The organism is Actinoplanes campanulatus, assembly GCF_014647795.1.
GTDB lineage: Bacteria > Actinomycetota > Actinomycetes > Mycobacteriales > Micromonosporaceae > Actinoplanes > Actinoplanes campanulatus.
In genome coordinates, this window is record NZ_BMPW01000013.1 from 115344 (window position 1) to 230686 (window position 115343).

Annotated in this window: 97 protein-coding genes and 1 pseudogene (1 of these 98 only partly in view); 60 read left to right on the plus strand and 38 right to left on the minus strand. The window is 71.1% G+C overall.

Features of this window, described 5'->3' with window-relative positions:
* Both IEZ13_RS24880 and IEZ13_RS24885 read left to right on the plus strand, forming a co-directional pair.
* A protein-coding gene (locus IEZ13_RS24880) for a carbohydrate ABC transporter permease (RefSeq protein WP_229794983.1) crosses the window boundary here: on the plus strand, nt 1-690 show its 3' portion. The gene continues 156 nt to the left of window position 1, outside the view; 690 of the gene's 846 nt are visible here — the last part of the coding sequence; its start codon lies beyond the left edge, outside the window; the stop codon is at nt 688-690.
* 10 nt (nt 691-700) lie between these two features.
* On the plus strand, nt 701-1597 hold the full coding sequence (locus IEZ13_RS24885) for a carbohydrate ABC transporter permease (protein ID WP_183222117.1): 897 nt from the start codon (nt 701-703) through the stop codon (nt 1595-1597).
* Here IEZ13_RS24885 and IEZ13_RS24890 read toward each other — a convergent pair whose 3' ends face one another.
* Together IEZ13_RS24890 and IEZ13_RS24895 are read right to left on the minus strand one after the other, a co-directional pair.
* Nucleotides 1598-2632, minus strand: coding sequence for a LacI family DNA-binding transcriptional regulator (locus IEZ13_RS24890; protein ID WP_183222118.1), 1035 nt, complete (start codon nt 2630-2632; stop codon nt 1598-1600).
* Between the two features lie 256 nt (nt 2633-2888).
* Complete coding sequence (locus IEZ13_RS24895; protein WP_183222119.1) at nt 2889-3770, minus strand: LLM class F420-dependent oxidoreductase; 882 nt, start codon at nt 3768-3770, stop codon at nt 2889-2891.
* A 198-nt stretch (nt 3771-3968) separates the two neighbouring features.
* Here IEZ13_RS24895 and IEZ13_RS46760 point away from each other — a divergent pair, with 198 nt between their 5' ends.
* The 4 genes from IEZ13_RS46760 (at nt 3969) to IEZ13_RS24920 (ending at nt 6055) form a co-directional block, all read left to right on the plus strand.
* Nucleotides 3969-4454: an ATP-binding cassette domain-containing protein gene (locus IEZ13_RS46760; RefSeq protein ID WP_229794985.1), complete on the plus strand. Its 486-nt coding sequence runs from the start codon at nt 3969-3971 to the stop codon at nt 4452-4454.
* A 112-nt stretch (nt 4455-4566) separates the two neighbouring features.
* Entirely contained in the window at nt 4567-5151 is a 585-nt protein-coding gene (locus IEZ13_RS24910) for a formylglycine-generating enzyme family protein (protein ID WP_183222120.1), read from the plus strand.
* Nucleotides 5152-5273: 122 nt separating this feature from the next.
* Complete coding sequence (locus IEZ13_RS24915; protein WP_183222121.1) at nt 5274-5465, plus strand: hypothetical protein; 192 nt, start codon at nt 5274-5276, stop codon at nt 5463-5465.
* A 113-nt stretch (nt 5466-5578) separates the two neighbouring features.
* The gene (locus IEZ13_RS24920; RefSeq protein ID WP_183222122.1) at nt 5579-6055 is read left to right on the plus strand and encodes an Hsp20/alpha crystallin family protein; all 477 of its coding nucleotides are present in this window, start codon (nt 5579-5581) and stop codon (nt 6053-6055) included.
* A gap of 279 nt (nt 6056-6334) precedes the next feature.
* Here the strand turns inward: IEZ13_RS24920 and IEZ13_RS24925 are convergent.
* Nucleotides 6335-8478: pseudogene (locus tag IEZ13_RS24925) on the minus strand (catalase).
* Between IEZ13_RS24925 and IEZ13_RS24930 the strand changes: the two are divergent.
* Nucleotides 8477-9313 carry a P1 family peptidase gene (locus tag IEZ13_RS24930; protein ID WP_183222124.1) on the plus strand — a complete coding sequence of 279 codons (837 nt, stop codon included), beginning with the start codon at nt 8477-8479 and terminating at the stop codon, nt 9311-9313. The pseudogene IEZ13_RS24925 and the gene IEZ13_RS24930 overlap by 2 nt on opposite strands.
* Here IEZ13_RS24930 and IEZ13_RS24935 read toward each other — a convergent pair.
* The gene (locus IEZ13_RS24935; RefSeq protein WP_183222125.1) at nt 9300-10115 is read right to left on the minus strand and encodes a MerR family transcriptional regulator; all 816 of its coding nucleotides are present in this window, start codon (nt 10113-10115) and stop codon (nt 9300-9302) included. The genes IEZ13_RS24930 and IEZ13_RS24935 overlap by 14 nt on opposite strands.
* Before the next feature lie 61 nt (nt 10116-10176).
* On the opposite strand from IEZ13_RS24935, the gene IEZ13_RS24940 reads away from it, so the two are divergent.
* Nucleotides 10177-11181, plus strand: coding sequence for a TIGR03617 family F420-dependent LLM class oxidoreductase (locus tag IEZ13_RS24940; protein WP_183222126.1), 1005 nt, complete (start codon nt 10177-10179; stop codon nt 11179-11181).
* A 4-nt stretch (nt 11182-11185) separates the two neighbouring features.
* Here IEZ13_RS24940 and IEZ13_RS24945 read toward each other — a convergent pair whose 3' ends face one another.
* Nucleotides 11186-11539, minus strand: a complete 354-nt coding sequence (locus tag IEZ13_RS24945; RefSeq protein ID WP_183222127.1) for a DUF427 domain-containing protein — start codon at nt 11537-11539, stop codon at nt 11186-11188.
* A 23-nt stretch (nt 11540-11562) separates the two neighbouring features.
* Nucleotides 11563-12435, minus strand: coding sequence for an SDR family oxidoreductase (locus IEZ13_RS24950; RefSeq protein ID WP_229794987.1), 873 nt, complete (start codon nt 12433-12435; stop codon nt 11563-11565).
* 92 nt (nt 12436-12527) lie between these two features.
* On the opposite strand from IEZ13_RS24950, the gene IEZ13_RS24955 reads away from it, so the two are divergent.
* The 5 genes from IEZ13_RS24955 (at nt 12528) to IEZ13_RS24975 (ending at nt 17574) form a co-directional block, all read left to right on the plus strand.
* Nucleotides 12528-12896 (plus strand): winged helix-turn-helix transcriptional regulator, encoded by a 369-nt coding sequence (locus IEZ13_RS24955; RefSeq protein ID WP_229794989.1) that lies wholly within the window; start codon nt 12528-12530, stop codon nt 12894-12896.
* 14 nt (nt 12897-12910) lie between these two features.
* A complete protein-coding gene (locus IEZ13_RS24960) occupies nt 12911-13261 on the plus strand; it encodes a UBP-type zinc finger domain-containing protein (protein WP_183222129.1) in 351 nt (116 codons plus the stop codon).
* A 116-nt stretch (nt 13262-13377) separates the two neighbouring features.
* Complete coding sequence (locus IEZ13_RS24965) at nt 13378-14937, plus strand: methyl-accepting chemotaxis protein (RefSeq protein ID WP_183222130.1); 1560 nt, start codon at nt 13378-13380, stop codon at nt 14935-14937.
* Between the two features lie 112 nt (nt 14938-15049).
* Complete coding sequence (locus IEZ13_RS24970; protein WP_183222131.1) at nt 15050-16099, plus strand: GGDEF domain-containing protein; 1050 nt, start codon at nt 15050-15052, stop codon at nt 16097-16099.
* A 104-nt stretch (nt 16100-16203) separates the two neighbouring features.
* Nucleotides 16204-17574 (plus strand): cellulase family glycosylhydrolase, encoded by a 1371-nt coding sequence (locus tag IEZ13_RS24975; protein WP_183222132.1) that lies wholly within the window; start codon nt 16204-16206, stop codon nt 17572-17574.
* Between the two features lie 951 nt (nt 17575-18525).
* Here the strand turns inward: IEZ13_RS24975 and IEZ13_RS24980 are convergent.
* Together IEZ13_RS24980 and IEZ13_RS24985 are read right to left on the minus strand one after the other, a co-directional pair.
* On the minus strand, nt 18526-19620 hold the full coding sequence (locus IEZ13_RS24980; RefSeq protein WP_183222133.1) for a CaiB/BaiF CoA transferase family protein: 1095 nt from the start codon (nt 19618-19620) through the stop codon (nt 18526-18528).
* Entirely contained in the window at nt 19610-20773 is a 1164-nt protein-coding gene (locus IEZ13_RS24985; RefSeq protein ID WP_183222134.1) for an acyl-CoA dehydrogenase family protein, read from the minus strand. The genes IEZ13_RS24980 and IEZ13_RS24985 overlap by 11 nt, the downstream gene beginning before the upstream one ends.
* 108 nt (nt 20774-20881) lie before the next feature.
* Here IEZ13_RS24985 and IEZ13_RS24990 point away from each other — a divergent pair, with 108 nt between their 5' ends.
* The gene (locus IEZ13_RS24990; RefSeq protein ID WP_229794991.1) at nt 20882-21487 is read left to right on the plus strand and encodes a TetR/AcrR family transcriptional regulator; all 606 of its coding nucleotides are present in this window, start codon (nt 20882-20884) and stop codon (nt 21485-21487) included.
* A gap of 9 nt (nt 21488-21496) precedes the next feature.
* The gene (locus IEZ13_RS24995; RefSeq protein WP_183222135.1) at nt 21497-23389 is read left to right on the plus strand and encodes a propionyl-CoA synthetase; all 1893 of its coding nucleotides are present in this window, start codon (nt 21497-21499) and stop codon (nt 23387-23389) included.
* Between the two features lie 50 nt (nt 23390-23439).
* Here the strand turns inward: IEZ13_RS24995 and IEZ13_RS25000 are convergent, their stop codons facing one another.
* On the minus strand, nt 23440-25140 hold the full coding sequence (locus IEZ13_RS25000; RefSeq protein WP_229794993.1) for a sulfatase-like hydrolase/transferase: 1701 nt from the start codon (nt 25138-25140) through the stop codon (nt 23440-23442).
* A gap of 165 nt (nt 25141-25305) precedes the next feature.
* On the opposite strand from IEZ13_RS25000, the gene IEZ13_RS46765 reads away from it, so the two are divergent.
* The 13 genes from IEZ13_RS46765 to IEZ13_RS25060 all read left to right on the plus strand — a co-directional run bounded on the left by IEZ13_RS46765 (nt 25306) and on the right by IEZ13_RS25060 (nt 38257).
* A complete protein-coding gene (locus IEZ13_RS46765; protein WP_203833825.1) occupies nt 25306-26604 on the plus strand; it encodes an ABC transporter substrate-binding protein in 1299 nt (432 codons plus the stop codon).
* Nucleotides 26601-27515: an ABC transporter permease gene (locus tag IEZ13_RS46770; protein ID WP_229794995.1), complete on the plus strand. Its 915-nt coding sequence runs from the start codon at nt 26601-26603 to the stop codon at nt 27513-27515. Before IEZ13_RS46765 ends, IEZ13_RS46770 begins: the two co-directional genes overlap by 4 nt.
* 3 nt (nt 27516-27518) lie before the next feature.
* The gene (locus IEZ13_RS25010) at nt 27519-28367 is read left to right on the plus strand and encodes an ABC transporter permease (protein WP_183222136.1); all 849 of its coding nucleotides are present in this window, start codon (nt 27519-27521) and stop codon (nt 28365-28367) included.
* A complete protein-coding gene (gene nikE, locus IEZ13_RS25015) occupies nt 28364-29896 on the plus strand; it encodes a nickel ABC transporter ATP-binding protein NikE (protein ID WP_183222137.1) in 1533 nt (510 codons plus the stop codon). The genes IEZ13_RS25010 and nikE overlap by 4 nt, the downstream gene beginning before the upstream one ends.
* On the plus strand, nt 29893-30849 hold the full coding sequence (locus tag IEZ13_RS25020; RefSeq protein WP_183222138.1) for an LLM class flavin-dependent oxidoreductase: 957 nt from the start codon (nt 29893-29895) through the stop codon (nt 30847-30849). Before nikE ends, IEZ13_RS25020 begins: the two co-directional genes overlap by 4 nt.
* Nucleotides 30842-32110, plus strand: a complete 1269-nt coding sequence (locus IEZ13_RS25025) for an LLM class flavin-dependent oxidoreductase (RefSeq protein ID WP_183222139.1) — start codon at nt 30842-30844, stop codon at nt 32108-32110. Before IEZ13_RS25020 ends, IEZ13_RS25025 begins: the two co-directional genes overlap by 8 nt.
* Nucleotides 32107-33120 (plus strand): LLM class flavin-dependent oxidoreductase, encoded by a 1014-nt coding sequence (locus tag IEZ13_RS25030; RefSeq protein ID WP_183222140.1) that lies wholly within the window; start codon nt 32107-32109, stop codon nt 33118-33120. Before IEZ13_RS25025 ends, IEZ13_RS25030 begins: the two co-directional genes overlap by 4 nt.
* Nucleotides 33121-33122: 2 nt before the next feature.
* Nucleotides 33123-34238 carry an LLM class flavin-dependent oxidoreductase gene (locus IEZ13_RS25035; protein WP_183222141.1) on the plus strand — a complete coding sequence of 372 codons (1116 nt, stop codon included), beginning with the start codon at nt 33123-33125 and terminating at the stop codon, nt 34236-34238.
* Between the two features lie 69 nt (nt 34239-34307).
* Nucleotides 34308-35306: an SMP-30/gluconolactonase/LRE family protein gene (locus IEZ13_RS25040; protein WP_183222142.1), complete on the plus strand. Its 999-nt coding sequence runs from the start codon at nt 34308-34310 to the stop codon at nt 35304-35306.
* 49 nt (nt 35307-35355) lie between these two features.
* Complete coding sequence (locus tag IEZ13_RS25045; protein ID WP_229794997.1) at nt 35356-35856, plus strand: GtrA family protein; 501 nt, start codon at nt 35356-35358, stop codon at nt 35854-35856.
* A gap of 67 nt (nt 35857-35923) precedes the next feature.
* Nucleotides 35924-36541, plus strand: a complete 618-nt coding sequence (locus IEZ13_RS25050) for a VanZ family protein (protein ID WP_183222144.1) — start codon at nt 35924-35926, stop codon at nt 36539-36541.
* Nucleotides 36529-37194 carry a response regulator transcription factor gene (locus IEZ13_RS25055; protein ID WP_183222145.1) on the plus strand — a complete coding sequence of 222 codons (666 nt, stop codon included), beginning with the start codon at nt 36529-36531 and terminating at the stop codon, nt 37192-37194. Before IEZ13_RS25050 ends, IEZ13_RS25055 begins: the two co-directional genes overlap by 13 nt.
* Nucleotides 37187-38257: a sensor histidine kinase gene (locus IEZ13_RS25060; protein ID WP_183222146.1), complete on the plus strand. Its 1071-nt coding sequence runs from the start codon at nt 37187-37189 to the stop codon at nt 38255-38257. Before IEZ13_RS25055 ends, IEZ13_RS25060 begins: the two co-directional genes overlap by 8 nt.
* A gap of 5 nt (nt 38258-38262) precedes the next feature.
* Here IEZ13_RS25060 and IEZ13_RS25065 read toward each other — a convergent pair whose 3' ends face one another.
* Genes IEZ13_RS25065 through IEZ13_RS25080 form a run of 4 tightly spaced genes read right to left on the minus strand, consistent with a single transcriptional unit; the run spans nt 38263 to nt 41583 of the window.
* On the minus strand, nt 38263-38943 hold the full coding sequence (locus IEZ13_RS25065) for a GNAT family N-acetyltransferase (RefSeq protein WP_183222147.1): 681 nt from the start codon (nt 38941-38943) through the stop codon (nt 38263-38265).
* Nucleotides 38940-39875 carry an ABC transporter substrate-binding protein gene (locus tag IEZ13_RS25070; protein WP_229794999.1) on the minus strand — a complete coding sequence of 312 codons (936 nt, stop codon included), beginning with the start codon at nt 39873-39875 and terminating at the stop codon, nt 38940-38942. Before IEZ13_RS25070 ends, IEZ13_RS25065 begins: the two co-directional genes overlap by 4 nt.
* A gap of 47 nt (nt 39876-39922) precedes the next feature.
* On the minus strand, nt 39923-40678 hold the full coding sequence (locus IEZ13_RS25075) for an amino acid ABC transporter ATP-binding protein (protein WP_183222149.1): 756 nt from the start codon (nt 40676-40678) through the stop codon (nt 39923-39925).
* Nucleotides 40675-41583, minus strand: a complete 909-nt coding sequence (locus IEZ13_RS25080) for an amino acid ABC transporter permease (RefSeq protein ID WP_183222150.1) — start codon at nt 41581-41583, stop codon at nt 40675-40677. The genes IEZ13_RS25075 and IEZ13_RS25080 overlap by 4 nt, the downstream gene beginning before the upstream one ends.
* Before the next feature lie 144 nt (nt 41584-41727).
* Between IEZ13_RS25080 and IEZ13_RS25085 the strand changes: the two genes are divergently transcribed.
* The 4 genes from IEZ13_RS25085 to IEZ13_RS25100 all read left to right on the plus strand — a co-directional run bounded on the left by IEZ13_RS25085 (nt 41728) and on the right by IEZ13_RS25100 (nt 48082).
* Nucleotides 41728-42570 carry an ABC transporter permease gene (locus tag IEZ13_RS25085; protein WP_183222151.1) on the plus strand — a complete coding sequence of 281 codons (843 nt, stop codon included), beginning with the start codon at nt 41728-41730 and terminating at the stop codon, nt 42568-42570.
* Between the two features lie 18 nt (nt 42571-42588).
* Entirely contained in the window at nt 42589-43608 is a 1020-nt protein-coding gene (locus IEZ13_RS25090) for a taurine ABC transporter substrate-binding protein (RefSeq protein WP_183222152.1), read from the plus strand.
* Nucleotides 43595-44398 (plus strand): ABC transporter ATP-binding protein, encoded by an 804-nt coding sequence (locus IEZ13_RS25095; protein ID WP_183222153.1) that lies wholly within the window; start codon nt 43595-43597, stop codon nt 44396-44398. Before IEZ13_RS25090 ends, IEZ13_RS25095 begins: the two co-directional genes overlap by 14 nt.
* A gap of 291 nt (nt 44399-44689) precedes the next feature.
* Entirely contained in the window at nt 44690-48082 is a 3393-nt protein-coding gene (locus IEZ13_RS25100) for a hypothetical protein (RefSeq protein ID WP_183222154.1), read from the plus strand.
* On the opposite strand, the gene IEZ13_RS25105 is transcribed toward IEZ13_RS25100, so the two are convergent.
* The gene (locus IEZ13_RS25105) at nt 48079-49083 is read right to left on the minus strand and encodes a hypothetical protein (protein ID WP_183222155.1); all 1005 of its coding nucleotides are present in this window, start codon (nt 49081-49083) and stop codon (nt 48079-48081) included. The two genes, IEZ13_RS25100 and IEZ13_RS25105, sit on opposite strands and share 4 nt — an antisense overlap.
* 761 nt (nt 49084-49844) lie before the next feature.
* Here IEZ13_RS25105 and IEZ13_RS25110 point away from each other — a divergent pair.
* Both IEZ13_RS25110 and IEZ13_RS25115 read left to right on the plus strand, forming a co-directional pair.
* Nucleotides 49845-51446, plus strand: coding sequence for an MFS transporter (locus tag IEZ13_RS25110; protein ID WP_183222156.1), 1602 nt, complete (start codon nt 49845-49847; stop codon nt 51444-51446).
* Nucleotides 51447-51603: 157 nt separating this feature from the next.
* A complete protein-coding gene (locus tag IEZ13_RS25115; protein ID WP_183222157.1) occupies nt 51604-52407 on the plus strand; it encodes an SAM-dependent methyltransferase in 804 nt (267 codons plus the stop codon).
* 2 nt (nt 52408-52409) lie between these two features.
* Here the strand turns inward: IEZ13_RS25115 and IEZ13_RS25120 are convergent, their stop codons facing one another.
* Together IEZ13_RS25120 and IEZ13_RS25125 are read right to left on the minus strand one after the other, a co-directional pair.
* Nucleotides 52410-54305, minus strand: a complete 1896-nt coding sequence (locus IEZ13_RS25120) for a putative bifunctional diguanylate cyclase/phosphodiesterase (RefSeq protein WP_183222158.1) — start codon at nt 54303-54305, stop codon at nt 52410-52412.
* A complete protein-coding gene (locus tag IEZ13_RS25125) occupies nt 54302-59065 on the minus strand; it encodes a diguanylate cyclase (RefSeq protein ID WP_183222159.1) in 4764 nt (1587 codons plus the stop codon). The genes IEZ13_RS25120 and IEZ13_RS25125 overlap by 4 nt, the downstream gene beginning before the upstream one ends.
* 1586 nt (nt 59066-60651) lie before the next feature.
* Between IEZ13_RS25125 and IEZ13_RS46775 the strand changes: the two genes are divergently transcribed.
* Entirely contained in the window at nt 60652-61020 is a 369-nt protein-coding gene (locus IEZ13_RS46775) for a hypothetical protein (RefSeq protein ID WP_229795001.1), read from the plus strand.
* Nucleotides 61021-62258: 1238 nt separating this feature from the next.
* Here IEZ13_RS46775 and IEZ13_RS25135 read toward each other — a convergent pair.
* From IEZ13_RS25135 to IEZ13_RS25155, 5 genes are all read right to left on the minus strand, one after another.
* Nucleotides 62259-62906, minus strand: coding sequence for a class I SAM-dependent DNA methyltransferase (locus IEZ13_RS25135; RefSeq protein WP_183222160.1), 648 nt, complete (start codon nt 62904-62906; stop codon nt 62259-62261).
* Nucleotides 62907-63362: 456 nt separating this feature from the next.
* Nucleotides 63363-65036 carry a glycoside hydrolase family 13 protein gene (locus IEZ13_RS25140; protein ID WP_183222161.1) on the minus strand — a complete coding sequence of 558 codons (1674 nt, stop codon included), beginning with the start codon at nt 65034-65036 and terminating at the stop codon, nt 63363-63365.
* Nucleotides 65037-65118: 82 nt separating this feature from the next.
* Entirely contained in the window at nt 65119-66150 is a 1032-nt protein-coding gene (locus IEZ13_RS25145) for a LacI family DNA-binding transcriptional regulator (RefSeq protein ID WP_183222162.1), read from the minus strand.
* A 22-nt stretch (nt 66151-66172) separates the two neighbouring features.
* Nucleotides 66173-67381, minus strand: a complete 1209-nt coding sequence (locus IEZ13_RS25150; protein WP_183222163.1) for a molybdopterin-dependent oxidoreductase — start codon at nt 67379-67381, stop codon at nt 66173-66175.
* 115 nt (nt 67382-67496) lie between these two features.
* Nucleotides 67497-69557: an MMPL family transporter gene (locus tag IEZ13_RS25155; protein WP_183222164.1), complete on the minus strand. Its 2061-nt coding sequence runs from the start codon at nt 69555-69557 to the stop codon at nt 67497-67499.
* 76 nt (nt 69558-69633) lie between these two features.
* Here IEZ13_RS25155 and IEZ13_RS25160 point away from each other — a divergent pair, with 76 nt between their 5' ends.
* Together IEZ13_RS25160 and IEZ13_RS25165 are read left to right on the plus strand one after the other, a co-directional pair.
* Nucleotides 69634-70119: a MarR family winged helix-turn-helix transcriptional regulator gene (locus tag IEZ13_RS25160; protein WP_183222165.1), complete on the plus strand. Its 486-nt coding sequence runs from the start codon at nt 69634-69636 to the stop codon at nt 70117-70119.
* Between the two features lie 218 nt (nt 70120-70337).
* On the plus strand, nt 70338-71192 hold the full coding sequence (locus tag IEZ13_RS25165) for a tetratricopeptide repeat protein (RefSeq protein WP_183222166.1): 855 nt from the start codon (nt 70338-70340) through the stop codon (nt 71190-71192).
* A gap of 3 nt (nt 71193-71195) precedes the next feature.
* On the opposite strand, the gene IEZ13_RS25170 is transcribed toward IEZ13_RS25165, so the two are convergent.
* The gene (locus tag IEZ13_RS25170) at nt 71196-71609 is read right to left on the minus strand and encodes a MarR family winged helix-turn-helix transcriptional regulator (protein WP_183222167.1); all 414 of its coding nucleotides are present in this window, start codon (nt 71607-71609) and stop codon (nt 71196-71198) included.
* Between the two features lie 84 nt (nt 71610-71693).
* On the opposite strand from IEZ13_RS25170, the gene IEZ13_RS25175 reads away from it, so the two are divergent.
* Nucleotides 71694-73463: an ABC transporter ATP-binding protein gene (locus tag IEZ13_RS25175; RefSeq protein ID WP_183222168.1), complete on the plus strand. Its 1770-nt coding sequence runs from the start codon at nt 71694-71696 to the stop codon at nt 73461-73463.
* A 246-nt stretch (nt 73464-73709) separates the two neighbouring features.
* Here the strand turns inward: IEZ13_RS25175 and IEZ13_RS25180 are convergent, their stop codons facing one another.
* The 4 genes from IEZ13_RS25180 to IEZ13_RS25195 all read right to left on the minus strand — a co-directional run bounded on the left by IEZ13_RS25180 (nt 73710) and on the right by IEZ13_RS25195 (nt 79311).
* The gene (locus IEZ13_RS25180) at nt 73710-76781 is read right to left on the minus strand and encodes an NACHT domain-containing protein (protein ID WP_183222169.1); all 3072 of its coding nucleotides are present in this window, start codon (nt 76779-76781) and stop codon (nt 73710-73712) included.
* Between the two features lie 331 nt (nt 76782-77112).
* Nucleotides 77113-77742, minus strand: a complete 630-nt coding sequence (locus IEZ13_RS25185; RefSeq protein WP_183222170.1) for a nitroreductase family protein — start codon at nt 77740-77742, stop codon at nt 77113-77115.
* The gene (locus IEZ13_RS25190) at nt 77739-78539 is read right to left on the minus strand and encodes an alpha/beta hydrolase (protein ID WP_183222171.1); all 801 of its coding nucleotides are present in this window, start codon (nt 78537-78539) and stop codon (nt 77739-77741) included. Before IEZ13_RS25190 ends, IEZ13_RS25185 begins: the two co-directional genes overlap by 4 nt.
* Nucleotides 78540-78543: 4 nt before the next feature.
* Nucleotides 78544-79311 (minus strand): 3-hydroxybutyrate dehydrogenase, encoded by a 768-nt coding sequence (locus IEZ13_RS25195; protein ID WP_183222172.1) that lies wholly within the window; start codon nt 79309-79311, stop codon nt 78544-78546.
* A gap of 122 nt (nt 79312-79433) precedes the next feature.
* Here IEZ13_RS25195 and IEZ13_RS25200 point away from each other — a divergent pair, with 122 nt between their 5' ends.
* From IEZ13_RS25200 to IEZ13_RS25220, 5 genes are read left to right on the plus strand one after another with little or no spacing between them, the layout of a single operon-like run.
* The gene (locus IEZ13_RS25200) at nt 79434-80597 is read left to right on the plus strand and encodes a substrate-binding domain-containing protein (protein ID WP_183222173.1); all 1164 of its coding nucleotides are present in this window, start codon (nt 79434-79436) and stop codon (nt 80595-80597) included.
* A gap of 5 nt (nt 80598-80602) precedes the next feature.
* Nucleotides 80603-81349 (plus strand): ABC transporter ATP-binding protein, encoded by a 747-nt coding sequence (locus IEZ13_RS25205; protein WP_183222174.1) that lies wholly within the window; start codon nt 80603-80605, stop codon nt 81347-81349.
* Entirely contained in the window at nt 81346-82050 is a 705-nt protein-coding gene (locus tag IEZ13_RS25210; RefSeq protein ID WP_183222175.1) for an ABC transporter ATP-binding protein, read from the plus strand. Before IEZ13_RS25205 ends, IEZ13_RS25210 begins: the two co-directional genes overlap by 4 nt.
* Nucleotide 82051: 1 nt before the next feature.
* A complete protein-coding gene (locus IEZ13_RS25215; RefSeq protein ID WP_183222176.1) occupies nt 82052-82918 on the plus strand; it encodes a branched-chain amino acid ABC transporter permease in 867 nt (288 codons plus the stop codon).
* A 17-nt stretch (nt 82919-82935) separates the two neighbouring features.
* On the plus strand, nt 82936-84006 hold the full coding sequence (locus IEZ13_RS25220; protein WP_183222354.1) for a branched-chain amino acid ABC transporter permease: 1071 nt from the start codon (nt 82936-82938) through the stop codon (nt 84004-84006).
* A 253-nt stretch (nt 84007-84259) separates the two neighbouring features.
* On the opposite strand, the gene IEZ13_RS25225 is transcribed toward IEZ13_RS25220, so the two are convergent.
* On the minus strand, nt 84260-85441 hold the full coding sequence (locus tag IEZ13_RS25225) for a citrate synthase family protein (protein ID WP_183222177.1): 1182 nt from the start codon (nt 85439-85441) through the stop codon (nt 84260-84262).
* Nucleotides 85442-85508: 67 nt separating this feature from the next.
* Between IEZ13_RS25225 and IEZ13_RS25230 the strand changes: the two genes are divergently transcribed.
* Nucleotides 85509-86681, plus strand: coding sequence for a citrate synthase 2 (locus IEZ13_RS25230; RefSeq protein WP_183222178.1), 1173 nt, complete (start codon nt 85509-85511; stop codon nt 86679-86681).
* Nucleotides 86682-87453: 772 nt separating this feature from the next.
* Here IEZ13_RS25230 and IEZ13_RS25235 read toward each other — a convergent pair.
* Nucleotides 87454-87834 (minus strand): hypothetical protein, encoded by a 381-nt coding sequence (locus IEZ13_RS25235; RefSeq protein ID WP_183222179.1) that lies wholly within the window; start codon nt 87832-87834, stop codon nt 87454-87456.
* Between the two features lie 319 nt (nt 87835-88153).
* Here IEZ13_RS25235 and IEZ13_RS25240 point away from each other — a divergent pair, with 319 nt between their 5' ends.
* Nucleotides 88154-88939 carry a hypothetical protein gene (locus tag IEZ13_RS25240; RefSeq protein WP_183222180.1) on the plus strand — a complete coding sequence of 262 codons (786 nt, stop codon included), beginning with the start codon at nt 88154-88156 and terminating at the stop codon, nt 88937-88939.
* 193 nt (nt 88940-89132) lie between these two features.
* Here the strand turns inward: IEZ13_RS25240 and IEZ13_RS25245 are convergent, their stop codons facing one another.
* From IEZ13_RS25245 to IEZ13_RS25265, 5 genes are all read right to left on the minus strand, one after another.
* Nucleotides 89133-89903 (minus strand): alpha/beta fold hydrolase, encoded by a 771-nt coding sequence (locus tag IEZ13_RS25245; RefSeq protein WP_229795003.1) that lies wholly within the window; start codon nt 89901-89903, stop codon nt 89133-89135.
* Nucleotides 89904-89968: 65 nt separating this feature from the next.
* Entirely contained in the window at nt 89969-90847 is an 879-nt protein-coding gene (locus IEZ13_RS25250; RefSeq protein WP_183222182.1) for an SDR family NAD(P)-dependent oxidoreductase, read from the minus strand.
* Nucleotides 90844-92316, minus strand: coding sequence for a flavin-containing monooxygenase (locus IEZ13_RS25255; protein ID WP_183222183.1), 1473 nt, complete (start codon nt 92314-92316; stop codon nt 90844-90846). Before IEZ13_RS25255 ends, IEZ13_RS25250 begins: the two co-directional genes overlap by 4 nt.
* Nucleotides 92306-92629, minus strand: a complete 324-nt coding sequence (locus IEZ13_RS25260) for a DUF4873 domain-containing protein (protein WP_183222184.1) — start codon at nt 92627-92629, stop codon at nt 92306-92308. The genes IEZ13_RS25255 and IEZ13_RS25260 overlap by 11 nt, the downstream gene beginning before the upstream one ends.
* Nucleotides 92626-93345, minus strand: a complete 720-nt coding sequence (locus IEZ13_RS25265) for a TetR family transcriptional regulator (RefSeq protein ID WP_183222185.1) — start codon at nt 93343-93345, stop codon at nt 92626-92628. Before IEZ13_RS25265 ends, IEZ13_RS25260 begins: the two co-directional genes overlap by 4 nt.
* Before the next feature lie 122 nt (nt 93346-93467).
* On the opposite strand from IEZ13_RS25265, the gene IEZ13_RS25270 reads away from it, so the two are divergent.
* From IEZ13_RS25270 to IEZ13_RS25280, 3 genes are all read left to right on the plus strand, one after another.
* Nucleotides 93468-94379: an AurF N-oxygenase family protein gene (locus tag IEZ13_RS25270; RefSeq protein WP_183222186.1), complete on the plus strand. Its 912-nt coding sequence runs from the start codon at nt 93468-93470 to the stop codon at nt 94377-94379.
* A gap of 266 nt (nt 94380-94645) precedes the next feature.
* Nucleotides 94646-95650, plus strand: a complete 1005-nt coding sequence (locus IEZ13_RS25275; RefSeq protein WP_183222187.1) for a 2-hydroxyacid dehydrogenase — start codon at nt 94646-94648, stop codon at nt 95648-95650.
* 311 nt (nt 95651-95961) lie between these two features.
* On the plus strand, nt 95962-96216 hold the full coding sequence (locus IEZ13_RS25280) for a hypothetical protein (protein ID WP_183222188.1): 255 nt from the start codon (nt 95962-95964) through the stop codon (nt 96214-96216).
* 63 nt (nt 96217-96279) lie between these two features.
* Here IEZ13_RS25280 and IEZ13_RS25285 read toward each other — a convergent pair whose 3' ends face one another.
* The 3 genes from IEZ13_RS25285 to IEZ13_RS25295 form a co-directional block, all read right to left on the minus strand.
* Nucleotides 96280-96672, minus strand: a complete 393-nt coding sequence (locus IEZ13_RS25285) for a hypothetical protein (RefSeq protein ID WP_183222189.1) — start codon at nt 96670-96672, stop codon at nt 96280-96282.
* A gap of 22 nt (nt 96673-96694) precedes the next feature.
* Nucleotides 96695-99016, minus strand: coding sequence for a DUF4132 domain-containing protein (locus IEZ13_RS25290; RefSeq protein ID WP_183222190.1), 2322 nt, complete (start codon nt 99014-99016; stop codon nt 96695-96697).
* 171 nt (nt 99017-99187) lie between these two features.
* Nucleotides 99188-99817, minus strand: a complete 630-nt coding sequence (locus IEZ13_RS25295; RefSeq protein WP_183222191.1) for a trimeric intracellular cation channel family protein — start codon at nt 99815-99817, stop codon at nt 99188-99190.
* A gap of 289 nt (nt 99818-100106) precedes the next feature.
* On the opposite strand from IEZ13_RS25295, the gene IEZ13_RS25300 reads away from it, so the two are divergent.
* From IEZ13_RS25300 to IEZ13_RS25350, 11 genes are all read left to right on the plus strand, one after another.
* Nucleotides 100107-100322: a hypothetical protein gene (locus IEZ13_RS25300; RefSeq protein WP_183222192.1), complete on the plus strand. Its 216-nt coding sequence runs from the start codon at nt 100107-100109 to the stop codon at nt 100320-100322.
* Between the two features lie 127 nt (nt 100323-100449).
* Nucleotides 100450-101550, plus strand: coding sequence for a uroporphyrinogen-III synthase (locus IEZ13_RS25305; RefSeq protein WP_183222193.1), 1101 nt, complete (start codon nt 100450-100452; stop codon nt 101548-101550).
* 692 nt (nt 101551-102242) lie between these two features.
* Nucleotides 102243-102911 (plus strand): sirohydrochlorin chelatase, encoded by a 669-nt coding sequence (locus IEZ13_RS25310; protein ID WP_183222194.1) that lies wholly within the window; start codon nt 102243-102245, stop codon nt 102909-102911.
* 95 nt (nt 102912-103006) lie between these two features.
* The gene (locus tag IEZ13_RS25315) at nt 103007-105088 is read left to right on the plus strand and encodes a molybdopterin oxidoreductase family protein (RefSeq protein ID WP_203833830.1); all 2082 of its coding nucleotides are present in this window, start codon (nt 103007-103009) and stop codon (nt 105086-105088) included.
* Between the two features lie 2 nt (nt 105089-105090).
* On the plus strand, nt 105091-105438 hold the full coding sequence (locus IEZ13_RS25320; protein ID WP_183222196.1) for a molybdopterin oxidoreductase: 348 nt from the start codon (nt 105091-105093) through the stop codon (nt 105436-105438).
* On the plus strand, nt 105438-107900 hold the full coding sequence (gene nirB / locus IEZ13_RS25325) for a nitrite reductase large subunit NirB (protein WP_183222197.1): 2463 nt from the start codon (nt 105438-105440) through the stop codon (nt 107898-107900). The genes IEZ13_RS25320 and nirB overlap by 1 nt, the downstream gene beginning before the upstream one ends.
* Nucleotides 107897-108214 (plus strand): Rieske (2Fe-2S) protein, encoded by a 318-nt coding sequence (locus IEZ13_RS25330; RefSeq protein ID WP_183222198.1) that lies wholly within the window; start codon nt 107897-107899, stop codon nt 108212-108214. Before nirB ends, IEZ13_RS25330 begins: the two co-directional genes overlap by 4 nt.
* Before the next feature lie 2 nt (nt 108215-108216).
* Complete coding sequence (locus IEZ13_RS25335) at nt 108217-109572, plus strand: nitrate/nitrite transporter (protein WP_183222199.1); 1356 nt, start codon at nt 108217-108219, stop codon at nt 109570-109572.
* A 190-nt stretch (nt 109573-109762) separates the two neighbouring features.
* A complete protein-coding gene (locus IEZ13_RS25340) occupies nt 109763-110206 on the plus strand; it encodes a hypothetical protein (RefSeq protein WP_183222200.1) in 444 nt (147 codons plus the stop codon).
* A gap of 204 nt (nt 110207-110410) precedes the next feature.
* Complete coding sequence (locus tag IEZ13_RS25345; RefSeq protein ID WP_183222201.1) at nt 110411-111049, plus strand: maleylpyruvate isomerase family mycothiol-dependent enzyme; 639 nt, start codon at nt 110411-110413, stop codon at nt 111047-111049.
* Between the two features lie 598 nt (nt 111050-111647).
* Nucleotides 111648-113528, plus strand: a complete 1881-nt coding sequence (locus IEZ13_RS25350) for a zinc metalloprotease (RefSeq protein WP_183222202.1) — start codon at nt 111648-111650, stop codon at nt 113526-113528.
* 55 nt (nt 113529-113583) lie between these two features.
* Here the strand turns inward: IEZ13_RS25350 and IEZ13_RS25355 are convergent, their stop codons facing one another.
* On the minus strand, nt 113584-113952 hold the full coding sequence (locus tag IEZ13_RS25355; RefSeq protein ID WP_183222203.1) for a MerR family transcriptional regulator: 369 nt from the start codon (nt 113950-113952) through the stop codon (nt 113584-113586).
* A gap of 63 nt (nt 113953-114015) precedes the next feature.
* Here IEZ13_RS25355 and IEZ13_RS25360 point away from each other — a divergent pair, with 63 nt between their 5' ends.
* Nucleotides 114016-114624, plus strand: coding sequence for an NADPH-dependent FMN reductase (locus IEZ13_RS25360; RefSeq protein WP_183222204.1), 609 nt, complete (start codon nt 114016-114018; stop codon nt 114622-114624).
* A 64-nt stretch (nt 114625-114688) separates the two neighbouring features.
* Here the strand turns inward: IEZ13_RS25360 and IEZ13_RS25365 are convergent, their stop codons facing one another.
* The gene (locus tag IEZ13_RS25365; RefSeq protein ID WP_183222205.1) at nt 114689-115252 is read right to left on the minus strand and encodes a TetR/AcrR family transcriptional regulator; all 564 of its coding nucleotides are present in this window, start codon (nt 115250-115252) and stop codon (nt 114689-114691) included.
* Between the last annotated feature and the right edge of the window lie 91 nt (nt 115253-115343).

Below are 115343 nucleotides of genomic sequence, written 5' to 3' on the forward strand. Positions count from 1 at the left end.
CCGAACGCGCTCTGGGTCACCTTCCTGATCATGGCGCTGTCCTGGCTGGTGCAGACCCCGCTGTCGATCCTCCTCGGGACGTTCATGGCCCGGCAGAGCCGCTACCGGGGCTTCCTGGCGGTCTTCTACTTCATCCCGCTGCTGCTCAGCTCCGCGGCCATCGCGATCACCTACAAGTCGTTGCTTGACCCGAACTTCGGGCTCGGCGCCGGCCTCGGGATCGAGGCGCTGAACCAGGACTGGCTCGGACAGGCCAACCTGGCCATCGCCACGCTGATCTTCGTGGTCTCCTGGCAGTTCATCCCGTTCCACTCGCTGATCTACCAGGGCGCGGTCCGGCAGATCCCGCAGTCGATGTACGAGGCGGCGCAGATCGACGGCGCCGGCCGGGTCCGGCAGTTCTTCAACATCACGCTGCCGCAGATCAAGTACACGATCATCACGTCGTCGACGCTGATGGTGGTGGGCTCGCTGACCTTCTTCGACCTGATCTGGGTGCTGACCGCCGGTGGTCCCGGCGACGCCACCCGGGCGCTCGCCGTGCAGATGTACCAGCTCGGCTTCCAGGCCAGCCTGATGGGCCCGGCCAGCGCGATCGCCGTCATCCTGGTCCTCGTCGGGATCGGGCTCTCGCTGCTGCTGCGGCGTATCGGCGGACGGGCCGACCAGAGCCAGATGGAAGGAGCCTGAGGTGGCGACCATGACTCCCACCCCGGCCGGGACACGGGCCGGTCAGGCCCCGGAATCCGCGGCCACCGGCACCCGGGCGAGCCGCAAGTTCGCCGAGCGCAACTGGGTCGGCGGCAGCTTCGCCTGGCTCTGGCTGATCGTGGTGATGGTGCCGCTCTACTGGCTGGTGATCACCAGCTTCAAGACCCAGGCGAACTACTTCATCACCAACCCGCTGAAGCCGCCGAGCGAGTTCACCTTCGAGAACTACCAACTGGTGATCGAGAGCGACTTCGTCCGGTACTTCATGAACAGCGTCATCGTCACGGTCGGAGCGGTCCTGCCGGCGACGCTGATCTCGTTCATGGCCGCCTACGCGGTCGTCCGGGGCGCCGGCAACCGGTTCCTCCAGGGGGTGAACGGGATCTTCCTGATGGGGCTGGCCATCCCGCTCCAGGCGGTCGTCATCCCGGTCTACCTGATCATCATCAAGATGGAGCTGTACAACACGCTCCAGGCGATCATCCTGCCGTCGATCGCCTTCGCCATCCCGCTGTCGGTGCTGGTGCTGGCCAACTTCATCCGGGACGTCCCGAAGGAGCTCTTCGAGTCGATGCGGATGGACGGCGCCACCGAGTGGGGGACGATGTGGCGGCTCGCCTTCCCCCTCACCCGGCCCGCGCTGGTCACCGTGGTGATCTACAACGCGGTGGGCATCTGGAACGGCTACCTGCTGCCGCTGATCCTCACCCAGAGCCCGGAGAAGGCGACCATCCCGCTCGCGCTCGCGTCCTTCCAGACGCAGTTCGGCGTGAACGTGCCGGCCGTCGCCGCGTCGGTCACGCTCACCACGGTGCCGATCGTGCTGCTCTACGCGATCGGGCGGCGCCAGCTGGTCAGCGGTCTGACCGCCGGTTTCAACAAGTGACTAGGCAGTGACGCCGCGGCCCCGGGCAGGGGCCGCGGTGCTCTCCCTGATCTCCAGCTTGGTGACCAGCTCCACCCGGGGGGTCTCGATGGTCTCGCCGCGCGACAACCGCAACACGGTCCGCGCGGCGAGCCCGCCCATCTCGGCGAGCGGCTGGCGCACCGTGGTCAGTGGCGGCGACGACCAGCGGGACTCGGGCAGGTCGTCGAAGCCCACCACGCTGAGCTGGTCGGGCACCAGAATGCCGCGACGGCGGGCCGCCTCGTAGACCCCGAGGGCCATCAGGTCGCTGCACGCGAAGACCGCCGTCGGGGGATCGGGCAGGTCGAGCAGGCGGCCGCCGGCCACGAAACCCGACTCGTGCCGGAAGTCGCCGGTCACCACCAGATCCTCGTCGACCGCCATGCCGGCGGCCTCCATGGCGGCGCGGTAACCGTCCAGCCGGGCCCGGCTGCACAGCAGCTCGCGCGGGCCGGCCACGATCCCGATCCGCCGGTGCCCCAGCGACAGGAGATGATCGGTCGCAGTGCGGCCGCCGGACCAGTTCGTCGCCCCGATCGTCGGGACGTCCGCCGCCACCCCGCCGGCCGGATCGATGATCACCACCGGCACCTTGAGCCGGTGCAGCTCGCTGTGGATAGGCTCGGCCACGTCCGAGGTCACGAAGATGACCCCGTCCGACGCGCGGGCCCGCAGATTCTGCAGCCACTGCCGGGTCGCGGTGCTGCGGTGATGCACCTGCGACACGACGGTGCCGACGCCGGCCGCGTGCGTCACGTCCTCCACGCCGCGGACCAGCTCCAGGGCCCACGGGCTGTCCAGGTCGTTGAACACCAGATCCACCAGGCGGGCACGGCCCGGATGCCGAGAGTTGCGGGGCCGGTAGTCGTGCTCGCGTAGCAATCGCTCGATCAGCTCACGTGTGGTCGGCGACACATCGGAACGCCCATTGAGCACGCGGGACACGGTGGGCACCGAAACCCCCGCGGCCTCGGCGATAGCCGCGATCGTCACTCTTCCCCTGCCAGCGGCCACGGGTGCGCTCCTTACCGCCGGCCTGTCGCGACTGCAACTTTCGGAACCCGGCACCGGAATTCTGCCACGCTCCGCCCGTGCGAGAAATGCCTGGTGACCCTGGAATCGCTCCCAGTTCTGTTTCGCGGCGCGAAACGTACATTTCCCCTGGTGGATGGCGATCGCCTCAGCCCGGCGGGCCGGTCGCCGTCGTCCCGATCGGAGTACGCGCCGGCGTACCGGAGAGAAAGGGTTGAGGCGACCGGACCGCGTGGCCTCAGGAGAGCTGGGGGATGACCTCCTCGGCGAGGCGCAGCAGCGGCTCGTGGTCGTAGGCCACCCGCGGGATGTAGATGATCACGTAGTCGGCGCCCGCCCCGGCCAGCCGCTCCAGCCTCCCGAGCGTGTCGGCGGTCGACTCGCTGAGGTCGAGGTGGTGGGTCGTCGACTTGGTGATCCGGTCGTAGTCGCGGCCCAGGGTGTCGCAGTGCTGCCGGAGCACGGCCGCCTTCTGCTGGAACACCTCCGGGTCGCCGTTGCCGAAGTTGCAGCCGTCGGCGTACTGCGCGACCAGTTTGAGGGTCACCTTCTCGCCACCGCCGCCCAGCCACAACGACGGGTGCGGCTTGCGGGCGCCCTTCGGCTCGTTGATCGGCCCGTCGATGCGGTAGTGCCGGCCGGCGAAGACCGGGCGCTCCTCGGTCCACATCTTGTGCACGATCTCGACGGCCTCCCGGAAGGCCCGCATCCGGTCCGGGACCTCGGCCCACTCGTAGCCGTACGCCTTCCACTCGTGCTCGTACCAGCCGGCGCCGAGCCCCGCGTAGAGGCGGCCGTGGCTGGCCACGTCGACGGTGGAGGCGATCTTGGCGTACAGGGAAGGGTGCCGGTAGCCGTTGCAGCCGACCATCTGGCCGATGTTCACCCGGCTGGTGTCGCGGGCCAGCGTCGACGAGACCGTCCACGCCTCGAAGGTGGTGTTGATCGTCGGTTCCGGAACGGTGTGGAAATGGTCGTAGACCCACACCGAATCCCACGGGCCCGCGTCGGCGAGCTTCGCGACGGCCGTCATCGCCTCGTACTGCTCGACCGGGTCGGCGATCTCGGTCAGGTCCATCCGCCATCCCTGGGGCACGAACACCCCGAAACGCATGCTCATGATCCTTAACCTACCCAGCTCTCGCGTATCAGGGACTCGTGCCGCGGAGGAAGTTTTCCTAGGGGTTTGGGGGAGATAATTCTGCCGGATCGTTGACGGAGAAATCGGCCGGCGCCCACCGTTGCCGCGTGTCGACAACCGGAGGCGTCCACGCGCTGGTCAGGCGGGCTCATGAGGAGCGCGTCCTGGCGATCCTGCGTGAACACGGCACCCTCAGCCGGGCGCAGATCGCGGCCCCGGGCCGGCCTGTCGCGCACCACACGGTCGGAGATCACCGGGGAGCTGCTGGGGCGCGGCGCGATCGTGGTCACCGCCACCGACGCGCGCCGGCGGGCCGGCAGCGGCCGGCCGGCCGAGCTGCCGGCTCTCGATCCGCGGTCCGGGCAGTTCCTCGGCGTGGACCTCGGGCACACCCGGGCGCGGGTCGTGGTCGCCGACGCGGCACACGAGATCATCGCGAGCGGCGTGACGCAGTACGCGCTGTTCCCCTGGCTGACCGTGCGCCGGAACGTGGAGTTCGGGCTGCGTACGGCCGGCGTGCCACGACAGCGGCGGCGGGAGATCGCCGACCGGTTCATCGAGCTCGTCGGCCTGGGCGAGTTCGCCGAGGCGCTGCCCAAGACCCTGTCCGGCGGTATGAAGCAGCGGGTGGCGATCGCCCGCGCCTACGCCGTGAACCCGTGAGCGGGGGGACAACTTCCACCACTGGAATGACCTCGATGTACCAGGTCGGGGAGGTGGATCACGATCCGACCCTGAGCGGGCTGGACGATCAATCCTACCTTTCCTATAGATCATGAGCCGCTGTACGCCGTCGTCCGGCCGGTCGGCCTCCGCCGATCGGGTCCCGGCCCGCGCGACCGGAGACCACGGGATCGACCAGATCCCGGTGCCTGGCCAGACCTACGCGATGGGTGACGCTCACGGCGACGGGGTACGGGCGGACGGCGAGCAGCCGGTGCACGACGTCCGGGTCCCCGCCTTCCGGATCGACGCCACCAGTGTCACGGTCGCCGACTTCCGGTCGTTCATCGAGGCCACCGGGTTCCGGACCGATGCCGAACGGTACGGCTGGTCGGCCGTCTTCCATCTGGCGCTGACCGATCCCGATCACGTGGCCGGGCGGATGCACGGCACCCCGTGGTGGCTCGGCGTCGAGGGCGCCGACTGGGCGCACCCCGGTGGGCCCTCGGACACCGCCGTCGACGATCACCCCGTCGATGATCCGCGAGAGCCCGCCACCGGCTCGGCCAAGGTCATCCGCGGCGGCTCCCACCTGTGCCACGACTCCTACTGCAACCGGTACCGCAACGCCGCCCGGTCCGCCGACACGCCGGACTCCTCGACCGGGAACACCGGGTTCCGTACAGTGGCGGCATGAACGGCGGATGGGTCTCGGTGTACTCCTCGAACGGTGGCGGTCGTTTCTCCCTGGCCGATTGACTGGCCGACCGCGGCATCGACTGGTACCCCTTCGAGGAGGGCGAGGTCCGCGGCGGCGTCATGTGCGGCCGTGACGACGAGACCGGCCGCTGGTGGTGCCGTTACTACCTGGACATCGACGCGGGCGCCCTGTGGCGGCTCGGCCTCCATCCCGAGCAGCCGCTGTCCCGGATCGTCAGCCGCCCGTTGGCACCCTCACACGTCAAAAAAATCTTGGCGGAACGGTTGGCACTCGAGGCGTGGCAGTGCTAAAAAATGTCTTGTCGGACCTGGTCAGAGAGTTCCAGGGATGACCTCGGCGAGAGTTGTCAGCCGAGCGCCACGAGCCGCCGGACCGCCCGGCGGCTGTCCTGAGGAGGTGCATCGTGGTGCTGACTTTCGATCCTTTCCGCGAATTCGACCGCCTGGCCGGCCAGATGCTCGGCGCCCCCGGCGTCGGCGGTGGCACCGCCGTGGCGATGCCGATGGACCTGTACCGGTCCGGTGACCACTTCGTCCTGCACTGCGACCTCGCCGGCATCGACCCCGGCTCGGTCAACGTCGACGTCGACGGCCGGGTGCTCACCATCCGGGCCGAGCGCTCCGCCCGCACCGACGCCGACGTCCAGTGGCTGCGCCGCGAACGCGTCACCGGCACCTTCGAACGGCGTCTCACACTGGGTGACGGCCTCGACCTCACCAAGATCGATGCCACCTGGCAGGACGGCGTACTCACCGTGACCATCCCGGTCGTCGAAGCCGCCAAGCCGCGCCGCATCGAGATCAACACCGGCCGGGCGCCCGCGCTCCAGCCCGCCGAGCAGCCGACCATCGAGGGCGAGTCCAAGTCCCTGGCCGACTGACCTTCACGCGGAGTTCCGGCCGGTCGGCTATGCGGAGGGTGCGCGCACACGGAAGCCGACATGTGGGCGGCCGTCGCGGCTATATGCCACGTAGGTGACCACGACACCGCCTTCGTGTGCGCGCACCCTGACCGAAAGGCGAGCCGGCACTGAACCGGAGACGGTGATCGCGGCTCCGGGGGCACGGGCCCGGGACTGGATCCGCCGGTGGGACCGGAGTCCGGCAAGGGGTGAGGGTGGAGCCCGGCCGGGCCCCACCCTGGTCAGCGACGTCCGATTTCAGGACCCGGCGGACGACGCCCGCGGCTTGAGCAGCGGCATCCGCTCCCAGACCCGGTGCCGGCCGAGGGCCGCCACGATCGTCTCCGGATCCGGGTCGAACAGGATGCCCGGCGCCTTCACGTCGATCCCGGCGTTGATCAGGGTCTGCTCGCCCTTGCCGCGGACCCCGATCGCCTTGCCGTGCCGGAACGCCTCCTGCAGCAACACCATCATCTGCAGGTCGGCGGTGGCCTCGGCGACCATGATCGCGTCGAACTCGACCGACCGGGCGGTCTGGAAGGTGCGTTCCACCCCCTCGCCGCCGACCGGCGCGATCACCCGCACTACGACACCCTGCGCCTTCAGCGCCTTCTGCAGCGCCGCGGCGTCCCTGTCCGGCGTGCCGATCACGCCGACCACCCGGCCGGTCACCGGCCAGGACCGGTCGGTGATCTGTGCGAGCGCCGGCGACGGCGTGACGTCCGCGACCGGCGTCCCTTCGGGCGCCGGCAGACCCAGTCCGGCGGCCACCTTCGCGGTCAGGTCGGCGTCGACGTTCGCCAGAACACCGAGCATGCGTACGCGGATCGCCTGCTCGTAGCACTTGCTCAACTCGAACGTGAACGCCTCGGCCACGTGCTCCTGTTCGAGGGGGCTGAGGCTGCGGTAGAACAGGGCGGCCTGCGTGTGGTGATCGGCGAACGACACCGGGTTGGCCCGTACCTTCTCGCCCTGGACCGGCTCGGGCAGGTGGACGTACCCACCGTTCTCCGGACCGGCCGGCACCGCGCCCTCCGAGCCGGCGAGGCTGTTCGGCAGGTAGGGCGCGATGCCCCGGTGCACGACGCTCTGGTGCATGCCGTCGCGGAGGTTGTCGTTGACCGGCGCGTGCGGCCGGTTGACCGGCAGCTGGGTGAAGTTCGGCCCGCCCAGCCGGCTGAGCTGGGTGTCCAGGTAGGAGAAGAGCCGCCCCTGCAACAGCGGGTCGTTGGTGACCTCGATGCCGGGCACCAGGTTGCCGATGTGGAACGCGATCTGCTCGGTCTCGGCGTGGAAGTCGTCCGGGTTCCGGTTGAGCACCAGCTTCCCGATCGGCTGCACCGGGGCCAGCTCCTCCGGGACGATCTTCGTGGGGTCCAGCAGGTCGATGCCCTCGAACGACTCGCCGGCGTCGTCCGGCATCACCTGGATGCCCAGCTCGTACTCGTAGAACAGGCCGGCGTCGATCGAGTCGGCCAGATCGCGGCGGTGGAAGTCGGGGTCCATGCCGGCGGTCAGCCGGGTCTCCTCCCACACCTGCGAGTGCACCCCGGCCGCCGGCTTCCAGTGGAACTTCACCAGCGACGTCTTGCCGGCCGCGTCGACCAGCCGGAACGTGTGCACCCCGAAGCCCTCCATGGTCCGGAACGAGCGCGGGATGCCCCGGTCCGACATCGCCCAGAACACGTGGTGGGTGGCCTCGGTGTGCAGCGACACGAAGTCCCAGAACGTGTCGTGGGCGGTCTGCGCCTGTGGGATCTCCCGGTCCGGGTGCCACTTGGCGGCGTGGATGATGTCCGGGAACTTGATGGCGTCCTGGATGAAGAAGACCGGCATGTTGTTGCCGACCAGGTCGAAGTTGCCCTCCGCGGTGTAGAACTTCACCGCGAACCCGCGCACGTCACGGACCGTGTCGGCCGATCCGCGCGAGCCGAGCACCGTGGAGAACCGCACGAACACCTCGGTCTCCCGGCCCTTCTCGGCGAGGAAGCCGGCCTTGGTGACGGACGCGGCGTTGCCGTAGGCGGTGAACGTGCCGTAGGCGCCGGAGCCGCGGGCGTGGACCACCCGTTCCGGGATCCGCTCGTGGTCGAAGTGGGTGATCTTCTCGCGCAGGTGGAAGTCCTCCATCAGCGCCGGCCCGCGCGGGCCCGCCTTCAGGGAGTGGTCGGTGTCCGGCAGCCGGACGCCCTGCCCGGAGGTCAGGTGGTCGCCCGTCTGCAATCCGCGGTCCGGGGCCAGGGACTCCTTCACCGGGCTGGTCTCGGCCGGTTGCTTCGCCGCGGGACTCGGAACGGTCGGCTCCATGTCGGGTTCCTTCTCTGCGTGACGTTCGGTGACGAGCCGTTTGCATACCCCGGCATTCCGGGCCGGAACGCGATCGCCCGATACGGTTCGTACATGACCCGACCGCAGCTGCTCTCCGCCTTCGCCGGGCACTGGACCGGCGACGGCACCGGGGTCACCGTGATCCTTCCGCCGCCCGGCACGGTCGGCTCCGGCGAGGTCCGCGGCGGAGCCCCGGCCACCCGTGAGTTCGCCCTGCTGGAACCGGGCCGCCTGGTCGAGCGGGTGGACGCCGTGGTGCTCTCCGGCGGCTCCGCCTTCGGCCTGGCCGCCGGCGACGGCGTGGCGGAACTGCTGCGCGAGCGCGGCCAGGGCTTCCCGACCAGCCTCGGCCCGGTGCCGATCGTCGTCGGCATGTCGCTGTTCGACGCGTCGGTCGCCGGGACGCCACCGGGTGCCGCTCAAGGCCGCGAGGCGGCTCTCGCCGCGTTGAGCGGACAACCCTTCCGCACCGGTACGGTCGGCGCCGGCACCGGAGCCACCACCGGCACGTGGCGGGGTCTCGCCGAGCCCGGTGGGCTGGGCCGCGCCACCGGGCGGGCCGGCGGCGCCACGGTGGAGGCGATCGCCGCGGTGAACGCGTGGGGCGACGTCCTCGGCGCCGACCGGCCGCCCGTGGAGCGCGTGGCCACCCCGTTCCCGGGGGAGAACACCACGCTCGCCGTGGTGCTCACCGACGCCCGGCTCACCAAGACCGACTGCTACCTGCTGGCGCAGAGCGGCCACACCGGGTTCGCCCGGGCCCTGCACCCGGCGCACTCCCGCTACGACGGGGACGCCGTGGTGGCGCTGGCCACCGGCGCGGTGGAGGCCGACCTGGACCTGCTGCGCGCGGTCACCGCCGAGGTGATGGCGGCGGCGATCCACGCCGCCGTGGTCAGGCGGCCGTGACCGGGGCCTGGAGTTCGGTGACCCACCGGTCGCGGTCCTCCGGGCACTCCAGGGTCACCTCGCGCGGGTAGCCGGCGGCCCGGAAGCCGTTGCCGTCGATCCACCGGGCCAGGGCCTGGCCGGTCGGCACCACGGCGTCCATCGAGCCGCGGTGCACGATGGTGGCGGCCTGCCCCACGGCCGGCAGGTCGCGGATCTCGAAGTCGCCGGCGCCGGGCGCGACCGAGACGGTCATGCCCGCGTGCACGGTGATCCGGCCCTCGGGGGCGTCCTCGTACCAGGCGATGCCCGGACCGGTCGGGGTGACCCCGGCGGTCTCCAGCCGCCGGCACAGCTCGTCGTAGAGCGGCCCGATCACCGGGCCGATGTCCTCCGGCTGGTAGCTGGCGGCCGTGGCGGTCAGCGCGGCGACCCGCACCGCCGGGACGGACTTGAGGACGACGTCGTTCGTGGGCATGTGCCCCTCACTCTCGATGGCATTCAGACGCGCCTCGACCTGGACCAGCCGGGCGGTGGCCTCGGCCACCGACGCCGCCAGCTCGGCCCGCCGCAACCGGAGCATGCCCCGCAGCTCGCCGGTGCTCAGCGTGCCGTCGATGATCTCGTGCACCTGGTGCAGCGTGAACCCGAGATCCTTGAGCGCGATGATCCGGTTGAGCCGGGCCAACTGGGCGGCCGTGTAGTGCCGGTAGCCGGTGGCCGGGTCGACGTGGGCCGGCCGCAGCAACCCGATGGCGTCGTAGTGGCGCAGCATCCGGATCGACACGCGGCCGTGCCGGGCGAAGTCTCCTATGGCGAACATGACAACTCCGAGTTCACTGCCTGACACCGTGTGAGGGTCAACAACCTGATATTGCTGTGTGATGCTCGTTGACTATGCCGCGCCCGTCGCGGCCTCCCCGGCCGAGGCCGAAGCGGCGGCGGTCTCCGCGGAACAGGTGGGGTACGACGGCTTCGCGGCGGCCGAGACGAAGCACGACGTCTTCACCACCCTGGCCCTGGTCGCGCGGGCCACCTCGAGGATCGCGCTGCAATCCGGCATCGCGGTGGCCTTCGCCCGTAACCCGATGACCGTGGCGGTCCTCGCCAACGACCTGCAGCTGATCTCCGAGGGCCGGTTCCGGCTCGGGCTGGGCTCGCAGGTGCGTCCGCACATCGAGCGGCGGTTCGCGATGCCGTGGAGCCGCCCGGCCGCGCGGATGGAGGAGTTCGTGTCGGCGCTGCGGGCGATCTGGCACTCGTGGGCGACCGGCGAGCGGCTGATGTTCCGCGGCGAGTTCTACCGGCACACGCTGATGACCGAGTTCTTCGATCCGGGGCCGAACCCGTTCGGCAATCCGAGGGTGGAGCTGGCCGCGGTCGGTGAGCGGATGGTGGCGGCCGCCGGCCGGGTCGCCGACGGGCTGCTGGTTCACCCGCTGACCAGCCGGTCCTATCTCGGGGAGCGGATCGTCCCGGCGTTGCGGGCGGCCCGCGGCGGGGGGCTGGACGGTTTCGGGATCGAGATGAGCGCCATGGTGGTGCTCGGCGCCGACGAGGCGGCCCGAAGCCGGGCGGAGCAGGCGGTCCGGCGGCAGATCGCCTTCTACGCGTCGACCCCCGCCTACCGGCCGGTGCTGGACCTGCACGGCTGGGGTGAGCTGGCGGACCGGCTCAACGTGCTGTCCCGGCGGCAGGCGTGGGCCGAGATGGCCGCCGAGATCAGCGACGACGTGCTGGGCTGTTTCGCGGTGTCCGGCGACCCGGCGACGGTGGCCGCCGGGCTGCGTGACCGGTTCGCCGGCACGATCGACCGGATCTCGCTCTACACGCCGTACGAAGCGGACCGCTACCAGTTGGCGGCGGTCCGCTCCGCGCTACGGGGCTGACCGGCTAGGCGGAGAACTCCACCTTGTCCGGGTAGAAGGCGACGTGCCCCTTGATCGCGGCGACCGCGTCGTAGGGGTCCTGGTACTCCCAGACGGCGTCCGGCGCGCCGGGCAGGGAGTAGTAGGTGGCGTCGCCCTTGTAGGGGCAGTACGACGTGGTGGTGCTGCGTTCCAGCACGGCCGGATCGACGTCGGCGAGTGGAACGTACCGGACCGGTGGATAGTGCGCCTCCTGGAGGAGCAGCGCGTTCCCGGTCTCCGCGATCACCCGGCCGCCGGCGGTGACCACGACCTTCTCCCCGGCCGGGGAGACCGTGATCGGATGGTCGGGGCCGGGTTCCAATCGAAGTTTGGCCATGAAAGGGAGCCTACCCATCCGCCTCAGCCTTTGAGGGCGGTTGCGACCGCCTCGGCCAGCGGGGTGGTGGGGCGGCCGATCAGCCGGGACAGGGTGCCGGTGGTGTCGTCCAGGTGCCCGTCCCGGATCTTGACGTCGGTGTCGGCGAACAGGTCGGCGAACTGCCCGGGCATGCCGGCCGTGACCAGCGCGGCCCGGTAGCCGTCGGGCGGCAGGTCCCGGTACGCCACCGGGGCGCCGGTCTGGCGGGCCACCTCGGCGGCCAGCTCGGCCATGGTGAACGGCTGGTCGCCGGCCAACTCGTGGACGCCGGGCTCGCCGCGCAGCAGCACGACGGCGGCCGCCTCGGCGAAGTCGGCGCGGGTGGCGGCGGCGATCCGGCCCTCGCCGGCGCTGCCGAGCAGAGCGCCGTGCTCGACGGCCGGGCCGAACGAGGCCGCGTAGTTCTCGACATACCACCCGTTGCGCAGCAGGGCGAACGGGATGCCGGACGCCGCCACGACCTGCTCGGTGGCCAGGTGCTCGGGGGCCAGCCCGAGCGGTGAGCTGTCGGCCCGCAGGATGCTGGTGTAGGCCAGGAAGCCGACCCCGGCCGCCTTGGCCGCCTCGACGACCGCGGTGTGCTGAGAGACCCGCTGCCCGATCGCGTTGCCGGAGATCAGCAGCAGCCGGTCCACCCCGGCGAACGCGGCGGCCAGGGTCTCCGGGCGGTCGTAGTCGGCCTCGCGCACCTGGACCCCGAGGGCGGCCAGGCCGGCGGCCTTCGCGGTGTCCCGGACCGTGGCGACGATGTCGCCGGGGGCGGCGCCCCGCGCGATCAGCGCGTCGACGACGAGACGGCCCAGGTGCCCGGTGGCTCCGGTGACGGCGATGGTCATGGTGGTTCCCTTCGACATGCTCTCGAAACCGTACTCTCGAAAAGTGAGCGGTGACGAGGAGGATGGCACTAACTTTTAGTTAGTGCAACCGCGCTGGTAGGGTGACCGGCGTGGATGAGGAGTTCGCGGCCAGCGTGTTCGAGCGGAACTGCGCCTCCCGTGGCGTCCTGACCGACATCACCGGCCGCTGGGGCAGCCTGGCGCTGGGCGCGCTGCATGAGGGGGCGTTCCGGTTCAACGCCCTGCGCCGCCGGGTCGACGGGGTGAGCGAGAAGATGCTGGCGCAGACGCTTCAGGCGCTGGAGCGTGACGGCCTGGTCCGGCGCGAGGTGCAGGCCACCATCCCGCCCCGGGTGGAGTACAGCCTGACCGATCTCGGCGAGCGGGTCGCCGCCAAGATGAAGGAACTCATCGTCCTGGTCGAGGGCGAGATGGATCAGGTTCGCGCGGCGCAGGAGACGTACGACCGGGCGCGTTGATAGGTTCTCCGGTCGTGAGCTCCGACGCCCCGATCCAGGTCGACGTCCCGCCCTCCGGCGCCGGCTGCGCCGATTGCCTCGCGACCGGTGGCTGGTGGTTCCATCTGCGCCGGTGCGCCCGCTGCGGCCACGTGGGCTGCTGCGACTCCTCGCCCTCCCAGCACGCCACCGCCCACTGGAGGCAGACCGGGCACCCGGTCATCCAGTCGTTCGAGCCCGGCGAGGACTGGTTCTGGGACTTCGGCAGCGAGCAGGCCGGCTCCGGTCCCGAGTTGGCGCCGCCCACCAGTCACCCGGCCGATCAGCCGGCCCCCGGTCCGGCCGGCGCCGTCCCGGCCGACTGGGCCCGTCGTCTGAACCGCTGAATCATCCGGAACCGGATGGTTCACCGGACGGACCAGCCGGCGGGTGAAGCGCCTCCCCTCAGGTGACGCCCGGCACGGTCGATGGGCCGTATACGTCGGATTTATAGGGAGGGAACGTGCGCGGGCTACACGACATCGGTATCGCCAAGAGGCTGGGCGTCATCGTCACCACCGGCGCGGTCGCGCTCGGTGCGATGGCGACCGTCACCCTGGCCGGACAGTCCGCGCTGGCCTCCCAGGCCGAGGAGACGCGCGGTCTGGAAGCCTGTCTCGCGGCGATCAACCACCTCAACAACCGCCAGAGCGAGTTGAAGGTGGACGCTTACCGGGCCGCGCTCGGGCACGACGTGAGCGGGGACGTGGTCGACGACGTCGAGTCCTCGACCAGCGCCGCCGACGCCGTCGGGGCGTGCGGTCTGCCCACCGCCGTCCTTCAGGATTTCCAGAGCCACCGCGCGGACTTCGCCGACTTCAACACCTTCATCACCGGCTTCGTCACCGCCGGTGCGGCGAACCCGAAGTCGGTGGTCGGCCGGACCGACGAGATCGCCGAGCGGAACAACAAGACCGACGACGCACTCGACGCGCTCACCGAGCAGGTGGAGGCCGAGATCGCGGTGCAGAAGGCGGAGATGGACGACACGGTCGCCTCCACCCGTACGGTGACGATCGTGGTGGCCGGAATCGGCCTGACCCTGCTGATCGGCATGGCCGTCCCGATGGTCCGGTCGATCCTCGGCCCGATCCGCAAGCTGGGCGTGGTGATCGACGCCCTGGACCGCGGCGACCTCACCGTCCGCTCCGAGATCACCAGCCGCGACGAGATCGGCACCATGGCGGCCGGCCTGGACCGTTCGCTGGACAAACTGCGCCAGTCGATGCGGACCATCGCCGAGGGCGCCGGCGGCCTCGCCACCGCGTCGAACCAGATGGCCGGCGTGTCGGCCCAGATCGCCGACGCCGCCGACAACACCGACCGGCAGAGCACCTCGGCGTCCGCCGAGGCCGACGAGATCTCCCGCAACGTGCAGACGGTCGCGGCCGGCTCCGAGGAGATGGGCCTGTCGATCCGGGAGATCTCCCGCAACACCAGCGAGGCCGCCCAGATCGCCTCGATCGCGGTGACCGAGGCCGCCCGCGCCACCGACACCATCCGCCAGCTCGGCGAGTCGTCGGCGGAGATCGGCAACGTCATCAAGCTGATCACGTCCATCGCCGAGCAGACCAACCTGCTGGCCCTCAACGCCACCATCGAGGCGGCCCGGGCCGGCGACGCCGGCAAGGGGTTCGCCGTGGTCGCCTCCGAGGTCAAGGACCTCGCCCAGGAGACCGCCCGCGCCACCGAGGACATCCACAGCCGGGTCAACGCCATCCAGCAGGACACCGGCGGCGCGGTCGAGGTCATCAACCGCATCTCCGCGGTCATCGCCCAGATCAACGACTTCCAGACCACGATCGCCTCGGCGGTGGAGGAGCAGACCGCCACCACCGGCGAGATCAGCCGCAGCATCGCCGAGGTCGCCGCCGGTTCCAGCCGGATCGCGGCGAACATCGGCGACGTCGCCGCGGCCAGCGCGGCCACGGTCGGCGGCGTCACGCAGACCCGGGAGGCCAGCGCGGCGGTGTCGCGTACCGCCGACGAGCTGCGCGGCCTGGTCGGCACGTTCACTTTCTGAGCCGTCACCAACCCCGGGGCCGGTCGCCCTCACGGCGGCCGGCCCCGGGGCCGGCGTTCCTCAAGGCGTGGGGGGACCTGCCGATGAAGATGCCATGCGTACGGTGACAGGGGTGCCTTCGGATCAGGCGTTGCTGTCCCGGCGGCGCACGATCGAGATCTCCGGCCTGGTGTCACGGGGCATCGGCCTCGTCTGCACGGCCCTCTATGCGGCCGGGGTCGGCGCCATGTCGGCCGGCCAGTTGGAGAGCAGCGGCATGCGGGCGGCGAGCTGGGTGGCCGTCGCCGTCATGCTGTGCTGCAACCTGGTGGCCGTCCAGAATCTCCGGCGCCCGGGTTCCCGCTGGTACGAGCCGCGCAGCGCGCTCCAGGTCGCGCTGGACGCCACGGTGATCTGCGGGTTCGTGGTGATCGCCGAGGGGCAGACCCGGGAGACCACCTGGCCGCTGATGGCCCTGGCCGTGGTGATCGCCGCGGTCCGGCAACGGCTGCCCGGCGCCGTGCTCGTCTGGGCGGTGACCTCGGCCGTCTTCGTGGCCGCCTTCCCGCACTCGCCGGACGTCCCGTTCGTGCTCGGTGGCCACCTGATGATCGCGGTGATCACCGGAACCCAGTCGTCCAGCCTGGTCCGGCACCTGCGGACCCTCCAGGAGACCCGGGCGGCGCTCCAGCACCAGGCCACCCACGACGGGCTGACCGGGCTGCCCAACCGGGCTCACCTGGCCGGCTGCGCGGACCGGCTCAGCGGCCGCCCGCTCGGCGTGCTGCTGCTCGACCTCAACGGGTTCAAGCTGGTCAACGACACCCACGGGCACGCCGCCGGGGACGTGTTGCTGCACCGGGTCGGTGACCGGCTGACCACCGCCATGCGTGAGATCACCCCACCGGACGGCGAGACGCCGGTGGTGGGCCGCCTCGGCGGCGACGAGTTCCTGGTCCTGCTGCCCGGGGCCGGTCCCGGCACGGTGGCGGCGGCCTGCGAGCGGATCCGGGAGGCGATCCCGATGCCCGCGGACCTGGGCGACGGCGTACGGGTGACGGTCGGCGTGAGCATCGGTGTGGCGCTGCGGCCGGCCGGGGGAGAGGCGACCCTGGACGCGCTGACCGCGGAGGCGGACGCCGCCATGTACCGGGAGAAGCACGGCCGCCGGCAGGCCGCCTGAATCGACGGATTGCGATGCGAAGGGGCCGGGGGTAGGTTGTCAACTGCCCGGGGGCGGGTGGAACGCGTCGACGTACGCCATCCACTTCCCCCAAGAGGCAGGTCATGAAGAGAAGACTGGCCGTCCTGGCCGCGGTCCTCATCACCCTCACCGCATCCGTGCTCACGTTCGTCAACCCCGCCTACGCCGCGACCGGTCTGCACATCGAGGGCCGCAACATCGTCGAGGCCAACGGCAACACGTTCGTGATGCGTGGCATCAACCACATGCACACCTGGTACGCCGGGCAGACCGGCTCGTTCGCCGACATGAAGGCGGCCGGCGCCAACACGGTCCGGGTGGTGCTCAGCGGCGGCCGCTGGACCGCCAACACCGCCGCCGACGTGACCAATGTGATCAACCTGTGCAAGGCCAACCGGCTGATCTGCGTGCTGGAGAACCACGACACCACCGGGTACGGCGAGGACGGCGCGGCCTACACGCTGGACCAGGCGGTGAACTACTGGATCGGCCTGAAGAGCGTGCTCACCGGCCAGGAGAACTACGTCGTCATCAACATCGGCAACGAGCCGATCGGCAACACGAACCCGTCACAGTGGACCGCCGCGACCGTCGCCGCGATCCAGAGGATGCGCACCAACGGGTTCGAGCACCTGCTGATGATCGACGCCCCGAACTGGGGCCAGGACTGGCAGTACGTGATGCGGGACAACGCGCAGACGGTGCTGGACGCGGACACCCGCGACAACACGGTGCTGTCGATCCACATGTACGCGGTGTTCAACACGGCGTCGTCGATCACCGCGTACCTGGACCACTTCCAGAGCCGCGGCTGGCCGCTGGTGATCGGTGAGTTCGGCTGGCAGTTCGACTCCGGTCAGGTCGACGACCAGACCCTGATGGCCGCGGCGCAGGCCCGCGGCATCGGCTACCTGGGCTGGTCCTGGGCCGGCAACACCGACCCGATCCTGGACATGACGAACAGCTTCAACGCCGCCTCGCTGACCACCTGGGGTCAGCGGATCGTGAACGGTGCGAACGGGCTCAAGGCCACCAGTAAGGAGGCCACCATCTTCGGCGGCGTCCAGCCCAGCTCGCCCGGTTCGTCGTCGCCGTCGCCGAGTTCCCCGTCGCCGTCGGCCAGCTCGCCGTCCCCGTCGCCGTCGAACCCCGTGCCGGGCGCCTGCACGGCCACCTACGCGATCGCCGGGCAGTGGCCGGGCGGCTTCCAGGGCGAGGTCAAGGTGACGGCCGGTTCGGCGGTCAAGAGCTGGACCGTGACCTGGACCTACGCCAACGGGCAGACCGTGAACAACGCCTGGAGCGCCACGGTGACCAGCAGCGGATCGACCGTGACGGCGCGCAACGTGAGCTACAACGGCACCCTCGCGGCCGGCCAGTCGACGTCCTTCGGGTTCCTCGGGTCGTGGACCGGCACCAACAGCGTGCCCACGCTGACCTGCTCCGCCACCTGATCCATCGATGACCGTCGAGCGGGATCGTTGTAATGGGAGCGCTCCCATGTCACGATGTGCGCAGACGCGTGCCTGCCCCCGCTCGGCGTCATCCCCGTCATACACGTGGGTCCGGCCGACTTTCGGTTCGTCGGCCGGACCCATCACATAAGTGGCATGCTGCCCTTACCCCGGCAGCCTGCGGACCTTCCATGGTCGAGGTCCGCGTTTCGCTTCCAGCTCTATTTCCGGTACGCGTGACATCGTCCCGCCTCATCCGTCCTGTCCCGTCCGGTCGGCGCGATCTCGCTGCCCGCTCCGGCCTCTGCCGCGCCGCCGGGCGTAGATCGGTGGCCGGGCAGGCCCGGCCCGGTCGCCGCCACCGTCCTGTCTGCCGCCGGTCACGGCCGGGGCGGCTCCCACCCTCGGTGGAGCGGGTCACGCTGGGCGGGTGGTTGCGGTTTGCCGGCCAGGCATCCGGTTGCCTGCTCTCGGCCGTTGCGCCGGCACGACAATCGCCATCCACGGTCCCGCCAGGCCCGGTGGCCGCACACGGCCACCTTCCCAATGGGGGGTGGGTGCACACGGTCGGGCTTCACCATGGTGGGTGCACACGGTCGGGCTGTCGAAGCGGTGGTGGCCGCACACACAAATCGTCACGTGCGCGGCCACCACCGCCGTAGCCCAGGTATGCGACCACGACATCGCTAGTGTGTGCGCCCACCCCGCTTATCGCTGTGACGGCCGACAGGAGGCAACCCGGGTGCCTGGCAGCCACCACCGCGACCACCCGCCCGGCGTGACCGAAAGGTGAGCCGTGAGCGGCGGCAATCGAGGAAGCCGCGGGTCCGCCCGGCCTGCCCGGCCACCGATCTGAGCCCGGCGGGCGCGGCACAGGCCGGAGCGGGCAGCAAGATCGCGCCGACCGGACGGAACGGCCCTGATGAGGCGAGAACGACGACACGCGTACCATCAAATGGTTTTGATCTGAGCCCAGCCGGACAGGATCTCGGTGACCGTCGCGGGTTTGACGGCCTCCGGGGTGGGTGCCGGCGTGCGGCTCAGGCGCGGCGCCGGAGCGGGCTGGACCACGCCGTCGACCTCGATGAACGCGTTCCGGGCCCGGTTGTGCGGATGGTCCGGCGCCTCGGTGAGGGACAGGACCGGGCTCACGCACGCGTCCAGGCCCTCGAAGATCGACGCCCACTCGTCGCGGGTGCGCTGTGCGAACCGCTCGGTGAACCGGCGGCGCAGCTCCGGCCAGGCCGCGAAGTCGAACTGGCCGGGCAGATCCGGGTCGTCGTCGAGGCCGAGGCCCTTGAGCAGCGCCGCGTAGAACTGCGGTTCGAGCGAGCCGACGGCCAGGTAGCCGCCGTCGGACGCCTGGTAGGTGTCGTAGAACGGGGCGCCGCCGTCGAGCAGGTTCTGCCCGCGGCCGCCCGGCCACCGGCCCTCGGCCAGGAAGCCGTGCAGGAAGGTCATCAGCAGCGAGGAGCCGTCGACCATCGCGGCGTCGATCACCTGACCGCGACCGGAGACGCCGCGCTCGACCAGCGCCGCCAGGACGCCGACGGCCAGCAGCATGCCGCCGCCCGCGAAGTCGCCGAGCAGGTTGACCGGCGCGTGCGGGCGCTCGCCGGGACGGCCCAGCGGTTCCAGCGCCCCGGAGATCGCGATGTAGTCGATGTCGTGCCCGGCGGCCTTCGCGAGCGGCCCGTCCTGGCCCCACCCGGTCATCCGCGCGTAGATCAGCCTCGGGTTGATCCGCTCGCAGTCGTCCGGGCCGAAACCGAGCCGCTCGGCCACGCCCGGCCGGTAGCCCTCGACCAGCACGTCGGCCCGCTCGATCAGGCCGAGCAGCTCGGCCCTGCCGGTCTCCGACTTGAGATCCACTGTCACCCGGCGCCGGCCGCGCTGCATCGGACCGATCGGTCCGGTACCGCCGGGGCGGTCGACCAGCACCACGTCGGCGCCCAGGTCGGCGAGGATCATGCAGCCGAACGGGGCCGGCGCCAGACCGGCCAGTTCCACGACCCGGATGCCGTCGAGCGGGCCCCTAGAGGACACGGGAGATCAGCTCCTTCATGATCTCGTTCGTGCCGCCGTAGATCTTCTGGACACGAGCGTCCGCGTACATCTTCGAGATCGGGTACTCGGTGGTGTAGCCGTAGCCGCCGAAGATCTGGAGGCAACGGTCGACCACCTCGCACTGGCCCTCGGTGAGGTAGAGCTTGGCCATGGCGGCGGTCGCCACGTCCAGCTCACCACGGGCGTGCCGCTGGATGCAGTCGTCCAGGAAGATCCGGGAGACGCGGGTCCGGGTCGCCACGTCGGCCAGCACCATCCGGGTGTTCTGGTGGCCGACCAGGGGCTTGCCGAAGGCGGTGCGCTCCTTGGCGTACCCGGTCGCCATCTCGACGGCCCGCTGCATGGCGGCGACCGCGCCCACCCCGATGACCAGGCGTTCCTGCGGCAGCTGCTGCATCATCTGGATGAAGCCGGCACCCTCGGCGCCGAGCAGGTTGGCGGCCGGCACCCGGAAGTCGTCGAAGAACAGCTCCGCGGTGTCGTTGGAGTGCAGGCCGATCTTCTCGATCCGCCGGCCCCGCCGGAAGCCCTCCGGGTCGCCGGTCAACTCGCAGACCAGCAGCGACATGCCGTGCGCGCGTGCCGAGGTGTCGGTCTTCACGGCCAGGATCAGCAGGTCCGCGAGGATGCCGTTGGTGATGAACGTCTTCGAGCCGCTCACCACGTAGTCGTCGCCGTCGCGGACCGCCCTCGTGCGGATCGACTGGAGGTCGGAGCCGCCGTCCGGCTCGGTCATCCCGATGGCGCCGATCAGCTCGCCGCTCACCAGGCCGGGCAGCCAGCGCCGCTTCTGCTCCTCGGTGCCGTACTCGTTGAGATAGCCGGTGACGATCCCGCTGTGCACCGCGATGCCGAGGCTGCCCTCGCCGGCCAGTGTCTGCTCGTGCAGCAGCACGGCCTCGTGGGTGAAGTCGCCGCCCCCGCCGCCGTACTCCTCCGGGATGGAGAGGCCGAGCAGGCCGAGCTCGCCGGCCCGGCGGTAGTGCTCGCGGTCGGGATGGCCCTGCCGCTCCAGCCGCTCGGCGTGCGGCAGCACCTCCTTGGTGAAGAAGGTGCGGGCGAGCTCGGCCAGGTCGTCGTGTTCCGGCTTGCGCCACGGTTCGACATAACCGTCCAGTCCAGGCGTCGGCATCGACCTACCATCGAGCACTATTGACGGCGTGTCAATAAGCTCGGTGTGAATTGCCGCCATCCATCTGGCGAGGCGGTCGATGGATCGACGTGCCGTAAGGTCGGGCCCGTGGTGCGCGTCGAGTCGATGCGCCGGCGCAGGCTCGAGCCCGACGCGCGGCGCGAGCAGATCCTGTCGGTGGCGATCCGGCACTTCGGGTCGCGGCCCTACGCCGAGGTCTCGACCACGGACGTGGCCCGGGACGCCGGAGTCGCGCGCGGCCTGGTCAATCACTATTTCGGTACGAAGAAGGACCTCTACCTCGCGGTGGTGCGGGTCATGCTCACCGTGCCCGAGGTCGCCCTGGAGCAGCTCCCCGAGGGCGACCTGCCGGACCGGGTCGACTCCATCGTCGGGTACTTCCTCGACGTCGTCTCCCGGCACAGCACCTCCTGGCTGGCCGCCACCGGCGCCGGCGGGATGGCCGGGGACGCCGACGTGAACCAGGTGATCGCCGAGGCGGTCGACGTCGCCGCGGTCGGGGTGCTGCGCGCCGTGGGGATGGGGGACGACCCGTCGCCGGTGCTGCGCGCGATGTGCCGCTCCTATGTCGGCCTGGCGATCTGTACGGCCCAGGAGTGGCTGCAGCGGGGAGTCCTGACCCGTCAGCAGGTGCACGCCCTCCTGGCCACGTCGCTGATCGCCCTGGTGGAGCAGGTCTTCCCGGTGCACTAGCGTCGGGGGATGGGCGCATATCGCGAGGCGTACGAGCGCAGCATCGACGACCCGGCCGGCTTCTGGCGGGACGCGGCCGAACTCATCGACTGGCACGAGCCGCCGGACCGGATCCTCGACGACTCCGAGGCGCCGATCTTCCGGTGGTTCCCCGGCGCCACGCTCAACACCTGCCACAACGCCCTCGACCGGCACGTCCACGGCGGCCGGGGCGACCAGGTGGCGCTCATCCACGACAGTCCGGTGACCGGTGTGGTGCGCTCGTACACGTACCGGGAGCTGCGCGACGAGGTGGCGACCTTCGCCGGGGCGCTGCGCGGGCTCGGGGTGGAACGCGGCGACCGGGTGGTCATCTACATGGCGATGGTGCCGGAGGCGGTCGTCGCGATGCTCGCCTGCGCCCGGCTCGGGGCCGTCCACTCGGTCGTCTTCGGCGGGTTCGGCGCCCGCGAGCTGACCGCCCGCATCGACGACGCCCGGCCGCGGGTCATCGTCGCCAGCTCGTGCGGGATCGAGGGCGGGCGGGTGGTGCCGTACCAGCCCATGCTGTCGGCGGCGCTGGCCGAGGCGGCCCACGTCCCGTCGCACTGCGTGATCCTGCAACGGCCGCAGGCGCCCTGTGACCTGGTCCCCGGCCGGGATCTGAGCTGGGCGGACGCCGTCGCCGGCGCGGAACCGGCGGACTGCGTGCCGGTCGCCGCCACCGATCCGCTCTACATCCTCTACACCTCCGGCACGACCGGGCGGCCCAAAGGCGTGGTCCGGGACAACGGCGGCCACGCGGTCGCGTTGCGGTGGTCGATGGAGAAGATCTTCGGGGTACGCCCGGGCGAGGTCTTCTGGGCGGCGTCCGACGTGGGGTGGGTGGTCGGGCACTCGTACATCGTGTACGGGCCGCTGCTGACCGGGGCGACCACGATCCTGTACGAGGGCAAGCCGGTCGGCACCCCCGACGCGGGCGCGTTCTGGCGGGTGGTGGAGCAGCACCGGGTGGCGGCCATGTTCACGGCGCCGACCGCGATCCGGGCCGTGCGCAAGGAGGACCCGGACGGGAAACTGCTGGCCGGGCGCAATGTGGACAGTCTGCGGTCGCTGTTCCTGGCGGGGGAGCGGCTCGACCCGCGGACGTACGAGTGGGCCGGTGACCTGCTCGGCATCCCGGTGATCGACAACTGGTGGCAGACCGAGACCGGCTGGCCGATCACGGCGAGCCCGCGCGGTCTGGAGGATCTGCCGACCCGGCCGGGCTCACCGTCGGTGCCGATGCCCGGCTACCGGGTGCGGGTCGTCGGCCCGGACGGGACCGATGTGCCGCCCGGCGCCGAGGGGGCGATCGTCGTCGGGTTGCCGCTGCCGCCGGGTTGCCTGCCGACGCTGTGGGGTGACGACGAACGCTATGTGCGGTCGTACCTGTCGGCGTTCCAGGGCAACTATCTGACCGGCGACGGCGGGAAGTTCGACGACGACGGGTATCTGTACGTGCTCGGGCGTACCGACGACGTGATCAATGTGGCCGGTCACCGGCTGTCGACCGGGGCCATGGAGGAGGTGCTGGCCACCCATCCGGCGGTCGCCGAGTGCGCCGTGATCGGCGTGGGCGACCTGCTGAAAGGGCAGGTGCCGCGCGGGTTCGTGGTGCTGCGCAGCGGGGTGGCGCCGGATCCGGCGGCCCTGGAGACGGAGCTGGTGGGGCTGGTGCGGGACCGGATCGGGGCGGTGGCGGCGCTGCGCCGGATCGACGTGGTGGCGGCGCTGCCGAAGACCCGGTCGGGGAAGATCCTGCGCGGCACGATGCGGGGGATCGCGGACGGCCGGGAGGAGCCGGTGCCGGCGACGATCGAGAACCCGGACGTGCTGGAGGCGCTGCGGCCGGTGTTGCGGTCACCCCGCGTGTCCGGCTAGGTGGTGTGCGGCGCCTGGAGTGACCGGGACCGGCGCCGCACACCACGTTTCTAGTGGGCGCCGTCGGGGCCGTAGGCGGTGAGGAATTTGTCGCGGAAGTCGCTCATCTGCCAGACGGGGGCGGTGGTGGCGGGTTTGAGGCTTTCGGTCCAGCCCCACGAGTCGATCCTGTCGAGGACGGCCGGGTCCTTGGCGACGATGGTGATCGGCACGTCGTGGCTGGCGTCCTCGCCGGAGACGACGCTGGACGGCTGGTGGTCGCCGACGAAGACGAGGACCAGGTTGTCGTCGCCGTAGCGCTGGATCCAGTCGATCAGGGTGCCGAGGGTGTAGACGACCGACTTGCCGTATTCCTTGCGGACCTTCTTGCTGCTGGACCAGATGTCGGCCTTGCTGGAGGCGGCGGCCGCCTGTGCGGTGTAGACGGAGCCGTCGCCGACCTGTTCCCACGGGATGGAGCTGGGGATCGGCGCCCACGGGGTGTGCGTGGACAGCAGCGGCATCTCGACCATCATCGGCTGCCGGCCCGGCTTCTTGTACTCCAGCTCGTTGAAGCGGGTGAGCGTGTACTGGTCGGGCATGCTGGCCCAGCCGAACTTGGGGCCCTGGTAGCCGAGGTTGCGGGAGTCCCAGACCCGGTTGTAGCCGTAGAAGACGCTCTCCGGCCAGGGGCGGCTGTTGCCCGGCATCATCGCCACGGTGTCCCAGTTGGCCGTCTTGAAGGCCTTGGTGAGGGTGAGCCGCTGGCTGGCGTTGAGGTTGCGGTAGCGGGACTGGTTGTTGATCCACAGGCCGCTCAGCAGGGTGGAGTGGGCCAGCCAGCTGCTGCCGCCGAAGGTGGGTGAGGTGAGCCAGCCGCTGCGGGCGGAGAATCCGGCGGCCTTGAGTTTGTTGTCGCCGTCGGTGAGGACGGCGCCGGTGCTCTCGGCGAACTCGGGCGCCTCGACGGCGTTGCGGCCGTAGCTCTCGATGAAGGTGAGCACGAAGTCCTTGCCGCGCAGCCCGGTGAGCAGCTGGTCGGCGGGGACGTCGCGGTACGGGTCGTTGTTGACCTCGGCGGCGAACTCGGCCTCGTTCTTCATGCCTTCGCGGGCCTGCCAGATCCGGTCCCAGGCGTAGGTGGCGGAGGTGCGGGCGGCGAGCGGGACCTCGGCGGTGAGCTGGATGCCGAGGGCGAAGGTGAGCATCCAGGCGGCGGCGATGCCGGTGGCGGTCAGTGCCGAGCGGCGGCGGTGCCGGGTGAGGAACGCCGAGACGCGCAGCATGGCCCAGGTGACGAAGGCCGGGGCGGAGAGGCCGAGCAGGATCGCGCCGATGATGGCGGCCCAGGCGGCGAGCCCGCCGTACGTCTCGTTGACGAAGTTGTAGGCGTCGCCGAACAGGGACCAGTCGAGGACCGGGTCGAAGGGCCGGGCCAGGGTGCGGAAGAAGCCCATGTCGAGGCTCTTCTCGACGACCAGCCAGCCGAGCAGGACGCCGAGGATCGAGGCGACCGTGATGCGCGGCCGGCGGGGGAGCACGATCAGCAGCAGGATGATGAACGCGGCCTCGATCGGGATGCGGGCGAAGCTGCCGACGCTGACCCGGCGCAGGATGTTCGGGTAGAGCAGCGCCACGAAGACGGTGACGCATGCCACGACGGTCAGTGACCGCGATGCCCACGGCTTGTTCAGCAGTCGCCGGACCCGGCCGGGCTCCTTGGGGGTGGGCTCCTCGGCTTCCGGCTCGGTCGTGTCCGGTTCTGTCTCCACCTGGGGTTCTTCGGGCGTGGGCGGATCGGCGAGGTCTGTCGGCTGCACGACATGGTGAACGCGTCCCGGGCCGGGATGGTTCAGCCGGGTGACCAATCAATCGGCCGGGGCCTCTTGCCAATCTCCTATAGAAGCTATAGGAAAAGTAGAGAGGAGGATCCGCCCATGCGCCGTACCCGTCCCGCCGCCGTTCTCGCCGCCGTCACCCTCGCCCTCACCGCCGCCTGTTCGCCCGGTTCCTCTGCGGCGCCCGGCGCCGGGCAGCCGGTCAGCGGCGGATCGCTGACCTGGGCCGTCGAGACCGAGCCGATCACCTTCAACCCGCACCAGTACGCCCAGGCCAAGGCCGGCCTGCTGGCCTGGAACACGTTCGAGGCGCTGCTCACCCACGACGACAAGGGCGGCTACCTGCCATGGCTCGCCACCGGCTACGAGACGTCGCCGGACGGCAAGACCTACACCTTCAGACTGCGTACGGACGTGAGCTTCACCGACGGCACGAAGTTCGACGCCACGGCGGTCAAGGCCAACGTCGACCAGTTCGCCGTCGAGGGCTACAACCCGGCCGTCCAGGCCGTGCAGCTGCGCAACCTGGATCGGGTCGAGGTGGTGGACCCGGCGACCGTCGCCTTCCACCTCAAGCAGCCGGACGTGCTGATCCTGCTCACCTTCGCCCGTGGGCTCAACTCCGGGTCGGCGTACTCGTACTACTTCAACATCGCGCACGCGCCCTTCGACGACATCCGGGTGCGGCAGGCCTTCCGCGAGGCGGTCGACGTCGACGCGGTGCTCCAGGGCGTCTACCGGGGCAGCGCCACCCGCGCCTGGAGCGTGATCGGGCCGACCAGCCCGTTCTACGACCGGAGCCTGGAGAAGACCTACGGCGGCGACGCGGCCGAGGCCAACCGGCTGCTAGACGAGGCCGGCTGGACCACCCGCGACGCCGACGGGTTCCGCACCAGGGACGGCAAGCGTTTGACCGTACGCCTGGTGCAGTCCGCGCCGTTCGTCCGCGACCGCCGCGACGTGCTCGCCCAGGCCGTCCAGGCCGCCGTCAAGCAGAGCGCCGGCATCGACCTGAACGTGGCGCTGGTCGACCAGGGCACCGCCACCCAGGCGCTGGCCGACGGCGCGTACGAGGTGTTCGACAACTCCCGCGCCGACACCGACGCCGGGGCGGCCCTCAACCTGCTGCTGCACTCCGCCGGGGCGATCAACCGGACCGGTGTGAAGGACCCGGAACTCGACAGGCTGCTCGAAGAGGGGCAGGCCGGCGGCGACCAGGCCGCACGCAACGGCACCTACCAGCGGGTCCAGCGACTGACCGTCACCGACCAGGCGCTGATCCTGCCGCTCTACGCCCCGGCCGACCAGGTCGCCGCTTCGGCCACGGTCGGCGGGCTGGGCTTCGAACCGACCGCCGGGGTGCCGGGCAGCGCCTACAACCTCTGGCTCGGCAGGTGATCAGGGCGATCGCGCGGCGGGCCGGCAGCGGCCTGGTCGTGCTCTGGGCGGCGGCCACGGCGGCCTACCTCGCGCTGCTGGCCGCCCCCGGCGACACCGTCGACAGCATCATCGGCGACGGCGCCGACAGACCGCAGATCCGGGCCCAGATCATCGCCGAATGGAACCTGGACCGGCCCGCGGTCGTGCAGTACCTCGACTATCTGTGGCGGGCCGCCCAGGGCGACCTGGGCCGCTCCTACCTGCTCCAGCGCCCGGTCCGCGACGTGATCGGCGACCAGCTGGCGCCCACCCTGAAGCTGGCCGTTGCCGCGGCCGTCTTCGGGGTGGTCCTGGCCCTGATCCTGGCGGTCGTCACCCGCGGCCGGTGGGCCCGCCGGGCCAGCTCCACCGCCGAGCTGGTGCTCGTCTCCACCCCGCCGTTCCTGATCGGGATCGTGCTGCTCAGCGTCTTCTCGTTCCGGTTCGGGATGTTCCCGGTCTCCGGCGACCGAGGCTGGGCGGCGCTCGTGCTGCCCGCCGTCACCCTCGGCCTGCCGATCGCCGGGGTCCTCGCCCAGGTGCTGCGCGACGGCCTGGACCGGGCCCTGGACGAGCCGTTCGCGGTCACCGCCCGGGCCCGCGGCCTGACGGAACGGTCGGTCCTGCTCCGGCACGGCCTGCGGCACTCGCTGCTGCCCGCGGTCACCCTGCTCGGCTGGCTCTCCGGGGTGCTGATCGGCGGCTCGGTGATCATCGAGCAGGTGTTCGGCCGCCCCGGCCTCGGCCAGGTCACCCTCCAGGCGGTGAGCAGCAGCGACATGCCGGTGGTGCTGGCCGTCGTGGTGCTGGCCGCCGCCTTCTTCGTCGTCATCAACACGGCCGCCGACCTCGCGTACCTGCTCATCGATCCGCGGCTGCGAAGGAGCTGACCGATGACCGTCGCCCTGCCCCGCCCCGTCGCCGGCCGGCTCACCCTGCGCCGGCCACGCCCCGGCCTCACCGCCGCCACCGCCGTGCTCGCCCTCGCCCTGACCGCGGTCGCCTGGCCGTCGCTGTTCGCCGGCGACCCGCTCGCCGCCGACCCGCTGCACGTGCTCGAAGCTCCGTCGGCCGCCCACTGGTTCGGCACCGACCAGCTCGGCCGCGACGTCTTCGACCGGGTCGTGCACGGCGCCCGGCACTCGCTCAGCATCGGCGTGGCCGCCACCGTCATCGCGGTCGGCGCCGGCATCCTGCTCGGCCTGCTCGCCGGGCTCACCCACAAGGCCGCCGACGAGGTCCTCAGCCGCGGCTTCGACGCCCTCGCCGCGTTTCCGCTGGTCCTGCTCGCGCTGCTGTTCATCGCGATCGCCGGGACCGGCACCGTCAGCCTCATCGTGGCGATCGGCATCGCCACCCTCCCGCACTACGCCCGGGTGGTGCGGGCCCAGACGCTCGTGGTGCGGCGGGCGCCGTACGTCACCCACGCCGTCGCGTTCGGCGCGTCCCGCACCCGCCTGGTGCTGCGGCACGTCCTGCCGAACGTGCTCGGCCCGATCCCGGTCCTGGCGATGATCGGGCTCGGCGAGGCGGTCCTCATCGCGGCCGGCCTCAGCTTCCTCGGGCTCGGACCGCAGCCGCCGTCGCCGGAGTGGGGCGCGATGCTCTCCGAGGGCCGCGGCTACCTGCACATCGCCTGGTGGGCGTCGGTGCTTCCGGGCTGCGCCGTCACCGCCACCGTCATCTCTCTCACCGTGATCGGTCGGCACCTGCAGAACCGGTTCGAAGGGCGGCACCAGTGATCGAAGTCAAGAACCTGCGGGTCACCTTCCGCCTGGGAGAACGGCAGGTGGAGGCGGTCCGCGGGGTCAGCTTCGACGTCGAGGAGGGCGAGTGTCTCGCGCTGGTCGGGGAGAGCGGGTCCGGTAAGAGCGTCACCGCCCGCAGTCTGGTCGGACTGGCCGGTCCGGCGGCCCGCGTCGAGGCCGACACGTTCGTCGTCGACGGGCGTGACGTGCGCGGGTTCGCGGCCCGCGAGTGGCGCCGGCTGCGCGGCCGGTTCGCCGGGCTGATCCTCCAGGACGCCCTGGTCTCCCTGGACCCGCTGCGGACCGTCGGCGCCGAGATCACCGAGGTGCTGCGCACCCACGGCATCGGCGATCGCGGGGACCGGCCGGAGCGGGTCCAGCGGCTGCTCACCGATGTGCACGTGCCGGAACCGGAGCGGCGGGCCCGGCAGTACCCGCACCAGCTCTCCGGCGGGCTGCGGCAGCGCGCCCTGATCGCCTCCGCCATCGCCGGCGGCCCGAGACTGCTGATCGCCGACGAGCCCACCACCGCCCTGGACGCGACAGTGCAGGCGCAGATCCTGAAACTGCTGGCCGAACGGCGCGCGTCGGGGGAGACCCTGCTGCTGATCAGCCACGACCTGGCGGTGGTGTCCCGGCTCGCCGACCGGGTGCTGGTCATGAAGGACGGCCGGATCGTCGAGTCGGGACCCACGCGCACCCTGCTGGGCAGCGCCGGGCACGCGTACACCAAAGAATTGATCTCGGCCGCGAGCGGACGGCGGAGAATGACCAGGACGGCGCCCGGAGAGGTGGTCGCCGAGGCCATCGCGCTGCGCAAGGTGTACGGCGACCGCGCCGTGGTCCGCGACGTCGGCCTCACCATCCGCGCCGGCGAGATCGTCGGCCTGGTCGGCGAGTCCGGCTCCGGCAAGACCACCGTGGCGCAACTGCTGTTCGGGCTGACCGAGCCGACCTCCGGGCGGGTGCGGTTCGAGGGGCGCGATCTCAGCGGGGTGCCGGAGCGGGCCCGCCGTCCGATCCGCCGCCGCCTCCAGCTGATCGCCCAGGACCCGCTGTCCGCCTTCGATCCTCGTTGGACGGTGCGCCGCATCGTCGGCGAGGCGCTGCCGCGCGGCGCGGATCCGCAGCCGGTACTGGAACGCGTCGGGCTCAGCGCCGATGTGGTGGACCGCTACCCGCGGCAGCTGTCCGGCGGGCAGCGGCAGCGGGTCGCGGTGGCCCGCGCCATCGCCCCACGACCGAGTCTGATCATCTGCGACGAGCCGGTCTCCGCGCTCGACGTGTCGGTGCAGGCGCAGGTCCTGGACCTGATCGCGCAGATCCGCGAGGACGACGGGACCGCATGGCTGTTCATCTCCCACGACCTCGGCGTGATCCGCGACCTGGCCGACCGGGTCCTGGTCATGCACGACGGCCGGGTGGTCGAGCAGGGGCCGGTCCGGGCGGTCTTCGAACACGCCGGCCACGAGTGCACCCGGGCACTGCTCAACGCCGTGCCCACACTGGAGGGAGCCGCATGACCCTGCACCTGGCGATCGCGCTGGACGGCGACTCGTTCGCCGCCGGCGACTGGACGACCCCCGTCAGACAGGCGGACGAGGCACGCCTGGACTTCGTCACCTTCCAGGACAGCTTCGGCGGCCGGCGGCCCGACGCCGTCCAGGTCGCGGCCCTGGTCGCTCCGCTGACCCGGCACGTCGGCCTGGTCCCGGTCGCCACCACCACCCACACCGAGCCGTTCCACCTGTCCACCGCTCTGGCCACCCTCGACCACGTCAGCCGGGGCCGGGCCGGATGGCAGGTCCGGGTGTCCGCCGACCCGGCCGAGGCGGACCTGCTCGGGCGGCGGGCGCCACTGGGGTTCGACGACCTGTTCGCCGAGGCCGCCGACGTGATCGAGGTGGTGCGGCGGCTCTGGGACAGCTGGGAGGACGACGCGATCATCAAGGACGTGGCCACCGGCCGGTTCATCGACCGGGAGAAGCTGCACTACATCGACTTCGCCGGGGCGTACTTCTCGGTCAAGGGGCCGTCGATCGTGCCGCGGCCGCCGCAGGGGCAGCCGGTCGTGGCGGCGCTCGCCCACGACGAGCGGGTGTGGTCGCGCCTCGACGTGGACGTGTACTTCGTGACGCCGGCCGACGCCGACCAGGCCGCGAAGATCGTCCGGCGGCTGCCCGGCAAGAAGGTCTTCGCCGACCTGGTCGTGGGCGGCCGCGCACCTGCCGACGCGGCCGTCTTCACCGGAACGACCGCCCGGCTGGCCGACCTCATCGCGGCCTGGAGCGGCTCCGGGATCGCCGGCTTCCGGCTGCGGCCCGGCGAGGACTACGGGGTGGCCGCCATCACCTCCGAGCTCGTGCCGGAACTGCGGCGGCGCGGCCTCTTCACGCCGTCACCGCACCAGCGACTGCGCGAGCGGCTGGGCCTGCCCCAGGCCGTCAACCGTTACCAGGAGGTGGCCCGTGCCTAAGCAGATCATCCTCGCCGCGCACTTCCCGGGCGTTAACAACACGACCGTCTGGAGCGACCCACGCGCCGGCAGCCAGATCGATTTCGACTCGTTCGAATACCTCGCCCGCACCGCCGAACGCGGGAAGTTCGACTTCTTCTTCCTCGCCGAGGGGCTGCGGCTGCGCGAGCAGCGCGGCCTCATCCACGACCTGGACGTGGTCGGCCGCCCCGACACCATCACGGTGCTGGCCGCCCTGGCCGCCGTCACCACCCACCTCGGCCTGGCCGGGACGCTCAACGCCACCTACCACGAGCCGTACGAGCTGGCCCGCCAGCTCGCCACCCTCGACCACCTCTCCGGCGGCCGGGCCGCATGGAACGTGGTCACCTCGCCGGGCGCGTTCTTCGGGGAGAACTTCCGGCGCGGCGGCTTCCTCGACCACGCGGACCGGTACGTCCGCGCGGGCGAGTTCATCGAGACCGCCCGCAGGCTGTGGGACTCCGACGGCGGCGAGTTCACCGTCAGGAACAGCCAGTTCGACATCAGGGGCCGGTTCGGGGTGCCGCGCAGCCCGCAGGGCCACCCGGTCGTCCTCCAGGCCGGCGACTCCGACGGCGGCCGCGAGCTGGCCGCCCGTCACGCCGACGCGATCTTCTCCCGGCACCACCAGATCGACGACGCCCGGCAGTTCTACCGCGACGTCAAGGACCGCCTCGGGAGGTACGGCCGCTCCGAGGACAGCCTGAAGATCATCCCCGGGGTGTCCTATGTGCTCGGCGACAGCGATGCCGACGCGCAGGAGAGGGCACACCACATCCGGCGGCAGCAGGTCAGCCCGCAGACCGCGATCCTGCTGCTGGAGCAGTTGTGGAACACCGACCTGTCCGGCTACGACCCGGAGGGCCCGCTCCCGGAGACCGACCCGGTGCTGGACGAGAGCGACACGATCATCAAGGGCCGCGCCGGCATGTACCCGGACCGGCTGAGAACGGCGAACGAGTGGCGGGCCCGCGCCGAGGCCAAGAACCTGTCGATCCGCGACCTGATCATCGAGGTCACCGGCCGGCAGAACTTCATCGGTACGGCGTCGCGGGTCGCCGAGCAGCTCGACGAGTACGTGCAGACCGGCGCCTGCGACGGCTTCATCCTGGTCTCCCACCTCACCCCGGCCGGGCTGGACGACTTCGTGGACCAGGTGGTCCCGCTGCTGCAGGAGCGGGGCGTGTTCCGGACCGGGTATTCCGCCACCACCCTGCGGGGCAACCTGGGGCTGGTATGAGATTCCTGCTGCTCAGCCTGATCACGTACATCGACCGGTCCAAGACCATCGAGCAGCGGCTGCGCGAGGTGGTCGACACCGCGGTCCTCGGCGAGGAGCTCGGCTTCGACGGGTTCGCGGTGGGGGAGCGCCACGAGCGGCCCTTCCTGTCCTCGTCGCCGCCGGTCGTGCTCAGCCACATCGCCGCGCGGACCAGCCGGATCCGGCTGTGGACCGGGGTCACCACGCTGAGCCTGCTCGATCCGGTGCGCGCCTTCGAGGACTACGCCACCCTCGACAACCTGTCCGGCGGCCGCCTCGAGCTGATCATCGGCAAGGGCAACGGCGCCGCCCAGGCTCAGCTCTTCCACGTGACCGTCGACGACCAGTGGGACCGGCTGCGGGAGAGCTACGACCTGTTCCGCCGCCTCTGGCGGGAGGAGAAGGTCACCTGGGAGGGCAGATACCGCCCGTCGCTCACCGATGCCGAGACCTGGCCGCGGCCGCTGCAGCAGCCGATCACCGTCTGGCACGGCAGCGCCACCAGCAGGGCCTCGGTGGAACTCGCCGCACAGTACGGCGACCCGCTCTTCTCCGCCAACGTCACCAACCCGATCGAACCGTACGCCGAACTGATCGACCACTACCGGGAGCGGTGGGCGTTCCACGGCCACGACCCGGCGAGGATCCGGATCGGGGCGGGCAGCGCCGGCTTCTACGCGGCCTGCACCTCACAGGAGGCTATCGACGCCTACCGGCCGGTCTACCAGCAGCGGCTGGACGCCTTCCGCAAGGTCGGCGTGGAACCGGTCTTCCCCACCCTGGAGGACGCCGTCGAGCGCAGCTCCATCCTGGTCGGCAGCCCTCAGCAGATCATCGACAAGGTGCACCGCTACCACGAACGGTTCGGGCACGAGGTCACCCACCTCAGCGCCGACACCGAAGGGCTCACCGAGAAACAGAACCGGGCCAGCCTGGAACTCTTCGCCTCCGACATCGCCCCCGTGTTACGCCAGCTGAAAGGGCGGTAGCCATGCCCGTACCCCTCTCGATCCTCGACCTCGCGCCGCTGGTCTCCGGCGGTGACGTGACCGACGCGCTGCGCCGCACGCTCGATCTGGCCCGAAGGGCCGAGCAGTTCGGCTACCACCGCTACTGGGTGGCCGAACACCACTTCACCCCCGGCGTGGCCAGCTCCCAGCCGGCGCTGCTGCTCGGCCAGATCGCCGCGGTCACCGACCGCATCCGGCTCGGCTCCGGCGCCGTGCAGACCGGCTTCCAGACCGCGCTGTCCATCGTGGAGCAGTTCGGGCTGCTCGACGCGCTGCACCCGGGCCGCTTCGACCTGGGCCTGGGCCGTTCCGGGCAGGCCAAGAAGGAGGCGCTGCGCCTTCGCGCCGAGGAGAAGCCGCAGGAGGAACGGGTCGTCGACGGGCTGCTCATCCCGAAGCCGTTCTCCTGGGCGCCGATCTTCGCCTCCAAGCGGACCGCCTTCGCCGGCGGCTTCCTCCACCAGCCCGGCGCCGAACCGCTCGGCCTCACCGAGATCCTGGACCAGATCGACGCGCTGCTGGCCGGGCCGGTCACCGACGACGAGGGCAACGAGGTGGTCGCCGTCCCGGGCGCCGGCGCCGACCTGGAGGTGTGGCTGCTCGGCAGCAGCGGCGGCGAGTCGGCCCGTACGGCCGGGGCCCGCGGGCTGCCGTTCGCCGCCAACTACCACGTCGCCCCGGCCAAGGTCCTGGAGGCGGCAGAGGCCTACCGGGAGTCGTTCGTGCCGACCGCGGCGCGGCCCAGGCCACACCTCATGGTCTCCGCCGACGTGCTCGTGGCCGAGGACGACGAGACCGCCCGCCGCCTGGCGCAACCGTTCGCCCTCTGGGTGCGCAGCATTCGTACCGGCCTCGGCGCCGTCCCGTTCCCGAGCATCGAGGAGGCCGCCCGCTTCGAGTGGACCGACCAGGACCGGGCGCTGGTCGCCGACCGGGTGACCACCCAGTTCGTCGGCTCGCCGCAGACGGTCGCCGAACGGCTGGAGACGCTCCGGCGGGTGACCGGCGCCGACGAGCTGCTGATCACCACGATCGCGCACGACCACGCCGACCGGGTTCGCTCCTACGAGCTGCTCGCCAAGGAGTGGTCGGTCTGAGATCACGATGAGGGCTGGCCGGCGCGGGCGGGACCTGCGAGGATGCGGGCCTGATCATCAGGAGGACCGATGGCTCGCCGCAACATCAGCCCGCTCCGCTGGACGCCGCCCGCGCTCGACGACCCGGGGCCCACCGGGGAGCTGCGCGTCGCCCGGCGGCTGGCCACCGGCGGGCGCGGCCCCGAGGACGTGGTGTTCGACGCCGACGGGCGGGTGATCTGCGGGACCGGCGACGGGCGGATCGTGCGGCTCGACCCGGTCACCGGGGAGAGCACGGTGCTGGCCGACACCGGCGGGCGGCCGCTCGGTCTGCACGCGCGCGCCGACGGCACGGTCCTGGTCTGCGACCACGACCGCGGGCTGCTCGAGGTGGGCGCGGACGGGTCGGTGACGGTGCTGGTGGACACGGTGGACGGTGCGCCGCTCACCTTCGCCAGCAACGTGGTGGAGAGCGCTGACGGGACGATCTATCTCACCTCGTCGACGAGCCGGTGGAACCTCGACGACCATCTCGGTGACCTGTTCGAGCACTCCTGCACCGGGCGGTTGCTGCGGCGCGACCCGGACGGGACCGTCACCACCCTGGCGAGCGGGCTGAAATTCGCCAACGGGCTGGTGCTCGCGCCCGACGAGTCGCATCTGCTGGTCGCCGAGACGACCGGCTACCGGGTACGGCGGCACTGGCTGGCCGGCCCGCGAGCCGGGGAGTCGGAGATCCTGGTGGAGAACCTGCCCGGGTTCCCGGACAACATGTTCCTCGGCAGCGACGGGCTGCTCTGGATCGGGATCGCGGCGCCCCGCAACGCGCTGCTGGACCGGTTGCTACCACTGCCGGGCATCCTGCGGCTGCTGGTGTGGAACCTGCCCGAGGCGGTGCGGCCCAAGGCCGTACCGATCGCCTGGGTCATGGCCTTTGATCTCGACGGCCGTCGCGTGCACGATCTGCGGATCGCCGACGGCTCCTACGGTTTCGTGACCTCGGTGGCCGAACGCGACGGGACGATCGCGCTCGGTAGTCTCACCGAGTCGGACGTGGCAGTCCTGCATCCGGTGGCGTCCGTGCACTAGGGTCGCCGAAATGTGGTTGACCACCCTGGTGCGCAGACACCATGAAGCGGTGAAGTTCCTGTTGGTCGGGGGCATCTGCTTCGTCACGACGACCGTCATCAATTACGCGCTGAAACTGACCGTGCTGCACGACAAGCCGGTCACCGCGCTGGCGGTCGCGACGATCATCGCCACCGTCCTGTCCTATGTGCTCAACCGCGAGTGGTCCTTCCGCACCCGGGGCGGCCGGGAACGCCACCACGAGGCCGCGCTGTTCTTCTCGGTCAGCGCCATCGGCATCGCCCTCAACTCGCTGCCGCTCGCCGTCTCCCGGTACGTGCTGATGCTGCACGTGCCGGAGGTCAGCCGCCCGGTCCAGGAGGTCGCCGACTTCGTCTCCGGCATCGTGATCGGCACGCTGATCGCGATGTGCTTCCGGTTGTGGGCGTTCAAACGGTTCGTCTTCCCGCAGTCCGACGTACGGCCGCGGGTCCGTGTGCCGCGCGCCCGCAAGGGCGGCCCGCGCAGCAGCGTGGTGCGTCACGAGTCCGAGGTCCGCGAGGCCGGCTGACGTATATCGCGGGCGTATCGGAAACCGCATACGCCACCGCAACGGAGCTACGGCTTGAATGGCCCGCATGAACCGAAGGATCGTGCTCCTCGTCCTGGCACTGCTGGGCGTCCTCTACCCCATCCGGCGGATGCTGCTGATGGCCGCTCCGCGCTGCCTGACCGGACACTGGCACGGTTGCTACGACACCGAGAACGGTGTCGTGCTGATGACGCTGGTGGGACTGCCGCCGGCGCTGGCCGTGGCGTGGGCTCTGGCGCGCTCTCGGGGCTGGCGCCGGTCGCTGGCCGAGGTGGGCATGGTCTACGGGACGGTGCCGATGGTGTGGCTGACCCTGATGCCGGGGGCCGGCGCCGGGGCCGTCGAGGGGCGGGTCAGCCTCGTCCCGCTGCGCGATCTGGTCACGATGGGCCCGCTCGGGATCGGCGGCAACCTGCTGATCTTCGCGGCGCTGGGGTTCTTCGCCCCGATGCGGTTCGCGGCGCTGGCGACCGTGCCGCGGATCCTGGCGCTCGGCGCGGGCTGCTCGATCGTGGTCGAGATCATGCAGTACGTCCTGCGCCTGGACCGGGTGTCGTCGGTCGACGACGTGCTGGTCAACGCGGCCGGCGCGGTGCTGGCGGGACTGGCGTCCCGCCGCTGGTGGGCCACGACCGAGTCTAGGGTCGAAGTATGCGTGTCTTGATCGTGGAGGACGAGCCGTACCTGGCCGAGGCGGTCCGGGACGGTCTGCGGCTGGAGGCGATCGCCGCCGACATCGCCGGGGACGGTGACACCGCCCTGGAACTGCTCAGCGTCAACTCCTACGACCTGGCGGTCCTCGACCGGGACATCCCCGGCCCGTCCGGTGACGAGGTGGCCCGGCGGATCGTCGCCTCCGGCAGCGGCCTGCCGATCCTCATGCTGACCGCCGCCGACCGCATCGACGACAAGGCCTCCGGGTTCGAGCTGGGCGCCGACGACTACCTGACCAAACCGTTCGAGCTGCGGGAGCTCGTGCTGCGGCTGCGGGCGCTGGACCGTCGCCGCGGGCACGCCCGGCCCCCGGTCCGCCAGATCGCCGGCCTGCGGCTCGACCCGTTCCGCCGGGAGGTCTTCCGCGACGGCCGCTACGTGGCGCTCACCCGCAAGCAGTTCGCCGTCCTGGAGGTGCTGGTCGCCGCCGAGGGTGGCATCGTCAGCGCCGAGGACCTCCTGGAACGGGCCTGGGACGAGAACACCAACCCGCTCACCAACGCGGTCCGGATCACCGTGTCGGCGCTGCGCAAACGGCTCGGTGAACCGTGGCTCATCGCCACCGTGCCGGGCGTCGGCTACCGGATCGACCCCCATGCCTAGACTCAGCGCCCGGCTGAAACTCACCCTCAGCTACGCCGGCTTCCTCATGCTGGCAGGCGGGATGCTGCTCGCCGCCGTGTGGCTGTTCCTGCTGCGCTACGTCCCCGACCGGGCGCTCATCGTCAGCGCCGAGACGCCGGACACCGGGGTCTTCCCGGTCCGGTCCAACCTGCTCCACGTCTTCGCTCCACGGGCTGCCGCGGTGATGCTGATCCTGCTGCTGTTCGGTCTGGCCGGCGGCTGGATCCTGGCCGGCCGGATGCTGGCGCCGCTGCACCGGATCACCGCCGCGGCCCGGCTTGCCGGGACCGGATCACTGTCGCACCGGATCCGGATGACCGGCCGCCACGACGAGTTCCGGGAGCTGTCCGACGCGTTCGACGCGATGCTCGAACAGTTGGAGTCGCACGTCGACGAGCAGCGCCGATTCGCCGCGAACGCGTCACACGAGCTGCGTACCCCGCTCGCCGTCTCACGGACCCTGCTCGACGTCGCCCGCCGGGACCCGAACCGGGCCGGCGACGAGCTGATCGAGCGCCTGCACACGGTCAACCAACGGGCGATCGACCTCACCGAGGCGCTGCTGCTGCTCAGCCACGGCGACCGCTTCGCGCGCGAGGACGTCGACCTGTCGCTGCTCGCCGAGGAGGCCGCCGAGACGCTGCTGCCGCTCGCCGAACAGCGCGGCATCACCGTGGAGGTCACCGGCGGGCCGGCCCGGGTCAGCGGCTCCCCGGAGCTGCTGGCGAGAATGGTGACTAACCTGGTGCAGAACGCCATCGTGCACAACCTGCCGGCCGGCGGCACCGTCTCCATCCACACCGGGGCCGGCCTGCTGCGCGTCGAGAACACCGGCCACCTGCTCCCGCCCGATCTGGTGCCGACGCTCACCGAACCGTTCCAGCGCGCCTCGGAACGGGCCCGCACCGACGAGCACGCCGGTGTCGGGCTCGGGCTGGCCATCGTGCACAGCATCGTGCGCGCCCACGACGGCGCCCTGGAACTCGCCCCGGGCCCGGCCGGCGGCCTCCGGATCACCGTCCGGCTTCCTGGGGCGCCCTGATCCGGTCAGCGGGTTCGCCGGTATTGCGTGAAATCGGTGCTCTTGCGCAGTTCGAAGCCGATCTCCTGGTAGAGCCGGATGGCGGTCTCGTTGCGCGCCGACGTGTGCAGGAACGGGATCTCGCCACGCTCCCGGATCCCCGCCGCGACCGCCCGCACCAGCCGGGTGGCCAGCCCCCGCTTGCGGAACCCCGGATCGGTGCAGACCGCGCTGATCTCGGTCCACCCCTGCGGGTGCAGGCGCTCCCCGGCCATCGCGATCAGCCGCCCGTCCGCGGAGCGCAGCCCCAGATAGGTGCCGAGTTCCACGGTCCGCTTCCGGAACGGGCCCGGCTGGGTGCGCTCGACCAGGTCCAGCATCTCCGGGACGTCGGCGGCGCCGAGCGGCACCGCCCCGGTCGCCGGCTCGGACCGCAGCGTCGTGGCGACCAGCTGGACGCCGCCGATCCTGGTGTCCGCCTCCCAGCCGGGACGGGCCGCCCCGCCCGCCCCGGGGATCACGACCGCCTCGCCGAGCGGGACCAGTTCCGCCAGGTCGGCCCACGCCTTCGGGTCGGCCGGGTCGGACAGGGCGTGGAACGGGGCCACCTCGTGGTCGTACCGGGCGGCCCGCCCGTGCACGACCGCGAACCGGGCGTGCGCGCCGTGCAGCGAGTTCCAGGCGGGGTCGTCGAGCGGGTGCGTCACTTGCCCTCGATCGGCAGGCCCGGCGGGTTGACCTCGGCCTTCTGCACCGCCTCGTTCTTCAGGTTCCAGCGGTCCAGGATACGGGCGTAGTCACCGGAGGCGATCAGCCTGTCGAGCGCCGCCGCGTACGCCTTGATCAGCCCGTTGTCCTTCTTGGTGGTGAGCGCGATCAGCCCCTGGAGGTCCTTGCCGGCGCCCGAGTAGGTGCCGACGATCTCGGTCTGTCCGGTGGTCGCCACGTGGTAGGCCGCCGACGGGTTGGGGCCGAGGTGCAGGTCGATCTGGCCGGAGCCGAGGGCCAGGTAGACGGCCTGGTTGTTCTGGAAGTACTTGATGTCGACCGGCGCCAGCCCGGCCTTCTTCACCTCTTCGGCCCACTCCACCAGGATCTTCTCCTGGTTGGTGCCGGAGCTGACCGACACCTTCCTACCTGCGATGTCGGCCGGCTTCGTGATGGTCAGCCCGGAGCCCTTCTTCGCGAGCCAGCCCAGGTTGTCCAGCCGGTAGGTGACGAAGTCGTACTTCTGCTTGCGCTCCTCGGTGACAGTGATGTTCGACGCGCCGAGCTGGTACTTACCGCTGTCCAGGCCGATGAACAGGTTCTCCCACGAGGTGTTCTCCAGCACCGGCTCCAGGCCCAGCGTGCCGGCGATGGCCACCGCGATGTCCGGCTCGTTGCCGATCAGCGTCTTGTTGTCGGTGGCCGCGAAGGCGAGCGGCGGGAAGCCCGATCCGGCCGCGCCGACGCCGATCACCAGCTTGCCGGACGCCTTCACGTCCGGGGGCAGCAGCGCGGCGGCCGCCTCGTCCCTGGCCGGGACGATCCGGTTCTGCTCCGGCCCGGTGTTCAGCGTGGCCGCCGCTGCCGCGGCCACCGGCTCTTCTTCGGGCGCCGCGCAGGCGGTCAGGCTCAAGGCCAAAACCGCAGACATAACCATCCATTTTGTACGCACAAAAGCTCCCGGTTCGTGGAATGCGATTAGACGAGGACCTTGGAGAGGAAGGCTCGAGTCCGTTCGTGACGGGGGTTGTCCAGCACCTCGTGCGGCGGCCCCTGCTCGACGATCCGGCCGGAGTCCATGAAGACGACCGTGTCGGCGGCCTCCCGGGCGAACCCGATCTCGTGCGTCACCACGATCATCGTGGCGCCGGCCCGGGCCAGCTCGTGCAGCACGTCGAGGACCTCGCCGACGAGTTCCGGGTCCAGCGCCGAGGTCGGCTCGTCGAAGAGGATCAGCTTCGGGTCCAGGGCCAGCGCCCGGGCGATGGCGACCCGCTGCTGCTGCCCGCCGGAGAGCTGCCGCGGGTAGGCGCCGGCCCGGTCGCCGAGCCCCACCAGACCCAGCAGCTCGTGCGCCTTCTCGTTGGCGACGCCCTTGTACCTGCCGAGCGCCGAGATCTGCGCCTCGGCGACGTTCTGCAGGGCGGTCAGGTGCGGGAAGAGGTTGAAGTTCTGGAAGACGAAGCCGATCCCGGCCCGCTGCCTGAGGATCTGCCGCTCGCTGAGCTCGTGCAGACGGTCGCCGGCCTGGCGGTAGCCGATCAGCTCACCGTCCACCCGGACCGTGCCGCGGTCCACCTTCTCCAGGTGGTTGATGCAGCGCAGCAGGGTCGACTTGCCGGAGCCGGACGGGCCGAGGATCACGGTCACCGTGCCGGCCCGCGCCGTGAGGTCGATGCCGCGCAGCACCTCCACGGCGCCGAAGGACTTGTGCACACCGGTGAGTTCGATCATCTCCGCAGAGCCGCCCTGAGTCGCTGGAACGGGGTGGGCGGCAGGGTGCGCAGCGCGCCGCGGGCGAAGTGCCGTTCGGTGTAGTACTGCAGGATCGACAGCAGCGCGGTGAGGATCACGTACCAGACGGTGGCGACCATCAGCAGCGGCACCACCCGGCCGTTGCGCCCGTAGATCACCTGGACCTGGTAGAAGAGTTCGCCGATCGCCAGGATGTACACCATGGACGTGCTCTTGAGCAGGCTGATCAGCAGGTTCGCGGCGTTCGGCAGGATGGCGCGCATGGCCTGCGGCAGCACGATCCGGTAGAACTGCCGCCACTTCGGGATGCCCAGCGCGGCCGCCGCCTCGTGCTGACCCTGGTCCACCGAGAGCAGCCCGGCCCGGATCACCTCACCGGCGTAGGCCGCCTCGTGCAGCGCCAGGCCGAGCAGCGCCGCGCCGAACGAGCTGATCAGGTTCACCGTCGGGAACGACCACCCCGGCCCGAACGGGACGCCGACCTGCAACGTCTCGTAGAGGTAGCCGAGGTTCGCCCAGAACAGCAACTGCACCAGCAGCGGCACGGACCGGAACACCCAGATGAAGGTCCAGCTCACCGCGGACAGCACCGGGTTGGGTGACAGGCGCATCGCGGCGAGCGGGATGCCGCCGAGGAAGCCGAGGACCGCGCCGGCGAGGGTCAGCTCGACGGTGAGCAGCAGCGCCTCGACGATCGACTCCTCCAGGAAGTACCCGAAGAAGGTCGGCCAGTCCCAGCCCGGGTTGGTGGCCAGGCCGTGGACGAACTGGGCGAGCAGCACCAGCACCAGGGCGGCGCCGGCCCATCTCCACGGATGGCGGGCCGGTACGACGACGAGTTCGCCGTCGGCCCCCTTCGTCCGCTGCGGGATCAGCAGGGTCATGCGAGAACGCTAAGCAGCCGCTCAGGTAACCCACAATGCCTACTGGGTATATATGTTTAAACACATCGTTACGGCTATTGCCTCAAACTCCATCTACGCGATAGGAATAGTCGGCATTCCCGCGTACCCCTGCCAGGAGAGACCGTGACCACCCTCGTCGCACCCGCGCCACCGACAGCGCCCACCGCGGCGCTCGCGCCCGGCGGCGGCCTCCTCCGCCGCCTCGCGCTGCGGTTCCTCGCGCTGCTCGTGCTCTACCTGCTGTGGGAGGCCACCGCGCGGATCATGCGCAACCCCACCTTCATCCCCCCACCCTCCGCGGTCTGGGATCAGCTCATCACCACCTCGACCACCCATGACGGGGTACGCGGATACAGCGGCCACCTGCTCATCGAGCACCTCGGCGTCAGCCTCCGCCGGATCGTCATCGGGTCGGCCATCGGCATCATCGGCGGACTGATCCTCGGCGTGCTGATGGGCACCATCGGCTGGCTGCGCGTGGTCACCGAACCGGTCGTCACGTTCATCCGGGCGCTGCCGCCGCTCGCCTACTTCAGCCTGTTCATCATCTGGTTCGGCATCGACGAGACCCCGAAGCTGTGGCTGCTGTCGATCGCCGCGCTGCCCCCGGTCGCCGTGGCCACCGCCGCCGCCGTCCACGGCGCGCCCACCGGGCTCGTCGAGGCGGCCCGCGCGCTCGGCGCGGGCCGCTGGCAGACCACCCGCGACGTGGTGCTGCCCAGCGCCCTGCCGGAGATCTTCACCGGCATCCGGCTCGCCGTCGGCGTCGCCTACTCGTCGGTGGTCGCCGCCGAGACGATCAACGGCGTACCCGGCATCGGCGGCATGATCCGCGACGCCCAGCGCTACTCCCAGACCGACGTGGTCGTCCTCGGCCTCTTCGCCATCGGCCTCTCCGGCCTGCTCATCGACTCCGTGCTGCTCGCCACCGAGAACAAGCTCATCCCCTGGCGCGGACGCGCCTGACCGATAAAGGAAACCCCCGTGAAGAAACTCCTCGCCCTCGTGTCCGTCCTGTTCCTCGCCGCCTGCGGCGACGGCGCCTCCAGCGGTGGCGCCGACCCGGAACAGAAGACCATCCGCCTCGCCTACCAGGCGTTCCCGTCCGGCGACCTGATCGTCAAGAACCAGGGACTGCTGGAGAAGGCACTGCCCGACTACAAGATCACCTGGACCAGGTTCGACTCCGGCGCCAGCATCAACACCGCCTTCGTCGCCAAGAGCGTCGACATCGCGGCGATCGGCTCCAGCCCGGTGGCCCGGGGACTGTCCGCGCCGCTCAACATCCCGTACCAGATCGCCTTCGTCCTCGACGTGGCCGGCGACAACGAGGCGCTCGTCGCGCGCAACGGCAGCGGCGTCACCGACGTCGCGTCGCTGCGCGGCAGGAAGGTCGCCACGCCGTTCGCGTCGACCGCCCACTACAGCCTGCTCGCCGCGCTGAACTCCGCCGGCGTCAAGGAGTCCGAGCTGACCATCGTGGACCTGGAGCCGCAGGACATCCTGGCCGCCTGGACCCGCGGCGACCTGGACGCCGCCTACAGCTGGCTGCCGTCGCTCGACGAGCTCAAGAAGACCGGCAAGGTCCTGATCACCAGCCGGGAACTGGCCGCCGGCGGCAAACCCACCCTCGACCTCGGCGTCGTCTCCAGCGCCTTCGCCACCGCCCACCCGGAAGCCGTCGACGCGTGGCGCAAGGTCGAGGCACAGGCCCTCGACCTCATCGCCACCGACCCGGACGCCGCGGCCAAGGCGGTCGGCGCCGAACTCAACCTGTCCGCCGACGAGGCCAAGGCCCAACTGTCACAGGGCGTCTTCCTCAAGCCGGCCGAACTGTCGTCGCCGGAGTGGCTGGGCACCGAGGGCAACCCCGGCAAGCTCGCCGACAACCTGGTCAGCGCCGCCGAGTTCCTCAAGTCCCAGCAGAAGATCGACGCCGTGCCGGCGCTCGCCGACGTACAGAAGGCGCTCTACGTCAAGGGCCTCCCCGGTGTCCTCGGCTGACGCGATCGTCCTGGACGGCGTCTCCCACGCCTACGGGGACGTCACCGCCGTCGGGCCGGTCGACCTGACCGTCCCGGCGGGGGAGTTCCTGGTCCTCGTCGGGGCGTCCGGGTGCGGCAAATCCACCCTGCTGCGCCTGATCGCCGGCTTCGAACAGCCCACCGCCGGCACCGTCCGCACCGCCGGCCGGGCGCCCGTCCCCGGGCGTGGCGCCGGCCTGGTCTTCCAGCAGCCCCGGCTGTTCCCGTGGAAGACCGTCGGCGGGAACGTGGCGCTGGCCCTCAAATACGCCGGCCTGCCCGCCGGCCCCGACCGGGTCGACGAACTCCTGGCCCGGGTCGGCCTGCACGACGTGGCCCGCCGCCGTACCTGGCAGATCTCCGGCGGCCAGCAGCAGCGGGTGGCGATCGCCCGCGCCCTGGCCGTCGACAACCCCCGTCCAACCACCCCACCCGCCGCCCGAGAACGGAATAACACCTTTCTTCTTCTGCTCGACGAGCCGTTCGCCGCGCTGGACGCCCTCACCCGCGAGAAACTCCAGGACGACCTGCGCCGGGTCAGCACCGAGACCGGTCGGACCAGCGTCTTCGTCACCCACAGCGTCGACGAGGCGGTCTTCCTCGGCAGCCGCGTCGTGGTCCTCACACCCCGGCCCGGGCAGATCGCCCTCGACCTGCGGATCGGGCTCCCGCGTACCGGGGTCACCGCCGACGAGCTCCGCGGCTCACCGGAATTCGCGGCCTTGCGCACCGAGGTGGGCCAGGCCATCCGCGAGCGCGTCACCGCCTGAACCACTCCCGGGAGGCCGGGCCGCACCGTCCGCGGCCCGGCCTCCCCAGCCTTCCGGCTCCGCCGGAGCCCCCGGCCGGTCCTCAGCGCTGACCTTGCTGGTCAATTGGTCCTCTGTCCGTCCCTCCCCCGGCTCGTTTGCGCCGACCAGCGCACACGTAACGGTTTGCGTGGTGGCCCGCCCGCGTCATGGCGGCAGGCCGGGCGCACGGACGGCGCGACGTGAGCGCCCGCAGGGCCGGACAGCGCAGGCGGCGGGCGGGAATGGCCGGTGGGGAGCAGAATGCTCCTCATGATCGAGGCGACCCGGGAACTGCTCGCCGTCCTTGAACCGCTGCCCTACCGGAAGCGGCTGCATCACGTCGCCGCGTGGGCCAGGACCGCGCCGGAGCGGGCGGCGGTCTGCGCTGATCTGGTTTCGGGTGGGCAGTACGAGCGGCATCTCGCGCTGATCGCCGCGATGTCCAGCCGGGACCTGGCGGCGATCGACGAGTTCGCCGGCGATCCGGTGCCCGCTCTCCGAGCCGTCGCCCTGGACGCCGCACTGCGCACCGGGACGCTCGCCGGGCGGATCGCGGATCTGACGGCGGTCGACCGGCGACGGCTCTACCGCAGGGTGCGGCGGCTGCGCCGGCCCGACCTCGCCGACCGGCTGATCCGCGACGTGCTCACCCATCACGGGCCACGGGAGGCCGCCGCGGTGCTGCCCGCCTGCGGAGCGGACACGGTCCGGGAGTTGCTGCCCACCCTGGAGCACCTGGTCAACATGGCCGCGCTGGCCCGGCGGCACCCCACCCCGGTCCAGGAGCGGTTCCGGGAACGGCTGGCCGCCGCCGAACCGGCCCAGCGCACCTGGATCTGGTACGAGGCCGCCCAGCCGATCCTCGACGGCGACCCGGAAACCGCTCTCGACCTGCTGGAACGGTACGGGCCGGTGGATTCACTGCCGAGCGCGCGTCACGCGTACGCCCGATTGGCTCTGATCGACCCGGGAAGGGTGACCGCGCTGCTCAGCGCGCCCGGCCGCCGGGCCTGGCTGCTCCGCACGCCGCTGAGGCCGTCGCTGCTGCGGCGTCTCGCCGTCCTGCCGGACGAGCGGCTGGTGCCGTTCGCCCGGTTGATCCGGGATCGTTCGCTGCCGGACCTGCTGGCCGCGCTGCCGCCGGCCCGCCGAGGTGCGGTGTACGACGCCGCGCTGGCCGATGTGGACACCGGAAAGCGCGTTCCGGTGGTTCGCGAGATGGAGGTCCTGCCCGCCGCGATCCGGATCCGCGAGGCACGGCGGATCCTGGCCCTGCCGGTGATCCGTGATGACGAGACGCAGGTGCTGACCTGGAGTTCCTTCCTGGACTTCCCGGCCGCCTCGGCCGCCTTGGAGAGCGCGATCCGAGCCGGCGACGCGGGCGTGCGGGCCCGCGGGTACGCGCTGCTGGTCGCCGCCGCCCTGCGCACCCGCGACCCGAGGACGGTGGCCGAGGTGACCGCCCGGCTCCGGTGGCTGCGCAACGAACACGACCCGGTCCGGACGGCCGCGCTCACCGCCTTCGTCGGCGCGGCCCGCCTGCTCACCCCGGCCGCGGTGGACGACCTCACCAAGATCACCACAGACGCGATCGAGGCCCGGGACGCCTCACCCGCCGGCATCAGCGCGCTCGGCCGGCTGGCGGCCGGGGTCCTGCACCACCACTTCGGTGAGCCGGAACTGGTGGAATGGGCGGTCGCGGCCATCGAACGGACCTCCACCGTCTGGTCGGCGCCGTCGCTGCACCGCCTCGACCTGCTGCGCCGCGGCCAGGAGACGATGGTGTTCGCGCGGCTGCGGCCCTTCGTGGCGGCGGCCTCGGCGCGCGGTTCGCACCGGCCGCTGTTCGCGCTCACCGCCGCTCTCGGCGATCGGGCACACGACCTTCAAGACCTTCAAGACATGCTGCGTACGGCGATCGCCGACACCCATGAGGCGGTCCGGTACTGGCTGGACGACCGGCGTACCCGGGGTGAACGTGTCGCCGAGGTGCTCGCCATCGACCCGGAGACGGCGCGGCTCCCGATCGTCTGGCAGACCGTCTGCGCCAACCGGACCGACCTGCTGGACACCGTGCTCGACGCGATGAAGCCCCATCGGGTGCCGGCCGGCGTGCCCCACCCGGAACGCTGGCTGCCCCGTCAGCAGCGCCGGTTCGTGGACCTGATGGAACGGGTCGTGGACGCGCCCGACGTGCCGCCCCGGGAACGGGCGGGGGCACTGCGGGCCGCCGCGCGGGTGCCGGAGGCGGGCCGGGAACTGGTCCGGCGTCATCTCGACTCGCCCGACGTGGTGCTGGCGGAGGCGGCCCTCGGTGCGCTGATCTGGACCGACCGGCCCGACCTGGCGCTGCCTGACCTGCTCGCCCACGCCGGTGGGGAGCGGGCCCGGGTCGCCCTGTACGCGGCGGCGCGGGCGGTCGGGCACATTCCGCCGTCACGGCTGCCCGGGCTGCTGAACCCGGTGCTGACCGGTCCGGCCAAGGTCACCAGCCGCAAGGAGGCGGTCCGGCTGCTCGGCCGCTACGGGCCGCCGGGGGCGATGGGGACGCTGCTGGCGGCATACCGGCTGGACGGCCAGCACCGGGACGTACGCGCCGCGATCGTGTCCACCGCCCGCCGGCATCTCGACGTCGAGGAGAGCTGGGCGATCATCGAGGCGGCGGCCGGCGGCAGCCGGGAGGAGTGCGAGGCCGTGCTCGGCGCCATCCCGGCCCGGGTGCCGGTGGAGTACCGGCCCCGCTATGCGGCTCTGATCGTCGCGGCGTGCCATGCCCCGGGCCGGGAGATCCGCCGCGCCGCCTACGGTGAGCTGCCCCGCTGGGCGCCCTGGTCCGGCGACCTCACCGAGATGCTGGTCGCCCGGATCACCGACCTCGACGAACTCCTCGACGGTGACGAGGCCGCCCGGCTGATGACCCACGCCGGCGCCGGCTGGCTCGACGACGCGTTCGACCGCCTCGCGGCGCGGGATGCCGCTGAGGGTGGGCTTGATCGCCTGGCTGCGGGGGATGCCGCTGAGGGTGGGCTCGATCGGCCTGCGGCGGGGGATGTTGCTGATAGCGGGCTTGGCCCTGGCGTTCGGGATGCCGCTGAGGGTGCGCTTGACCGCCTCGGTGCGAGGTACGCCGCTGGCGGTGTGCTTGGTCGTCCTGCTGCGCGGATTGCCGCCGGAGGCGGGGTTGTTGCGTCGCGGGCGGATCGGCCGGCGCGGCGGCGGATCGAGCTGATCGTGCGGGCCGCTACCCGGCGGAGTTCGGGTGTGGGCCGTGCCGAGTTGATCCCGGAGATCCGGCGACTCGCCGGGCGGCCCGGCTATCTGCGGCTCGCCCTGACCGCGCTGGTGGAGCTGGGGCGCCTCGACAACCTGGACGAGATCGCCGACCGGTGCGCGGGCCGTCCGGTGGTCGCGGTGGACGTCGCCCAGTGGGTGGGGGCACGGCTGCGCCAACTGCCCGAGCTGATCGACGCGGAGTTTCTGGCGCCGCTGATCAGCGGTCTCACCGCCCGCGGCGACCTGCCGGGTGGTCTCATCGCGCTGTCGCTGGCCCGGATCGGCGCGACCTTCGGGTGGGGGCGGCCGTGGCACGATCTGCTGCTCGCGCTCCGGGCCCACCCCGACCCGGAGGTCAGCGACAGCGCCTACGAGATCGACATGGGTTAGCGCTTCTTGACGACGACCTTCTTGCCGGACGCCTTGACCGAATACTTGACGGTCTTCTTCGTCCACGGGTTGACGGCGTACACATTGACGCCACTCGTCACGTTCTTCACCTTGACCATGTTGACGCCGGTCTTGCTGTTGAGCGTCGACACGTCCTTGCGAACCACCTTGCGCAAGGTGGAGACCTTCACCTTGCGGCCCTTGGCGGCCTTGCGGGTGTCGGCGGCGCCGCCCTTGGCGGCAAGCTGCACGGTGGCCGGCATGTCGAGGTACGCGACTCCGGCGGCCAACGTCCGGTAGTCGATCGTCTGGCCGGCCGTCGGGAGGGTCACCGACTGCGGACCGTACGAGTAGTCCAGCGACACCGCGAGGATGCTGCCGTCCTCGGTCACCGTGATGTCCGTCCCGGTCAGCACGGAATCGACATTCACGTGCAGGGCGAAGACCGCACCGTCCTTGTCGGTGAACGCGTAGTCGGCCGAGCCATCGTCGTGGGCCGTCTTCGTGCCCGGGACGGAGTAGTCACCGGCCAGGTAGTCCGGGTCGGGGGCGCTCTCATCCAGGTCGATCGTCTTGTCGGGGACGAAGGTGTACTTCACCGAGGTCCGGCCCATCATCTTGAGCGCCGCATTCCACTGCGGGTCGGCGATCGACTGGTAGACGCCGGAGCCCTCGGCCATGAACACCGTCGTCGTGCCGAAATCGTTGAGCGTGAAGACATCGGAGAGCAGCCCGTGCGCACGATCCACGGTGATCGTGTCGGTGCCCGCCACGACGGCCGCGCTGCCGGGCTCCGAGAGGCTGTATTCCGAAGCGCCCTTCCAGCCCACAGCGGCGGCCGAGTCGCTCGCCGCCGCCACCCTTTCCAGAGCCGCCTTCATCTCGGCCGCGGTGAGTTCGGTCGTGGTGTCGGTTGCGTAGGCGGCGCCGGGCGCGACGAGCAGGCTCGCGGCCACAGCGGCGCTGGCGAGAAGTACAGCTGGGCGGGTCAGAACGGACATACGGCAGAACCCCAGGAGGTCGAGAAGCGGATGTGTCAGGCGCCGCTAGTTATCGGCCGCCGCCCGGCCCGCATGAAGGTTCCGCCCGGAGTCAGTCCGCGAGGCGGCCGGCCTTCACGTCGTCGCGGAACGCAGCCCAGGCCACCTGCGGAAACACGAGCGTCCTGCCGCCGGTCCCCCAAGCGGGCCGTACACGTTCGTTCGGGTGGTGGAGGCGGGGGTGGCGGTGCACGTTCGTTCGGGTGGTGGAGGCGGGGGTGGCGGTGCACGTTCGTTCGGGTGGTGGAGGCGGGGGTGGCGGTGCACGTTCGTTCGGGTGGTGGAGGCCGGGGTGGCCGCACACGTTCGTTCGGGCGGTCGAAGCCGGGGCGGCCGCACACGAAAGGCATCGCGTGCGCGGCCGCCGCGGCTGTATGCCACGTCGGTGAACGCGACACTGCCATCGTGTGCGCCCACTCACCCTGGGGAACCGCGGCCATTCGCCCCGGGTGACCGGCGAAACGGCTGGGAGCGGGCAACCCGGGTGACTGGCCGGCAAGACCGTGACTACCCGGCCCAGCGTGACCGAAAGGCGAGCCGGCGAGTGGGATCCGGCTGGACCCGGGCCGGGCAGCGGGCCAGATCGGGTCCGTTGACAGGGCTGTTCCTGAGCGGGTGAGAGGCTCTGGTGGCCAGCCGGGTGGGTGTGACTGGGCTGGATCGGGTTCGGGTCGGCGTACGAAATCGGTTTTCAATAGGGTCTGGCGGGCACCCGGTGCAAGATGGACGGTCAGGTTGCGGTGGCGGTCACGCCGGTGAGGCGGCAGTGGAGTACGGCGCTGGTGCTCGCCGGGGCGATGTTCCTCGTGCTGTTCGACAGCCTGGCGGTGGCGACGGCGCTGCCGGCCATCGGGGACGAGTTCGGGCTTGCGCCGGGGCGGTTGCAATGGGTGGTGACGCTCTACTCGCTCAGTATCGGCGGGTTTCTGGTGCTCGGCGGGCGGGTCTGTGACGTGTGGGGGCGCCGCCGGACGATGGTGGCGAGTCTCGGGCTGACCGCCGGTGGGCTGCTGATGTCCGGTGTGGCGCCGGGCGTGGGGCTGCTGCTCGCCGGGCGGGTGATGCAGGGGGTGGGCGCCGCGTTCGCGATTCCGGCGGCGCTGGCTTCGGCGGGGACGCTGTTCCCGGTGGAGCCCTGGCGCAGCCGGGTGTTCTCGGTGGTGGCCTCCGCGGCGAACACGGCGGGCATCGCCGGAGCGGTCGGCGGCGGGCTCATCACATCACTGCTCGGCTGGCGATGGCTGTTTCTGATCGTCGTGCCGGTCGCCGCGACGGCGGCCGTGGTGGCGCTGCGGGTGCTCCCGCCAGACCCTCCGATGGGCGCGCGGCGACGCATGGACGGCGGTGAAGCGGATGGCCCGGCCCGGTCGGATGGCGGTGAAGTGGAGGTCCCGGCCTGGCTGGATGGTGGTGAAGTGGAGGGCTCGGCCCGGTCGGGCGGCGGCCGGCTGGAGGTCCGGTCCTCGTCGGACGGTGCGATCGGGGCGCGGGGCCGGCCGGATGTGGGTGGGGCGGTTCTGGTCACCGGCGGGCTGGTGGCGATCATTCACGGAGCCGGGCAGGCCGGGGACCGTGGGCTCGCCGCCGGCGCTGTTCTGCCGATGATCGCCGGGCTGGTGATGCTCGCGGTGCTCGGCTGGTGGGAGCGGCGGGCCGCCGATCCGCTGATCAAGCCGTCGGTGGTGCGGTCGCGGCGGCTTTCGGCGTGTTCTCTGGCGTTCGCGGCGCATTCGGCGGCCTACTCGGCGGTGGTCGTCGTCGGCAGCCTGGTGTTGCAGGAACGGCACGGCCTGTCGGCCGCGCAGGCCGGCCTCGCTCTCGCGCCGATGCTGGTGGGCGCGCTGATCAGCGCGGTTCCGGCGGGTGCGCTTCTGCGACGGTACGGGACACGCACGGTGGCCGCGACCGCGCTGCTGCTGTGTTCGGCCGCCCTGGCGGCGGCCGCCTCCTGCGCCGACGGCCCGGTGCCGGCGATCGTCGCGTGCCTGGCCGTGTGGGGCCTCTGCGGCGGACCGATCTACGTGGCGCTGACCAGGGCGGCCGTCGTGGACGCGGCACCCGCGGACCGGGGCGTGGCGTCGGCGCTCTTCGAGTCGGCGAGCCACGTGGGCGGGGCGGTAGCGGTGGCCGTCTTCCTGTCGATGATCGGCGCGGGCGCGGGGTACGGCGGAGCGCAGTACCTGGGCGCCGCGACCGGCGCCGTGGCGGTGGCCGTCCTGCTGGCGGTCATGCCCCGGAGCGATCCGAACTGCCCTGCCTCAGGCCCCGAAGCGGGCGCGGCGGCGGCAGATCCTGAAACGGCCCGCACCGGGGATGAGGGGTGATCCGGAGCGGCTCGCACCGGGGACGAGGAGTGATCCGGAGCGGCTCCTACCGACGATGAGGGGTGATCCGGAACGGCTCGGACCGGGGGCGAGGGGTGATCCGGAACGTTGTCCGTCCGGTGTGGACCGGAAAGGAATAGGGCGTATGCTTCCCGCCATGACCGACAGTGACGCGGCCAAGCTCGACACGAGCGTGCCGCACTCGGCCCGGGTGTGGAACTACTGGCTCGGTGGGAAGGACAACTTCCCGGTGGACCGGGCGGTCGGTGACGATTTCGCGAACCTGTACCCGGACATCACCGTGGTGGCGCGGCACTCGCGGGCGTTCCTGAAGCGGGCGGTCACGTTCCTCGTCCAGGAGCGGGGGATCCGCCAGTTCCTGGACATCGGCACCGGCATGCCGACCGCGGAGAACACGCACCAGGTGGCGCAGGCCGCGGCCCCCGAGGCGCGGATCGTCTACGTCGACAACGACCCGTTGGTGCTGGTGCACGCGCGGGCGCTGCTGACCAGCACGTCCGAGGGGAAGACCGACTACGTCGACGCCAACCTGCACGAGCCCGCCGAGATCATCGAGGCGGCGCGGGGCACGCTGAACTTCGACGAGCCGGTCTGTCTCATCCTCATGAACATTCTCGGTCACGTGCCCGATCTTGATCAGGCCGTGTCGATCGTCCGGCAGCTACTCGCGGAGCTGCCGCCGGGCAGCTACTTCCTCACCGCCGACGGAACGAACGTGATCGACGGCCCGGCGTTCGAGGAGGCGATCGGGGTGTGGAACGCGAACGCCCCCCTGTCGTACCACCTGCGCCACCCCGACGAGCTCAGCCGCTTCCTCGAGGGCCTCGAGGTCCTGGAGCCCGGCCTGGTGCCGTGCTCGAAGTGGCGCCCGGCCGCCGACGCCGCCGGTGAGAACCTGCGCGAGGTCGACGAGTTCGGCGCGGTCGCCCGAAAGCCCTGAAGTCACGCCGGCTGCCGCTCCGGCAGACCGGCGGTCAGGTCGGCCGCCGACTGCGGCCGGGCGAAGTGGTAGCCCTGGGCGGTGTCGCAGCCCAGGGCCGCCAGCGCCGCCGCGGTGGCGGCGTCCTCCACACCCTCGGCGACGACCGTGAGACCCAGGTTGTGGGCCAGGTCGACCGACGAGGCGACCAGTGCGCGGCTGCTCGAATCGGTGACCATGTCGGCCACGAACGAGCGGTCGATCTTCAGCTCGTCGACCGGCAGCAGCTTGAGGTACGTCATCGACGAGTAGCCCGTACCGAAATCGTCGATCGAGGTCTTGACCCCGAGGGCGCGCACCCGGTTCAGGGCCTCGATCGTGGTGCTGGGATCGGACATGACCGTGTGTTCGGTGATCTCGATGCCCAGCAGCTCACCGGGCACCCCGGTGGACGCCAGCAGCGCGGCCAGCCGGTCCGGGAAGGACTCGTCGAGCAGGCTGCGGGTGGACAGGTTGACGGCGACCGGGATGCGATGGCCGGCATCCAGCCACTCCCGGGCCTGCTGGAGGGCGATGCTGAGGACCCGCTCGGTGAACGGGTGGATCAGGCTGGTGGTCTCCAGCACCGGTACGAACTGGCCGGGCGGGACCGGGCCGCGGGCCGGGTGGTGCCAGCGGGCCAGCGCCTCGACGCCGATCAGGCCGGCTCCGCCGAGGCCGATCTTGGGCTGGTAGTGGAGGGTGAACTGGGACGCGTCGGTCAGCGCCCGCCGCAGGTCGCCGAGCAGGGTGAGCCGGTCGGCGCTGTCCTGTCCGGACTGTCCGGTGAACCGGCGGTACCCGTCGTGCTGTTCCTTCGCGTCGTGCAGGGCGCTGTCGGCGTTCCCGAGCAGGGTGCTCACGTCGTCGCCGTCGGCCGCCGTGGCCGCGCCGATGCTGATCTCCAGGTCCACGGTGACGTCGTCGAGCTGGAACGGCTCGTCGAAGGCCTCCCGCAGCCGGGCCGCCACGTCCTCGGCCCGGTCCGGGTCCAGGTCGCGCAGCATGATCGCGAACTCGTCGCCGCCGGTCCGGGCCACCATGTCGGTGTCGCGCACCACGGTGGACAGGCGCCGGCCCGCCTCGGCCAGCAGCCGGTCACCGACGTGCGGGCCGAGCTGGTCGTTGACGTGCCGGAAGCCGTTGATGTTGACGGTCAGCACGGTGACGCCGGGCGCGGCTCGGTCGGGCCGGGCGACGACCAGGGCACGCTGGAGCTGCTCGGTGAAGGCGATCCGGTTCGGCAGCCCGGTGAGCAGGTCGGTCGTGGCCATCGTCTCCACCTGGCGGCGGTGCGCGCGGCTGTTCCAGACGAACAGCGCGATCACGACCAGGCTCAGCACGAACGTGAGGATGCCGGCGACGAGCAGCCGCCGGGAGTCGTGGCGGGCGGCGGCCACCCGCTCGTCGTACTCCTGCTGGTAGCGGTTGCGCAGTTCGAGCAGCTTGGCGCCGTTGCGCCGGTAGGTGGGGGCGATCGAGGACTCCAGCGTCTCCCGAGCCTCGGCGATCCTGCCATTGTCCAGCATCGACAGATACCAGGTGATCACCTGGCGCAGGTGGATCTGCCGCTGGACGACGGTCGTCGCCTCCGGGTTGAGCTCGGCGATCCGCAGCGTCGCCTGGTAGGTCTCGGTGTCCGCGCCGAGCACCTGGAGGCGCTCCGCGCTCCGCGGGTTGGCGGCGCTCGCCCGGAGCAGCGACATCTCCCGTGCCGACAGGAACGCGGCCTCCTGGTAGGCCGACACCTGGTCGCCGGCGCGGGCGATGTCCTCGACGATGCGGGCGTGCCGCTGGCTGTCCACCAGGGCCAGCCCGGACAGCAGTGCCAGCGACGCGATCAGGGTGCCGAACATCAGACGGCGGGAACGGTGGTTCACCCGGCCACCACACGGTTGCGCCCGGCGTTCTTGGCCGCGTACAGGGCCTCGTCGGCGAACTTGATGAAGTGCTCGGGCTCCTCGCCGTCGGCTGGGGAGCCGGACGTGACGCCGACGCTGACGGTGACGACGCCTCTGTCGGCGAGCGCGTGCGGCTGCGCCAGCCGGGACACGGCCCGGCAGGCCCGTTCGGCGACGATCATCGCGTTCTCCGGGGAAGCGCCGGGCATCACCATGCAGAACTCCTCGCCGCCGTAGCGGGCCACCAGATCGGTCGTGCGTGCCGAGGCGAGCAGCGCCTCCGCGACCAGCTTGAGGGTGTCGTCGCCGCTCTGATGGCCGTAGTGGTCGTTGTACTTCTTGAAGTAGTCGATGTCGATCATGGCGATGCCGACCGGCTCCCGGGACCGGGCCGCCCGCTGCCACGCCTCGTCCAGGAACATGGTGAGCTTGCGCCGGTTCGGCAGCCCGGTCAGCGGGTCGGTGACGGTGAGCAGCTCCAGCTGGTGGTTGGCCTCGGCCAGTTCCTCGGTGCGTTCGGCGACGGCCCGCTCCAGCGACGCGTAGACCTGCGCGTTCTCCAGCGAGACGGTGAGCTGCCCGGCGATCAGCAGGACCGCGTCGAGCCGGCCGGCCGAGAAGGCGCGACGGCTCAGCCGGTTCTCCAGCACCAGTAGGGCCCGCGGCTGCCCCTGCCCGATGACCGGCACCACCAGCAGCGAGCAGTGGTCCAGTCCGGCCAGGTACGGGTCCCGCCCCACCCGGTCGTCGATGGTCACGTCGTCGACGAGCAACGGTTCCCGGGTGCGCTCGGCGTACCGGATCGCGGTCAGCGGCAGCAGGCCGAGCCGGGCCGCCTGGTCCGCGTCCATCTCCGGCCGGTCGCCGTCACCGGGAAGAACCCATCCACCGGTACGGTCGTCGCGCAGCACCACATGCACGGCGGTGGCCCCGGTCATCGCGCCGAGCACCTGCCGCACCCGCACCCGCAGGGCGTCGAGACTCGTCTCCGAGCTGAGCGCCCGCGCCGCCTCGAGGACCGCCATCAGGTCGATCACCTCGGTGGACAGGCTCAGGCTGTGGCCGCCGCCGAGGGTGGAGGAACGTGTCCCGGAGCCACCAGCGACCGCCGAGCCGAGCGCCGGATGGGTGCGCTTGAGAGCGTGCACCTTCCCGGTGGCGCCCCAGCGTGCGTACCCGGGCAGCGCCTCGGCCAGCAGCCGGGCGCCCACGTGCTCCAGGCCGACGTCCAGATAGAACAGCGCGGCCCGCTCGGTGATCAGCGGCGCGTGCCAGGACCGTCCAGCGGTGGCGGCGTCGGCCATCGCGGCGTCGTACGCGGCCGCCGCCGACGCGAAGTCGCCGTGCGCCGCGGCCCGGGTCGCCTCGGCGAACCGGTACAGGTGCCGGAAGTTGCCCGGCTGCGCGGCGGCGCGGGCGGCCAGGAACGCGACACTGGTGTCCAGCACGGCCAGGGCCTGCTCGCGGTCGGCGCCGGTGGCGGTCCGCGCGGTCACCTCGGCGCCGAGCGCGGCCAGCAGGTGCGCCGGAGCGTGCGGGTAGGCGCCGGGCACGGCGGGCAGCAGCGCCACCGCGGCGGCACCGTGCCGGACCAGCGCCTCGTCGTCGCCGAAGATCGCCGCGTCCAGCGCCCGCACGGTCGAGTAGAACTGTGTGGCCGGCTCGTTGCCGATCAGCGTCTCCAGGTAGGCGTCGTCGAAAGTGGTCTCGCCGCGCATCGTGCCCACCAGGCGGGCCGCGATGACGAACATGAAGGTCTCCGCCCCGGCGCCGATCCGCTCACCGAACGCCAGCGCGTCCCGGGCTTCCCGGTGGACGGACGCCAGGTCGGCCGAGCAGTCCAGCATCTGCGGAACCGACGCGAAGTACGTGTAGAGCGCGGTACGCAGGTCGCCGCCACGCAGCAGCCCGTCGCGAGCCTCGTGCGCCAGCCGCACACCGGCCTCCAGCGGCTCGAACCACGGCACGGTACTCAGCGCGTGCAGGAACCGCACCTGCGAGGTCTCCGGCTCGTGGCCGTGCTCCTCGCCGGCCGCCAGCACCCGGCAGATGGCCTGGTAGGCGGCCCGGTGGTCGCCGCCGCCGGCGATCGTGATCGCACCCAGGTAGCCGAGCGCGCCGGTCAGGGCGGCACAGGTGCCGTGCGCCGACCACAGTTCGCCGGCCTCCACCACGAGCCAGGCCATCGTCGTACGGTCGGCGAAATACGCGGCCGGGACCAGCCGGTTGATCAGGTGGGCGACGGCCAGCAGCCGCGGGTCGGTCAACTCCGGCCGGACGGCTCCGGAGACACCCGGCCCGCCGTGGAAGGCGGCCAGCCCGGCGCCGATCCGTGCGCCCATCGCGGCCGGCTCCGGCACGTCGACGCCGAGCCTGGCGAGCAGGCCGGTGCCGAGCCTCAGGGCGTCGTCGAGCATCCGGCGGTTGGTGAGCGCGCCGATCTGCTCCGCCGCCGGGCGGGCCAGCCAGACCGGGTCGCCGGCGTCCGCGGCGATCTCGGCGAAGACCTGGTCGGCCTCGTCGAACCGGGCGAGCGCGCACAGCACGGCATGACGATCGGCGCGCGTGTCCGCGTACCCCTCGTCGGTCTTGTCGAGAAGACGCAGCGCGACCGAGAGATGCAGCTCGGCCCCCGCATGGTCGGCGACCAGCCGGGCCGACGTGGCGGACCGGCGCAACAGCGCCGCGGCCGACGCCCGCTCGGCGGGATCGGTGAGCAGATCCGCCGCGGCCAGATAGAGCGGCGCGGCGGCCGGGGCCGGGGCGATCCGGCGCGCGAGCGCCAGGCTGAGCCGGGCCCGGGCATCCGGGGAAAGGCGAGCGTACGCGGCCCGGCGCACCCGGTCGTGCCGGAACCGCGCCCGGCCGCCGTCGACCACGACCAGGCCGTCGTCGACCGCCGGCCGCAACGCCGCGGACGCCTCCAGCGAGTCGCCGAGGCAGGCCATCATGTCGACGAGCTCGCGCGCCCGCGGGGGCAGCGCCTCGATCCGGGCGCTGATCAGGGCGACCACGTCGCCGTGGCCGACGAAATCCCGCACCTCGGCCGGATCCCAGCGCCAGCCGCCGTTCTCCGGAACCAGCACACCCTCCCGGCGCAGCGCGTTGACCAGCTCGACGGTGTCGAACGGGTTCCCGCCGGTCCGCTCGGCCAGCACGGCGGCCAGCGGCACCGCGTCCGCCTCGGCAAGGCGCAGCATCCCGGCGATCAGTTCGGCCAGGTCGTCGCCGCCCAGCGGGGAGAGCGCGATCCGGTGCGCCCGCGCCACGAGCGCGGTCAGCGGATGCGTCTCGTCCACCTCCTCCTCCCGGTAGGCGCCCAGCACGAGCAGGCCCGGCAGGTCGCCGGCGTCGAGCACGTCACCGAGGAACGGCAGCGACGGGCCGGACGCCCACTGCAGGTCGTCGAGGAAGAGCACCAGCGGGCGCTCGGCGCTCGCCAGCGCCCGCAGCAGGGTGAGCGCGGCCGTGCGCAGCCGCGCGACCACCACCCGCGGGTCGTCGCCGGACGGCTCCTCCGGCTTCACGGCCAGCAGCGGCCGGAACGACGGCATCATCATGGCGATCAGGCCGCAGTCCGGGCCGAGCGCGGTACGCAGCCGGTCGCGCAACTCGGCGACCACGTCCTCCGGCTCGGCCAGCAGCTGCTCGCCCAGCCGGCCGAACGCCTCCCGGATCCCGCCGCCCAGATCGTGGTGGACCTGGTCGAACCTGCCGGCCACGAACCGGCCCCCGGCCTCGGCCAGCGCGGGGCGCAGCCGATCCACCAGGGCGGTCTTGCCGACCCCGGCAGGCCCGGTGATCAGGGCGAACCGGCCGGCTCCGGCGGTCTCGCCGTCCTCGGCGGCACCGGCGGTCACCCCGGTCAACAGGGTGTGCAGCACGGCCAGCGGCTCGTCCCGGCCGATCAGCCGGGCGGGTGGCGCGAGGCGGATCGGGAAGTCGTGCTCGCCCAGCTCGAACGCGTCCCCGTCCCCGGTGCGGGATCGGACGAGGTCGTGGATCAGGCCCTCGGCGCTCTGGTAGCGCTGCCCCGGCTCCTTGCGCAGCAGTCGCAGGATGATCCGGGACAGAGCGGACGGGATGGCCGGATTCACCCCGTCCGGCGGCATCGGGACACGGGCCAGGTGGTCGTGGATGAGGCTGAGCGGCTCCCGGTCACGGCCGAACGGCGGCTCTCCGGTGGCCAGCTCGTACAGGGTGGCGCCGAAGGCGTACAGGTCGCTGCGGTGGTCGACCGGCCGGCCGGTGCGCCCGGTCTGCTCCGGCGACAGGTAGGGCAGGGTGCCGGCCAGCACCTCGCCCGCCTCCCGGCCCGGGTCCCCGGCCAGCTCGAAGTCGATCAGCGTCGGCCGGCCGTCGTCGTCGACCAGCACGTTCGCCGGGCTCACGTCGCGGTGCACCACGCCACGCCGGTGGATCCCGGCGAGCACGCCGGCCAGGCGGACGGCCAGATCCGTCAGCGCCTCCGGCTCCCACGGCCTTTCCCCATCAGCGAGCGTACGCGCGGCGTCGTCCACCAGCGTCAAGGAGCGCTCGTCCGGCTCCCCGGCCAGCCGCGGGGTCCCCGGGACACCGTCGAGGCGGTGCAGCATCGCGATCTCGTCACGCAGCCGGTCAGCCGCACCAGGCCCGAGCGGCTGCTTGCGAACCACCCGCTCGCCGCCCACCACGTGGACGCGCGAAACACGGGTGCGGTCGCTGTCATGCAGCACTTCTTCCAGGCCGTTGAGAGTCACGAAGTGCGAATCGGCCCGCTACGGCCCCCGCTGAGGCCTGCTACCGCACCGCCACCATTCATCCACCCACCGCCCACCCGGGCTCACCATTTGCGTCCGGCCGGCTCGCTGACTTCATCGCCGGGCCGCGGCGAGGACGATCAGCTCAGTCAAGCCCGCGAAGTCTGTTCTGGGCGGGAATCGGCCCGCAAGGTGGGTGTTGCCGATACGCTTCAGTACGCGGCATCGCCACCGCTTCTGCCTCCACCGCTGCCGCCCCTCCCCAGCCCGAAGGCCATAGCGCACGGCCATGGGACGGGCAGAGTGTGGCTTTCGCTGGGCTTCGAACCGCCCTGCCTGGGCCCTCACGGCTCTCCTGCTTTGGGCCTTGACCAACGGCCACCCCTGAACTTGTGGCCGCGACCCAGCCACGAATCGACAGCTCGCGGGTCAGGTGGCGGCCGCTCCGGAGAAATAGGCCGCGGCGCACAGCTGATGCGGTGCCGGCGCCAGATCAAAACCGAATCGATTCGGAGGCGGCCGTGCCTATTCCTTATCGTCGGCGAAGGGGTTTCTCCATGCAGCAGCGCAAAGGCGGGAATGAATCCAACTTTCCAGCCTTCCTCGGTCGCTCCCGTCGACGACCGATAAGGGCGCTGACCGGGCGTCAGCGTTACGGCGATCGGCTGTGAACCGGCACGGCGGCGGGCAGGGTGTCCCTATCTGCCCATTGTTGGCCGCCGCCTCCTCGATCCGTTCAGGAAGATTGCCGAAAGTGGTCTCCCCGATCCCATTGATTAATGTTCCCCTAGGCCCCGGCTGGCCGAATCGGTGGCTGACGCGGCCGCACGCCGCCGGTTGATGGGCGGTCATGATCGGCAACCTCCCTCGGTGCGGGTCGGAGTCGGCGCCCTCTGCCGGTGTGGGTCGGACTCGGCGCCCTCTGCCGGTGTGGGTTGGAGTCGGCGCCCTCTCCCGGTGTGCGGTTGTGGTGGGCGGGATCGGCAGGTGTGGGTCTGTGGGTGGTGGGTTCGGCCGGTGTGGAGTGGCGGCTGGTGGTTCGGCCGGCGTGAGGTGGTGGCCGCTGCGTTTGACCGGTGCGGTTGTGTTGACGGGTTTGATCGGCCTGGAGTCGTGGCAGGCGGCACGATCGATTGGCTACGTGGTTGGCGCACTTGGGCGGTGGGCCGCTGTCGCCGGAGGGCTTGAGCGGCGGGCGGTTCTGGTCAGGCGGCGGGCCGGCCCGTTCAACGGGGTCGGCGAGTTGATCAGCGTTTTCGTCCGCGGCAGGGCCGGCGGTGGTGACGGTGCCAGCACGCCGGTTCGGTGCGCGGAACTGCTGGACGGAGTCTTCCGGAGCACCCGTGTCTTTGGCGTGTTTGTACAGCTCAGACGCTTGATCTGCGAGTCCTCCGGCCGTGTGGTTCCAGGCTCGCCCCCGGTGTGAGGTGCTCGTCGGCCGGCCAGATAGAGGCTCCACTCGATGGGTATGGAGCTGGATCAGGCCGTCATTGACCGGCTGACCTTGTACTGCCGACCGCTCAACCGCGTGCCTGCCGCTCCGTTCAAGGCCAGGCTGTGCATCGACCGGGCGCGGCGGGGCGGTCGTGCCCAAGCGCGCTGGGGTAACCCTGGCCGGGCACGGTGAAGTGGTCGCGTTCGGCTGCGCTGGGGTGGTCGGGTTCGGGCGCAGCGGGGTGGCCGTGATCGGGTGCGGTGAGGTGCTCGGGTTCGGGCGCAGCGAGGTGGTTGTGTTTGGGTGCAGCGGGGTGGCCGTGATCGGGTGCGGTGAGGCGGTTGTGTTTGGCCGCGCTGAGGCGGTCGCGTTCGGGTGCGGTGAGGTGTTCGTGTTCGTGTTCGGGTGCGGTGAGGTGCTCGTGGCGGGACGCGCTGGGGTGGCCCTCTCCGGTCGGGGCGGGGTGGTTGTGTCCGAACGTTCTCCCGCGCTGCTCGCCGGCGCGCGACCGGCTGACTGAGCTGTCTCGTCGGCGCGGGTGCGGATGCGGCGGAGGCGCTCAGCGTGCCGCCTTCGTAAACCCCATGCGCGATGACGCTCGTGTTCACGACGGAATTGTTCAGCGGCTGGAGAGTGGTTCCGGCGCGCGCTCCAGTCACGCATCTCGGAAGTCTCTTCCTTGGTGAACAATTGGAGCTGCGGCATACTTCAATTCTCCTGCGCCGACGCGAAGAAGTGTAATCCCTGCCTTGAAGTCGATCATGCCAAATTGGTCCCGCGAAGTGCGCTCTTCCGCTGCCTGTCGAAATCCTCGTTGTCGGCATTGCCCGCCGCCGCTTCCGCCTCGGATGCACTCACGTGATCAAGGCAGAGAAATGGGCATTTTCCAATGTGATCTTGCGGCTCCGGGCTGGTATGGCAGACCCGGTGATCGGCGGGTGCGAGACTACAGATCGAGCAACTGTCGACCGAGACCCGAGGCCTCGCCGCCACCGTGCCGCCCCGGCCGGAACTCGGCGACCGCCAGCTCCTCGCCACCGAAGGCGACCGCTTTGACCCGAAGCCTCGGCCCGAAGCCTCGGCCCGAAGCGCGGGCCGGGAGCTTGGGCCGGGAGCCTCGACCCGGAGCCTGGGCCGAGAGCTTGGGCCCGGGAGCTTGGGTCCGGGGCCTGGGCCTGGAGCCTGCGCCGGGGCCTGGGCCTGTGCCGGAAGCCTGCGCCGGGAGGTTGGGCCTGGGCCTGGGCCGGGATCTTGGGCCTGGGCCCCGGGAGCTTAGGCTGGGATCCGGGGCCTGGGCCTACACCCGGAGGTTGGACCGGGGCGTTGGGCCGGGACCTGAGCATGCTGTCCTGCCTGTCGCGATCACGTTGTCCGACCTGATTTTGAACTGGCTCGCTTGCCGCATCCGGCCCCCTTGTCGACGGCGCCGATCGAGCGGGGCGCCTGAATCCGGGCCGGCAGTCCCTGCTCGCCCTGGTCCACCTGCGTAACGGCGACACCTGCACCCGCCTTCCAGCCGAAGTTGAGATCGGCGCAGCGGCTGCCTGGCGTTGCGGACAGGAAGCGACGGTCCTGCTCGGCGCGGCTGCCGAGGGCTTGGGCACCGCCATCCGGTGCCGGCTCGGGACGCCGGTCGTGCGGGTGGCCGCCGGGAGCTCAGGAGGGGGCGCCCGTTGCTGAAAGCGGGTTGGGGGGCCAGGGCGTTCGGGGGTGCTCTGATCGTGCAGGTCGGGGCATCGCTGGAGACGGGACTCGGGGTCAGCGTTTGCGGACGATCAGGAAGGCGCCCTGCCGTGTGGGGTTCGGGACGGTGTAGGGCGGTGGGATCTCGTGGATTGTTGTCACCACCGGCTCGAAACCGGCTTCGGTGAGCAGGACGGCGACCGCTTCCGGGCGGCGGCGGTGGATGGTCAGGGTCACCTCGTGGCCCCACGCCTCGGTGAAGTGCTTGTCGTCGTCGCCGGCCTGGAAGGCCAGCATCAGGTGGGCGCCGGGTCGCAGTACACGGTGGAACTCGGCGAACACGCCGGGCAGTTCGCGGTCCGGTACGTGGATGGTGGAGAACCAGGCGTTCAGGCCGGCGAGGCTTTCGGTGGGCAGGTCGAGGGCGGTCATCGAGCCGACCTCGAAACGCAGGTCCGGGTAGTTGGCGCGGGCCTGTTCGACCATGCCGGGGGAGAGGTCGACGCCGAAGACGTCCAGGCCCCGGCCGTGCAGGAAAGCGGTGACGTGGCCGGGGCCGCAACCGACGTCGGCGGCCGGGCCGTCCACCAGGTCGGTGAAGAGGGTGAGCAGGCTGCGCTTCAGCGGCTGGCTCGGCAGGTCGTCGGTGAACAGGGTGGAGTAGCTGGCGGCCACCGTGTCGTACGAGGAACGGGTTTGATCGAGGAAGTCCAGATCGTGCATGGCCGGGAAGGCTATCGGGCCGAGCCGGACGGGAACCGGTTCCGCCGAACGGGGCTGCTCGGAGAGGCGAGTCGGGTTCTCAAACGGAAGCGGGTGCCGGCGTAGCCGTACCGGAAAGGGTCTGGAACGGCGACCGCGTGCCGAAAGGGCGGCAGTTGGGTGAGGGTGCGGCTGGTGGCGCGTGGGTGCGGGCGCGGCGTGCCGGAGTGCGGCAGGACGGTGAGGGCCCGGGTGATGGCGTCGGCGTGCCGGAGTGCGGCAGGACGGTGAGGGCCCGGGTGGTGGCGTGGGCTGCGGGCGCGGCAGGTGGGTGAGGGGCGCCGGAAGTGGAAGAAGGGACGGGTCGAGGGAAAGAGGGAGCGGGGCAGGGCGGGCGTGACGCGCAGGAGGGCGCGTCACGCCCGGGTGCCCGGTCCATCCTCCACCGTCCTGGGGATGGACCGGGACGAATCCGTCCTAGAGGGACCACCAGACGGTGGTGTCCGGCGGGAGGACCACGTCGTCGCTGGTGCCGTCGATCGGGCCGCTGGCCAGCAGCAGCTCGCCGGGGCGGCCGACGGCGACCGGCTGGTCGCTCATGTTGACCGTGCAGCGGAAGACCGGCGCGCCCTCGACCTCGCGCTCGAAGGCGAGCACGCCGGCCGGTGCGGACACCCAGCGCAGGTTGTCGGTGGGGGCGAGCGCCGGGTCGGTGCGGCGGATCGCGAGGGCCGAGCGGTACAGCTCCAGGGTCGAGCCGGTGGCGCCGGCCTGCGCCGCGACGCTGAGGGCCGCCCACGAGTCCGGCTGCGGCAGCCAGCTCGGGCCGCCGTCGGGGCCGAAGCCGTACGGGGCCTCGGAGCCGCTCCACGGGATCGGCACGCGGCAGCCGTCGCGGTAGCCGTCCTGGCCGGCGGCGCGGTGGAACGCCGGGTCCTGGCGCACCTCCGGCGGCAGGTCGACGACCTCGGGCAGGCCGAGCTCCTCGCCCTGGTAGAGGTAGGCCGAACCGGGCAGGGCGAGCATCAGCGTGCTGGCCGCACGACCGCGGCGCAGACCGGCCGCGTCGTCGACCGCGGTGGGCTTGCGGCCGGCCGCCTCGCCGTCGATCTTCTGCATCAGGCGGGTGGTGTGGCGGACCACGTCGTGGTTGGACAGTGTCCAGGTGGTCGGGGCGCCCACCTCGCGCATCGCGGCGAGCGAGTCCTCGATCATCTGGCGCTGCTCGTGCACGTTCCACGCGGTGCCCAGGTAGCTGAAGTTGAACGCCTGGTGCAGCTCGTCGTCGCGGACGTAGTTGGAGACCCGGGCCAGGGTCGGCGCCCACGCCTCGGCAACGGCGATGCGCTCGCCGGGGTACTCGTCGAGGATCTTGCGCCAGTCGCGGTAGATCTCGTGCACGCCGTCCCGGTCGAAGAACGGGCTCTCACCGGCGCCGAGCAGGTGCCACTCGCCGGTGTCGCCGAGGTCGGGCAGGCCGGCCTCCTTGACCATGCCGTGCGCCACGTCCACCCGGAAGCCATCGACGCCCAGGTCGAGCCAGAACCGCAGGATGGTCTTGAACTCGTCCCGGACGGCCGGGTGCTCCCAGTTGAAGTCGGGCTGCTCGGGGGCGAACAGGTGCAGGTACCACTCGCCGTCCTCGACCCGGGTCCAGGCCGGGCCACCGAAGATCGACGGCCAGTCGTTCGGCGGGAGTTCGCCGTTCACACCCCTGCCGGGGCGGAAGTGGTAGCGCTCGCGGAACGGCGAGCCGGGGCCCTCGGCGAGCGCCCGCTTGAACCAGTCGTGCTGGTCCGAGGAGTGGTTCGGAACCAGGTCGACGATGACTCGCAGACCGAGGGCGTGCGCGCCGGCGATCAGCTGCTCGGCGTCGGCGACGGTGCCGAAGATCGGGTCGACGGTCCGGTAGTCCGAGACGTCGTAACCCGCGTCCGCCTGGGGCGAGGCGTAGAAGGGGGAGAGCCACACCGCGTCCACGCCGAGATCCCGCAGATACGGCAGCCGGCTGCTGATGCCGGGCAGGTCGCCGATGCCGTCGCCGTTCGAGTCGGCGAAGCTGCGCGGGTAGATCTGGTAGATGACCGCGTTGCGCCACCACGATGCCGGGGGCGCCTCCACGGTGGGCGGTGCGATCAGTTGGTCCGTCATGGCGACGAACGCTAGCAAGAAACTAACACGTGTTACATAGTCCGAGGCTTGCTTTCTTGCAGCAAGTTCTTGCAGTGGTCCGTTATGCCGGTTTTGTGGTTGATTCCCGGACGACCAGCGAGGTGCCGAGAACCTGGTGCGGGTGCTGTTCCTCACCCCTGATCGCCGAGATCAGGAACTCCGCGGCCATCCGCCCCTTGGTGACGATCGGCTGCCGGACGGTGGTGAGCCGGGGACGGAACCAGGCCGACTCGGAGAGGTCGTCGAACCCGGTCACAGACACCTCTGAGGGCACTTTTATTGCAAGTTCTTGCAAGGCATCCACGGCCCCGTACGCGAGGATGTCGGACAGCGCGAGGATAGCGGTGGGAGCGTGCCCACCGGCCATCAGGTCCCGGGTCGCCCGGTAGCCCTCGGCGCGGGTCACCGGCGCCTCGGTGAGCTGGACGTCGGCCATCGTGAGGTCGCGCTCGGCCAGCGCGTCGGCGATCCCGGCCATCCGCCGGGCCAGCGGCCCCCGGTAGCCGCGCTCGGTCACCGCGGCGCCCGGGTCCATGGACAGCACGGCCAGCCGCCGGTGGCCGAGATCCAGCAGATAGCGGGCCACCTCGCGGGCGCCGCCCCGGTCGTCGACCTCGACGCTGGGCGCGCCCGGCACCCGGTCGCTGTCGATCAGCACGAACGGGATGCCGCGCCGGCTCAGCTCGGCCACCTCGCCACGGTCGGCCTCCAGGCCGCAGACGATGAAACCGTCGACCGCCGCGTACGGAATGGCCTTGAGCACCGAGTCCTGCAACGGCGGGGTGAGCAGCAGCGTGTAACCCTCCTGATCGCACACCTGCCCGGCGCCCATCAGGAAACGGGAGTAGTACGGGTTCTCCAGGATCCAGGCCAGCCGCTGGGGCAGCAGCACGCCGATCGAGTTGGTGGTGCCGGCCCGCAGCATCCGGCCCAGCGGATCCGGCGTGTAGCCCAGCCGCTCGGCGGCGGCCAGGATCCGCTCCCTGGTCGCCACCGAGATCCGCTGTGGGTTGTTGAACGCGAACGAGACCGCCGAGCGGGAGACGCCCGCCGCTGCCGCGACGTCGTTGGACGTGGCCTTTCTCGACGGCATGGGCCATGTTAACGAGGCCTGGTCACACGGCGCTCACCGGCACGCGGACCACCGCGTCGAAGACGTAACCGAGCGTGTTGTGCCGGGCCGTGTCGGGCTGGGTGTTGCCGCGTACGTCGGTGGCCCGCGCCAGCAACGTGTGCTGCCCGGCCGCCGGCGTCCAGTCGACCTCCCAGCGCTGCCAGACCCCGCCCGGAGTGGCGCCGTACGGGCGGGCGCGCCGCCACGTAGTGCCCCCGTCGGTGCTGACCTGGACGTGCCGGATCGGGCCGTCCGCCGACCAGGACCGGCCGGTCAGCCGCGTCCGGACCCCGGCGGGGAAGGTCGTGCCGGGGTCCAGCTCGAAGGCGCTCTTGATCACCTGCCGGTCGAAGGGCTGCCCCTCGGCCGGGTAGCCCTCACCGAACAGCCGGTAGAACTGCGTGTTCCAGGGCGAGAAGAGCGGCTCGGTGGACACCTCGATCCGGCCCACCCACTTGATCGAGGAGATGCCGATCCAGTGCGGGACGACGACGCGGACCGGGAAACCGTGATCCGGCGGCAGCGGTTCGCCGTTGAGCTCGTAGGCGAGCAGCACGTCGTCGAACGCCTTGCCGATCGGGAACGGCCGGCGGACCGGTCCGAGGTCGACGCCGCCGCTCACGAAGTTCGGGTCGAGGCCGATCGGCTGCACGTCGACGGTCTTCCTCGAGATGCCCGCCCGGCGCAGCACGGTGGACAGCCGGACGCCGGTCCACCTGCCGACACCGATGCCGCCCAGACCCCACGCCGTACCGGAGACGGTCTGGCCCTGCTGTGAGGTGTAGTAGCTGCGGCCGTTGCCGGCGCACTCGATGGCGACCGGCCGGGTTTCGCGGGGGAGCTTCCTCAGGTCGTTCAGGCTGAAGTGGGCGGCCTGGGCGAGCCCGGATCCGGAGAGCTCCAGCGACCAGGTGGAGGCGTCGATCGTCGGCGTGACGGTGTGGTTGCGGACGAAGAACCGGTCCACCGGGACGTAGTAGCCCTGGTCCTTGAGCGCCGACCACCGGGTCTCCGCGTTCGTTCCCAACTGCCGGAACAGCTCGGGCGGCAGCGGCTTGACGATCGGGCCGGCGGCCAGCGCCGGACCGGGGATCGCCGCGCCCGCGCCCACCGCGGCGGTGAGTGCCAGCAGGTTCCGGCGGGAGAAGCCACGGGTCCGCCCGGCAAGGAAATCGCGCAGTCTGCGCTCGTCGTACACGCCCTCGTTCATGGCTACTCATCCTATCGACTGCATAGGATTTGTGGAAAGGGTGGCGGGAAACGCCGACGCCGGGTGGCCCCTGTCAGGGGTCACCCGGCCTCCTTCTCTGGCGGTGGGTGAAGCCTCAGCCCTTCGGCCCGTCCGCCGTCTCGGCGAGTTTCGCCCGGTTGACGGCGTCCCAGTCGGTGTGCGGCCGGGACGGCGCGGGAACGGCTCCGGCCGCGACGGCCGCCGGGCGGCCGGGCCACCAGAACCGGTCGCCGGTGAGCGTGGCCAGGGCCGGGACCAGGACGGTACGCACGAGCAGCGTGTCCAGGAGCACTCCGATGCCGACGATGACGCCGATCTGGGTGAGCGTGACCACCGGCAGCACCCCGAGGACCGCGAACACCGCCGCCAGCAGGATGCCGGCGCTGGTGATGACGGCGCCGGTGACCGCGAGAGCGTGCACCATGCCGTCCCGGGTGCCCCGGGTCGCCGCCTCCTCCTTGGCCCGGGTGACCAGGAAGATGTTGTAGTCGACGCCGAGCGCCACCAGGAACAGGAACGAGAACAGCGGGACCGCGTTGTCCAGGGCGGGGTAGTCGAACACGTTGCGGAACAGCCACGATCCGGCGCCCAGTGAGGCCAGGAAGCTGACCACCACGGTGATCATCAGCAGGATCGGGGCGACCAGGGCGCGCAGCAGGGCGACCAGGACCAGGAACACCACCGCGAGGATGACCGGCACGATGACGATCAGGTCGCGGCGGGCGGCGTCCCGGGTGTCCATGGCGGTCGCCACGGTGCCGCCGACCAGGGCCTCGCCGTCGAGGTTCCCGCGCAGGTCACGGATTGTCCGGAAGGCTTCGGCGGTGTCCGGGGCGGCTTCCAGCACGGCGCTGATGCTGACCCGGGCAGGCGTCTCCTCCGCGATGCGGGCCTGGGCGACGCCAGGCGTGCCGGAAACGGTTTCCAGAACCCGAGCAGCCTGATCCGGAGTGGTCAGGACCACCGCGGGCCCCGCGGCGCCGGCCGGGAAGTACTTGGAGAGCGTTTCCAGTCCCTGCACCGACTCGGCCTCGACCCGGAACTGCTCGGTTTGCGACAGGCCCACCCTGGTGCCGAGGCCGCCGAGCGACAGCAGCCCGAGCACCACCGCGGACACGACGGTCACCGCGACCGGGCGGCGCACCACGGCCCGGCCGACCCTGGCCCACATGCCCTTGCCGTCCTCCGGACCGGACTCGCCGACCCGCGGGATGAACGGCCAGAACAGGCCGCGGCCGCAGACCACGAGCGCGGCCGGCAGCACCACCAGGGCGAACACGGCGGCGATGGCGACACCGGCGGCCGACGTGAGGCCCAGCGCGGTGTTGCTCCTCAGAGTGGCCAGCACCAGGGTGAGCAGGGCCAGGATGACGGTGCCGGCGCTCGCCGCGATGGCCGGGCCGGCGCCGCGCAGGGCTTTGCCCATGGCCTCGAACCGGTTCTCGTACCTGTGCAGCTCCTCCCGGTAACGGGAGATCAGCAGCAGCGCGTAGTCGGTGCCGGCGCCGAAGACCAGCACCGTGACGATGCCGGTGGTGGAGCCGTTGACGGCCAGGTCGGTGTGCTGGGAGAGCAGGGCGACGACCTTGGCGGCGAGCTGGTCGGCGAACCCGACGACGAACAGCGGGACGATCCACAGGATCGGGCTGCGGTACGTGATCAGCAGCAGCACCGTGACCACCACGACGGTGACGAGCAGCAGTTTGGTGTTGGCGCCGCTGAAGCTGTCGGCCAGGTCGGCGCTGAAGCCGGCCCCGCCGGTGACCTGGGCGGTGACGCCGGGCGGCAAGCCGGTGGAGGCCTTCTCGCGCAGGTCCCGCACCGCGTCGATGGTGGCGGCGGAGTCACCGGTGCTCGCCAGCGGAACGGTGATCAGGGCGGCCTTGCGGTCGTCCGACAGGATCGGCCGGCCCAGGGCCTGCACCGTCGCCAGGTCGGCGTCGGAGAGCGGTTGCCCGCCCTTGGCGACCACGATCAGCGCCGGGTTGGTCCGCCCGGACGGCAGCTCCTTCTGGAGCTGGGCGACCTTCGTCGACTCGGCCGAGGACGGCAGCGAGGAGGCCGGATCGTTGTCCGTCTCCGTGGAACCGGCGAGACCGAGGACCAGCCCGCCGAGCAGCAGGGCCAGCAGAAGCGTCGCCCATGCCCTTCTCATCTGAAAGCCTCCAGGAACGAGAATCTTTACAATCGAGATTGTTCACGACGAAGGCGGGATCTGCAACACTTACCCCGTGGAAGGCAATGAGACCGCGGAACGCCGGCGGTTACGCGGGGACCTCGTCGACCTGTTGAATACGTACAGCAGCGAGGCGAATCACATCGGGCACGCCTTCGCGCACCTGCACCGGCTGAACGCGACGGATCTGCACGCGCTGCTCGCCGTCATGCACGCCGAACGGCGCGGAGCCCCGCTCACCCCCGGCAAGCTGGGCGAGGCCATCGGTCTCACCTCCGGCGCCACGACGGCGCTGATCGACCGGCTGGAACGCGGCGGCCACCTGCGGCGATCACGGGAGAGCGCGGACCGGCGGGTGGTCCATCTGCGCTACGCGGACGCCGGCATGGCCCTCGCCCTGTCGTTCTTCGCCCCGCTCTCCCCGCGCACCGACCAGGTGATGGCCCAGTTCGGCGTCGGAGAGCTCCAGACCATCGAGAAGTTCCTGCACGGCATGATCTCCGCGCTCATCTCCTACCGCGACGAGCTGCGCAGTCACTGATCAAGACCATTTCATCGGTACGGGCTGGAGAGCCCTTTCCCGGCACTCCGCGAGCCGCTGCCCGGCCCGGCCCGTGCCGCGACCGCCGGGCGTAGATCGGTGGTCACCCACGCGACAACGCTCACTTCGTACCGGGAATGGTGTTGATCGTGATTTTGCAACGCAGCCGCACCGGATGATCATCGGAAGTCGGGCGGGCGGCTGCCGATCGAAGCGGCGTGCGAACCGAGCCCCTCCTGGCCGAGGCCGACGCCCTGCTCGCCCGCGGGCGAGCCCAGCATGCCGAACGGCTGCTCACCCCGTTCGTCGTGCGGGAACCGGAGAACGTCGGCGCCTGGCACCGGATGACCCGGGCCCGGCTCGACCTCGGTGACACCGCCGGTGCGCTGCTGGCCGCCCGGGCCGCCTGGAACCTGGACCCGTACGGCGCCGAGTCACTGCTCTGGCTGAGCGCCGCCCGTTCGCGGGCCGGTGACCACGCCGAGGCGCTCGCGGCCGCGGCCGCGGCATGCCGCGAGGACCCCGGCAACCCCCGCCTGCACAACCGGCTGGCCCGCGCGCAGCTCGCCGCCGGGCTGCCCGGCGAAGCCGCCGAAACCCTGCGCTGTGTCGCCGACCTGGCCGGGTACGACGCGGACCTCCAGGTCACCTACGGTCAGGCGCTGTTCGCGATCGGCCGGCCGCTGAGCGCCCGCGAGGCGGTCGGGCGGGCCCTGGCGATCGATTCCGGGCACGCCGGAGCACGCGCCACGCTGAAGGCCTTCGCCAAGGCGATGCGCACGGCCGTCGACGCCGCGTCGCTGGCCCGGGCGGCGGACGAGTTCGGCGAGTCGCTGCGGATCCACCCCGGCCGGCCCGCCGCCCGCCGGGGCGGCGCCGGCCGGGACGCGCTGGCGCACGTGGCGCGGGTGTCGCTGGTCTGGTTCCTGGTCGCGCTCGCCGCGGTCGGTGTGGTCCAGGCGGCCGGCCTGCTGACCGTGCCGTTCAGCCTCTACCTCACCCTGATCTGCGCCGCCGGTGCGGCCGGCTGCGTCTCCGCGGTGGCCCGCCCACCGTCGGCGGGCGTCGCGTAGTCCTCACCGGGCCTCGCGTAACAGGTTCAGGATGCGTGCCAGCTCGGTCCGGTCGGCCGGGTCGAGCCCGGCGAACAGGCGCTCGCCCTCGGTGGCCCGGGCCTCGTGGATGGCGGCGGCGGTGGCGACGCCGCCGGGGGTGAGCACGACCAGCGTGGCGCGGCGGTCGGTCGGATCCGGCTTGCGCTCGACCAGACCGCGTTCCTGCAGGTCGTCGACGACCTCGGTGGCCGAGCGGGGAGCGATGTGCAGCCGCTCGGCGAGCACGCTGAGCCGGACCTCGCCGTGCCTGCTCAGCACGCCCAGCGCCCGCGACTGCGACGGCGAGACGTGCCACGGCTCCAGGGTGATCTTCGTCCGCTCGCGCAGGCGCCGGGTCACCGCCCAGAACGATTCCAGCAGGCTGTCGTCCTCCACCGGACCAAAATAGCAGTGACTACCCTCGTTCCCTCATGTTGAGGTAACCTCAGTTTGTCGCCGTCGTTCGAAGAGAGGCCCCATTTGCCGAAGGATCGATCCCGCAGAATCACCGCCGAGGAGAGAGCGCAGGCCCGCGCCGTCTCCCTGCGCCGCATCGGCGCCCTGTTCACCGGCCACCGCCGGCATCTCGCCGTCGTCGTGGCCGTCATCGTCCTGTCGTCCGTCATTTCGATGGGCTCGCCGTTCCTGCTGCGCGAGGTCATCGACGTCGCCCTCCCGCAGTCCGACCTGCGCCTGCTGTCGCTGCTGGTCGCCGGCATGGTCGGCATCGCCGCGGCCACCTCCGCGCTCGGCGTGGTGCAGACGTGGATCTCCACCACCGTCGGTCAGCGGGTCATGCACCGGCTGCGCACCGACGTCTTCGCCCACCTCCAGCGGCAGTCCGTGGGCTTCTTCACCCGCACCCGCACGGGCGAGGTGCAGTCCCGCATCACCAACGACATCGGCGGCATGCAGCGGGTGGTCACCTCCACCGCCACGTCCGTCGCCGCCAACCTGACCACGGTGATCGCCACCCTGGTCGCGATGACCGCCCTCTCCTGGCAGCTCACCCTCGCCTCGCTGGTCGCGCTGCCCCCGGCGATCTACTGGACCCGGCGGGTCGCCCGCATGCGGCAGCGGATCACCGCCCAGCGGCAGCACGAGCTCGCCGACCTCAACGTCATCATCGACGAGGGCCTGTCCATCAGCGGCGTCCAGCTGGCCAAGACGATGGGCGCCGGCGGCGCGCTCATCGAGCGGTTCACCGCCTCCTCGGCCCGCCTCATCGACCTCGAGCTGCGGTCCGAGCTCGCCGGCCGCTGGCGGATGGCCACGATGAACGTGGTGTTCGCCGTCATCCCCGCGGCCATCTACCTCGCCGCCGGCCTGCCGTTCGCGGCCGGCGCCATGAGCATCGGCACCCTGGTCGCCTTCACCGGCCTCCAGACCGGCCTGTTCCGGCCGCTGATGAGCCTGCTCGACGTCGGGGTCACCCTCACCGCGTCACTCGCGCTGTTCCAGCGCATCTTCGAATACCTCGACCTGCCGGTCGGCATCCGGGAGCCGGCCGAGCCCGTGCGCCTGCCCACGGTGCGCGGCCACCTGCGCTTCGAGGACGTCACTTTCGCGTACGACGGTGGCGCCACCGCCGCGCTCGCCGGTGTGAGCCTCGACGTGCCCGCCGGCACCTCCCTGGCCCTGGTCGGCGAGACCGGCTCCGGCAAGAGCACCATCGCCGCCCTGATCGCCCGGCTCCACGACCCCACGTCCGGCCGGGTCACCATCGACGGCGTCGACGTTCGCGATCTGGCCCTCGACGATCTGGCCGCCATGGTCGGCGTGGTCAGCCAGGAGACGTACCTGCTGCACACCACGATCCGGGAGAACCTGCGCTACGCGAAACCCGGCGCCACCGATGCCGACATCGAGCGTGCCGCCCGCGCCGCCCAGATCCACGACCTGATCGCCGCCCTGCCCGACGGCTACGACACGATGGTCGGCTCCCGCGGGCACCGCTTCTCCGGCGGCGAGAAGCAGCGCATCGCGATCGCCCGCACCCTGCTGCGCGACCCCCGCATCCTGGTCCTCGACGAGGCGACGAGCGCCCTGGACAACGAGACCGAGCGCGCCGTCCAGCGCGCTTTCGACGAGCTGTCCCACGGCCGCACCACGGTGACCATCGCCCACCGCCTGTCGACGATCCGCGACGCCGACCAGATCGCCGTGATCGACCACGGCCGCATCCTGGAGTCCGGCACCCACGACACCCTCCTGGAGGCGGAGGGCCACTACTGGACCCTGGCCCGCTGACCGTCCGCGGTGACGCGCGATGCCGCCGGTCTCGCGGTCTGCTGACCGCCCCGGGCACCTGTCATGCCCCCGGGCATCCGCTACGTCTCCGGCTCGCGGACCGCGGGCTTTCGCCTGGCGGACCGCTTGCCGCCGTGCGGGCCATCGGCTGGCCCAGCACTACTGCGCCCGCCTCCGATGCGTCCGGGCTGGCGGTGTCCGGCCTACTGACCTGCGGCTCGGCGGGCTCGGCGGTTCGTCGAGGGTTCAATCGTGGGCGAGGATCAGCGTCTCCAGGAGTTCCGGGCGGACGCGGCGCTCCTCCAGCAGGCAGGTGGCGGCGGCCAGCTCGATCAGGGTGGCGGTGAGGCGGTTGTCGTCGGCCTTCTGCGCGAAGCGGGCCAGGACCAGTGCGGGAGCGCGGATGGCGGCGGCGGTCGCCGGAGTGATGAGGCGCTCCCGGGCCACGATCGGGTGAGCCACCCGGAGCAGCCGGTCCAGCGCCGCTTCGAAGAACGAGGGGTCGGAGGGCGATCCGGGGCGATCCGGCATCGCCGCCAGCCTGGCCACGAGACCACCGAGGTCAACCGGGAACCGATTCGCCCTGAGCCGACGGTCGGGCAGCAGCGACTCGGCCACGATGCGCATCGGGTCGCCGGGCACGGCCGACACCGGCAGCGCGAGGTTGCGGTAGGAGATCGGCCCGAGGACGTGGTCGATCGGTGACTGCCGCTCGACGGCCGGGGGTGCGCCGCGGGCGATCGACCGGATCCGGCTGACCGAGGTGTCGATCTCCTCGAACTCCGCGCGGATGATCGGGAACAGCCCCATGGCGCGGGGCGTGCTGCCCGGCTCCGCCGATTTGAGCGCCCGTTGTACCCGGCCGAGGTCGACCACCAGGTCTCCCCATCCCGCCGAGGCCCGGCGACGGTCGGCGATCCCGAGCAGCACGGTCTCCAGCCGGCCGATCTCCGCGTGCAGGCGTTCGGCTCTGTTCCTCAGATCCTCCACCATGCCGCCGGTCCGGTTCCCGGGCGCGGTATCCGCGTCCGTGGACAGGATGTGCCGGGTGCTCTCCCTGACGAGTTCGGCCATCTGGGCCGCAACATGGTTCATCTCGGTCATGGACCGGTGGACCATGTCGGTCTGGCGGGCCGCCAGGTCCTCCAGACCCTTGTCGAGCAGGTGCGATCCGGCGAGGTCGGCGCTGAGGGCGTCGAGCAGCGCGTCGGCGGTGACTACCGCGGCCTTCTTGTCCGGGTACCGAACCCTCCACCGTCCCTCCACGACCCATACCGGCAGGGCCGGGTGCACCGTGGCGACCTCCGCGCCGGTCGGCAGGCGGAACACGATGCCCTTACCGCTTCGGGGGCCGGCCGCGACCAGTGCGTTGATCCAGGCCAGGAACGCTTTCGCATCGCGCTGCCAGATGCCGCGGGCGGGAGCATCCGGGTCGGCCGGTTCCGTGCCCTCGATGAAGGGCGTGCCGGTCTCCGAACAGAACAGCTCGTAGAGCTCGGTCGTGATCGGCCGCCGGCTGATCCGGGTGCCGTCCGGCGTGGTCACCATCGCGCGCAGCATGCGGCCGATGAGGACGTCGAGGGCCAGGGCCCGGTCGGCGGGGTCGGCGTCCGGTCGCAGACCGCGGTGCAGGAGGCGGTCCAGGTCGTCACGCAGCCCCTGGTCGACGCGATCGTCGGACTCGGCGAGTTCGAAGGCCAGGGAACGGGCGACGAGAGTGCCCGAACGCACGGCGCTCGCCACGATCGGGTTCGGGTCCTCACCGGCCCCGTACAGCAGGATGGTCTCCCGCCACCACGGATCGTCGACCACCTCGGTGAGCAGGTGGTGCAGGCCGCTCTCGGCGATGTAGGCGGCCGCCAGGTACTCCTGGAAGGTCTGGTGGGTGAAGGCGAAGTTCTCCAGGTCGGGGACCGGCAGCAGACCGGTGGCCTCCATGTCCTCCAGGAACCGCTCGGCGGTGATCCCGGGCGCGGTCTCGTCGAGCCAGGGCTGCACCGTCCGGACCAGGGTGCGCCGGTCCTGGCCGCGGATTCCCTGCCGCATCCATGCGAAGGCGAGCCGGCCGAGCAGCATCAGCCGCTGCCGGAGCGCCAGCGCGACGATCTGGCCGCGTGCCTCGTCGCGGCGGCCCAGCATCGTCTCGCACACCTCGCGGTAGAGCATGGCGCGGTTCTCCGGGAGCTGCTTCCCGTACCGGTGCACGTTGGCGATCATCGTGAGCAGCAGCGGGTTCGCGGTGAGGTCGGTCAGGCCGGGAATGGCGTCGATCTGCCTCAGCAGGTGCGCGGCCGCCTCCCTCCCGCGTGCGGCGGCGGCCGCGTACTCGCCGTTGTCGGCGTCGTGCCGTTCCGCGGCGGTGTACCACTTCTCCAGGAAGGCGCGGACCTGCGGCCGGCCGAACGGCAGCACCTGGACCGTCTCGGTGGCGTCGACGAACGCGTTGCGATAGCCGGGCGGCCGTGAGGTGATCACGAAGTCGTTGCCCGGATGCGCCGCGACCTGCCGGTTGATCCATTGCGCCACGTCCCGGCGGGTCCCGGCCTCGCCCGCCTCGTCGAGCCCGTCGAGCAGGATCACACAGCGGCCGGCGCGAAGCCGCTTCTCCCACCAGCGGGCCGGTTCGGGACCGACCGAATCCGGAATGGAGCCGCGAATCAGGCTGAGCAGGGAGACGTTCGGGTCGGCGGCGATGGCCTTGGCCTGGTCGCGCAGTTGCAGCCACACCGGGATCGGCCGCGTCATCGCACGGTTCGCCTCGACCGTTCGCCGCGCGACATGGCTCAGCAGGGTGGTCTTGCCGCTGCCCGGCGCGCCGAGCACCGCGAGCACGACGCGTCGCCGGCGGTTCAGGAAATTCCAGATCGTACGATCGTGGCCGTTCTCCCGGGTGGCAGGCACCATGCCGGAGCCGACCTGGCCGGGCGCGCTCGACGTCAGCGCCAGGCGGACGAAACTGGCGTCCAGTTCGGGAATGAACGGGCCGATGATGTTCAGCCCTTTGGCGTCCAGGTTGCGGCGGCTCTCACTGACCCAGCGCCGGTAGTCGCGGGCGTACCGGGAGGTGAGGCGGTCGAGAATCGCCCGGGCGCCGCCCGGCGTGTCCGGGTCGCGCCGCAGGTGGCGGACGGCCACCGTGATCGACAGCACCAGGCAGCCCACGAAGATCGCGCCCATCAGCTTCACGTCGCCGGCCCACTTCCAGTCGGCCGGGAACGTGTTGGTGAAGACGTTGGTGACGGTCCCGAGGGCGGCGCCCGCGAGCACGCCGACGGTCACGGACGACCGGCTGTCCGTGGGCCGGCGACCGTCCGTCATCGAGACATGATGGCAGTCCCGCGTCGCCGTCGGAACCCGGGCACCATCCTCTGTACACGCCGGGCGACGATCATGGCCCGCTGGCTGTCAGGGCTGTATCGCGGCCGTTGAGACAGCCCTCACTGCCAGCCGGGGTTCGTCACCGGAGGTGGTGGTCGCGTGGGTGGGCGGGGTTACGGAGGTCGCGGAGCGCGATGCCGCGGGGCCGGGTGGGTGCGGCGGGCGAGCCCCGCCCAGCTCCCGGCGGAAGCCGTGGCCGGCGGGGGCGCTGCGGCCTTGCGTTGCAGCGCGCCCGCGCGGGTACGGGAAGCGGTTCAGCCCACCCGTACGATCAGGCGGTTTGGAACTTCTCGAAATGGACCACCTCGTCGAGTGGGCGGCGCTTCGGCTGGGACCAGCGGCCCTTCGCGGGGTAGCCGAGCGGGATCAGCGCCATCGTGAGGGCGTCCTCGGGAAGGCCGAGCAGCTTGCGGACCTCCTCCTCATGGCCGATGTGGAGGGTGGTGAGGGTGGCGCCGAGGCCGTGCGCGCGGGCCGCGAGGATCAGCTGCTGGACGGCGCCGTAGATCGACGAGCCCAGCCGCGGGTTGGTGGACTTCGCGGCGCCGAGCAGGACCGGGAAGACCCAGACGGGGGCCTCCTCCAGGTGGTTGGCCAGATGGTCGGCGGCCAGGAAGCTGGCCTTGCTCATCGGGCCGCCCTCGGGCGCGTTCAGGATCTGCTCGCGGCGGGAGCCGTAGTGGCGCTCCCAGCCCTCCCGGTACCAGCCGGCGATCCGCTTCTTCGTCTCCGGGTCCCGGACCACGATCCACGCCCAGAACTGGCCGTTGCCGGCGGACGGGCCACGGATCGCGGCATCGAGGATGTCCCGGATCACGTCGTCGGCGATCGGTTCGGTGGACAGGTAGCGGCGGGCCGGGGTGGAGTGCAGCGCCTCCAGCACGGACAGGTCGGTGGTCATGTGGTGAGACTAATGATCCGGTCAGCGACGCGCCGGGCTCCCGCACCTTGCAGGATCGTGTAGTGGTTGACGTCGGGGATCAACTCGGCGTCAACTCCCGTCAACTGGTCATGTTGATACAGTCCACGCGGTTCATCCATCAATCCACGTGGCGCCCACAGCAGGGGATGGGGCGCCGGGATCGGGTTGGTCAACATGTCGTGCGCGTCGGCGCGGATGGCCTCGATGTTGCAGGACGATCCGGTGCCGGTGAAGTCGCGGCGGATGTAGGCCGCCAGATCCGGCGTCCAGTGGTCGCCCAGCGCCGGGTTCTGCCGGAAGTAGTCGAGGTAGGCGGTCTCGTCGTCGAACGTCATCGACAGCCGGCGCATCGCCGGGCCGATGACCGCGTGCAGCGCCGTGTCGATGTCGATGCCCGGCGGCACGGGCAGCGCGATCCCGCCGTCGACCATCAGCACGGGGCCGACGTCATGAGCGGCCGCGGTGACCGCGACCACGAAGGCGCCCATCGAATGGCCGACGAGCGCGGGCCGCTCGACGCCGAAATGGTCGGATACCGCGATCAGGTCGGCGATGTGCGCGGCCATGCCGAACGGTCCGGGCAGATGCGCGCTTCCCGCGCGGCCCCGCAGATCAGGGGCGATCAGATGGACGCGTCCGCGCAGCTCCCGGGCCACCGAGGTCCAGGACAGCGCGTTGGCCGTGATCCCGTGCACGGCCAGCACCACCGGACCGTCCCCCGGCCAGCTCACCACTCGTAGCTTCCCACCGGTCACCGCGATGTCGATCTCTTCCATCACGTCAGTGTGCCGTCCATCCGCAGTCGATGGTGATCGAGGATCCGGTGATCAGCCGGGCCGGCGGCGTGCACAGGTAGGCCGCCAACTCCGCCACGTCCGCCGGGTCGACCAGTTCCTTGATCGCCGCCCGGGCCAGCAGGATCCGCCCGATCACCTCGGACTCGCCGATGCCGTGCACCGCGGCCTGGTCGGCGATCTGCTTGTCGACCAGTGGTGTCCGGACGAATCCGGGGTTGATGCAGTTGGAGGTGACGCCGTGCGCGGCCCCCTCCAGCGCGGTGACCTTGGACAGCCCCTCCATGGCGTGCTTGGCGCTGACATAGGCGGCCTTGTACGGCGACGCCACCAGTCCATGCACCGACGATATGTTGACGATCCGGCCCCATCCACGTTGATACATGTGTGGAAGCACCAGCTTGACGAGCCGGAACGGCGCCTCGGCCATCACCCTCTGGATCAGCGAGAACTTGTCCGGCGGGAACTCGGTCAACGGCGCCACCACCTGCAACCCGGCGTTGTTGACCAGCACGTCCACCTGTGCCGGCAACTCGTCCACCCGGTCCAGGTCGGACAGGTCCGCCGGGAACGCCCGGCCCCCGGTCGCGGCGGCCACCTCCTTCGCCGCCCGTTCGTCGATGTCCACCACCATCACGTCCGCGCCGGCCGCGGCCAGCCGTTCGGCGCAGGCGCGCCCGATGCCGCTGCCGGCGCCGGTCACCAGCGCGGTGCGGCCGGTCAGATCAAGGTCGACCACTCGTGCCGTCGTCATGGCGGTGAACGTACGGGCCGGGCCGTTCCCGCGCCTATGTGTGCGGCCCACACATCCGGCCGCCGCCCCGTGTGATCGACGCCCGTGGTTTTGATGCGGCCTGGTTTCTAGCGTGTGGCCACATGAACCGAGTTCGTATGACTTCCGTCCTCGCGGCGGTGACCCTTTCCCTGGCCGCGTGCGGCAGCCCACAGGCCGCCACCGGCGGCGGCTCCGGCCCGCTCGAGGTCGGCATCGTCTACTCCCAGTCCGGGCCGCTCGCCACCTACGGCGCCCAGTACGCCGAGGGCTTCAAGGCCGGCCTCGCTCACGCGACCGGCGGCACCGGCCGGATCGGCGACCGGGCCGTCGAGGTCACCTGGGTCGACGACGCCGGCGACCCGGTGAAGGCGGTGTCCGCCGCCAAGGACCTGATCGGCAAGGGCTACCGGGTCCTCGGCGGATCCACCTCGTCCGGCGTCGCGTTGCAGGTCGCGCCGCTCGCCGCCGAGAACAGGGTGCTCTTCGTCTCCGGGCCGGCCGCCACCGACGGGCTGACCGGCCTCAACAGGTACACGTTCCGGTCCGGGCGCCAGTCGTACCAGGACGTGCTGACCGCCCGGACGTTCCTCGGCGACGGGAAGAAGGTGCTGGTCTTCGCCCCGGACTCGGCGTTCGGCAAGTCGAACGTCGACGCCGTCACCGCGGTCCTCGGCGGCGCCGGCGCCACCGTCACCGACATCGCGGTGCCCGCCAACGTCACCGACTTCACCCCGTTCGCCAGCCAGATCAAGGCGGCCGCGCCCGATCTCGTCTTCGTGGCCTGGGCCGGCGCCACCGCGGGCGCCATGTGGCAGGCCCTCGACCAGCAGGGCGTCCTCGCCTCCACCAAGGTCGTCACCGGGCTCGACATCCGTGCCTCCTGGGCCGGGTTCGGCGCCGGCGGCACCAAGCTCAACCTGCTCGCCCACTACTTCGACGGCGCCGCCGACAACGCCGCCTACCAGGCGCTGAAGGCCGCCGTGCCGGGTGGTAGGACCGACCTGTTCCACCCGGACGGGTTCGTCGCCGCCCAGATGATCGTCCACGCGCTGCAGAGCAGCCCGGACGACGTCGACAAGATGGTCACCGCCCTGGAGGGGTACGGCTTCGACTCGGTCAAGGGCCGGCTCACCGTCCGCGCCGAGGACCACGCCCTGCTCCAGCCGATGTTCCAGGCCAAGCTCACCGGCGCCGACGCCGTCACCGCAACGGGAACCGTTTCCGCCGACGACGCCGCCCCGCCCGCGGCGGCGATGAAGGGTTGAGCCCGATGACCGCTGTCACGGTCGAGTCCGTGTCATGGCGCATCGGCGCCGTGCCGATCGTCGACGACGTGACCCTGCAACTGGCGGCGGGCGAGTTCATGGCGCTGATCGGGCCCAACGGCGCCGGCAAGACGTCCCTGTTCAACCTGATCAGCGGGCTGCGGCGGCCCAGCTCGGGACGGATCCTGCTCGATGGCGGCGACGTCACCGGGCTGGCCCCATACCGGCGGGCCCGCCTCGGCCTCGGCCGCACCTTCCAGACATCGGCCGTCTTCGGCTCGCTCACCGTCGCCGAGAACGTCGCGCTCGCCGTCCAGGCCCGCCGCGGCGGCGCGACGCGCGCCTGGCGCCGGCGCTCCGACCGGCAGGTCACCGCCCGGGCCGGGGAGATCCTTTCCGAGGTACGGCTGAGCGCCCGCGCCTCGGCCACCGCCGGATCGCTGGCCCACGGTGAGAAACGCAAACTCGAGATCGCCCTGCTGCTGGCCGGCGAACCGAGCGTCCTGCTGCTCGACGAGCCGATGGCCGGCGTCAGCGCCGAGGAGGTGCCGGCCCTGGTCACCGTCATCCGCGGCCTGGCCGGGGAGAGCGACCGCAGCGTGCTCATGGTGGAACACCACATGGACGTGGTGCTCGACGTCGCCGACCGGATCGCCGTCCTGCACCACGGGGCGCTGCTCGCCTGCGACACCCCGGACGCGGTGATGGCCGACCCCTTCGTGCAGGAGGCCTACCTGGGAGAATCGCTGTGATTTTGAAGATCAACGACTTGTCGGTACGCCTCGGCGGCTCGCACATCCTGCAAGGCGTCGCGTTCGACGTGGCCGAAACCGGGGTCACCGCGCTGCTCGGCCGCAACGGCGTCGGCAAGACCACCACGCTGCGGGCCGTCCTCGGCGAGGTGCCGGCCACCGGGGAGGTCCTGTTCGACGGGCGGCCGGCGCTCGGCAGGGCCACCCACCGGCTGGTCCGCGACGGGCTCGGCTACGTGCCCGAGGACCGGTGCGTGTTCGCCGGGCTCACGGTGGCGGAGAACCTTCGGCTCGCGGTCCGCGTACCATCGCCCGACTTCGACCTGGTCTTCGATCTCTTCCCGGAACTCCGTCAGCGGGCCGGACAGCGAGCCGGCACCCTGTCCGGCGGGCAGCAGCAGATGGTCGCCATCGCGCGGGTTCTGCTCAACCCCAACCGGCTGCTGCTCGTCGACGAACCCACCAAGGGACTCGCCCCGGCCGTGGTGACCGCCGTGGCCGCCGTCCTGGAACGGGTCGCGACGCGCGTACCGATCCTGTTGGTCGAACAGAACCTGGCGGTGGTCCGCCGGCTCGCCACCGACGCGGTCGTCCTGGAGGCCGGGCGGACCGCCTGGCGGGGCCGCGCCGCCGACCTGCTCTCCGACGCCGACGCGACCCGGTCGCTGCTCGGCGTCGGAACCACCGCCGGGAGGCACTGACATGTCCACCGTGGTCCTGCTGGCACTCACCGGGCTCGGCCTGGCCGCCCTCTACTTCCTCATCGCCTCCGGGCTGTCGCTGGTGTTCGGCCTGGCCGGAGTGCTGAACTTCGCGCACGGACTGTTCCTGTCCGTCGGCGCCTATGCCGCCTGGACCGTCTCCGAGAGCTGGGGGCTCGCCCCGGCCGTCCTGCTCGGCATCGCCGTCGCCGCCGCCACCGGCGCGCTCGTCGAACTCGTGTTGATCCGGCCGCTGTACACACGACACACCGAACAGGTGCTCGTCACCGTCGGGCTGTCGCTGGCCGGCGTCGCGCTGCTCCAGTCGGTGTGGGGCGCCGACGCCCGCGTCTTCCCCCGCCCCGCCTGGGCGTCGTCGGTCGTGAGCATCGCCGGAGCGCAGGTGCCGGCCGACCGGTTCCTGCTCATCGGCGCGGCCGTGCTCGTGCTCCTCGGCCTGCTCGCGTTCCTCCGATTCACCCGGTACGGTCTGGTCATCCGGGCCGGTGTGGAGAACCGCGACATGGTCAGCGCCCTCGGCATCGACGTACGCAACGCGTTCACGCTGGTGTTCACGATCGGCGGGGCGCTCGCCGGGCTCGCCGGGATCCTCGCCGGCATGTACTTCAGCTCGATCTCACCGGGACAGGGCGCCTCCCTGCTGATCTTCGCGTTCATCGTGGTCGTCATCGGCGGCCTCGGCTCGGTCACCGGCGCGTTCGCCGCGGCGGTCGCGGTCGGCCTGCTCCAGCAGTTCGTCAACTACTACGGAACCGCCGGAGCCGGGGACGTGAGCGTGGTGGCGCTGCTCGCCGCCGTCCTGCTGCTGCGCCCGGCCGGTCTGGCCGGAAAGGCGGCACCCGCGTGAAATCGTCATCCGTCTCCATGTCGCCGCCGTCACCGCCCGGTCGTCTGCGTCGCCTTGTTCCACTGCTCGTGCTGCTGGTCGCGGTCGTGCTGCCGTGGTCGACGCTCAGCCTGCCCGGCCTGTTCGAAGGACCGCTCAACTCGCCGGGCACGCTGCAACTGCTCGCCATCTGCCTGGTTTTCGCCGGGCTGGCGCTCGGCTACGACCTGCTGTTCGGGCGGGCCGGGCTGCTGTCGTTCGGGCACGCCCTCTACGTCGCGGCCGGCGCCTACGGGGTGGACATCCTGGTCAGTCACTACGGCTGGCAACTGTGGACGGCGGCGGCCGTGACCGTACCGGCTGCCGCGGTCCTCGCCGCGCTGCTCGGCTCGGTGGCGTTGCGGACCTCCGGGATCGCGTTCTCCATGGTGACGCTCGCCTTCGCCCAGGTCGGGCACATCGTGATCAACCGGGATCCGGGCGGGCTCACCGGCGGCGAGGAAGGGCTGCCGCTGTCCAGCGCCGGCCTGCCCGCAATGTTCACCGGGGTCGTCAACACCGTCAATCTGTACTGGCTCGCCCTCGCCTTCCTCACCGTGGTCGTCCTGGTGGTGCACGCCATCGACCGGGCGCCGCTGGGTCGCACGTTGACCGGGTTGCGCGACGACGAGCGGCGGATCGCGGTGCTCGGGCTGTCGCCGTACCGGCTCAAGCTCCTCGCCTTCGTCCTGGCCGGAACCCTCGCCGGCCTCGGCGGGGTCATCTACGCCCTCGTCGTCGGCGGGGCGTCACCGCACATCGCCTCGTCCGAGCTCACCCTGTCGCTGATCGTGATGGCGGTCCTCGGCGGGGCCGGCACCCGGTGGGGCGCGGTGGTCGGCGGATTCCTCTACGCCTACCTCGACCAGCGGCTGGCCCGGCTGGGCGGGTCGCTGCCGGGGCCGTTCGGGGAGCCGTTGTTCGTGCTCGGGACGCTGTTCATCCTGGCGGTGTACTTCGCTCCCGGAGGTCTGGCGAGCCTGGGCTCCCGCCTCGAGCCACTGCGGCGGGCGCTGCGGCCCCGCCGCCCCGGCGACGGTCACCCGGCGCCGGTGACGGACGCGGTCTGAGTGGGAGGGCGGCCGCTGACGCGCCGCTCTCCCGCCGCTTCGCCGGCCGGCTCTCAGCGTTGCTTCGCGGCACGTGAGATGGCGTTGGTGGCCGGCCGGGTGGTTCGGCTGGCTGTGAGCGCTGTTTCGAGGACCGCGGGACAGCTCCCATAGCCGGCCGGGTGGTTCCGGCTGGTTCTCGGTGCTGTTTCGGGGGGGGCGTGAGACCGCTCTGATGGCCGGCCGGGTCCCGCCCCGGACTCCTGGGCCGGGGTCAGAGTGGCGGCAGGCCCGCGTAGGCGCCGGTCGGCCGGAAACGGCTCGGCCGATCCCCGTACTCCTCCAGGGCGTGCGCCAGCCAGCCCGCGGTCCGGGCCACCGCAAAGATCGCCTCGCCGGCGTCCGCCGGCATGCCATGATGCAGCGTGAGCGCGGCGAGCGCGAGGTCGATGTTGGGAGCCTGCCCCGATCTCTCGCGTACGGTGTCCGCCAGCTCCAGCGCGGTCTCCCGCACCGGCCCGTCGGCGATCAGGCCGAACAGCGTCCTGGCACGCGGATCGCCGTCCGGATACAGCGGATGCCCGAAACCCGGGATCGGCGTTCCGGACCGGTGGCGATCGGCGAGGGCGGCCATCGGGCCGCGGCCCCGCACGGCCTCCGCCAGGAGGGGGTACGCCAGCGCGCTCGCCGCCCCGTGCAGCGGCCCGTCGAGTGCGGCGAGTCCGGCGCTGACCACCGCATAGGGATGTGCCCGGGTGGAGGCGGCCACCCGGGCGGCCAGAGTCGAAGCGGCGATGTCGTGATCGGCGAGCAGGATCAGCGCGGCGTCGAGCGCATACAGGCCGGGCTTGGCCGGGGTCTCCCTGGTCAGCCGGTGCCAGAGCTCCTTGGCGAACGACGTCTCCTCGACCGGGAACACACCGGACCGCGACGGCAGAGCCTGCACCATCGTGGCCAGCAACTGACGGCCGGTGGCGAGGACGGCGGCCGGCGCGATGTCGAAACGGAGCGGGTCGGCGGCGGCCGCCGCGGCGACCGTGACCCGGAGGCGGTCGGTGAGCCGGGCGGTCTCCGGCAGTGGCGCGGTCACGGCGACGGCCAGTTTCCGCAGCTCGGGTCCGGCTTTGAACGGCGTGTCCCGGAGGTCACCGGTCCAGAGCAGTGCGGCGACGGCCTCGTAGGAGGCGGTTTGGGCGAGCATCGTGGCGTCCCGCCCACGGAAGTAGAGGGATCCGTCCTTGATCAGGGTGATGCCGGTCTGGATGCCGGGGGTGGTGGTGCGTTTGCGGTTCGCCAGGAACGTGTCGACGTCGGTCTTCGCGAACAGGCTGTTCTTGCCGTCGGCGTTGCGCTGGCTGGTGAGCAGTCCGCGGCTGACGTAGGCGTACACGGTAGTGGGTTTGACACCCAGGAGGACGGCGACCTCTTCGGTCGTCAGCAGCGGCTGTGCGTTCATGTCATCAGGCTCTCATATTGACTGGATCAACATTGACATCAACTCATGACGAGTACAGATTGACGTCATGTTGACAGTCAATCCAGGACTCGCCGGTGTCGTTGCATTCGACACCGAGATCGCCGAACCCGACCGGGACGGCGGGGCGCTGCGATACCGCGGCGTCGACATCACCGCACTCGCCGGAACGGTGTCGTTCGGCGACGTATGGGGCCTGCTCGTCGACGGCGACTTCACCCGAGGCCTTCCGGCCGCGGAGCCACTGCCGCCGCTGACGGCCAGCGGTGACATCCGGGCCGACGTGCAGGCGGCGGTCTCTCTGCTGGCGCCCCGGTGGGGACTGGGGCAGCTGATCGACATCGCTGACGACCAGGCCCGGGACGACCTGGCCCGGGCATCGGCGGCCACCCTGTCCTATGTGGCCCAGGCGGCCCGGGCAGCCTATCCGCCCGCGCCGCGTTCCGCCCGGGCCCCTGTGGACAACCGTTCCGCCGACCGGCCGGTGCGGGCTCCCGCTGTGCCACAGCGACTCGTCGACGCCGGGCGGACCGCCACCGAACGGTTCATGATCGCCTGGCAGGGTGAGCCGGACCCGCGGCACGTCGCGGCGATCGACCGGTACTGGATCTGCGCGGCGGAACACGGCATGAACGCCTCCACGTTCACCGGCCGGGTGGTCGCCAGCACCGGCGCGGATGCTCCGGCCTGTCTGTCGGCGGCCGTCGCGGCGCTGTCCGGCCCGTTGCACGGCGGGGCGCCGTCGCGGGCCCTGGGGATGATCGAGGAGGTCGAGAGGGGAGTCGACGCCCGCCACTTCGTACGCCGGATCCTGGACGGCGGCCGGCGGCTGATGGGTTTCGGGCACGCGATCTACCGGGCCGAGGATCCCCGGGCACGCATTCTGCGGGACGCCGCTCGCGAACTCGCCGCACCCCGTTACGAGGTGGCACGCGAACTGGAACTGGCGGCCCTGGCCGAGTTGCGCGACCGTAAGCCGGACCGCGTACTGGCCACGAACGTCGAATTCTGGGCCGCGGTGATCCTGGACTTCGCGGGGGTGCCGGCCGAGATGTTCACGTCCATGTTCACCTGCGCCCGTACGGCCGGCTGGAGCGCGCACATCCTGGAACAGAAGCGCTTGGGCAAGATCATCCGCCCGTCCGCGGACTACGTGGGACCCACCGAGCGCCCGGCTGCCGAGGTGCGCGGGTGGCCTGAGGCCCTCCACCGCAACTCTTGATCGTGGGTGTGGCCTGGTCTGGGCTCTCGGTCCGCTGAGGTGGGCGGCTGACTCGAGGCCCTTCGCTGCGGCTCTGGTTCTGGGCCATTCGTCCGCTGTCGTCGGTCCCCGTTGCCCGCTGTCGTCGGTCGTTGTTGCCCGCGGTCGCCGTTGCCCGCGGTCGCCGGTCGTTGTTGCCCGCGGTCGTCGGTTGCTTTTGCTCGCTGTCGTCGGTCCCCGTTGCCCGCGGTCGTTGGTTGCTTTTGCTCGCTGTCGTCGGGCCTGTGGGCCTGCCGATGCATGGCGGGCGAGGTGCCGCGCAGCGGTGGCCGGCGCCCAGAAAGGAGAGTAGTGCCACAATTCCGACACTACGGACAACCGCATCTAAGTCGGGAGTGTCCCGGTTATCGGGACAGATGGCGTCCCCAAGCGCTGTCCTCCGGCCGGCGGTTCTGCCGCCGGCCGCCGATCACGGGTTGCCGGTTCGCCGTGAGGCCCTGATCGCGGACTTCCGCCTCGACGGAAGGCTGCCTGGTCAGGTTCTTCCGGGTTGCCGGCGGGCCACGTGCGCAGAGCACCGGGTCATCCGGTGGCTCCGGGCATGGGCCGCGGTTCGCTGCTTGACCCGTAGATCGGGGTGGGCTCCTGGTCCGGCGTTCGGCTCGCGATAGGCGGGCTGATCGCGGACAGGCGGCCCCAGATCCCGGCCGCGGTCAACCGGCGGCCCCCGACCAGGCAGAAGGTGTTCGATGGCAGTCACCCCCCGAGGATCCGCGTCCGATGAACCGCACGGCTATCCAGCAACATCCACACCTGACCCGGTCGGATTCGGGTCTACTGCAACAAGCTCAATATCAAGCTGTTCTTCAATCCCGCCAACATTGATCATCTCAACGCCGAGTCCATCAACATTGACGGACGCAACGTTGATCCAGCCAATCATTGTGGACTCGCCATCAACCCGCTCGGCCTTGAGCGGTGCAGCGGCGAGCGATCCAGCCTCGAGCGGTGCGACACCGCTCAACTCATCATCGAGCGGTACGGCGGCGGGCGGCGCGGTGGTGAGTGGCTCGGTGTCGGGCGGTGTGACTGCGAGCAGTTCAGTGCTGAGTGGTGCGATGTCGGGCGGCGCGGTGTCGAGCGGTGCGGTGTCGGACGGCTCGGTGGCGAGCACAGTAGTGCTCAGTGGTGTGCAGGTGGACAGGTCCGCGTTGAGCGGATCAGCGGCACGCCGGACCGGGGCGGGTGACTCGGGTGTGCGGCCGCGTGTGGCGAGTGGTGTTCGTGCGAGGCGGCCAACGCTCGCCGAGTTGGCTGAGACACAGGTGATGTCGAGCGAGGCGATCACCGCACGTATCGCCGCGAGCCGAATGGGCGGCGAGGGTTCGGTCAGAACCTCCCCGCGAGCAGACTCCGGGGTCACGGCCACGCGCCGGGCGCGGCCCGGCGCTCCGGGCACGGAAGGTCTGGCAGCGGTGCGGGAACGATCCGCCTTGGCGGCATCGCGGCTGCTGAGTGCGACCGGCAACCTTGCGGCCCTCGGGTGGGCCGCACGGAAACGACCGGCCCTGAGCGTCACCTTCGCCGCCGCCGGACTCGGGGCGGTCGTCGCGTCCGTGTTCGGGCTGGCGCCGGAGCGTGCGGAGTTCCGTCCGCCGCCGGCCTCCGGCATGCGGGCTCCCACCACCGCCAAGGCCTCCGTCGGCGCCGCCCACGTCGGGATCGCCCCCTATGCGCCGACCTCGGCCGCGGCCGGCGATCAAGTCACGCCCGGAACCCGGTCGGGCCGGGCCAGGAACGGCCGGTCATCGGCTCGCCCTTCGTCGGGCGGCGGCACCTCGGCGGACTCCCTGGTGAGTGCCGACCCGGCGACGCCGACCCCACGCGGCGCCAAGGCGCGGGACTTCACCGGCCCGGCCGGCTCCGGAACCCCGGAAACCGCGTCGATCAGGCTGGGCCAGCCGAGCGACGGCGGCACTCTCAGCGCCGGTACGTCGATCACCGGCAGCGCCGACCTTCCTGCCGATCACCAGATCTGGCTGTTGTGGCGACAGGGAGCCGGCTCCTACCACGTCGGAGGCGCCTGCCGCGGTGGTCGGACCTTCACCTGCGATCCTCCAGGATTCGAAAATGGCGGCGACGACACATTCCAGCTCACGGTTGTCGTCGTCGATCCGGACACCGGGCGGACGCTTCGCGCCGGAGAGACCCGCGATGCCCTCCCGAGTCACCTCGCCCGTCACGACGTCACGATCACGGTCCGCCGCACCGCGGGGTAGTGGTGCCCATATCGACTGGCGACGCGTCTCACCCGTCACGACACCGAAGTGCCGTACTACGCGACCGGTGGAGCGAGGCCTGGCGGCAACGATGCGCTGGAAGTGTTGCCGGAAGACGGCGGCGGATGGTGGCGGGTCCGGGCGGCACCCCCTTGACGCCGCCCGGACCGCGTTCACCTTCCGGGGAAGGGCCTCAGACGGCCACCTTCGCCAGCATCGGGCGGACCAGGCCGGCGAACTCCTCCGGCCGTTCGATCTGGGGCATGTGGCCGGTTTTCGCGAACATGTGCGACTGCGCGTGCGGGAACGCCGTCCGCGCGGCGGCGAGGTGGGCGCTCGGCAGGATCAGGTCGCGGTCGCCCCAGATGATCATCGTGGGCCTGGTCTGACCGGCGACGCGGGACAGCAGGTCGGCACGCCAGGCCGCGGCGACACCGCGGAGGCCGCCGAGTTGCTTGGCGATCTCCAGGTAGACGGCGGCGAAGTCCGGCTGCCGGGCGATCCGGATGGCCATCTCGATGCGCTCGGGGGTGACCAGCGTGCGGTCCGCGAAGATCATCCGTTCCATCCGGGGCGCGGTGAGCCGGTCGATGCGGCGCAGCATCTGCCGGCCCAGCCCGGGTACGGCGAGCATGCGCAGCGCGACGGTCACCTCCTTGCCGAACCCGGCGCTGTTCACCAGGGTCAGCGTGGACACCCGCTCGGGCGCGCCGGCCAGCATGGTCATCGACACGGCGCCGCCGAGCGAGTTGCCCATCAGGTGTACGGGGCGGGTCTCGCCGAGTTCGTCCAGGGTGGCCCACACGCCGTCGGCGAGCACGCCGAGCGTTGTCGGCAACGGCATTCGTTGCGACAGGCCGAAGCCGGGCATGTCCACGCTGATCACCCGGTACTCGCCGTCGAGCAGCGGATGCTGCAACGCCCAGTCCTCCAGACTGCGGCCGATGCCGTGCAGCAGGACCACCGGCGGAGCGGCCGGGTCCCCGCTCTCGTGAAAACGAATCCGGCTTCCACGTACGTCCAGACATCTCATCGCCGGACCACCGATCTCGCCGGACGTGCGCCGCGGGACACCGACGCCGTGGTCAGCGCGCGCACGATCCGCGCGTGCCCGACCGGCAGCAGCCGGGCCAGCAGGTCCGGCGCCTTGGCGCTGGAGGCGATCAGCAGCCGGGCCTTTCGCTTCGCGACGGCCCGTAGGATCTGCTCCGCGGCCTTGTCGGCGGGATAGCTGAGCAGCGCGGCGAAGACTTTGCGGTTGGGTTCGATCTCTTCTTCCGGTACGTGTGAGCCGACCAACGCCGACTCCGCGATCCTGGTCCGGATGCCCCCGGGGTGCACCGTCGTGACGCCCACCCCGCGGTCGGCGAGCTCGCTGCGCAGCGACTCACTCAGTCCGCGCAGCGCGAACTTGCTGGCACTGTAGGCGGTCTGCCCGGGCGGCGCGATCAATCCGAACAGGCTGGACACGTTGACGAGATGTCCACCCGGTGTGGCGGTCAACGCGGGAAGCAATGCGTGGATGAGCAGCATCGGCGCCCGGAAGTTGACGTTCATGACCTTCTCGAACTGCTCGACCGACACCTGGTCGAAGCGCCCGCCGAGCGCGATCCCGGCATTGTTGACCAGCAGACCGATCGCCGGATGCTCGGTGAGCACCCGCGCCGCCACCGATTCGACGGCTGCCCGGTCGGAGAGGTCAGCGACGATCGTTTCCACCTGGATAGCGGGATGGGCGCTCCGGATCCGCTCGGCCACCGGGTTGAGCCGGTCCTCGTCGACGTCGATCAGGACCAGGTCACTGCCGCGGAAGGCCAGGCCGTAGGCGAGTTGTTCACCGATGCCGCTGGCCGCGCCGGTGAGCACGGCGGTGCGCCCGGCGAACCGGTACTCGGGGAGTCGGGTCATGAGACCACCTTTTCGGAGCGACGGACGGGTGCGGGACGACGGGTGAAGCTCATGTCGCGGGTGACGTCGGCACGCGGGGTGGTGAGGACGTCGCGCAGATAGTTCTGCCGGACCAGCCACGGATCGCGGTTTCCCTGGCGCGGAAACTTGTCGAGAGCGCGCTGCACGTATCCGGACGAGAGGTCGAGCAGCGGGCGGCCGGTCCCGGGCGGGGCGGTCGGGGTGGCGCTCGCGTAGCCGTGCCGTTCCATGTGGTCGAGCAGTTTCAGCAGGTAGCGGTGGGACAGGTCGGCGCGCAGGGTCCACGACGCGTTGACGTAGCCGATGCAGTAGGCGAAGTTCGGCACCCCGCCGAGCATCAGCCCGCGGTAGGCGGCCGTCCCGCCGACCTCCACCGGGTCACCGTCGACGGACAGCGCGATCCCACCGACCGGCAGCAGGGACAGCCCGGTGGCGGAGACGACGACGTCGGCATCGACAACCGTTCCCGACTTGAGGCGGATGCCCCCGGGAAGGAAGGTTTCGATGTGGTCGGTCACCACCGAGGCGCGGCCACTCGTGATCGACTGGTAGAGGTCCCCGGACGGGATCACGCACAGGCGCTGGTCCCACGGGTCGTAGTGCGGTTTGAAGTGCTCGTCCACGTACCCCGGATTGTTGAGGAAGTGGATGGCGACGCTGCGCAACGCGCGTCGCACGAGCTTGGGCCGCCGCTTCGCGAGTTGGTAGAAACCCTGCGTGAGCAGGATGTTCTTGGCGCGTGCCACGCGGTTGGCCGCCTTCGGCGGCAGCAGGCGACGGGCCAGGTCGGCGATCACGTCACGGTTCGGCAGAGGAGTGACGTACGTGGGAGAGCGCTGCACCATCGTGACGTGCGCCGCGTCGGCGGCCATGGCCGGAACCAGCGTGACGGCGGTCGCGCCGCTGCCGATGACCACGACACGCTTGCCCCGGTAGTCGAGATCCGGTGGCCAGAACTGCGGGTGCACGAGCTGCCCGGCGTAGTCGCCGAGGCCCGGGAAGTCCGGCTGGTAGCCCTCGTCGTAGCTGTAGTAGCCGGCGCATCCGTAGAGAAAACCGCAAGTCAGGACGGTGCCGTCGGCGGTGTGCACGGTCCAGCGGGCGTCCCCGGTGGACCAGTCGGCACGCACCACCCGGGCGCCGAAGCGGATGTGCCGGGTGATGCCGGCCTCGTCGGCGGTGTCCTCGATGTACTTGCGGATCTTGTCGCCGGAGGCGAGTGACTCGGGTTCGCGCCACGGCCGGAACGGGTAACTGAGCGTGTACATGTCCGAGTCGGAGCGGACGCTCGGGTAGCGGAACAGGTCCCAGGTGCCGCCGATCGCGCCGCGCGCCTCGAGGATGGCGTAGGTGTCGCGCGGACGCTGCCGTTGCAGTCGCCAGGCGGCGCCGATCCCGGACAGGCCCGCGCCGATGATCAGGACGTCGAAGTGCTGGTCAGTGGGCATCCTGTGCCTTTCTCGGGAGCGGTGCGAACCATGGTGGAGCGCCGGTTCCGGAGATCCGGACGCCACCCCAGGGGTCCGGGTCGCTCAGCTTCACCGTGGTCTCGGGCGAACCGGGAACGATGATCGTCGCCTGGCGAAGGCCACCGCTGACCCGCTCGCGTAACAGATCGTCCGGTCCGGTGCGCCCGGCCCAGCGGAACCGGCCCTCCACCGGCTCGAAGTGGGCCGACATGCGCACCTCGACCGCGACCGTGCCGTGGTCGTCGATGCGCAGCGTGGCCGGTCCGCGGTATTCCTCCTCGCCGGTGCTCATTGGTCTCTGGCCCACCCAACGCGAGCGGCGAGTCCGCCGGGGATGTCGGCGGCGCGGCGTATGCCGGCGATGCCTCCCCAGAGGAACGTCGTCAGGTAATCGCTGAGCGCCTCCCGGCTGATCGGCTGCTGCTGGCGCAGCCACCAGTCGCCGACCGCCTGCACGTAGCCGACCACCCCGTAGGCCCAGGGCAGCGCGGCGCCGGAGTCGAGGCCGCGGGCGCGCAGCCGGTCGCCGAAGATCCGGGCCAGGCCGCTGGCCACGGTGTCCATCACGTCGGCGACCACGTCACGATGCCGGGCGATGTCCGGCTGATGCACGACGAACCGGTACAGGTTGAGATCGGCCTCGATGTGCGCCAGGTAGACGTCGATCGCGGCGCCCACGATCGCCCGTTCCTCGCGGACCGCCGCGACCGCAGGGACGATCGCCTCCAGGACCATGGCCCCGGCCTGCTGTCCGACGGCCAGCCACAGCTCCGACTTGTCGGCGAAGTAGCGGTAGAGGACCGGCTTGCTGACGCCGGCGTGGGCGGCGATGGCCTCCATGCCGACATCGGGCCCGTGCATCCGGATCGCCTCGATGGCGGCGGTGGTCAGCTCCGCCCGGCGCTGTTCACGATGGCCGTCCCAGCGGCCGCGACGGCCATCGCCTCGATGGGCGCCTGATGAGCCGCCGGCCGAGCCGGGATTGACTGGCGGAGTGACCGAGTTCATAGTACTAGAAGTAACTGTTACCGCCGGTAACGTCAAGTACGTTGACGCGATCTTATTGATCAATCCAGTCGACTTGAGTTGATCAAGTCAAGTCAAGGCAACGTCAGAGTTCGGAGGACGGCATGACCACAGTGACTCCCCCCGATCGTGACCGCACCGCCACCCGGCTGCTCCGCTCCTCGGCCGAGCATTCGTACGACCCCGAGGTGGAGATCGACTGGGAGGCGCCGTTCGTCCCCGGCAAGTACTTCGTGCCCCCGCACCGCTCCAGCCTCTACGGCACCCCGCTGTGGGAGCGCATGACCGAGGAACAGCGCATCACGCTGACCAGACACGAGGTCGCCAGCATCGCGGGGCTCGGCGTCTGGTTCGAGACGATCCTCATGCAGTTGCTCATCCGGGAGTACTTCAAGCAGGACCCGACCGCACCCCACGCCCAGTACGCCCTCACCGAGATCGGCGACGAGTGCCGCCACTCGGTGATGTTCGGTCGCATGATCGCCCGCCTGGGGACCCCGCTCTACCAGCCCACCGGCGTCAACCAGTGGCTCGGCAAGTGGATCGCCCACACCGGAGTCGGCCCCCGCATGTACGCCGCCATCCTCATCGCCGAGGAGATCCTGGACACCCTGCAGCGCGAGGCGATGAACGACGAGAACGTGCAGCCGCTGGTCCGGATGGTCTCCCGCATCCACGTCGTGGAGGAGGCCCGGCACGTCCGGTACGCCCGCGAGGAACTCGCCCGCCAGATCCGGTCCGCCGGCCGCGGCCGCCTCGCCTTCGACAAACTGGTCATCGGCCGGGCGGCCTACCTGACCGGGACACGGCTCGTCGACCCGCGCGTCTACCGGGCGGTCGGCCTCGACCCGGAGGAGGGCCGGCGGGCCGCGCGCGCCAACCCGCACTTCCGCGAGACCATGCGGTGGGCGGGGGCGCGGGTGGTCGCCTTCCTCACCGATCTCGACCTGATCGGCGGTCCGGGCACGGCACTCTGGCACGCTTCGGGGCTTCTTCCGCGTACGGCCCGCTCGTAGACCCAGTCCGGTGTGGCCGCGGCGTGACCCGGATGGCGTCCGGTGGCAGGGCCACGCCGCGTGCGTGAGTGATCCATCAGGCCGGCACGCGACGTGATCCGGATGGCGCCCGGCCACGCCTTGCGCTTGGGTGAACCATCAGGCCGGCACGCGGCGTGATCCGGATGGCGCCCGGCCACGCCTTGCGCTTGGGTGACCTATCAGGCAGGCGCCAGGTCGATTCGTCGGATCCTCTGTGGAGCGGGACGGGGTCCTACTGTGAGGGCATGCGTGTCGCCGTGTTCAGCGCCAAGCCCTACGATCGACGATTCCTGACCGAGGCCGATCAGGAAGCCGGCCACGAGCTGGTCTTCCTGGAACCACGGCTGTCACCGGACACGGCGTCCCTCGCCGGCGGGTGCGACGCGGTGTGCGCGTTCGTCAACGACGACCTGAGCGCGCCGGTGCTGGAGCGGCTCGCCGCGATCGGGGTCCGGCTGGTCGCGCTGCGTTCGGCCGGCTACAACCACGTCGACCTGACCGCGGCCCGCAAGCTGGGCCTCGCGGTCACCCGGGTGCCGGGCTATTCGCCGTACGCGGTGGCCGAACACTGTGCCGGCCTGGTGCTCGCCCTCAACCGCCGGATCCACCGCGCCTACAACCGGGTACGCGAGCACAACTTCGCACTCAACGGCCTGCTCGGCTTCGACCTGCACGGCCGTACCGTCGGGGTGATCGGCACCGGGAAGATAGGCGTCCGCTTCATCCGGATCATGGCCGGGTTCGGGTGCCGGGTGCTGGCCTACGACCCGTACCCGGGCGACGAGGCGATCGCGGCCGGCGCCCGGTACGTGCCGCTCGAGACGCTGCTCGCCGAGTCGGACATCGTCACGCTGCACTGTCCACTCACGCCCGAGACCTATCACCTGATCGACGAGCGGCGGATCGCCCAGATGCGCGACGGCGTCATGCTGATCAACACGAGCCGGGGCGCGTTGATCGACACGGCGGCCGTGCTGCGGGCGCTGAAGACGGGCCGCATCGGACATCTCGGCCTCGACGTGTACGAGGAGGAGGCGGACCTCTTCTTCGAGGACCTCTCCGACGAGATGCCCGGCGACGACCTGTTCAGCCGCCTGGTCACCTTCCCGAACGTGCTCATCACCGGCCACCAGGCGTTCTTCACCGAGGACGCCCTACGCAACATCGCGGCCAGCACGGTGGAGAGCCTGACCGCGTACGCCCGCGACGGCTCCACCGCCGGCATCGCACCCGACGCGCTGGTGTGTTGACCTTGCCGGTCGCGTACGTCCGGGGCGGCTCACCGCCGGTGTGGCACCCGAGGCGCTGGTGTGTCGACCTTGCCGGTCGCGTACGTCCGGGGCGGCTCACCGCCGCCACCGCCCGCAGCGCGCCGGTGTTTGATCTTTCGGTGCTGAATACGTCCGGGGTGGCTCCACCGCCGGCAGCCTGCGGCGCGTTGGTCTGCTGACGTTTCCGGTGTAAGCGGGCCGGAAGGCCCGCGGGAAGGGGACCTCCGCCTTCCTCGGCGACCCTAGTTGATCAATAACGTTGCTGGTGTAGATCGGGGGAGGTGGGTTCGATGAGCGAACTTGGCGGCGGCTGGCAGGACCTGTGGCTCGGCACCGCGACCGCGTGCACGGACCGCACGGCGGAGACGGCCGGACGGGCGAAGAACCGGGACGGTTCGATCAGCATCACCGTCGGGTCCGGCGGGCAACTGCTGAGCCTGGACCTGGACGACCGCGTCCGCGACCTGACCGGCCCGCAACTCGCCCGCGAGATCCTGATGGTGATGCGCTGCGCCCACGCCCACATCCCGGCGCCCGCCCACTGACCGCCGGCCCCAAAGCCTTGCCCCCTTCGGGCGACCGGCGTGGCTCGGTTCGGCAGGGTGGGGTCAGCCGCCGACCAGGGGGATCAGGCGGATGAACGCGACGGCGCCGCCGTTGCGCAGGTCGATCGGGTCGTCGAGATCCTCCACCTGGCGGCCGCCGGCCAGCATGATGAAGGCGTTGCGGTCGAAGGCCCGGCAGGCGGCGTAGGCCTGGGCCTCCCCGTCGATGCGGGCGCTCCCCGGCATGCGGAAGCCCTGCGGGGTCTCGGTGGCCCCGGACGGCTGGACCAGACCGTGGAACATCTCGTCCCGGGTTGCGTTGAAGCGGGCCACCTCCGCACGGACCCGGAGACGGATCAGCTCGCGGGCGGTGATCCGGTCCGGCAGATCGGGCAGCACCCAGGAGGTGATCTCCCGTCCGGTCATCGTCTCGTCGCGCAGCAGCGCCTCGGCCATCGGCTTCTCCTCGTCTCGTGGCTCAGCGGGGCAGCTGGCTCAGGATCGTCGGGTCGGTGATGCGCTGGTCGGCGGCGAGCAGGAACGCCTTGGACAGGATCAGCGACAACCGCTCGTCGTCGTCGAACGGCAGGCTCACTCGGGCGCCCCGGCTTCCGGGAACGATGCACAGATAGGCGTCGTTCGGCTCCATCAGCACGTTGCCGGACCCCAGGTGGATTCGGTAGACGGCACGGGTGCCGCGGACCCGCAGGAAACGGTCGGTCAGCTCGCACTTCGGGCCGATCGCCAGCCCGGGCAGCAGCCGGGCCAGCACGTCCCGGCGCACCTCGGCGCTGCCGGACAGTGGACCGGAGACGGCATTCGACCAGTACGCCCGGAACGGGTGCTCGCCCCGGTCGAACCAGCTCTCGTCGGCGGCGATCGACGTCACCCCGACGAACAGGTCGACGTCGCGCATCGCCTCGCTGAGCACCCGTGGTGGCACCTCGGCGAGCGGCGAGGGCTCCCACCGGCGGCCCTCCCGGCGGGCGAACCGCACCTGATCGGTCGAGCAGAACTCCGCCTCGTGACCGCCGGACTCGACGGCCTCGTGAAAGAACGACGCCTGCCAGCCGCCGGCCGCGAATTCCTTGACGGCTTCGCTGTGACAGCCGCCGCCCCACGGGCCGAGGAAGCCGGCCGACCAGCCGCGCACCCGCATGAGGGCGTGGGCCTGCCCGTACCTCAGGATGTGCCCGGCAAACCGGTTGGAGTAGACGCGGGTCTGCTCCTCGGCCGGGGTCAGCCGGTACACCTCCCGGAACGCCTGCTTGAACGGCTGCCGCAGCCCGGCCGCGGTGATCCGGTCACGCCAGCCGGACACCTCGGCCGCGTCGGCGGCCACCGGATGCCACAGCCGCACGGCGCACCCCGGACCGCTCAGGCCGCCCACCGACCAGCCGTCGCCGGCCGGCTCGGGCAGCCCGGTCACCCACCTCCGCCGGTCGGTGGAGACCTGCCAGATCAGCCGCCGCCCGAGCGTGCCGGTGACCGGATGCCGCAGGTAGCGCCGCTCCCACGTCTCCCACTCCCAGACCCGGTCCAGGGAGGACAGCGCCTCCACCCGGACCCGCTCGGTGGCCAGCGTGGCGGTGACCTGCTTGGCGAACTCCTTCGCCGCCTTGACCACCTCGTCGTCCCGGATCGCGGCCGGCATGCTCCGTAGCGGCTGCCCGGCCCGCCAGGCCCGGGCCACGGCCTTCTCCCCGGCGATCTCGGCGATCACGGTGTGCCCGCCGGGCGCCGGCCAGGAGCGGCGGCCGTCGGCGTCGAGGTCGTGATGGTCGACCGCCAGCTCCAGCGCCTCGCCCGGCTCCCAGCCGCGGACCGTGCCCATCCGCTCCAGCCCGGTCCGCACGCGGGCACGGACCGGCTTGCTGCGGGCGGTCAGGGCGAGCCGGGCCAGCACCCGGGCCGGCTCCGGGCCCGGCCGCTCCACCAGGATCTCGATGACGGCGGCCGCCGTGCGTGACGCCCTCGGCTCGGCGGTGCGGCCTGGCGACCGACCGGCCGACTCGGCAACCCGCGCCAGCAGCACGGTCGTCTCCTCGGACAGGTCGGTCGCGGCCAGCCAGCAGAGGCCCCGCACCAGCCGGTCCTGAGCCTCCCGCGTCCAGCCGGTCGTCCCGGTGTAGACGTCGAGGACGTCACGCACCGCCGCGACGGCTGGTGGCGTGTCCCTCAGCAGGGCCTCGCCCTGGCGCAGCCAAGCCTTCGTGGGCACCGGCTTCGCCAGGGTGGACGCGAACTCCAGCACGGCGATCGTCCCCGGATCGGTGAGCCGCCCGCCCAGCCGGCGGCGAGCGGCCAGGCCGGCCGCGTCGTAGGCGGGCAGCAGATGCGCCGGCACGCCCGCGCCGACCCGGGTCAGCAACCGCTCATATCGCTCGGCCAGCGGATCACGGAGGGAACGGGGCATGAAGTAGCCGGAGCAGGTCTCCTCGAGGATCGCCGCGAGAGCCGGCTCGAAGGCGGCCAGCCGCTCGGCCGGCAACCGCTCGGCGATCAGCAGCGGCAGGTGGTAGAGCATGCCGTCGTAGATGCGGCCGCCGTGCGCGACCCGCAGCGCCCACCCCAGGTCGCCGGTCGTCCATGGCAGGGGACCGGCGGCGATCCGGTAGATCTCCGGATCACGGTCGTAGCTCGCCTTCTCGATCTCGGCGGTGGCCAGGTGCCACCGCAACGCCAGCAGGCGCCGCCGCTCGCCGTCGTCCGTCATCGCGGACGGATCGGCCGACGCCACCCAGGCGGTGTCGACCTCACCGGGGCCCGGCGGCGGGATCAGATCGAGCCACTTGAACATGCCCGCATCATGCCAAGCGGGTACGACAGAAATGCCACGCCGACGGATGGCCGAGCGGCCGGGGGCACGTTCGGCGGTGAACCGTCGGGGCGATTGAGGGCGCGCTCAGGGGTGGGCGGGTGATCGGGGGGCGCGTTCAGCGGTGGACCGGCCGGGTGGCCGGGAGTGTGCTCACCGGCGGACCGCCCAGGCGCCCGGAGCGCGCCAGCCCCGCCACAGGGCGAGCAGGCGGAAGCCGGAGACGAACACGGCCGCCCCGGCCGCGGCCGCCGGCAGCAGCCATCCGCTCTGGTACGCGACGGCCACGATGATCGCCCCGATCGTGGACGGCACGGCGTACAACTCGTTCTCGGTCTTGAAGAGCTCCGGCGTCTGGCGGGCGAGCACGTCACGGAGCACCCCGCCGCCGACGGCCGTGGTGACGCCGAGGATGACGGCCTGGAGCATGCCGAGGCCTGCGTCGAGAGCCTTCACCGTGCCGGTCACGGTGTAGAGGCCGAGGCCACCGGCGTCGAAGATCAGCACGGCGATCCCGAGTCGGGCGACCTGCGGGTGGAAGAAGAAGACGACCGTCGCGGCGACCAGCGGGATGGCCAGGTAGAGCGGATCCCGGAAGGCGGCCGGGGGATGGGCGCCGATGATGACGTCACGCAGGACGCCGCCGCCCAGAGCGGTCGTCTCGGCGAGCACCACGATGCCGACCACGTCGAAACCGCTGCGGATCGCCATCAGCGCCCCGGACGTGGCGAAGACGAACAACCCGATGAGCTCGAGTACGTAGATGGCGGTGTCCGGTGACATCACGGCAGCGTACGAGATCGGATTTGTGATCTTCTGATTGCGCGCCGTAACTGTTCTGAGCTGCGGTGACGTAGATCGCACGGGGTGCGGAACGGTTTCAGCGAGGTTGCCGGTGTACCACCGACGGCCGTACCGGCCGGCGCCCCCGACGGCCCGGGCCGAACCGGACGATCGGACGGTGAGCCCATCTCTGACGGTGTGCGAGATTGTCGCGACGTCGCGCGCGGGAAACCGTGGCGCGCACGTGGCTGAACGACGGAATCACGCGGCGACGCCGGGAGAGGAAACGATGGACGACGCTCTGGTCGCCTACAACGCCGGGCGGGTGGACGGCGCGGCCGGGTACCGGGACCCGCAGGTCGCCGAGGATCCCGAGGTGGGCGCCGACTACCGGATCGGGCTGCTGGACGGGCGGATCGCGGCGTTCCACCTGATCGCGGAGGTGCGGAGGATCCTCGGGGCGGAGGGGTCCCTTGATCGCCCGGACGATGTCACGGAATCATGATCAACTAGTCACACGGTTGCGAGCGGCCAAGTGAGTGGCCGTTATTCTCGCGGAAACATTCACTTGGCGGTCCCGAAACCAGCCCTTAGGACTCTTGCACCGGACGGCGGCACAGGATGGGGACCGGATGATCGAGGGCGCACTGGCCGGCTTCACCGTGGCGGTGACCGCGGAACGACGCCGGAGTGAGATGACCGCGCTGCTGGAGCGGCGCGGGGCACGGGTGATCAGCGCACCCGCGATCACCATCATTCCACTGATAGACGACGAGGCACTGCACGCGGCGACGGCGGCCTGCATCGGCCTGGAACCGCACCTGGTGGTGGCCACCACCGGCTTCGGGTTCCGCGGCTGGCTGGAGGCGGCCGAGGGCTGGGGGCTCGCCGAGAGGCTCCGCGAGGTGCTGGGCCAGGCCCGGATCCTCGCCCGCGGGCCGAAACCGTGCGGGGCCATCCGCGCGGCCGGCCTCACCGAGGAGTGGGCGGCGAAGACCGAGGCCTCCGAGGAGGTGCTCGAACGGCTGCTCAGCGAGGGCGTCGCCGGCAAGCGGATCGTCGTGCAGGAGCACGGTGAGCCGCAGACCGAGTTCGTCAACGCGCTGCGTGCGGCCGGTGCGGCCGTCGTCGAGGTGCCGGTCTACCGGTGGGCGATGCCCTCCGACACGGCCCCGGTGCGGCGGCTGGCCGAGCAGGTCGCGGCCGGGCAGATCGACGCGGTGACGTTCACCAGCGCGCCGGCGGTCAAGGCGTTCCTGCAGATCGCCGAGGAGGCCGGCGCCGACGTCGAGCAGGCGTTCGGCGGCCGCACCCTGGCGGCCTGCGTCGGCCCGGTCACGGCCGCGCCGCTGATCGAGCGCGGGGTTCCGGTGGTGATGCCCGAGCGCTACCGGCTGGGGGCGCTGATCAAGACGGTCACCGACGAGCTGCCGCGGCGCGCGGTCCGGCTTCCGGTCGCCGGATCAACCCTTGAGGTACGCGGACACGCCGTCCTCATCGACGGAGTGCCGCACGCGCTGGCCCCGGCGGCGATGGCGATCCTGTCGGCGCTGGCCCGCAAGCCCGGCGCCGTGGTGTCGAAGGATCAGCTGGCGGCCGCGCTGCCCCGCGGCAACGACGGTCATGCGGTCGACGTGGCGGTGGCGCGATTGCGTGCGGCGCTCGGCTCGGGCAAGCACATCGAGACGGTGATCAAGCGTGGTTACCGCCTTCGCATTGACGAGGCGGCCTGACCACCCGATCAACCCGTCAATGCATCAACACGAGCAACATGAGCAAGGCGTCAACTCAATCAATCCAAGCAAGATGAGTGAGACGTCAACTCGATCAACACAAGCAACACAAGCAACACAAGCAAGACGAGCAAGACGAGCAAGACGAGCAAGACGAGCAAGACGAGCAAGACGAGCAAGACGAGCAAGACGAGCAAGACGAGCAAGACGTCAACTCAATCATGACGAGCAACACTCGAGCGAGACGTCAAGTAGTGCCGAGTGCCGGACGTGACAGCCCGATGACGAGCCGGGGCCGTCCGGTCAGCTCAACCCCCGGCGACGAGGCCGGATCCGGATGAGCCCGATGTCCATGCCGGGCCACCGGGAACCCGAGGTCGACGACACGATCGGTCGCACGCCCACCGCGATCAAGTGGGCGCGCGGCCGATCGATGGCCGCACCCGGATCGGTCACTGGACGATCAGGGACCGCTCCGGCCGTACCGGAATCGAATCGCGTGCCCGGCGCCGATGCCAGGCCGCACCTGATCACGCACCGCAACCCGTGACCGTGCCGTGAGGTGCGTGGAGTGGGCCGGGCACCGCAACCCGTGGATCGTGCCGTGAGGTGCGTGAAGTGGGCCGGGCACCGCAACCCGTGGATCGTGCCGTCAGGCGCGTGACCTGGGCCGATGAACGAGGAGATGTTCCGTGAGTGAGTCCACCACCCTGATCGCCGTGGCGCACGGCACCCGCTCGCCCGCCGGCATCCGCCAGATCCAGGAGCTGGCCGCCGCCGTGGCCCGGAGCCGCCCCGGCCTGGACGTCCGCCTCTGCTACGTCGACGTGCAGGAGCCGAAGGTCGCCGGCATCGTCCCCACCTGCGAGGACGCGGTCGTCGTTCCGTTGCTGCTGTCGTGCGGCTACCACGTGCGGGTGGACATCGCCGAAGCCGTTGCCGGCACCCACTTCCCGGTGTCGGCGCCGCTGGGCCCGGACCCGGTGTTCACCGAGAGCCTGCGCCGAAACATTCCCGTCACGGCGGACGCGATCGTGCTGGCGAGCGCCGGCTCCTCCGACCCGCTGTGGGTGGCCGGCATCCGCGAGGTGGCCGCCCAGCTGCCCGGCCGGGTCGAGCTGGGTTACACCTCCGGCGGCGGCCCGCGCGTCGCCGATGTGGTGGCGAAGCTGCGCGCCGAGGGTGCCCGGAGGATCGCCGTGGCCGCGTATCTGCTGGCCGAGGGCCTGTTCTACCGGACCCTGCACCAGGCCGGCGCCGACTGGGTGACCCCGCCCCTGTGTCACGACCCGGCGGTCGCCGACCTGGTATTGCGTCGGTTCGATGCCATGCGGCTCACAACGGTGGGTAGCCGTTTGTAGTCACAACTGTGGCGAGGCGGTTGTAGGGAATCCTGAACAACAGCGTCACCGTGAAGCGTCGTAAGGGTTAACCGCAGGCCGCGAACATCATCGGTGTGACGGCGACCCAGACGCATTGCCCCTACTGCGCTTTGCAGTGCGGGATGACGCTGACGCCCGAGATCCCTCGGGTGCGGCTTGAGCCGGCCGAGTTCCCGGTCAACCGGGGCGGCCTGTGCGCCAAGGGTTTCACCGCGGCGGACCTGCTGGACCACCCGGACCGGCTGCTGACGCCGCTGGTCCGCAAGGAGCCCGGCAACCGGGAGTCTCCCCTGCGGGAGGCGTCCTGGGAGGAGGCGTACGAGCGGATCGTCACCGCGATCCGGGACAGCCAGGAGCGGTTCGGCCGGGACAGCGTCGGATGTTTCGGCGGTGGCGGGCTGACCAACGAGAAGGCGTACGCCCTCGGCAAGTTCGTCCGTGTGGCCCTGCGGTCGTCGGCGATCGACTACAACGGTCGGTTCTGCATGTCGAGTGCGGCGACGGCGGCCAACCGGGCCCTCGGGATCGACCGTGGCCTGCCGTTTCCGCTCGCCGACGTGGCCGAGGCGAAGACGGTGATGCTGGTCGGCGCGAACCCGGCCGACGCGATGCCGCCGTCGATGCAGTACCTGGACGCGGGCCGGGCCAACGGCGCCAAGCACATCGTGATCGACCCGCGCCGCACGAACACGGCCAACGGCGCGCACATGCACCTGGCGCCACTGCCCGGCACCGACCTGGCGCTGGCGAACGGGATGCTGCACATCGCGATCCGCGAGGGCTGGATCGACGAGGCCTTCATCGCCGACCGGACCGAGGGGTTCGCGGCGGTCAGGACGACGACGAACGCCTACTGGCCGGAGCGGGTCGAGCGGATGACCGGCGTCCCGGAGGCGCAGCTGCGCGAGGCGGTGCGGCTGCTCGCCACCGAGGGCCCGAGCATGATCCTCACCGCGCGGGGCGCCGAGCAGCACAGCAACGGCACGGACACCGCGCAGGCGTGGCTCAACCTGGCGCTCGCGCTGGGCCTGGTCGGCCGGCCGTTCTCCGGGTACGGCACGATCACCGGCCAGGGCAACGGGCAGGGCGGCCGTGAGCACGGGCAGAAGGCCGACCAGCTGCCCGGTTACCGCCGGCTCGACGACCCCGCGGCGCGCGCCCACGTGGCCGGGGTCTGGGGCATCGATCCCGACGAGCTGCCACAGCCGGGGCGTTCCGCGTACGAAATGATCAATGCTCTGGGAAGTGACGGCGGCGTCCGGGTGCTCTGGATCCTGGCGAGCAACATCGTCGTGTCGGCCCCGCACAGCAGTCATGTCGTGAATCAACTCAACATGACCGACTTCCTCGTCGTCTCGGACATCTTCCCGTCGGAGACCGCGCAGCTCGCCGACGTCGTCCTCCCCACCGCCCAGTGGGCGGAGGAGGAGGGCACCATGACCAACCTCGAAGGAAGAGTCATCCGCCGAAGGATGGCGCTGCCCCCGCCGCCGATGGTGAAGAGCGACCTCACGGTGCTGACCGAGCTGGCCGGCCTGCTGGGCCGCGGCGAGTTCTTCACCGACGAGCCGGAGGCGGTGTTCGAGGAGCTGCGCCGGGCGAGCGCCGGCGGGATCGCCGACTACGCCGGCATCAGCTACGAGCGCATCGAGGCCGAGCAGGGCGTGTTCTGGCCGTGCCCGGACGAGCGGCATCCGGGCACGCGCCGGCTGTTCGCCGACGGCTTTCCCACGGCCTCCGGCCGGGCCAGGTTCGTGCGGGTCGATCACCGCGATCCGGCCGAGGTTCCCGACGATTCCTTCCCGTACGTGTTGACGACCGGCCGCAACATGCAGCAGTACCAGAGCGGCACCCAGACCCGGCGGGTGCGGGCGCTCAATGTGGCGCTGCCCGAACCGCGCGCCGAGATCCACCCCGACCTGGCCCGCCGACACGGCATCGCCGACGGCGACATGGTCGAACTGCGCAGCCGCCGGGGCGCCGCGACGTTGCGGGCCCGCCTCAGCGACGGCATCCGCCCGGACACGGTGTTCGCGCCGTTCCACTGGCCCGGAGCCAACCTCTTGACCAACCCGGCACTGGATCCCCATTCCAAGATGCCCGCTTTCAAGGTGTGCGCGATCGCTCTTTGCAAAGCCGAAGAAGGGAGTTCCTGACGATGTACTCCACACCTCGCTTCCTGCAGGGCGTGTTCGCCTTCGAGGGCAAGGGGCTCGACGAGCCGGCCCCGCTCGGCACGGCCCTCAGTTACACCGTTCCGGCCGGTGCGACCGCGCAGGCCGTCTACTTCCGCGGCGGCAACGCCTCGGACGAACTGATCTGCGTCGTGCTGGTGCGCGACGGAGCACCCATGCGGTACTTCCCGGTCGGCGCGAAGAGCGACGTCCACGTGCCGCTGCGGGTGCTGGAGGACCTCGCCGGTGGCACCACGGTGGAGCTGTGGCTCGCCGCGCCGGCCGGACTGAACGGAAATGTGATCGTGGACCTCGGACTGGTGGAGATCTGATGACCAAGCGACTTGTAGTCATCGGCAACGGCATGGCGGGCGCCCGCACGGTGGAGGAGATCCTCGCCCGCAACGGCGACTTCACCGTCACGATGTTCGGTGACGAGCCGTACGGCAACTACAACCGGATCATGCTCTCCAACCTGCTGGCGGGTGTGGAGAGCGAAGAGGGCATCTACCTCAACGACCTGGCCTGGTACCAGGACAACGGGATCACCCTGAACGCCGGTGTGCGGATCGAGCGGATCGACCGGTTCGCCAAGATGGTGTACGCGACGGACGGGACGGCCACCCCGTACGACAAGCTGATCATCGCGACCGGGTCCTCCTCGTGGACTCCGCCGATCAAGAACATCCACAACCCGAAGCGCGGCTTCCACCAGGGCGTCTTCGCGTTCCGGACGCTCGACGACACCCGCGGCATGATCCGGTACGCCCGGGACCACGAGCGCGCGGTCGTGATCGGCGGCGGCCTGCTCGGCCTGGAGGCGGCCCGCGGCCTGCAGAACCACCTCAGCGAGGTGACGCTGCTGCACGCCATGGGCCACCTGATGGAACGGCAGTTGGACGAGAAGGCCGGCCACATGCTCCAGGCCAGCGTCGAGAACAAGCTCGGCATCAAGGTCATCACCAACGCGATGACGACCGAGATCCTCGGCAAGGACCGGGTCACCGGGGTCAAGCTGGCCGACGGCACGGTGATCCCGTGCGACGTCGTGGTGATCGCCGCCGGCATCCGGCCGAACACCCAGGTCGCCGCGGACAGCGGGCTGACCGTCGAGCGCGGCATCGTGGTCGACGACCAGATGCGGGTGCAGGACGAGGACGACATCTACTCGGTCGGTGAGTGCGCCCAGCACCGCGGCAACCTGTACGGCCTGGTCGCGCCGTTGTGGGACCAGGCGAAGGTGCTCGCCGACCACATCACCGGCCGGGACACCGAGGCCGCGTACACCGGCTCGAAGCTCTCCACCAAGCTCAAGGTCGCCGGCATCGACGTCGCCTCGATGGGCCTGATCGCCCCGGAGACCGACGACGACGAGGTGATCATCTACAACGAGCCGAAGAAGGGCGTCTACAAGCAGCTCATCATCCGTGAGGGGGCGCTGGTCGGCGCGATCCTGGTCGGGGACAACAGCAAGGCCGCCAGCCTGATCCAGTCGTTCGACCGGGTCCAGGCCCTGCCGGAGGAGCGGGCCGAACTGCTCTTCGACATCGGCGGTCCCGCCGGCGAGGTCAAGCCGGAGGACATGCCGGACGACGCCCAGGTCTGCAACTGCAACGGCGTCAGCAAGGGCGCCATCTGCGGCGTCGTCAACGCCGGCTGCAAGACGGTCAGCGGCGTGATGGACAAGACTCGCGCCGGCAAGGGCTGCGGCACCTGCAAGCCGCTGGTGCAGCGGATCGTCGAGTGGGCCGCCGGCGGCGAGGCCGAGGAGGACCCGGCCGCGTCCTGGTACGTGCCGGGCGTGCCGATGCCGAAGCCGGAGCTGATGGCCGCGATCCGCAAGTACGAGCTGAAGAGCGTCTCCGCGGTCTTCGAGAAGCTGGTGCCGGGCGGCGAGCACGACGCCAAGAGCAAGATGGGCCTGGCCTCGCTGCTCAAGATGATGTGGGCCGATCAGTACATCGACGAGCGCGACGCCCGGTTCATCAACGACCGGGTGCACGGCAACATCCAGAAGGACGGCACCTTCTCGGTGGTCCCGCAGATGAAGGGCGGTGTCACCACCCCGGCCGAGCTCAAGCGGATCGCCGAGGTGGCCGAGCGGTACAACGTGCCGATGGTGAAGCTCACCGGCGGTCAGCGCATCGACCTGCTGGGCATCCCCAAGGAGCAGCTGCCGGCGATCTGGGCGGACCTCGACATCCCGTCCGGGTACGCCTACGCGAAGAGCTTCCGCACCGTGAAGACCTGTGTCGGCTCCGACTTCTGCCGGTTCGGGGTCGGTGACTCGACGGCGCTCGGCATCGCGATCGAGGAGCGGTTCCAGGGTCTCGAGGGTCCCGGCAAGATGAAGCTGGCGGTCACCGGCTGCCCGCGGAACTGTGCTGAGGCGTACGTCAAGGATCTGGGTGTCGTCGCGATCGACGGCGGTCGGTGGGAGATCTACGTCGGCGGCGCCGCCGGCGCCCACATCCGCAAGGGCGACCTGCTCGCCACGGTCGGCTCGGCCGAAGAGGTGATCCGCCTGACCGGCCGGTTCCTCCAGTACTACCGGGAGAACGCCAACTGGCTGGAGCGCACCTACGCATGGGTGCCGCGGGTCGGCATCGAGAAGATCCGCGCGGTGGTCGTCGACGACGCCGAAGGCATCGCCGAGGCTCTGGACGCCGCGATCGAAGAGGCCGTGCAGGCCTACAAGGACCCCTGGAAGGAGCGGGCCGTCCCGGCCACGCCCGGCCAGTTCCGTACCTCCCTTCCCCTGACCGTTCTCCCCCAGGTTCCGGTGCGCTCATGACCATCGCCCCCATCGAAACGACCGTCCTCGGCCCGATCGACGAGATCCCGTTCGGTGAAGGACGCACCTACGCCGTCGGGCCCGACATGATCGCGGTCTTCCGCCTCCGCGACGGCTCCCTTCGCGCGGTGTCCGCGGTCTGCCCGCACAAGGGCGGCCCGCTCGCGGATGGACAGATCGACAACAAGGTTGTCGTCTGCCCTTTGCACCTGTACGCATGGGACCTCGCCACCGGGTGTTCCCAGTCCGGCCAGCCCCCGATCAACGTCTACCCGGTCCGGGTCGATGACGGTCACATCATTCTGGGAGACTGAACATGACTGCGACTTTGCCCGCTGCCGACATCTCGGCCGCGAGACCGGGCGCCGCGACACTCAAGGGTCACTGGATCGACGACTGGCGGCCCGAGGACCGGGAGTTCTGGGAGGCCGGCGGTAAGAAGATCGCCAAGCGCAACCTGATCTTCTCGATCTTCTCCGAGCACATCGGCTTCTCGGTGTGGTCGCTCTGGTCGGTGATGGTGCTCTTCCTGGGCCCGCAGTACGGCTTCGACCCGGCCCAGAAGTTCCTGCTCACCGCCGTTCCCGCGCTGGTCGGCGCGGTGCTGCGGATCCCGTACACGTTCGCGGTGGCCAAGTTCGGCGGCCGGAACTGGACGATCGTCAGCGCGTCGCTGCTGCTCATCCCGTCGGTGCTGATGTCCTTCATGATCCAGCCGGGCGTCGAGTACGACACCCTGCTGATCCTGGCGGCGCTGGCCGGCGTCGGCGGCGGCAACTTCGCCTCCTCGATGGCGAACATCAACGCCTTCTACCCGGACCGGCTCAAGGGCTGGGCGCTCGGCATCAACGCCGGCGGCGGCAACATCGGTGTCCCGGCGGTGCAACTGGTCGGCCTGTTCGTCCTCGCGGTCTTCGGTGCCGACAACCCGGGCATCGTGGCCGGCATCTACATCCCGCTGATCGTGATCGCGGCGCTCGGTTCGGCGATCTACATGGACAACCTGACCCAGGCCCGCAACGAGAAGGGTGGCATGCGCGCCGCCGCCAAGGAGGGCCACACCTGGATCATGTCGGTGCTCTACATCGGCACCTTCGGGTCGTTCATCGGCTTCGGGTTCGCGTTCGGCCAGGTGCTCCAGGTGCAGTTCGCGGAGACGTTCAACACGCCGATCAAGGCCGCCTATCTGACCTTCCTCGGGCCGCTGCTGGGCTCGCTGATCCGCCCGTTCGGTGGGGCGCTGGCCGACAAGCTCGGCGGCGCGAAGGTCACCTTCGTCAACTTCATCGCCATGGCGGTGGGCGCCTCGATCGTCCTGTTCGCGGCGCAGCAGCGGTCGCTGCCGCTCTACCTGGTCGGCTTCATCGCGCTGTTCATCCTCAGCGGACTGGGCAACGGCTCGACGTACAAGATGATCCCGGCGATCTTCAAGCAGAAGTACGCCGGTGACGAGCTCCGCGCCCGCCGGGCTTCCGGTGCGGTCATCGGCATCGCCGGCGCGATCGGCGCGGTCGGCGGTGTGCTGGTCAACCTGGCCTTCCGCCAGTCGTTCCTGACCTACAAGGACGCCGACGCCGCGTACATGGCGTTCATCGGGTTCTACGCGCTCTGTGTGCTGATCACCTGGGTGGTCTACCTCCGCCCGGCGGCCCGTACGAAGATCGCGGTCTGACGTTCCACTTTCAGCCGAAGAGCCCTCCCCTTTTCGGGGGAGGGCTCTTCGGCTGTCCGGGGGAGGTTTTCCCGATAGATCACCCGATCGTGGCGTGCGTGTTCCCGGTCGAAGATCGCGGCGATTCATAAGATCCAACTTGTCCAGAAAAATTACCCTTTCTTGCGGAAAGAGTGATCCGATGAACAAGATGACGCGTGCGTTCGTCATGACGGGCGTGGCCGCGGCCGCCGGCCTGGCGATCTCCGCGGGCCCGGCAGTCGCCTCCCCGGCCGGGCCGACCGCCGTCGAGGCCAAGCCGAAGGCCGCCGCGACGCAGCAGGGCTTCAAGAGCCGCGAGCGGATCCACGGGTTCTACCGCAGCCCGCGGACCTGCCACCGGATCGGCAGGTCCGGCGTCTGGCAGGAGCGGTGGGAGCGGTACACCTGTTTCCGCGTCTACCGCGGCATCCACCGCGGCGAGTGGGCACTCAAGGTCACCTACGGCTTCGGCTTCAACGACCGCGACCGCAACCGGGACTGGAACGACGGCCCGAACGACAACCGCTGGAACGACGGCCCGAACGACAACCAGTGGAACGGCGGTCCCAACGACCGTGACCAGGGCACCCGCGGTCCGTGGAAGAAGGACTGAGCGCACCGCTCGATCGGCCGAGGGCCGCACCCGTCATCGGGTGCGGCCCTCGGCCGATCGAACGAACTCACCGCCCGGCCGGACGTCGACGCCGGCCCGCTGTGCCATGCTCGTGGAGGCGAGCATCCCACCGGCGCTGCGGGGAACCGGCGGCCGGGTCACTGTCCCGGTCGTCCCTTCGGTCTACATGGAGGTGTCACCGAGATGGATCCATGGCCCGAGATCCACCGGCAGCGGATCGCCGTCGCCGATCTGCTCGACAGCCTCGCCCGCGACGACTGGGACCGGCCGTCCCTCTGTGCCGGATGGACGATCCACGACGTCGCCGCTCATCTCACCCTTCAGCAGATGGGCCTGCGTGACCTGCCCGCCCTGCTCCGGTCCTGGCGGGGCGGCATCCACCCGACGATCCAGGAGATGGCCCGCCGCCGCGCGTCCGCCCGCACCCCACGCGAACTCGCCGCCGAGATCCGCGACACCGCGGCCCGGCGCCGCCGCAACATCGGGGTCACCCCGCTGGAGACACTCATCGACCTGCTGGTCCATGGGCAGGACATCGCGCTGCCCCTCGGCCGCGTCCATCCGATGCCACCGGAGGCGGCGGCCGTCGCCACCCGGCGGATCCTCACCATGCGTTTCCCGCCGCCCGACCCGGCGGCACGCACCGCGGACGGCCTCCGCCTGACCGCCACGGACGTGGAGTGGACCCACGGCGACGGCCCCGAGGCCCGCGGTCCGATCGCCGCCCTGCTCCTCGTCGTCACCGGCCGCACGATCGCGCTACCGCAGCTCACCGGGCCGGGCGCCGAACTCCTCACCGCCCGCGCCACTCACCCTCGCTGAGATCCCTTTCCGGTACGAGTGACCCCGTCCCGTCCTGTCTGGACCGTCCCGTCCGGTCGGCGCGAGCTCGCTGCCCGCTGCGGCCTGTGCCGCGCCCGCCGGGCGGAGATCGGTGCGCGGGCAGGCCGGGCCGACCGCAACCTCCTCACCTGCCGCCGGTCCCGGCCGCCCGTCTTCCGGTCACCCTGAACCGCGCGGTCACGGCGCTGCCAGTCGGGCACCTGGGTTGCCCGCTCTCCGCCGTAACCCGGGCCGATCGCCCCGGGCCGGTGGTCGCGGGCTCCACGCGAGCGGATAGGCGCACGCGGCGGCGGCATCGTGGTCGCCCACGTGGCATATAGCCGTGGTGGCGCCCACGTGACGTCTTCCGTGTGCGGCTACCCGTCTTCAGAGGGACTGGAGTGGGCAGCGAGATCACCGCCCGTGCCGCCCTGCCGTGCCGCCTGCCCGGAATGTCCCGAATGTCGTGCGGAGTCCGCGGATCTCCGGGGCTGGGGACGGCATGGCCGTCCGGATGGTCGATGTCTTGACCGCGGGGGTTCCCATCGGTGGAGGTTGATGGCAGCGTGTCCACATGGGATGGAGACGATCTTTCACCGTGACGCTGGTCGCGGCCATCGTGGCAGCCTCGGCGGGACCCGCCGGCTCCGCCACGGCCGCGCCGTCGTTCGGCTATCTACAGCCGGGCGGACAGCCACGCCTCGTCGAGAAGGTGCCGGTCAACGTGGTGTTCGTCGGCTACGAGCCGGCCCAGGTGGCGAAGTCCGGCTTCCTGGCCGAGCTGGCCGGGGAGTACGAGCCGGTGGTCCGTTCCCGGCTGTGGTACGGCGTGACCGAGAAGCTCGGCATCAAGTACCGGTACGACTACCGCCTCACGTACACCGGCAAGCCGTACGAGGACCAGTTCTTCAAACAGCTCGGTAGGCTGGCGAAGCCGGCGCCGCTGACCGCCTACCAGCAGGCCTACAACGACCAGGCGAACAACGTCCTGGACATCGCGAACAACCACACGATCGACGCCCCGAGCGTGGAGAAGTGGCTGGCCTTCCACCCGCCGGCCGGTGTGGACACCCGCCGCAACACCGTCTTCTTCATCAACTGGTACGGGCGCGGCGACTTCAAGCACCACGTCTACACGAAGACCGGTGAGCCGGACCCGGACACCGGCTACGACTTCGGTGTCCAGCGGGAGAGCCGCAAGCTGATCGCCTGGGGCGGCACCACCGCCGCCGACGAGGAGACCGGCCTGGGCGCCACCCGGCGGGTCTGGTTCCACGATCTGTCGGCCGGCCCGGAGTCCTGGACCAGCAACTTCGACGTGGACAACCCGGATCTCGACGGTGACGGCGTGGTCGACTACCGGATGCCGCCGACCTGGGAGTACGCCACCGGTGGCTTCCGCTCGCCGTCCGCACTCGCCGGCGACCTCGGCAAACTCACCCGGTACGTGGCACTGAACCTGCTGTTCACCACGTCCCCGCTGTACCCGGTGGAGCTGCCGACCGCCAACCCGCCGCGGACGCTCGACCTCGACAACAACACGTACGAGGGCTGGCCCGGTGTCGACGCGTCGGCGAAGTACATCAAGCCGAAGCTGCTCGTCGACGAGTTGAGTGAACTGCGCTGGCGCAACGGGTTCAGCCAGGACCAGCAGGATCTGCCGTACGACGCCCGCGCCGAGGAGTGCTATCTCGGTGCGCTGACCGGCGAGTCGTGCTACCCGGACACCGGCTTCCCGGCGGGCGCCAACCTGTACCTCTACAACACCGAGAATCTCGATCGTGCCCTCGACGACCAGGGCAGGGTGGACTACGAGATCCCGCTGTTCAACTACGCGGTCGGTGCGGGTGTGGACACTCCGGGCCTCGGGTTCGCCGACGACAACTATGTCGACGGTGACCAGAGCTACGTGTTCTCGTTCATCTCCCCGGACGTGGTCGCCTCCGGCTACGGCCTGACCACCACCCAGATCCACGAGGTCGGCCACCACCTGGGCATGAGCCACCCGCACGACGGCTACGACAGCGCCACCGGCGTCGACTACGGCCCGGCCGGCGAGTTCTACTTCGCGAACGCCGGCGACGAGAACAACTCGATGATGAGCTACATCGACGTGAACTGGGACTTCAGCCAGTTCGACCGGGACAACAGCGACCGGTTCCTGACCGCCGCCTACTGGGAGGCCGCGAACCGGCTCGCCGCGACCGTCCCGGCCGGTAGGGGCCGGACCGCGCTGAAGGCCGCCGACCTGCTGCTGGGCGGCGCGTCGAAGGCGTTCGCGTCGCACGACTACCGGGCCGCGTACGCGCTCGCCGACAAGGCCTACAGCACGGTCGCCGCCATTCCGGGCGTCGACGCCGGCTCGGTGTCCGCGCAGATGCGCGCCGAGGCCGAGCAGGCCCGCAAGAGCAGCAAGATCCACGACACCCACGAGTTCATCGACACGCTGGCCCCGGAGAGCCCGCGCAGCCAGCCGTGACCCCGCGCCGGCCCCGGGCTTCCCGGGGCCGGCTTTCCACCCCGTGGGTGGTCACTCACAGTTCGCAGAGTCGCCCTCCGGAGCGCATTTCCGAGAGGTACGACCGGAGCGCGGCCGTCCGTTCCTCGGCTTCCCGGATCAGGGTCTCCGCCACGCCTCCCCAGTCCTCCGGGCCCGGATCGTCCGGCAGCGCGGCGAACACCTCGGCGATCTCCCGGACGGTGAGGCCGACCCGCTGCGCCACCTTCGCCACCCGGATCCGGCAGGCCGCGTCGGTGCTGAACCGGCGCTGGTCACTGCTGGTGCGCTCGGCCCGGACGATGCCGTGCCGTTCGTAGAACCGAACCGCCGAGGTGGCCACCCCGCTGTCCGCGGCAACCTCCCCGACCGTCAGCGTGTAACTGCTGGAGAGCTGTGCGGTCATTTCCCCATACTGCTCCGCGCCCGGCCTTGACTTCAACATATGTTGAAGGCCGAGGCTGGCCGCATGGCTGAGACGTCCATTGCCGAAGTACCCACCGCCAGCACCGTGGGCGACGAGCCGCTGCGACTCGCGGTGATCTCCGCCAGCGTCCGCGACCAGCGGATGGGGCGGGCCCTCGCCGAATGGGCGGCGTTCCGCGCCGCGGCCGCCGGCGCCGAGGTGGACCTGATCGACTGCGCCGAGTGCGCGCTGCCCGACGACGGCGGACTGCGCCCCGGAGGCAGCACCGGCTCGCCGGTCGCCGAGCGCCTCGACGCCGCCGACGCCTTCGTGTTCGTCACCCCGGAGTACAACCACAGCTATCCGGCGAGTCTCAAGCGCCTCATCGACTGGCACTACCGGGAGTGGATGTTCAAGCCGGCCACCGTCCTTTCCTACGGCGTCCACGGTGGCCTGCTCGCCACCGAGCACCTGCGCGGCGTCCTGGCCGAACTGCACATCGTCACCACTCGGCGGGTCGTCGGCCTGAGTCGGCCGTGGTCCGACCTGAGCCCCGCCGGATACACGCCGCCCGCCGACGTGACCGAGGCGTTCGGCTCCGCCGTCCACGAACTCACCTGGTGGGCCGGTCTGCTGCGCACCGCCCGCCGCGAGCGCCCCTACGCCCGCTGATGCCACCCCACACCGAACCCGGACCGGCGGTGGGGGAGTGGGATCCACACGGCGATGGCCGGGCTCATTGCGCGCGCAGGCCGGCGACCAGGAGGGCGGTCATCCGGCGTGGGTCGTACCGGTCGTCGCTGCCGGCGCCGATGCAGAGGTTGCCGACCGCGCGCAGCAGCTGGTAGGCGCCTACGCCGGGAATCACCTGGCCGGCCGTGGTGGCGGCGGCCAGCAGGGTGTCGCAGACCGGTACGAGCCGGTCCAGGAAATAGGCGTGCAGCGTCTCGAAGGTGGCGTCCCCGGAGCGCAGCGCCTCGGGCAGGCCGTGCTTGGTGATCAGGAAGTCGACGAACAGGTCGATCCAGCGGGCCAGCGCCTCGTGCGGGGTCGCGCTGTCGGTGAGCAGCGCGGGCCCGGCCTCGGCGCAGGCCTCCACCTGGTGCCGGTAGACGGCGACGATCAGGTCGGCGCGGGTCGGGAAGTGCCGGTAGATGGTGCCGACGCCGACCCCGGCGCGGAAGGCGATGTCGCGGACCGGGGCGTCGACGCCGGATGTCACGAACGCTGCGGCGGCCGCGTCCAGCAGGGTCTGCTCGTTGCGGCGGGCGTCGGCCCGTTTCCGCGGCACGGCGGTCACCTGTTACCTCCGTCACTCCCGTTGGTAAACGGAACATGGTTCCGTATGTTGGTTACCGGAACTCGGTTCCGGTTCCACTCACGTTACCTGA

Excerpts from the sequence above, each read along its gene's own strand:
- IEZ13_RS24885 (WP_183222117.1), top strand. The coding sequence starts at position 701 with ATGACTCCCACCCCGGCCGGGACACGGGCCGGTCAGGCCCCGGAATCC.
- IEZ13_RS24895 (WP_183222119.1), bottom strand. The coding sequence starts at position 3,770 with ATGAGCATGCGTTTCGGGGTGTTCGTGCCCCAGGGATGGCGGATGGAC.
- IEZ13_RS24910 (WP_183222120.1), top strand. The coding sequence starts at position 4,567 with ATGAGCCGCTGTACGCCGTCGTCCGGCCGGTCGGCCTCCGCCGATCGG.
- IEZ13_RS24915 (WP_183222121.1), top strand. The coding sequence starts at position 5,274 with ATGTGCGGCCGTGACGACGAGACCGGCCGCTGGTGGTGCCGTTACTAC.
- IEZ13_RS24930 (WP_183222124.1), top strand. The coding sequence starts at position 8,477 with ATGACCCGACCGCAGCTGCTCTCCGCCTTCGCCGGGCACTGGACCGGC.
- IEZ13_RS24935 (WP_183222125.1), bottom strand. The coding sequence starts at position 10,115 with ATGTTCGCCATAGGAGACTTCGCCCGGCACGGCCGCGTGTCGATCCGG.
- IEZ13_RS24940 (WP_183222126.1), top strand. The coding sequence starts at position 10,177 with ATGCTCGTTGACTATGCCGCGCCCGTCGCGGCCTCCCCGGCCGAGGCC.
- IEZ13_RS24945 (WP_183222127.1), bottom strand. The coding sequence starts at position 11,539 with ATGGCCAAACTTCGATTGGAACCCGGCCCCGACCATCCGATCACGGTC.
- IEZ13_RS24950 (WP_229794987.1), bottom strand. The coding sequence starts at position 12,435 with ATGTCGAAGGGAACCACCATGACCATCGCCGTCACCGGAGCCACCGGG.
- IEZ13_RS24975 (WP_183222132.1), top strand. The coding sequence starts at position 16,204 with ATGAAGAGAAGACTGGCCGTCCTGGCCGCGGTCCTCATCACCCTCACC.
- IEZ13_RS24985 (WP_183222134.1), bottom strand. The coding sequence starts at position 20,773 with ATGCCGACGCCTGGACTGGACGGTTATGTCGAACCGTGGCGCAAGCCG.
- IEZ13_RS24995 (WP_183222135.1), top strand. The coding sequence starts at position 21,497 with ATGGGCGCATATCGCGAGGCGTACGAGCGCAGCATCGACGACCCGGCC.
- IEZ13_RS46765 (WP_203833825.1), top strand. The coding sequence starts at position 25,306 with ATGCGCCGTACCCGTCCCGCCGCCGTTCTCGCCGCCGTCACCCTCGCC.
- IEZ13_RS25010 (WP_183222136.1), top strand. The coding sequence starts at position 27,519 with ATGACCGTCGCCCTGCCCCGCCCCGTCGCCGGCCGGCTCACCCTGCGC.
- IEZ13_RS25020 (WP_183222138.1), top strand. The coding sequence starts at position 29,893 with ATGACCCTGCACCTGGCGATCGCGCTGGACGGCGACTCGTTCGCCGCC.
- IEZ13_RS25030 (WP_183222140.1), top strand. The coding sequence starts at position 32,107 with ATGAGATTCCTGCTGCTCAGCCTGATCACGTACATCGACCGGTCCAAG.
- IEZ13_RS25035 (WP_183222141.1), top strand. The coding sequence starts at position 33,123 with ATGCCCGTACCCCTCTCGATCCTCGACCTCGCGCCGCTGGTCTCCGGC.
- IEZ13_RS25040 (WP_183222142.1), top strand. The coding sequence starts at position 34,308 with ATGGCTCGCCGCAACATCAGCCCGCTCCGCTGGACGCCGCCCGCGCTC.
- IEZ13_RS25050 (WP_183222144.1), top strand. The coding sequence starts at position 35,924 with ATGAACCGAAGGATCGTGCTCCTCGTCCTGGCACTGCTGGGCGTCCTC.
- IEZ13_RS25055 (WP_183222145.1), top strand. The coding sequence starts at position 36,529 with ATGCGTGTCTTGATCGTGGAGGACGAGCCGTACCTGGCCGAGGCGGTC.
- IEZ13_RS25060 (WP_183222146.1), top strand. The coding sequence starts at position 37,187 with ATGCCTAGACTCAGCGCCCGGCTGAAACTCACCCTCAGCTACGCCGGC.
- IEZ13_RS25070 (WP_229794999.1), bottom strand. The coding sequence starts at position 39,875 with ATGTCTGCGGTTTTGGCCTTGAGCCTGACCGCCTGCGCGGCGCCCGAA.
- IEZ13_RS25075 (WP_183222149.1), bottom strand. The coding sequence starts at position 40,678 with ATGATCGAACTCACCGGTGTGCACAAGTCCTTCGGCGCCGTGGAGGTG.
- IEZ13_RS25080 (WP_183222150.1), bottom strand. The coding sequence starts at position 41,583 with ATGACCCTGCTGATCCCGCAGCGGACGAAGGGGGCCGACGGCGAACTC.
- IEZ13_RS25100 (WP_183222154.1), top strand. The coding sequence starts at position 44,690 with ATGATCGAGGCGACCCGGGAACTGCTCGCCGTCCTTGAACCGCTGCCC.
- IEZ13_RS25105 (WP_183222155.1), bottom strand. The coding sequence starts at position 49,083 with ATGTCCGTTCTGACCCGCCCAGCTGTACTTCTCGCCAGCGCCGCTGTG.
- IEZ13_RS25110 (WP_183222156.1), top strand. The coding sequence starts at position 49,845 with ATGGACGGTCAGGTTGCGGTGGCGGTCACGCCGGTGAGGCGGCAGTGG.
- IEZ13_RS25115 (WP_183222157.1), top strand. The coding sequence starts at position 51,604 with ATGACCGACAGTGACGCGGCCAAGCTCGACACGAGCGTGCCGCACTCG.
- IEZ13_RS25135 (WP_183222160.1), bottom strand. The coding sequence starts at position 62,906 with ATGCACGATCTGGACTTCCTCGATCAAACCCGTTCCTCGTACGACACG.
- IEZ13_RS25140 (WP_183222161.1), bottom strand. The coding sequence starts at position 65,036 with ATGACGGACCAACTGATCGCACCGCCCACCGTGGAGGCGCCCCCGGCA.
- IEZ13_RS25145 (WP_183222162.1), bottom strand. The coding sequence starts at position 66,150 with ATGCCGTCGAGAAAGGCCACGTCCAACGACGTCGCGGCAGCGGCGGGC.
- IEZ13_RS25150 (WP_183222163.1), bottom strand. The coding sequence starts at position 67,381 with ATGAACGAGGGCGTGTACGACGAGCGCAGACTGCGCGATTTCCTTGCC.
- IEZ13_RS25155 (WP_183222164.1), bottom strand. The coding sequence starts at position 69,557 with ATGAGAAGGGCATGGGCGACGCTTCTGCTGGCCCTGCTGCTCGGCGGG.
- IEZ13_RS25180 (WP_183222169.1), bottom strand. The coding sequence starts at position 76,781 with ATGACGGACGGTCGCCGGCCCACGGACAGCCGGTCGTCCGTGACCGTC.
- IEZ13_RS25185 (WP_183222170.1), bottom strand. The coding sequence starts at position 77,742 with ATGACCACCGACCTGTCCGTGCTGGAGGCGCTGCACTCCACCCCGGCC.
- IEZ13_RS25190 (WP_183222171.1), bottom strand. The coding sequence starts at position 78,539 with ATGGAAGAGATCGACATCGCGGTGACCGGTGGGAAGCTACGAGTGGTG.
- IEZ13_RS25195 (WP_183222172.1), bottom strand. The coding sequence starts at position 79,311 with ATGACGACGGCACGAGTGGTCGACCTTGATCTGACCGGCCGCACCGCG.
- IEZ13_RS25200 (WP_183222173.1), top strand. The coding sequence starts at position 79,434 with ATGAACCGAGTTCGTATGACTTCCGTCCTCGCGGCGGTGACCCTTTCC.
- IEZ13_RS25205 (WP_183222174.1), top strand. The coding sequence starts at position 80,603 with ATGACCGCTGTCACGGTCGAGTCCGTGTCATGGCGCATCGGCGCCGTG.
- IEZ13_RS25215 (WP_183222176.1), top strand. The coding sequence starts at position 82,052 with ATGTCCACCGTGGTCCTGCTGGCACTCACCGGGCTCGGCCTGGCCGCC.
- IEZ13_RS25220 (WP_183222354.1), top strand. The coding sequence starts at position 82,936 with ATGTCGCCGCCGTCACCGCCCGGTCGTCTGCGTCGCCTTGTTCCACTG.
- IEZ13_RS25225 (WP_183222177.1), bottom strand. The coding sequence starts at position 85,441 with ATGAACGCACAGCCGCTGCTGACGACCGAAGAGGTCGCCGTCCTCCTG.
- IEZ13_RS25230 (WP_183222178.1), top strand. The coding sequence starts at position 85,509 with ATGTTGACAGTCAATCCAGGACTCGCCGGTGTCGTTGCATTCGACACC.
- IEZ13_RS25250 (WP_183222182.1), bottom strand. The coding sequence starts at position 90,847 with ATGACCCGACTCCCCGAGTACCGGTTCGCCGGGCGCACCGCCGTGCTC.
- IEZ13_RS25255 (WP_183222183.1), bottom strand. The coding sequence starts at position 92,316 with ATGCCCACTGACCAGCACTTCGACGTCCTGATCATCGGCGCGGGCCTG.
- IEZ13_RS25260 (WP_183222184.1), bottom strand. The coding sequence starts at position 92,629 with ATGAGCACCGGCGAGGAGGAATACCGCGGACCGGCCACGCTGCGCATC.
- IEZ13_RS25265 (WP_183222185.1), bottom strand. The coding sequence starts at position 93,345 with ATGAACTCGGTCACTCCGCCAGTCAATCCCGGCTCGGCCGGCGGCTCA.
- IEZ13_RS25270 (WP_183222186.1), top strand. The coding sequence starts at position 93,468 with ATGACCACAGTGACTCCCCCCGATCGTGACCGCACCGCCACCCGGCTG.
- IEZ13_RS25275 (WP_183222187.1), top strand. The coding sequence starts at position 94,646 with ATGCGTGTCGCCGTGTTCAGCGCCAAGCCCTACGATCGACGATTCCTG.
- IEZ13_RS25280 (WP_183222188.1), top strand. The coding sequence starts at position 95,962 with ATGAGCGAACTTGGCGGCGGCTGGCAGGACCTGTGGCTCGGCACCGCG.
- IEZ13_RS25285 (WP_183222189.1), bottom strand. The coding sequence starts at position 96,672 with ATGGCCGAGGCGCTGCTGCGCGACGAGACGATGACCGGACGGGAGATC.
- IEZ13_RS25290 (WP_183222190.1), bottom strand. The coding sequence starts at position 99,016 with ATGTTCAAGTGGCTCGATCTGATCCCGCCGCCGGGCCCCGGTGAGGTC.
- IEZ13_RS25295 (WP_183222191.1), bottom strand. The coding sequence starts at position 99,817 with ATGTCACCGGACACCGCCATCTACGTACTCGAGCTCATCGGGTTGTTC.
- IEZ13_RS25300 (WP_183222192.1), top strand. The coding sequence starts at position 100,107 with ATGGACGACGCTCTGGTCGCCTACAACGCCGGGCGGGTGGACGGCGCG.
- IEZ13_RS25305 (WP_183222193.1), top strand. The coding sequence starts at position 100,450 with ATGATCGAGGGCGCACTGGCCGGCTTCACCGTGGCGGTGACCGCGGAA.
- IEZ13_RS25320 (WP_183222196.1), top strand. The coding sequence starts at position 105,091 with ATGTACTCCACACCTCGCTTCCTGCAGGGCGTGTTCGCCTTCGAGGGC.
- nirB (WP_183222197.1), top strand. The coding sequence starts at position 105,438 with ATGACCAAGCGACTTGTAGTCATCGGCAACGGCATGGCGGGCGCCCGC.
- IEZ13_RS25330 (WP_183222198.1), top strand. The coding sequence starts at position 107,897 with ATGACCATCGCCCCCATCGAAACGACCGTCCTCGGCCCGATCGACGAG.
- IEZ13_RS25335 (WP_183222199.1), top strand. The coding sequence starts at position 108,217 with ATGACTGCGACTTTGCCCGCTGCCGACATCTCGGCCGCGAGACCGGGC.
- IEZ13_RS25340 (WP_183222200.1), top strand. The coding sequence starts at position 109,763 with ATGACGCGTGCGTTCGTCATGACGGGCGTGGCCGCGGCCGCCGGCCTG.
- IEZ13_RS25345 (WP_183222201.1), top strand. The coding sequence starts at position 110,411 with ATGGATCCATGGCCCGAGATCCACCGGCAGCGGATCGCCGTCGCCGAT.
- IEZ13_RS25355 (WP_183222203.1), bottom strand. The coding sequence starts at position 113,952 with ATGACCGCACAGCTCTCCAGCAGTTACACGCTGACGGTCGGGGAGGTT.
- IEZ13_RS25360 (WP_183222204.1), top strand. The coding sequence starts at position 114,016 with ATGGCTGAGACGTCCATTGCCGAAGTACCCACCGCCAGCACCGTGGGC.